Annotated in this window: 114 protein-coding genes, 2 riboswitches and 2 other annotated features (2 of these 118 cut by a window edge); of the genes, 88 read left to right on the forward strand and 26 right to left on the reverse strand. The window is 38.1% G+C overall.

The window, feature by feature from the left end:
* On the reverse strand, nt 1-170 hold the start of the coding sequence (locus tag H9650_RS12415; protein ID WP_191697352.1) for a hypothetical protein. The gene continues 1,030 nt to the left of window position 1, outside the view; 170 of the gene's 1,200 nt are visible here — the first part of the coding sequence; the start codon lies at nt 168-170; its stop codon lies off the left edge, out of view.
* Between the two features lie 185 nt (nt 171-355).
* Here H9650_RS12415 and ahpC point away from each other — a divergent pair, with 185 nt between their 5' ends.
* From ahpC to H9650_RS12430, 3 genes are all read left to right on the forward strand, one after another.
* Entirely contained in the window at nt 356-919 is a 564-nt protein-coding gene (ahpC, locus tag H9650_RS12420; RefSeq protein ID WP_144540167.1) for an alkyl hydroperoxide reductase subunit C, read from the forward strand.
* 263 nt (nt 920-1,182) lie between these two features.
* Nucleotides 1,183-2,745 carry an alkyl hydroperoxide reductase subunit F gene (gene ahpF, locus H9650_RS12425; RefSeq protein WP_191697353.1) on the forward strand — a complete coding sequence of 521 codons (1,563 nt, stop codon included), beginning with the start codon at nt 1,183-1,185 and terminating at the stop codon, nt 2,743-2,745.
* 462 nt (nt 2,746-3,207) lie between these two features.
* Nucleotides 3,208-4,767, forward strand: a complete 1,560-nt coding sequence (locus H9650_RS12430) for a malate:quinone oxidoreductase (RefSeq protein WP_154312021.1) — start codon at nt 3,208-3,210, stop codon at nt 4,765-4,767.
* Between the two features lie 139 nt (nt 4,768-4,906).
* On the opposite strand, the gene H9650_RS12435 is transcribed toward H9650_RS12430, so the two are convergent.
* Nucleotides 4,907-6,322, reverse strand: coding sequence for a LysM peptidoglycan-binding domain-containing protein (locus H9650_RS12435; RefSeq protein ID WP_144540161.1), 1,416 nt, complete (start codon nt 6,320-6,322; stop codon nt 4,907-4,909).
* Between the two features lie 314 nt (nt 6,323-6,636).
* Here H9650_RS12435 and H9650_RS12440 point away from each other — a divergent pair, with 314 nt between their 5' ends.
* The 5 genes from H9650_RS12440 to splB all read left to right on the forward strand — a co-directional run bounded on the left by H9650_RS12440 (nt 6,637) and on the right by splB (nt 9,683).
* Nucleotides 6,637-6,861, forward strand: coding sequence for a DUF2829 domain-containing protein (locus H9650_RS12440; RefSeq protein ID WP_144540159.1), 225 nt, complete (start codon nt 6,637-6,639; stop codon nt 6,859-6,861).
* 51 nt (nt 6,862-6,912) lie between these two features.
* A complete protein-coding gene (locus tag H9650_RS12445) occupies nt 6,913-7,668 on the forward strand; it encodes a 3-oxoacyl-ACP reductase (protein WP_144540157.1) in 756 nt (251 codons plus the stop codon).
* 132 nt (nt 7,669-7,800) lie between these two features.
* On the forward strand, nt 7,801-8,310 hold the full coding sequence (locus H9650_RS12450; protein ID WP_225216060.1) for a QueT transporter family protein: 510 nt from the start codon (nt 7,801-7,803) through the stop codon (nt 8,308-8,310).
* A 108-nt stretch (nt 8,311-8,418) separates the two neighbouring features.
* The gene (locus H9650_RS12455) at nt 8,419-8,640 is read left to right on the forward strand and encodes a transcriptional regulator SplA domain-containing protein (RefSeq protein ID WP_144540155.1); all 222 of its coding nucleotides are present in this window, start codon (nt 8,419-8,421) and stop codon (nt 8,638-8,640) included.
* A gap of 14 nt (nt 8,641-8,654) precedes the next feature.
* Nucleotides 8,655-9,683 (forward strand): spore photoproduct lyase, encoded by a 1,029-nt coding sequence (gene splB, locus H9650_RS12460; protein ID WP_144540153.1) that lies wholly within the window; start codon nt 8,655-8,657, stop codon nt 9,681-9,683.
* Between the two features lie 278 nt (nt 9,684-9,961).
* Here the strand turns inward: splB and pgeF are convergent, their stop codons facing one another.
* Nucleotides 9,962-10,723 carry a peptidoglycan editing factor PgeF gene (pgeF, locus tag H9650_RS12465; protein WP_191697355.1) on the reverse strand — a complete coding sequence of 254 codons (762 nt, stop codon included), beginning with the start codon at nt 10,721-10,723 and terminating at the stop codon, nt 9,962-9,964.
* A 300-nt stretch (nt 10,724-11,023) separates the two neighbouring features.
* On the opposite strand from pgeF, the gene safA reads away from it, so the two are divergent.
* From safA to H9650_RS12500, 7 genes are all read left to right on the forward strand, one after another.
* Entirely contained in the window at nt 11,024-11,632 is a 609-nt protein-coding gene (gene safA / locus H9650_RS12470; RefSeq protein ID WP_191697356.1) for a SafA/ExsA family spore coat assembly protein, read from the forward strand.
* 905 nt (nt 11,633-12,537) lie between these two features.
* A riboswitch (Lysine riboswitch) is annotated at nt 12,538-12,720 on the forward strand.
* Nucleotides 12,721-12,847: 127 nt separating this feature from the next.
* On the forward strand, nt 12,848-13,684 hold the full coding sequence (locus H9650_RS12475; protein ID WP_191697357.1) for a transporter substrate-binding domain-containing protein: 837 nt from the start codon (nt 12,848-12,850) through the stop codon (nt 13,682-13,684).
* 111 nt (nt 13,685-13,795) lie between these two features.
* The gene (locus tag H9650_RS12480) at nt 13,796-14,557 is read left to right on the forward strand and encodes an amino acid ABC transporter permease (RefSeq protein ID WP_144540145.1); all 762 of its coding nucleotides are present in this window, start codon (nt 13,796-13,798) and stop codon (nt 14,555-14,557) included.
* Between the two features lie 17 nt (nt 14,558-14,574).
* Complete coding sequence (locus tag H9650_RS12485; RefSeq protein ID WP_191697358.1) at nt 14,575-15,309, forward strand: amino acid ABC transporter ATP-binding protein; 735 nt, start codon at nt 14,575-14,577, stop codon at nt 15,307-15,309.
* 164 nt (nt 15,310-15,473) lie between these two features.
* Nucleotides 15,474-16,277 (forward strand): alpha/beta fold hydrolase, encoded by an 804-nt coding sequence (locus tag H9650_RS12490; RefSeq protein WP_191697359.1) that lies wholly within the window; start codon nt 15,474-15,476, stop codon nt 16,275-16,277.
* Nucleotides 16,278-16,293: 16 nt separating this feature from the next.
* Nucleotides 16,294-17,268 carry a sensor domain-containing diguanylate cyclase gene (locus H9650_RS12495; protein WP_144540139.1) on the forward strand — a complete coding sequence of 325 codons (975 nt, stop codon included), beginning with the start codon at nt 16,294-16,296 and terminating at the stop codon, nt 17,266-17,268.
* Between the two features lie 11 nt (nt 17,269-17,279).
* Nucleotides 17,280-17,987 carry a GNAT family N-acetyltransferase gene (locus H9650_RS12500; protein WP_191697360.1) on the forward strand — a complete coding sequence of 236 codons (708 nt, stop codon included), beginning with the start codon at nt 17,280-17,282 and terminating at the stop codon, nt 17,985-17,987.
* 59 nt (nt 17,988-18,046) lie between these two features.
* Here H9650_RS12500 and H9650_RS12505 read toward each other — a convergent pair whose 3' ends face one another.
* Nucleotides 18,047-18,385, reverse strand: coding sequence for a heme oxygenase (locus tag H9650_RS12505; RefSeq protein ID WP_144540135.1), 339 nt, complete (start codon nt 18,383-18,385; stop codon nt 18,047-18,049).
* Between the two features lie 328 nt (nt 18,386-18,713).
* On the opposite strand from H9650_RS12505, the gene H9650_RS12510 reads away from it, so the two are divergent.
* The 3 genes from H9650_RS12510 (at nt 18,714) to H9650_RS12515 (ending at nt 21,088) form a co-directional block, all read left to right on the forward strand.
* Nucleotides 18,714-19,880 carry a TraB/GumN family protein gene (locus tag H9650_RS12510; RefSeq protein ID WP_144540133.1) on the forward strand — a complete coding sequence of 389 codons (1,167 nt, stop codon included), beginning with the start codon at nt 18,714-18,716 and terminating at the stop codon, nt 19,878-19,880.
* A 209-nt stretch (nt 19,881-20,089) separates the two neighbouring features.
* Complete coding sequence (locus tag H9650_RS20480) at nt 20,090-20,245, forward strand: hypothetical protein (RefSeq protein WP_225216061.1); 156 nt, start codon at nt 20,090-20,092, stop codon at nt 20,243-20,245.
* A 135-nt stretch (nt 20,246-20,380) separates the two neighbouring features.
* Nucleotides 20,381-21,088 carry an EAL domain-containing protein gene (locus H9650_RS12515; protein ID WP_318245414.1) on the forward strand — a complete coding sequence of 236 codons (708 nt, stop codon included), beginning with the start codon at nt 20,381-20,383 and terminating at the stop codon, nt 21,086-21,088.
* Nucleotides 21,089-21,145: 57 nt separating this feature from the next.
* On the opposite strand, the gene tatA is transcribed toward H9650_RS12515, so the two are convergent.
* Nucleotides 21,146-21,349 carry a twin-arginine translocase TatA/TatE family subunit gene (gene tatA, locus H9650_RS12520; protein ID WP_154312031.1) on the reverse strand — a complete coding sequence of 68 codons (204 nt, stop codon included), beginning with the start codon at nt 21,347-21,349 and terminating at the stop codon, nt 21,146-21,148.
* A gap of 102 nt (nt 21,350-21,451) precedes the next feature.
* On the reverse strand, nt 21,452-22,216 hold the full coding sequence (gene tatC, locus H9650_RS12525; protein WP_144540129.1) for a twin-arginine translocase subunit TatC: 765 nt from the start codon (nt 22,214-22,216) through the stop codon (nt 21,452-21,454).
* Between the two features lie 480 nt (nt 22,217-22,696).
* Here tatC and H9650_RS12530 point away from each other — a divergent pair, with 480 nt between their 5' ends.
* Genes H9650_RS12530 through H9650_RS12540 form a run of 3 tightly spaced genes read left to right on the forward strand, consistent with a single transcriptional unit; the run spans nt 22,697 to nt 25,612 of the window.
* Nucleotides 22,697-23,896: an MFS transporter gene (locus tag H9650_RS12530; protein ID WP_144540127.1), complete on the forward strand. Its 1,200-nt coding sequence runs from the start codon at nt 22,697-22,699 to the stop codon at nt 23,894-23,896.
* A gap of 24 nt (nt 23,897-23,920) precedes the next feature.
* Nucleotides 23,921-24,982, forward strand: coding sequence for a CapA family protein (locus H9650_RS12535; protein ID WP_144540125.1), 1,062 nt, complete (start codon nt 23,921-23,923; stop codon nt 24,980-24,982).
* Between the two features lie 21 nt (nt 24,983-25,003).
* A complete protein-coding gene (locus H9650_RS12540) occupies nt 25,004-25,612 on the forward strand; it encodes a methyltransferase (protein ID WP_144540123.1) in 609 nt (202 codons plus the stop codon).
* Nucleotides 25,613-25,713: 101 nt separating this feature from the next.
* On the opposite strand, the gene H9650_RS12545 is transcribed toward H9650_RS12540, so the two are convergent.
* The 5 genes from H9650_RS12545 to H9650_RS12565 all read right to left on the reverse strand — a co-directional run bounded on the left by H9650_RS12545 (nt 25,714) and on the right by H9650_RS12565 (nt 31,178).
* Entirely contained in the window at nt 25,714-27,639 is a 1,926-nt protein-coding gene (locus H9650_RS12545) for a GTP-binding protein (protein ID WP_191697361.1), read from the reverse strand.
* Nucleotides 27,640-27,710: 71 nt separating this feature from the next.
* A complete protein-coding gene (locus tag H9650_RS12550) occupies nt 27,711-28,598 on the reverse strand; it encodes a metal ABC transporter permease (protein WP_144540119.1) in 888 nt (295 codons plus the stop codon).
* On the reverse strand, nt 28,591-29,484 hold the full coding sequence (locus H9650_RS12555) for a metal ABC transporter permease (RefSeq protein ID WP_191697362.1): 894 nt from the start codon (nt 29,482-29,484) through the stop codon (nt 28,591-28,593). The genes H9650_RS12550 and H9650_RS12555 overlap by 8 nt, the downstream gene beginning before the upstream one ends.
* Nucleotides 29,485-29,499: 15 nt before the next feature.
* A complete protein-coding gene (locus H9650_RS12560) occupies nt 29,500-30,249 on the reverse strand; it encodes a metal ABC transporter ATP-binding protein (protein WP_144540116.1) in 750 nt (249 codons plus the stop codon).
* Nucleotides 30,250-30,260: 11 nt separating this feature from the next.
* Entirely contained in the window at nt 30,261-31,178 is a 918-nt protein-coding gene (locus H9650_RS12565; RefSeq protein ID WP_191697363.1) for a metal ABC transporter solute-binding protein, Zn/Mn family, read from the reverse strand.
* 334 nt (nt 31,179-31,512) lie between these two features.
* On the opposite strand from H9650_RS12565, the gene H9650_RS12570 reads away from it, so the two are divergent.
* The gene (locus tag H9650_RS12570) at nt 31,513-31,689 is read left to right on the forward strand and encodes a hypothetical protein (RefSeq protein WP_169361273.1); all 177 of its coding nucleotides are present in this window, start codon (nt 31,513-31,515) and stop codon (nt 31,687-31,689) included.
* A gap of 347 nt (nt 31,690-32,036) precedes the next feature.
* On the opposite strand, the gene H9650_RS12575 is transcribed toward H9650_RS12570, so the two are convergent.
* On the reverse strand, nt 32,037-32,255 hold the full coding sequence (locus H9650_RS12575) for a hypothetical protein (protein ID WP_191697364.1): 219 nt from the start codon (nt 32,253-32,255) through the stop codon (nt 32,037-32,039).
* A 228-nt stretch (nt 32,256-32,483) separates the two neighbouring features.
* A riboswitch (cobalamin riboswitch) is annotated at nt 32,484-32,672 on the reverse strand.
* A gap of 102 nt (nt 32,673-32,774) precedes the next feature.
* On the opposite strand from H9650_RS12575, the gene H9650_RS12580 reads away from it, so the two are divergent.
* A complete protein-coding gene (locus H9650_RS12580) occupies nt 32,775-34,007 on the forward strand; it encodes an MFS transporter (protein ID WP_186318230.1) in 1,233 nt (410 codons plus the stop codon).
* Between the two features lie 207 nt (nt 34,008-34,214).
* Here H9650_RS12580 and H9650_RS12585 read toward each other — a convergent pair whose 3' ends face one another.
* The gene (locus H9650_RS12585) at nt 34,215-35,117 is read right to left on the reverse strand and encodes an AraC family transcriptional regulator (RefSeq protein ID WP_191697365.1); all 903 of its coding nucleotides are present in this window, start codon (nt 35,115-35,117) and stop codon (nt 34,215-34,217) included.
* Between the two features lie 93 nt (nt 35,118-35,210).
* Between H9650_RS12585 and H9650_RS12590 the strand changes: the two genes are divergently transcribed.
* Nucleotides 35,211-36,020, forward strand: a complete 810-nt coding sequence (locus H9650_RS12590; protein WP_191697366.1) for a serine hydrolase — start codon at nt 35,211-35,213, stop codon at nt 36,018-36,020.
* 104 nt (nt 36,021-36,124) lie between these two features.
* Here H9650_RS12590 and H9650_RS12595 read toward each other — a convergent pair whose 3' ends face one another.
* The gene (locus tag H9650_RS12595; RefSeq protein ID WP_191697367.1) at nt 36,125-37,783 is read right to left on the reverse strand and encodes an FAD-binding dehydrogenase; all 1,659 of its coding nucleotides are present in this window, start codon (nt 37,781-37,783) and stop codon (nt 36,125-36,127) included.
* Between the two features lie 157 nt (nt 37,784-37,940).
* On the opposite strand from H9650_RS12595, the gene H9650_RS12600 reads away from it, so the two are divergent.
* From H9650_RS12600 to H9650_RS12610, 3 genes are all read left to right on the forward strand, one after another.
* Nucleotides 37,941-38,894, forward strand: a complete 954-nt coding sequence (locus H9650_RS12600; RefSeq protein WP_144540102.1) for a TRM11 family SAM-dependent methyltransferase — start codon at nt 37,941-37,943, stop codon at nt 38,892-38,894.
* Nucleotides 38,895-38,919: 25 nt separating this feature from the next.
* A complete protein-coding gene (locus H9650_RS12605; RefSeq protein WP_144540100.1) occupies nt 38,920-39,564 on the forward strand; it encodes a LytTR family DNA-binding domain-containing protein in 645 nt (214 codons plus the stop codon).
* Between the two features lie 225 nt (nt 39,565-39,789).
* Nucleotides 39,790-41,307 (forward strand): acetyl-CoA hydrolase/transferase family protein, encoded by a 1,518-nt coding sequence (locus tag H9650_RS12610; RefSeq protein ID WP_191697368.1) that lies wholly within the window; start codon nt 39,790-39,792, stop codon nt 41,305-41,307.
* Nucleotides 41,308-41,757: 450 nt separating this feature from the next.
* On the opposite strand, the gene H9650_RS12615 is transcribed toward H9650_RS12610, so the two are convergent.
* Complete coding sequence (locus H9650_RS12615) at nt 41,758-42,576, reverse strand: YitT family protein (protein WP_144540312.1); 819 nt, start codon at nt 42,574-42,576, stop codon at nt 41,758-41,760.
* 392 nt (nt 42,577-42,968) lie between these two features.
* Between H9650_RS12615 and adh the strand changes: the two genes are divergently transcribed.
* The 3 genes from adh to nfsA all read left to right on the forward strand — a co-directional run bounded on the left by adh (nt 42,969) and on the right by nfsA (nt 45,816).
* Nucleotides 42,969-44,489, forward strand: coding sequence for an aldehyde dehydrogenase (gene adh, locus H9650_RS12620; RefSeq protein ID WP_144540096.1), 1,521 nt, complete (start codon nt 42,969-42,971; stop codon nt 44,487-44,489).
* Nucleotides 44,490-44,515: 26 nt separating this feature from the next.
* A complete protein-coding gene (locus tag H9650_RS12625) occupies nt 44,516-44,878 on the forward strand; it encodes a DUF779 domain-containing protein (protein WP_144540310.1) in 363 nt (120 codons plus the stop codon).
* Between the two features lie 206 nt (nt 44,879-45,084).
* Complete coding sequence (nfsA, locus tag H9650_RS12630) at nt 45,085-45,816, forward strand: oxygen-insensitive NADPH nitroreductase (RefSeq protein ID WP_154312042.1); 732 nt, start codon at nt 45,085-45,087, stop codon at nt 45,814-45,816.
* Nucleotides 45,817-45,868: 52 nt separating this feature from the next.
* On the opposite strand, the gene H9650_RS12635 is transcribed toward nfsA, so the two are convergent.
* The 6 genes from H9650_RS12635 to H9650_RS12660 all read right to left on the reverse strand — a co-directional run bounded on the left by H9650_RS12635 (nt 45,869) and on the right by H9650_RS12660 (nt 51,110).
* Nucleotides 45,869-46,951 (reverse strand): CAP domain-containing protein, encoded by a 1,083-nt coding sequence (locus H9650_RS12635; RefSeq protein WP_154312043.1) that lies wholly within the window; start codon nt 46,949-46,951, stop codon nt 45,869-45,871.
* 17 nt (nt 46,952-46,968) lie between these two features.
* Nucleotides 46,969-47,505 (reverse strand): superoxide dismutase family protein, encoded by a 537-nt coding sequence (locus tag H9650_RS12640; RefSeq protein ID WP_144540090.1) that lies wholly within the window; start codon nt 47,503-47,505, stop codon nt 46,969-46,971.
* Between the two features lie 194 nt (nt 47,506-47,699).
* Nucleotides 47,700-48,875 (reverse strand): MFS transporter, encoded by a 1,176-nt coding sequence (locus H9650_RS12645; RefSeq protein WP_191697369.1) that lies wholly within the window; start codon nt 48,873-48,875, stop codon nt 47,700-47,702.
* Between the two features lie 6 nt (nt 48,876-48,881).
* Nucleotides 48,882-49,286, reverse strand: coding sequence for a MarR family winged helix-turn-helix transcriptional regulator (locus H9650_RS12650; protein WP_144540086.1), 405 nt, complete (start codon nt 49,284-49,286; stop codon nt 48,882-48,884).
* Nucleotides 49,287-49,439: 153 nt separating this feature from the next.
* Entirely contained in the window at nt 49,440-49,874 is a 435-nt protein-coding gene (locus H9650_RS12655; RefSeq protein WP_191697370.1) for a hypothetical protein, read from the reverse strand.
* A 63-nt stretch (nt 49,875-49,937) separates the two neighbouring features.
* Nucleotides 49,938-51,110 (reverse strand): alanyl-tRNA editing protein, encoded by a 1,173-nt coding sequence (locus H9650_RS12660; protein WP_154312046.1) that lies wholly within the window; start codon nt 51,108-51,110, stop codon nt 49,938-49,940.
* A gap of 202 nt (nt 51,111-51,312) precedes the next feature.
* On the opposite strand from H9650_RS12660, the gene H9650_RS12665 reads away from it, so the two are divergent.
* The 4 genes from H9650_RS12665 to H9650_RS12680 all read left to right on the forward strand — a co-directional run bounded on the left by H9650_RS12665 (nt 51,313) and on the right by H9650_RS12680 (nt 56,356).
* Nucleotides 51,313-51,756 carry an ASCH domain-containing protein gene (locus H9650_RS12665; RefSeq protein ID WP_151111996.1) on the forward strand — a complete coding sequence of 148 codons (444 nt, stop codon included), beginning with the start codon at nt 51,313-51,315 and terminating at the stop codon, nt 51,754-51,756.
* A 13-nt stretch (nt 51,757-51,769) separates the two neighbouring features.
* A complete protein-coding gene (locus H9650_RS12670) occupies nt 51,770-52,423 on the forward strand; it encodes a glyoxalase (RefSeq protein ID WP_151111998.1) in 654 nt (217 codons plus the stop codon).
* Nucleotides 52,424-52,691: 268 nt separating this feature from the next.
* On the forward strand, nt 52,692-55,313 hold the full coding sequence (locus H9650_RS12675; protein ID WP_191697398.1) for a cation-translocating P-type ATPase: 2,622 nt from the start codon (nt 52,692-52,694) through the stop codon (nt 55,311-55,313).
* A 23-nt stretch (nt 55,314-55,336) separates the two neighbouring features.
* Complete coding sequence (locus tag H9650_RS12680) at nt 55,337-56,356, forward strand: serine hydrolase domain-containing protein (protein ID WP_191697371.1); 1,020 nt, start codon at nt 55,337-55,339, stop codon at nt 56,354-56,356.
* 3 nt (nt 56,357-56,359) lie between these two features.
* On the opposite strand, the gene H9650_RS12685 is transcribed toward H9650_RS12680, so the two are convergent.
* The gene (locus H9650_RS12685) at nt 56,360-56,542 is read right to left on the reverse strand and encodes a hypothetical protein (protein WP_144540072.1); all 183 of its coding nucleotides are present in this window, start codon (nt 56,540-56,542) and stop codon (nt 56,360-56,362) included.
* Nucleotides 56,543-56,638: 96 nt separating this feature from the next.
* On the opposite strand from H9650_RS12685, the gene H9650_RS12690 reads away from it, so the two are divergent.
* Together H9650_RS12690 and H9650_RS12695 are read left to right on the forward strand one after the other, a co-directional pair.
* On the forward strand, nt 56,639-56,932 hold the full coding sequence (locus H9650_RS12690) for a DUF6509 family protein (protein WP_154312049.1): 294 nt from the start codon (nt 56,639-56,641) through the stop codon (nt 56,930-56,932).
* Nucleotides 56,933-57,197: 265 nt separating this feature from the next.
* Complete coding sequence (locus H9650_RS12695; RefSeq protein ID WP_225216064.1) at nt 57,198-58,739, forward strand: Mur ligase family protein; 1,542 nt, start codon at nt 57,198-57,200, stop codon at nt 58,737-58,739.
* A 45-nt stretch (nt 58,740-58,784) separates the two neighbouring features.
* Here the strand turns inward: H9650_RS12695 and rluF are convergent, their stop codons facing one another.
* Nucleotides 58,785-59,489, reverse strand: coding sequence for a 23S rRNA pseudouridine(2604) synthase RluF (gene rluF, locus H9650_RS12700; protein WP_191697373.1), 705 nt, complete (start codon nt 59,487-59,489; stop codon nt 58,785-58,787).
* A 93-nt stretch (nt 59,490-59,582) separates the two neighbouring features.
* Between rluF and H9650_RS12705 the strand changes: the two genes are divergently transcribed.
* The 4 genes from H9650_RS12705 (at nt 59,583) to H9650_RS12720 (ending at nt 62,766) form a co-directional block, all read left to right on the forward strand.
* Entirely contained in the window at nt 59,583-60,545 is a 963-nt protein-coding gene (locus H9650_RS12705) for a DUF4003 family protein (RefSeq protein WP_191697374.1), read from the forward strand.
* 52 nt (nt 60,546-60,597) lie between these two features.
* Nucleotides 60,598-61,101: an acyl-CoA thioesterase gene (locus tag H9650_RS12710; protein ID WP_144540869.1), complete on the forward strand. Its 504-nt coding sequence runs from the start codon at nt 60,598-60,600 to the stop codon at nt 61,099-61,101.
* Nucleotides 61,102-61,119: 18 nt separating this feature from the next.
* Entirely contained in the window at nt 61,120-61,494 is a 375-nt protein-coding gene (locus H9650_RS12715; RefSeq protein WP_151112008.1) for a hypothetical protein, read from the forward strand.
* 462 nt (nt 61,495-61,956) lie between these two features.
* Nucleotides 61,957-62,766, forward strand: coding sequence for a hypothetical protein (locus H9650_RS12720; protein ID WP_191697375.1), 810 nt, complete (start codon nt 61,957-61,959; stop codon nt 62,764-62,766).
* Nucleotides 62,767-62,827: 61 nt separating this feature from the next.
* On the opposite strand, the gene H9650_RS12725 is transcribed toward H9650_RS12720, so the two are convergent.
* The 3 genes from H9650_RS12725 to H9650_RS12735 form a co-directional block, all read right to left on the reverse strand.
* Nucleotides 62,828-63,922 (reverse strand): RtcB family protein, encoded by a 1,095-nt coding sequence (locus H9650_RS12725; RefSeq protein ID WP_191697376.1) that lies wholly within the window; start codon nt 63,920-63,922, stop codon nt 62,828-62,830.
* A gap of 20 nt (nt 63,923-63,942) precedes the next feature.
* Nucleotides 63,943-64,905: a magnesium/cobalt transporter CorA gene (gene corA, locus H9650_RS12730; protein ID WP_144540875.1), complete on the reverse strand. Its 963-nt coding sequence runs from the start codon at nt 64,903-64,905 to the stop codon at nt 63,943-63,945.
* 107 nt (nt 64,906-65,012) lie between these two features.
* Nucleotides 65,013-66,503: a glycine betaine uptake BCCT transporter gene (locus tag H9650_RS12735; protein ID WP_151112010.1), complete on the reverse strand. Its 1,491-nt coding sequence runs from the start codon at nt 66,501-66,503 to the stop codon at nt 65,013-65,015.
* 394 nt (nt 66,504-66,897) lie between these two features.
* Between H9650_RS12735 and H9650_RS12740 the strand changes: the two genes are divergently transcribed.
* From H9650_RS12740 to tuf, 48 genes are all read left to right on the forward strand, one after another.
* Nucleotides 66,898-67,635, forward strand: a complete 738-nt coding sequence (locus H9650_RS12740) for a cyclase family protein (protein ID WP_144540879.1) — start codon at nt 66,898-66,900, stop codon at nt 67,633-67,635.
* A gap of 123 nt (nt 67,636-67,758) precedes the next feature.
* On the forward strand, nt 67,759-68,079 hold the full coding sequence (locus H9650_RS12745; protein ID WP_144540881.1) for a hypothetical protein: 321 nt from the start codon (nt 67,759-67,761) through the stop codon (nt 68,077-68,079).
* A gap of 210 nt (nt 68,080-68,289) precedes the next feature.
* Nucleotides 68,290-69,114 carry a M55 family metallopeptidase gene (locus H9650_RS12750; RefSeq protein WP_144540883.1) on the forward strand — a complete coding sequence of 275 codons (825 nt, stop codon included), beginning with the start codon at nt 68,290-68,292 and terminating at the stop codon, nt 69,112-69,114.
* Between the two features lie 13 nt (nt 69,115-69,127).
* Nucleotides 69,128-70,063 carry an ABC transporter permease gene (locus tag H9650_RS12755; RefSeq protein WP_144540885.1) on the forward strand — a complete coding sequence of 312 codons (936 nt, stop codon included), beginning with the start codon at nt 69,128-69,130 and terminating at the stop codon, nt 70,061-70,063.
* Nucleotides 70,063-71,010, forward strand: coding sequence for an ABC transporter permease (locus tag H9650_RS12760; protein WP_154312055.1), 948 nt, complete (start codon nt 70,063-70,065; stop codon nt 71,008-71,010). The genes H9650_RS12755 and H9650_RS12760 overlap by 1 nt, the downstream gene beginning before the upstream one ends.
* Before the next feature lie 6 nt (nt 71,011-71,016).
* Entirely contained in the window at nt 71,017-72,141 is a 1,125-nt protein-coding gene (locus tag H9650_RS12765) for an ABC transporter ATP-binding protein (RefSeq protein ID WP_144540889.1), read from the forward strand.
* A 57-nt stretch (nt 72,142-72,198) separates the two neighbouring features.
* A complete protein-coding gene (locus H9650_RS12770; protein ID WP_144540891.1) occupies nt 72,199-73,857 on the forward strand; it encodes a peptide ABC transporter substrate-binding protein in 1,659 nt (552 codons plus the stop codon).
* Between the two features lie 82 nt (nt 73,858-73,939).
* Nucleotides 73,940-74,863, forward strand: a complete 924-nt coding sequence (locus H9650_RS12775; RefSeq protein WP_144540893.1) for a S66 peptidase family protein — start codon at nt 73,940-73,942, stop codon at nt 74,861-74,863.
* A gap of 13 nt (nt 74,864-74,876) precedes the next feature.
* Complete coding sequence (locus H9650_RS12780) at nt 74,877-75,971, forward strand: mandelate racemase/muconate lactonizing enzyme family protein (RefSeq protein WP_151112018.1); 1,095 nt, start codon at nt 74,877-74,879, stop codon at nt 75,969-75,971.
* The gene (locus tag H9650_RS12785) at nt 75,968-76,891 is read left to right on the forward strand and encodes a C40 family peptidase (RefSeq protein ID WP_144540897.1); all 924 of its coding nucleotides are present in this window, start codon (nt 75,968-75,970) and stop codon (nt 76,889-76,891) included. The genes H9650_RS12780 and H9650_RS12785 overlap by 4 nt, the downstream gene beginning before the upstream one ends.
* 11 nt (nt 76,892-76,902) lie before the next feature.
* On the forward strand, nt 76,903-77,865 hold the full coding sequence (locus tag H9650_RS12790) for an ABC transporter ATP-binding protein (RefSeq protein WP_151112020.1): 963 nt from the start codon (nt 76,903-76,905) through the stop codon (nt 77,863-77,865).
* Between the two features lie 573 nt (nt 77,866-78,438).
* Nucleotides 78,439-79,239, forward strand: coding sequence for a hypothetical protein (locus H9650_RS12795; protein WP_191697377.1), 801 nt, complete (start codon nt 78,439-78,441; stop codon nt 79,237-79,239).
* Entirely contained in the window at nt 79,232-79,600 is a 369-nt protein-coding gene (locus H9650_RS12800) for a GntR family transcriptional regulator (protein WP_191697378.1), read from the forward strand. The genes H9650_RS12795 and H9650_RS12800 overlap by 8 nt, the downstream gene beginning before the upstream one ends.
* Entirely contained in the window at nt 79,597-80,325 is a 729-nt protein-coding gene (locus H9650_RS12805) for an ABC transporter ATP-binding protein (protein ID WP_191697379.1), read from the forward strand. The genes H9650_RS12800 and H9650_RS12805 overlap by 4 nt, the downstream gene beginning before the upstream one ends.
* A 99-nt stretch (nt 80,326-80,424) precedes the next feature.
* A complete protein-coding gene (locus tag H9650_RS12810; protein WP_191697380.1) occupies nt 80,425-81,348 on the forward strand; it encodes an ABC transporter ATP-binding protein in 924 nt (307 codons plus the stop codon).
* A complete protein-coding gene (locus H9650_RS12815; RefSeq protein ID WP_318245415.1) occupies nt 81,317-82,225 on the forward strand; it encodes an ABC transporter permease in 909 nt (302 codons plus the stop codon). Before H9650_RS12810 ends, H9650_RS12815 begins: the two co-directional genes overlap by 32 nt.
* A 381-nt stretch (nt 82,226-82,606) precedes the next feature.
* Entirely contained in the window at nt 82,607-83,614 is a 1,008-nt protein-coding gene (gene rsgA, locus H9650_RS12820) for a ribosome small subunit-dependent GTPase A (RefSeq protein ID WP_318245416.1), read from the forward strand.
* Nucleotides 83,615-83,625: 11 nt separating this feature from the next.
* On the forward strand, nt 83,626-84,084 hold the full coding sequence (locus H9650_RS12825) for a GNAT family N-acetyltransferase (RefSeq protein ID WP_191697383.1): 459 nt from the start codon (nt 83,626-83,628) through the stop codon (nt 84,082-84,084).
* Between the two features lie 166 nt (nt 84,085-84,250).
* Nucleotides 84,251-84,724 (forward strand): CtsR family transcriptional regulator, encoded by a 474-nt coding sequence (locus tag H9650_RS12830; RefSeq protein WP_144540913.1) that lies wholly within the window; start codon nt 84,251-84,253, stop codon nt 84,722-84,724.
* Between the two features lie 15 nt (nt 84,725-84,739).
* Nucleotides 84,740-85,282 (forward strand): UvrB/UvrC motif-containing protein, encoded by a 543-nt coding sequence (locus tag H9650_RS12835; RefSeq protein WP_191697384.1) that lies wholly within the window; start codon nt 84,740-84,742, stop codon nt 85,280-85,282.
* Nucleotides 85,272-86,369 carry a protein arginine kinase gene (locus H9650_RS12840; protein ID WP_191697385.1) on the forward strand — a complete coding sequence of 366 codons (1,098 nt, stop codon included), beginning with the start codon at nt 85,272-85,274 and terminating at the stop codon, nt 86,367-86,369. The genes H9650_RS12835 and H9650_RS12840 overlap by 11 nt, the downstream gene beginning before the upstream one ends.
* The gene (locus tag H9650_RS12845; protein ID WP_191697386.1) at nt 86,366-88,816 is read left to right on the forward strand and encodes an ATP-dependent Clp protease ATP-binding subunit; all 2,451 of its coding nucleotides are present in this window, start codon (nt 86,366-86,368) and stop codon (nt 88,814-88,816) included. The genes H9650_RS12840 and H9650_RS12845 overlap by 4 nt, the downstream gene beginning before the upstream one ends.
* Nucleotides 88,817-89,012: 196 nt before the next feature.
* Complete coding sequence (gene radA, locus H9650_RS12850) at nt 89,013-90,383, forward strand: DNA repair protein RadA (RefSeq protein WP_144540919.1); 1,371 nt, start codon at nt 89,013-89,015, stop codon at nt 90,381-90,383.
* 240 nt (nt 90,384-90,623) lie between these two features.
* Nucleotides 90,624-91,715 carry a PIN/TRAM domain-containing protein gene (locus H9650_RS12855; RefSeq protein ID WP_144540921.1) on the forward strand — a complete coding sequence of 364 codons (1,092 nt, stop codon included), beginning with the start codon at nt 90,624-90,626 and terminating at the stop codon, nt 91,713-91,715.
* A gap of 64 nt (nt 91,716-91,779) precedes the next feature.
* Nucleotides 91,780-92,472, forward strand: coding sequence for a 2-C-methyl-D-erythritol 4-phosphate cytidylyltransferase (gene ispD, locus H9650_RS12860; RefSeq protein WP_151112034.1), 693 nt, complete (start codon nt 91,780-91,782; stop codon nt 92,470-92,472).
* 1 nt (nt 92,473) lies between these two features.
* Nucleotides 92,474-92,953 carry a 2-C-methyl-D-erythritol 2,4-cyclodiphosphate synthase gene (gene ispF / locus H9650_RS12865; RefSeq protein WP_144540925.1) on the forward strand — a complete coding sequence of 160 codons (480 nt, stop codon included), beginning with the start codon at nt 92,474-92,476 and terminating at the stop codon, nt 92,951-92,953.
* A 153-nt stretch (nt 92,954-93,106) separates the two neighbouring features.
* The gene (gene gltX, locus H9650_RS12870) at nt 93,107-94,570 is read left to right on the forward strand and encodes a glutamate--tRNA ligase (protein WP_144540927.1); all 1,464 of its coding nucleotides are present in this window, start codon (nt 93,107-93,109) and stop codon (nt 94,568-94,570) included.
* A gap of 56 nt (nt 94,571-94,626) precedes the next feature.
* Nucleotides 94,627-94,847, forward strand: a binding site (T-box leader).
* A 48-nt stretch (nt 94,848-94,895) separates the two neighbouring features.
* Entirely contained in the window at nt 94,896-95,570 is a 675-nt protein-coding gene (cysE, locus tag H9650_RS12875) for a serine O-acetyltransferase (protein WP_151112038.1), read from the forward strand.
* Nucleotides 95,551-96,951, forward strand: coding sequence for a cysteine--tRNA ligase (cysS, locus tag H9650_RS12880; protein ID WP_191697387.1), 1,401 nt, complete (start codon nt 95,551-95,553; stop codon nt 96,949-96,951). The genes cysE and cysS overlap by 20 nt, the downstream gene beginning before the upstream one ends.
* Before the next feature lie 61 nt (nt 96,952-97,012).
* Entirely contained in the window at nt 97,013-97,375 is a 363-nt protein-coding gene (locus H9650_RS12885; RefSeq protein ID WP_151113819.1) for a Mini-ribonuclease 3, read from the forward strand.
* Nucleotides 97,375-98,136 (forward strand): 23S rRNA (guanosine(2251)-2'-O)-methyltransferase RlmB, encoded by a 762-nt coding sequence (rlmB, locus tag H9650_RS12890; protein WP_191697389.1) that lies wholly within the window; start codon nt 97,375-97,377, stop codon nt 98,134-98,136. The genes H9650_RS12885 and rlmB overlap by 1 nt, the downstream gene beginning before the upstream one ends.
* Before the next feature lie 4 nt (nt 98,137-98,140).
* Nucleotides 98,141-98,650, forward strand: a complete 510-nt coding sequence (locus tag H9650_RS12895) for an NYN domain-containing protein (protein WP_151112044.1) — start codon at nt 98,141-98,143, stop codon at nt 98,648-98,650.
* Nucleotides 98,651-98,694: 44 nt separating this feature from the next.
* Nucleotides 98,695-99,366 carry an RNA polymerase sporulation sigma factor SigH gene (gene sigH / locus H9650_RS12900; protein WP_144541046.1) on the forward strand — a complete coding sequence of 224 codons (672 nt, stop codon included), beginning with the start codon at nt 98,695-98,697 and terminating at the stop codon, nt 99,364-99,366.
* A gap of 74 nt (nt 99,367-99,440) precedes the next feature.
* The gene (gene rpmG / locus H9650_RS12905; protein WP_144540937.1) at nt 99,441-99,590 is read left to right on the forward strand and encodes a 50S ribosomal protein L33; all 150 of its coding nucleotides are present in this window, start codon (nt 99,441-99,443) and stop codon (nt 99,588-99,590) included.
* A 43-nt stretch (nt 99,591-99,633) separates the two neighbouring features.
* Nucleotides 99,634-99,819, forward strand: a complete 186-nt coding sequence (gene secE, locus H9650_RS12910; protein ID WP_144540939.1) for a preprotein translocase subunit SecE — start codon at nt 99,634-99,636, stop codon at nt 99,817-99,819.
* Nucleotides 99,820-99,921: 102 nt separating this feature from the next.
* Nucleotides 99,922-100,455, forward strand: a complete 534-nt coding sequence (nusG, locus tag H9650_RS12915; RefSeq protein ID WP_144540941.1) for a transcription termination/antitermination protein NusG — start codon at nt 99,922-99,924, stop codon at nt 100,453-100,455.
* A gap of 166 nt (nt 100,456-100,621) precedes the next feature.
* Nucleotides 100,622-101,047: a 50S ribosomal protein L11 gene (gene rplK / locus H9650_RS12920; protein ID WP_144541048.1), complete on the forward strand. Its 426-nt coding sequence runs from the start codon at nt 100,622-100,624 to the stop codon at nt 101,045-101,047.
* Between the two features lie 128 nt (nt 101,048-101,175).
* Nucleotides 101,176-101,868: a 50S ribosomal protein L1 gene (rplA, locus tag H9650_RS12925; protein ID WP_144540943.1), complete on the forward strand. Its 693-nt coding sequence runs from the start codon at nt 101,176-101,178 to the stop codon at nt 101,866-101,868.
* 43 nt (nt 101,869-101,911) lie between these two features.
* Nucleotides 101,912-102,055: a sequence feature (ribosomal protein L10 leader region), on the forward strand.
* Between the two features lie 33 nt (nt 102,056-102,088).
* A complete protein-coding gene (gene rplJ / locus H9650_RS12930) occupies nt 102,089-102,589 on the forward strand; it encodes a 50S ribosomal protein L10 (protein WP_144540945.1) in 501 nt (166 codons plus the stop codon).
* A 70-nt stretch (nt 102,590-102,659) separates the two neighbouring features.
* Nucleotides 102,660-103,022 carry a 50S ribosomal protein L7/L12 gene (gene rplL, locus H9650_RS12935; RefSeq protein WP_144540947.1) on the forward strand — a complete coding sequence of 121 codons (363 nt, stop codon included), beginning with the start codon at nt 102,660-102,662 and terminating at the stop codon, nt 103,020-103,022.
* A 77-nt stretch (nt 103,023-103,099) separates the two neighbouring features.
* Nucleotides 103,100-103,702 (forward strand): class I SAM-dependent methyltransferase, encoded by a 603-nt coding sequence (locus H9650_RS12940; protein ID WP_144540949.1) that lies wholly within the window; start codon nt 103,100-103,102, stop codon nt 103,700-103,702.
* Between the two features lie 228 nt (nt 103,703-103,930).
* A complete protein-coding gene (gene rpoB / locus H9650_RS12945) occupies nt 103,931-107,485 on the forward strand; it encodes a DNA-directed RNA polymerase subunit beta (protein ID WP_191697390.1) in 3,555 nt (1,184 codons plus the stop codon).
* A gap of 134 nt (nt 107,486-107,619) precedes the next feature.
* Complete coding sequence (rpoC, locus tag H9650_RS12950) at nt 107,620-111,222, forward strand: DNA-directed RNA polymerase subunit beta' (RefSeq protein WP_154312066.1); 3,603 nt, start codon at nt 107,620-107,622, stop codon at nt 111,220-111,222.
* 129 nt (nt 111,223-111,351) lie between these two features.
* On the forward strand, nt 111,352-111,600 hold the full coding sequence (locus H9650_RS12955; RefSeq protein WP_151112048.1) for a ribosomal L7Ae/L30e/S12e/Gadd45 family protein: 249 nt from the start codon (nt 111,352-111,354) through the stop codon (nt 111,598-111,600).
* Between the two features lie 97 nt (nt 111,601-111,697).
* On the forward strand, nt 111,698-112,117 hold the full coding sequence (gene rpsL / locus H9650_RS12960; RefSeq protein ID WP_144540957.1) for a 30S ribosomal protein S12: 420 nt from the start codon (nt 111,698-111,700) through the stop codon (nt 112,115-112,117).
* A 41-nt stretch (nt 112,118-112,158) separates the two neighbouring features.
* Complete coding sequence (gene rpsG / locus H9650_RS12965) at nt 112,159-112,629, forward strand: 30S ribosomal protein S7 (protein WP_144540960.1); 471 nt, start codon at nt 112,159-112,161, stop codon at nt 112,627-112,629.
* 50 nt (nt 112,630-112,679) lie between these two features.
* Nucleotides 112,680-114,758 carry an elongation factor G gene (gene fusA / locus H9650_RS12970; protein ID WP_154312067.1) on the forward strand — a complete coding sequence of 693 codons (2,079 nt, stop codon included), beginning with the start codon at nt 112,680-112,682 and terminating at the stop codon, nt 114,756-114,758.
* Nucleotides 114,759-114,874: 116 nt separating this feature from the next.
* Nucleotides 114,875-115,343, forward strand: the 5' end (the start) of a protein-coding gene (tuf, locus tag H9650_RS12975; protein ID WP_144540964.1) for an elongation factor Tu. 719 nt of this gene lie beyond the right edge of the window; the window shows 469 of its 1,188 coding nt (coding positions 1-469); the start codon lies at nt 114,875-114,877; its stop codon lies beyond the right edge, outside the window.

Raw genomic sequence — 115,343 nt, forward strand, 5'->3', positions numbered from 1 at the left:
TCAGAGGTTGAAAAAGGATGAGACTTCGGATCAAAAAATGTAACATTGGAGATAAATCCATCCAATAAAATAGTTTCTGCTAAAGGCTCCTCTTTCTGTGTATAATAATAAATTATGTCGTCTTCTTGTACTTCTTTAACAATCGTTTTATTTATAAAATCTTGTATCATTATTTGACCTACTTTCACGTGTATTCCTTACATTTCAGCTTTTTAAAAACATTTTAAATTCATTAGTTACCCTTACAGGTTGACTGAAGCACAAATGTATATGATAATTCTACATATTGAATTGTAATTATTCTAAAATAATTATGATGCTAAAGCACCAATAAGAGACAACAGGAGGAATTATTATGGCATTAATAGGTAAAGAAATTCAAGAATTCTCTGCAAAAGCATTTCAAAAGGGAGAATTCATCGACGTAACTTCAGAAAACTTCAAAGGACAATGGAGTGTAGTATGCTTCTATCCAGCAGACTTTACATTTGTTTGCCCAACTGAATTAGAGGACTTACAAAATGAATATGCTACATTAAAACAATTAGGGGTAGAAGTTTACTCAGTATCAACTGATACTCATTTTACACATAAAGCATGGCATGATTCTTCTGCAGCAATCGGTAAAATTGAATATATCATGATTGGTGATCCAACACATAAAATCTCTAGAGCATTCGACGTATTAAACGAAGAAGATGGTTTAGCAGAACGTGGTACGTTCATTATTGATCCAGATGGTATTGTACAAGCTTACGAAGTAAATGCTGGTGGTATCGGTCGTGACGCTTCGACATTAGTAAACAAAATTAAAGCAGCTCAATATGTTCGCAATAATCCAGGAGAAGTTTGCCCAGCTAAATGGCAAGAAGGCTCTGAAACTCTAACTCCAAGCTTAGACTTAGTAGGTAAAATCTAAGATTTAGTAATTTATAAGATAATCATATAGGCGACAAAAACAATCTTATCTTTATGGTTGATTTTTGTCGCTCTATTTTTAGTAAGAAGGAAATAGACAAATGCTCTCTGTCTAAAATATGAGATGAAAAGAGAGGTGGCAGGTCTGCTATGCCTGGAGAGTAAGTGATTTAGATATGTTTTGAGTTAGATGCACTGCTAAGTACTGATAGAACGCAGTTACCCTTAACCTATCAAAATCACTCGTATAGCAGCAAAGAATAGATGGTATTAGACAATCAAATTAAAGCACAACTACAACAATATTTAGCGTTGCTTGAAGGCGATCTTGTATTAAAGGTTAGTGTAGGTGATGATAAAGTATCTCAAGATACATTAGAGCTAGTAACAGAATTAGAAAAGATGTCATCACGCATTTCAGTCGAGCATGTGCAATTAGAGCGCACGCCAAGTTTTAGTATAAACAAAGCTGGTGAGGAGTCAGGTGTTGTTTTTGCTGGCTTACCTTTAGGACATGAATTTACTTCATTAGTTTTGGCTTTACTTCAAGTAAGTGGCCGTGCTCCGAAAGTTGATGATGCAGTTATCAAGCGTATTCAAGCAATTAAAGATCCAATGCACTTTGAAACTTTCGTGAGCTTAACTTGCCATAATTGTCCGGATGTAGTTCAAGCTTTTAATATTATGGCTGTGATAAACCCGAATATCTCCCATGTAATGGTTGAAGGGGGCGCATTTCAAGACGAAGTAAAAGCTAAAGATATTATGGCTGTTCCATCAGTTTTCTTAAATGGTGAAAATTTTGCAAACGGTCGTATGGAAATTGAAGACATATTAAATAAATTAGGAAATAGATCAGATGGATCTGAATTTAATGATGTAGAACCATTTGATGTTCTTGTTGTTGGTGGTGGTCCTGCGGGTGCAAGCGCAGCTATTTATGCAGCACGTAAAGGAATTCGAACGGGAATTGTGGCAGAGCGCTTTGGTGGCCAAGTAAATGACACATTATCAATTGAAAATATCATTGGTACAAAAGCAACAGAAGGTCCTCAATTCGTTTCAAGCTTAGAAGGGCATGTAGCAGATTATCCAATTGAAGTGATGAAATCTCAACGCGTATCCAGCATAGTACGTAAAGAGCAGGTGGAAGTAGTGCTTGAAAATGGTGCAGTGTTAAAAGGAAAAACTGTTATCCTTTCAACAGGAGCCAGATACCGCCAATTAAATGTACCAGGGGAAGAAGCGTTCAAAAATAAAGGGGTAGCATACTGCCCACACTGTGATGGTCCAATCTTCAAAGGAAAAAATGTTGCCGTTGTAGGTGGCGGTAATTCGGGTGTTGAAGCAGCTATAGACTTAGCAGGAATAGTTAATCATGTAACAGTGCTTCAGCATAATGATGAGCTTAAAGCGGATCAAGTCCTACAGGAGCGTTTACATAGCTTATCTAATGTAACTGTACTAACAAATGCTTCCACACAGAAAATTACAGGTACGGATAAAGTAAACGGTCTTACGTACTTAGATCGTGTAACAGGAGAAGTACATCACATTGAATTAGAAGGCGTATTTGTTCAAATCGGTCTATTACCAAATACCGAGTTTTTACAAGGTACAATTGATTTAAACGCACATGGAGAAATAATTATAGACAAGCATGGAGCAACAAGCATGCCAGGAGTATTTGCTGCTGGTGACTGTACAGACACAGCGTACAAACAAATCATCATCTCAATGGGAACTGGTGCAACAGCAGCGCTAGGAGCATTTGATTATATGATTCGTAACATAGCTCCCTCAAATTCTGAACTTGTTAAAGTTTAATACAATTATTTATGAATAAAATATATGTCAGGAAGTAATATGAATTACTTTTTAAAATACCCTTTCCAATTCGAGAGGGTATTTTAATGCATATCAAGCAACCTCCTCAACCACGTGTAAGCAAAGGTGATGGCTTATCGCTTACCTGGAAGAAAGTTTTCGCCTAGAGCGGAAATCAAGTACATTATACTCTAAGAAAAGCATGTATATATCATTGTTTCTTTCTTTATTGTTCGTTTTCTTTTCGTAAAAACAGGAATGATGAAATTGATTCAATCAGAATTAATTCACAATTTCTACATACTTTAAAAAAAGGGACAATTATATTATAATAGAATAGATATTCTGAACTTATAAACAAATTTCAAGCAAAGTCATGGTTATATAGAGTCAGAAACGTTGTTAACTTAACCATTTGTTTTGGTAGCGTTAACATTGTTTCTGCAAATATAAAGTATAGGGATGGTAAAAGTGAGCAACACAGAAACTAAAACAGATGTTATCTTAATTGGTGCCGGTATTATGAGTGCGACCTTAGGGACACTTTTAAAAGAATTAGTACCGGAGTGGGATATAAAAGTATTTGAGAAGCTCGATAGTGCAGGAGAAGAAAGCTCAAATGAATGGAATAACGCTGGTACAGGACATGCAGCTCTATGTGAGCTTAACTACACTTCTGTAAAGCCAGACGGTTCTATCGATATCACAAAAGCAATCAATGTAAACGAACAGTTCCAAGTTTCTATGCAATTTTGGTCACATCTTGTAAAAAGTAAGTTAATCCAGAACCCACAGGATTTTATAATGCCTTTACCTCATATGAGTATGGTTCAGGGGAAAGAAAACGTTGAATTTTTAAAGAAACGTTTTGAAGCGATGACACAGAACCCATTGTTTGAGGGAATGGAATTCTCTGACGACTCGGAACAATTGAAAGAATGGATTCCACTAATCATGGAAAACCGTGCGGCCAATGAAGCAATTGCTGCAACTAAAATTGACTCTGGGACAGATGTAAACTTTGGCGCTTTAACACGTATGCTATTTGAACACTTAAAGAGCAAAAATGTAAAAGTGAATTACCAGCATAGTGTAGAAAATTTGAATCGTACGCCAGACGGTAAGTGGGAAGTGAAAGTGAAGAACAACGCAGAGGGGAAAATCGAGTCTCATACTGCAAAATTCGTTTTTGTCGGCGGTGGCGGAGGAAGTCTGCATCTTCTACAAAAATCAGGTATTCCAGAAGGGAAACATATTGGCGGTTTCCCAGTTAGCGGGATCTTCATGGTATGTAACAATCCAGACGTAGTAGCGAAGCATCATGCAAAGGTATACGGTAAGGCTGCAGTTGGAGCTCCACCAATGTCTGTGCCGCATTTAGATACTCGCTTTATTGACAATAAAAAATCACTACTATTTGGACCGTTCGCTGGTTTCTCACCAAAGTTCCTAAAAACAGGATCTATGCTGGATTTAGTTACTTCTGTTAAACCACATAACCTATTTACAATGCTAGCTGCGGGTGCAAAAGAAATGTCTTTAACAAAATATTTAGTCCAACAAGTAATGTTATCAAAAGAACAACGTTTGGAAGAGCTACGTATATTTATCCCAGATGCTAAAGCAGAGGATTGGGATTTAGTTGTAGCAGGTCAACGTGTACAAGTTATCAAGGATACGGAAGCAGGCGGAAAAGGAACTCTTCAATTTGGTACAGAGGTTATCACAGCTGAGGATGGTTCTATTGCCGCATTATTAGGAGCTTCTCCAGGAGCTTCTACCGCTGTTCCAGTTATGTTGGATGTCCTTAAACGTTGCTTCCCAGAGCATATAAATGATTGGGAACCAAAGATTAAAGAAATGATTCCTTCTTATGGTCTGTCCTTAATGAATAATCCAGAACTACTTAAGGAAGTACATGCGGAAACAGCCGAAACGCTTAAACTTAAAGGTGAAGGAAAAACGATAGAGAACATCGAACCTTTGGAAGATGTAAAAGAAGCAATCGATGATATCATCTAAGCTTTTATCCATATAAATGTGCAAAAAACCTACCATTTATTTAAAGATGGTAGGTTTTTTGTATTAGAATAAGGAAGTAAGTGTACTTCAAATGTTCGTCCAGTAAAAGCGACTTACCTCTTAGTCCAAGGTCCAGCGCTTATTCTTTTAATTTCTTTACTTCAAAGTTATCATCTAACAATACCCAATTTTGAGGGAAGGGATAGCCAAGCACCCAATAGCTAATACCTCTTAAACGGTATTGTTTGACCAAGTTAAATTTAGCTTGAGCGCTACGGGCATCCTCAAACCAAACCTCGTGCTTTTGACCTTGCTCATCGGTATAGGTAAAAAAAGGAGATTGAGCGATTGAATCAAACTGAATTCTTACTTTATGCTCAGTAGCTATTCTAACAGCTTCCTGAGGGCTAAATGTCTCCGCAATTTGTCCTTGCGCGTGAGGTATTCGCCAATCTCGTGCATAAATTTGAAAGCCTAAAAATATTTTATCGGCTGGCATAACAGTCAAAGCGTACTCTACTACTTTCTTCATTTGATTGATAGGAGAAATTGCTTGAGGAGGTCCGCCGCGCCAACCCCATTCATACGTCATCAATATAACAAAGTCTGCAATTCTCCCATGTGCTTCATAATCATGTGCTTCATAAAGTAAACCTGACTGAGTGTCGCTAAATTTAGGAGCAACAGCTGTTGAAACAAAGTAACCTTTAGGATGTAGTGTGTCTACTGCTAGCTGGAGAAAGGCAGTATAAGCATCTCTATCCTCCGGTAACACATTTTCCAAGTCAATATTCAAACCTCGATAGCCTTTGTCCTCCATGATCTGAAGTATATTTGCCATTAATTTTGTTAATATGTCTGGGCTAGAGAAAATGACATGCATTAGATTAGTGCCAGCTTCTGTGGAAGAAAAATTGGTGATGACCATCATCGGTACAATATCATTGGAAACAGCTGCTTCTAATACAAGTTCATCCTTTAAGGGTTCTAAATCCCCATTCTCTGTTAACTTGTATGCAAAGGGACTAATATAGGTCAGGAGAGATTGAAGACTGTTGACCGTCTGAACGGCATCTTCCTCTTTCTGATAGGTGTAGGCATTCACTTCAGTTATAGGCTTTGGTCTAGGAATAATCAATTGTGTTCCTGGGTAGAGGAGACCGGGAGTTTGGAGAGAGTTTTGACTGATTAGAGCTTGGATAGTAGTTCCGTAAAGGCTAGCAATCTGCCGTAGCGTTTCTCCGGGCTGTACCACATGAATAATAGGAGGAATAAAAATTCGCTCACCAGGATATAAGAGATTTGGGTTAGGCAGTCTGTTAGAAGAAAGAATAGATTGTTCAGAAACACCGTATTGTTGTGCAATCGACCATAAAGTTTCTCCATTTTGAACCGTATGGTAAATCCCATAGATAGGGATGACAAGAGATTGGCCAACTAGAAGATTATTTGGATCAGGCAATTGGTTAGCTTGTTGAATGGCATTTACATCTATTTGATAACGATTAGCAATTCCCCAAAGCGTATCACCATTATTGACGACATATATGATCAATGGGCAGCTCCTTTTTTCTTAGGTTTAATAAAGTATATGTTTTGTTAAACGAATATAAATGTGAAACTTATTATTTTTATCAAATCAATAGATTTCCAAAATCAAAAACGACCGGACCAATCGACTAATATACAAAATTCTGTGTTTTAGGTGCTTAAAGAATATTGACTAAAATAATCACATCTTCTACATACAAGATCTGTATAAAATTAAAGGAGATGAAAAGAGCAGCTATTCCTTTAGTTGTTTGCCATTTTACAATCTAGTATAATTTTGGTTAGAAAATATATAGGGAAGATAAAGGGTGAATAACAATGATGTTTGAAGAGATATTACCACGTTTAAAATCTGGGGAAAAAGTAATTAGACAAGGCTGGGGTGGTGCGGAATTGTACGTAATGCTAGTTGGACAAAGCAAGCATGATGGAGAAAATCTAAATCCTTACTTTTTGATTAATGTAGAAGGAGAAGGATATACAATGTTTACCCCAACCGTTTGTGACTTATTGGCTGAGGATTGGGTTATTGTAAGCAAATAAACTAAAAGTCCACGAGATATCGTGGACTTTTCATATTTAGGAGGAATCATATTGAAATTTGAGGAGTACATAGGGAAGACGGTTCTTATTACTGGAGCTGCTTCTGGTATAGGGAGAGCTCAAGCTATAGCATTTATCGAGTGTGGGGCCAACGTATTTGGTTTAGATGTTGATGGAGCCGGACTTAAATCATTAAAAGACCAGTATAAGTCTTGTTTTTCGTACTACATTGGAAATGTAAGCGATAAAAAGAGCGTAGAGGAAGCATTTGAGATAGCCCTCAAGACATTTAAGCAAATAGATATTTTACTCAATACAGCTGGGGTTTTAGACAATTATTCAAAGACTCTAGAAACAGATGAAACACTTTGGGATAAAATCATGGACACCAATGTGAAAGGAACCTATTTGGTAACAAACACAGTTCTCCCTCAAATGATTGAAAGAAAATCAGGAGTCATTATCAATATGGCTTCTATTGCCGGATTAGTAGCAGGAGGTGGAGGAGCAGCTTATACAGCCTCTAAGCACGCCATTATAGGATACACAAAGCAATTGGATATAGATTACTGCCGTGAGGGCATAAGAGCAAATGCTATTGCTCCAGGGGCGATTCAGACCCCAATGAATAATGCTGATTTTGCAGGAGAAGGAGAAATAGCAAAATGGGTAGCCAATGAAACACCTGCAGGAAGGTGGGCACAGCCAAAAGAAGTGGCAAACCTAACTCTTTACCTTGCTAGTCATGCAGCAGATTATATTCATGGAGCAGTCGTACCCATTGATGGAGGATGGATTGCCAAATAATTATATTAAATGGCAATAATTCCTGATATACTATCCGAGTAAGCAATTTTGCTTGCACTACGGCACTTGGAATCCTTTGGTCGTAGTTATTACTAAAATAGCAGTTTGCTATTTTATAAAGGAGAATGTAAATTGAATACTACCTTTTTGAAGGACTCAAGTCGTTCCTCGGTAAATGAGTTAACGAAGACAGCTATGGTTGCAGCTTTATATGTTGCTGTAACAGTACTTTTAGCTGTTTTTAGCTTTGGAAACATCCAACTACGTTTAGCCGAGATGTTTAACTATTTGGCGTTATACAATAAGCGCTATGTTGTGGCAATTACATTAGGTGTAGTCCTTGCTAATTTTATGTCCCCAACCTGGATGCTCGATGTGCCTATTGGTGGAATTGCAACTTTCCTTGTATTGATACTTTGTCGGAAGGTCACTAAGAGATTGACCAGTGAAATATGGAAAATAGCGATTACAGCTATTATCTTTGCGCTTTCCATGTTTACAGTTGCAGGGCAGTTAGCTATTATGCTGGAATTTCCTTTTTGGTATACCTATTTAACAGTCGGGCTAAGTGAATTGTTCTCGATGACTGTTGGTGGAATTGCTATATATTTATTAAATAAGAGAATAGACTTGTCTAAATAACTAAACCATATTCGCTTTAAGCGAATGTGGTTTTTTCACTTTTATTTATTACATAAATTCTCTCAGGAAAACCAAGCTAGGTGGAAAAGCTAGGAGTGAGAGAAGCAGATGGAAGATTATACAGCAGGTGATATTGTTTATATTTTTTACCGTAACCCACATATTCAAAGCGTAGCTAACATTCAATCGGCGGCAGTAGTAAATAACCCAGAAAACCCTGACGAATTGGCTGTTTTTGTTTATGAAACGTATTACCCTTTAACGACTGACATGGCTATTTATGCAAGCGCCTATGAAGCGGAACAAGCATATCGTCATTATTTTCAATAAGACGGAGGTTGGACATGAGAAAACCATTTACACCCCAGCTTGTATATTTTGAGCCAAAGGCGCTTGAATATCCTCTAGGTAGAGAGCTGAAAGAGAAATTTGAAAAGCTGGGAAAAGAAATTCACTATACGACTTCCCACAACCAAATACGAAACCTTCCAGGCGATAATGATTTTCAAAAATATCGTATTGCTAAGTCTACGCTAGTAGTTGGTATACGTAAGACATTGAAATTTGATTCCTCTAAGCCTTCAGCTGAATATGCAATTCCCTTCGCCACGGGATGTATGGGGCATTGTCATTATTGCTATTTACAGACGACGATGGGAAGCAAGCCGTATATTCGAACGTATGTAAATGTGGAGGAAATTCTCGGAGCAGCTGACAAGTATATTGAGGAACGTGCACCAGAAATCACAAGATTTGAAGCATCCTGTACTTCTGATATAGTGGGAATCGACCATCTTACACATACATTAAAAAGGGCAATTGAACATTTTGGTCAATCAGAATTTGGCAGGCTTAGATTTGTGACAAAGTTTCACTTTGTAGATCACTTATTGGACGCAAAGCATAATGGGAACACGAGATTTCGCTTTAGTGTGAATGCTGATTATGTGATTAAAAATTTCGAACCAGGTACTTCTCCACTGGATAAGCGTATTGAGGCAGCTGGGAAGGTTGCTAGAGCAGGCTACCCCTTGGGATTTATCGTAGCTCCAATTTACCTTCATGAAGGTTGGAAAGAAGGATATTATCATATGTTTGAAAGATTAGATGCTGAACTTCCAAAGGACGCCCGCGATAATATAACCTTTGAATTCATACAGCATCGCTTTACTAAACCAGCTAAAAAAGTAATCGAAAAAAACTATCCTATGACCAAGCTTGAGCTAGATGAAGAATCCAGAAGAATAAAGTGGGGAAAATATGGGATAGGGAAATATATTTATCAAAAAGAAGAAGAGGAAGATATTAAAGAACATCTCTACAGTTATATGGAAAAGTTTTTTCCTAATGCTAAATTTGAATATTTTACTTAAAAAGCAGATAGCCCGATTCCTCAAAAGGGGAATCAGGCTATTTTATAATTTATATGAAAAAATCTTTTTTTATTAACCATTTTTCAACAAAAAGTAAAGCATTCTCTATACTATCGTTCTCAAATGGTGAAGTAATGTTAGTGTTCTCTAGTAGCTCCAAAAAAGATAGACTTCCCCCAGCCAAAAAGAAATTTAAATTAATATATAAAGAAATTTAATTCAAATGGATGTCTTCAATAAAAAAACACATCAGCTCAATTAGTGATGTGTTTGAAAGGTTATTTCTTCCGCATGATAAAACTTAAATGTCTACCTGTATTTCTGTCTTCTCGATGAGAGAAACCATCAGGGTTTAAAAATGTGCATGTTCGATCGATTGAAATACGTTCAAGTGGAATACCAGCAAGCTCACATTGCTTTTGGACGGTGAGCTGGTTATCGATATGAAATTTACCAGTTTCATTTTTATAGTACATAAAGTCGTTCGCATAGCCTAAATCTTTAAACTTTTTATAGACATCTTCATCTACCTCAAATTTTTCTTGGCTGAGTGCAGAGCCAATTTGTACATGAAAGTCATTTGGGTTACAGTGTTCGTGTTGTTTTAAATACTCAAACAGTTTCCTTGTAATTTCTTTGACCGTTCCTTGCCAGCCAGAGTGTACTACTCCCACCAGATTATTTTTTTCATTGTAGAAAATGACAGGGACGCAATCTGCTGTAAAACTACATAACAAAAGATCTGGTTCAAATGTATAAAGAGCATCTGTATCCTTAATGGCAGTATCTAACAGCCTTGCTCCACGCCCCTTATCAGCTGCAGTTACCTTATGGAAATTGGCGCTATGTGTCTGATTGGCGCAAACAAAATCATCCAAATTACATTGGAGTTGCTCCGCCAGTCTCTTGCGATTTTCCAATATATTCTTTGGATTTTCACAAACGTGTAAAGCCATGTTGTTCTCTTCTAAAGCAGTAACGTCTTTCATTGTCGTTCCTAAGATAAAACGCTCGTTATTTAAATATTTCCTAATATTCATATAATCACCCACTTTTAATATAGTATAATCCTTGGAAGTTGTATAGGAGAGCAGAATGGTCAGTTCGAGTAAGGAAGGGATAATCGGAAAAGATTTTGTCTATAGAGGAATTTTCCTCCTTGAATATTTCAAAAATATTACCTTCGAATAAGCATGAATTCGTTTAATACCGAGCTTTGTCTCTCTGTTGAGTTCCTTTGTAATATACCTGTAAAATTGCATCCAATTATTAAGGGATGATTTCCATTCTTTTTTTAATTTACTATATTAGTAGAGTTAAAGAAGGAAAGGAAGATTACAATGTTTAAGAAAAAAATTAAAGTAGCTATTGTAGGACTACTATTACTAACGTTATTAATGCCTATCACTGCATTTGCAGCTAATTCCTATACAGTAGTATCAGGAGACTCTTTATGGAAAATTGCTGTGAAGACACAAACAGGTGTTTCAGAATTAATCAAGGAAAATCCTCAATTAGAAAATGCGGACCTTATTTATCCAGGTCAAAAAATCAATGTCCCTTCAAACGATTCTTATAGTATAGAACAAGAAGTAATTAAACTTGTAAATGTGGAAAGAGCAAACGCGGGTCTTTCAGCATTAAAATATGATTGGGAGCTTGGAAGAGTAGCGCAATATAAATCACAGGATATGCACGAGAAAAACTATTTTAGTCACACTAGTCCTGTCTACGGAACTCCATTTACAATGATGAAGAATTTTGGAATAAGCTATAAATCTGCAGGAGAAAATATTGCTATGGGTCAAAAAACAGCCGCAGCAGTAGTAGATGCTTGGATGAACAGTGAAGGTCATAGAGCGAATATCTTAAACAAAAACTATACTCATATTGGTGTAGGTTATGTAAAAGACGGTAACTACTGGACACAAATGTTTATACAAAAATAAGTGAAAAGGGTGCAAATGAAGGCAGTAGCCAAGTCATTTGCGCTCTTTTTTGCAGTTTTCCGATAAGATGAGAAAAATGAAAAGCATAAATTATAAATAGCTAAAGTTGCGCTTTAAACGAATTCTTTCTGTGGAGTATAGCGATAAGCCATACTGTCGCATGTAATGTCAAACCAGCTTATCTCATGTTTTTTTTATAATATAAAGTTTCATGTGAAACATTTTTCTTCCCGTTCAAAATGGAAATTCATCTAGAAAGGGGCTTCAACCAATCAACGAATGGTCTAAGAGATCCTAGAATGTATATGGAGGCTTTTAAAGCGAGCTTTATTTGATTGGAGCGGCAGGCGGCGACTCCGGTGGGATGAGTGAGACAGATAAGACATCACAAACGAGGCGCAAGCGACAGTGATGGCTTATCCTCACCCCACGGAAAGCGTCCGCTGAGAGCGGAAATCAACCATCACTTGTTAATCAAATAGTCAAAGTGAAAAGTATTTTATTAATAGCTTTAAATAAATGAGTTAGTTTTATCTATATTCCTTTCTCTTTACTATAAAACTTATGATTGGAGCGGCAGGCGGCGCCTCTTGTGGGACGACTGAGACAGATAAGACCTCATAAAAGATGCGCAAGCGACGGTGATGGCTTATCGCTCCCCCTCGGAACCTATGCCCAAAGGGAAAAAGAAAAGTCTGATAAAGTTGAAAATGCGTTTACTTTAGCAGACTTTTCTTAGCAATTCCTCGGATTATTAGCTTTTTTTAAATGGGTAATGAAATAATTCTAAAGAGATTACAATCTAATAATAGTAATATTTGGTTTAATCAATAGAACAGATGTTGACAGATGAAAATCTCTGATGTAGACTATGAACAATAATTGAATATAACCTCGCTTTATAGAAGTGAGGTAGAGGCGCGATATTTAACAGTCCTTAGTGGAGCTTGAGTAGCTGTGATGCTAGGGAGAAGGAAATGTCGCCGAAGTTTGTAATAAACTCATTATTACATGCTGGGTCTGCAGTGAATAATTGCAGGACTGTCCGTTATAAACGTCCCGGTTTATAATGGTGTGCTATCTCATGGGGAAAAGTAGAGGATTTAGGGCAACCATACATATATGACCTGAGTCTATCTCAGGTCTTTTTTTGTACGGTTGTCCTTTTTGTATGCATGCATACATATACTAATTTAAAAAAGGAGATTAATAGAGATGAAAAAAAGTCTATTCACTTTAACATTATTATTATCAACCATTTTACTGCTTGCAGCTTGTGGAACAAAAGAGGAAGAAAGCGTTGGATCAGCTTCTGATCAAGATACTTTTACAGTAGGTTTAGAGGCAGGATATGCACCATTTAACTGGACTCAAATGGATGACAAAAATGGTGGCGTAAAAATTGACGGTAATGCAGAATATGCTGGTGGTTACGATGTAGAAATTGCTAAAAAAATAGCTGAGGGCTTAGGTAAAGAGCTCGTTGTTGTTAAAACGGAATGGGACGGTTTAGTTCCAGCCCTAACATCCGGCAAAATTGATGCAATTATTGCAGGGATGTCACCAACTGCAGAGCGTAAAAAAACAATTGATTTCTCCGAAAACTATTATACTTCCAACTTTGTTATGGTGGTAAAAAAGGGTGGGACATTTGAAAATGCTACCTCCATTCAAGACTTTAAGGGGGCGAAAATTACTGGCCAATTAAATACTTCTCACTACGGGGTTATTGACCAAATTGAAGGAGTAAAAAAACAACCGGCATCAGATAATTTCCCTGCAATGCGTGTGGCACTAGAATCTGGAATGATTGACGGCTATGTATCTGAACGTCCAGAAGGGATTAGTGCTTCATCAGCAAATGATAAATTTGTAATGATCGAATTTACAGAAGGATTCGTGGCAGATGAAGAGGAAACAGCCGTTGCAGTAGGATTGAAAAAGGAAAGTGACTTAACAGACAAAATCAATAAAGTTTTAGCAGGAATCTCAGAAGAAGAGCGACAAGAAATTATGGACAATGCTATTTTAAATCAACCAGCTGCAGAATAAGCATATAACAACGGCTGCTACTATTTTGCAGCCGTTTCATTATTTACAGCATTTACTGACTTTCCTTGGAAAGTGTGTTTATGGGTCAGCTAGTATGTAAGGAGGAAGACTATGAGTTTAGAATGGATTATATCCATCATTACAAATAATTGGCCAATGTTTTTACGAGGAGCCGGAGTAACCCTCTTAATATCCATTATTGGAACTATCTTCGGAGCTATCATCGGTTTGCTGGCAGGAGTTATAAGAACTGTTCCTATGCCGGAAAAGGGGATTAAAAGATACTTTCTTAAGCTGGTTAACTTAATGCTCTCTATTTATATAGAGTTTTTCCGTGGCACACCAATGATAGTACAAGCAATGGTTATTTTTTACGGCTCCTCATTGGCCTTTGGCTTAGACATGGATCGTCTACTCGCTGCTATTTTCATTGTTTCTATAAACACGGGTGCTTATATGGCGGAGATTGTTCGAGGCGGAGTTATTTCCATAGACAAGGGTCAATTTGAAGCCTCTCAAGCAATAGGGATGACGCATATTCAAACGATGCTTCATATTGTGTTACCTCAAGTTATCCGCAATATACTTCCTGCAACAGGTAACCAATTTATCATTAATATTAAGGATACCTCTGTGTTGAATGTAATCGGAGTCACTGAGCTGTATTTCCAAACAAAATCAGTTGCAGGAAATAACTTTAGATATTTTGAGTCATTTTTTGTAGCTTGTATCTTGTATTTCATCATGACATTTGCTGTTACCTTGATATTACGTCATTTTGAGAAGAAATTGGATGGACCTGAAAACTATACAGTCATTGGTCAACCGATGCAAATGGCAGTCCTACCAAAAGGTCCACATGAAAATCAGTAAGCAAAGGAGGAGCAACTATGGAAAAAGTAATTGAAATTCAACATTTAAGCAAATCCTTTGGAGCACATGAAGTATTAAAAGATATCGATTTCTCTGTTAAAAAAGGCGAGGTTGTATGCATCATTGGCTCTTCTGGATCGGGAAAATCGACTCTTCTCCGCTGCATTAATTTGTTGGAAAAGCCAAGTGGTGGGCAAATCATTTATCAAGGGGAGAATATTCTCGATAATAAGCACGATATCCATTCCTACCGAACGAAGCTTGGAATGGTCTTTCAACAGTTTAATCTGTTTAATAATCACAATGTGTTAGGTAACTGTTCAGTTGGACAGGTAAAGGTATTAAAGCGTTCTAAGGAAGAAGCCGAGAAAATTGCACTGAAATACTTAAACGTTGTAGGCATGGATGGCTACGTTAATGCTAAACCAAAGCAATTGTCCGGAGGTCAAAAGCAGAGAGTTGCTATTGCACGAGCCTTGTCTATGGAGCCTGATGTAATGCTTTTTGATGAGCCTACATCAGCACTTGACCCAGAAATGGTGGGGGAAGTGTTAAAAGTAATGAAAGAGCTTGCGAACACTGGTTTGACAATGTTAATTGTTACTCATGAAATGGAATTTGCCAAGGAGGTTTCCGATCGAGTAGTCTTTATGGATAAGGGAGTTATTGCGGAGGAAGGCCCTCCAAAGCAAATTTTTAACAATCCTCTACAAGATCGAACGAGAGAATTCTTAAAAAGAACATTGAAATAAACTCTAGGTTGTTAGTATCAATTCACCTTTTTGTGTAGAAAAAAAATAGATAAAATAGTATATTGGTAATATATGCAATGGATAAATTATCAAATCTATGTAAGGCTTCCCTTTTAAAAGAAGAGGAAGCCTTTTATATAAGGAAAAAAACTAGAGGTGTTTTCATGAATGAAGTACTAAAACGAAATAATGTAAAAGTAATAGGGAACAAGGAAAAAGTAATAATGTTTGCCCATGGTTTCGGTTGTGATCAAACCATGTGGAGAAATATTGTCCCTTCATTTGAAGAAGAATATCAAATTGTTTTGTTTGATTATGTTGGGTCAGGAGATTCAAATTTAAAGGTTTATAATTCTGAGAAATATGGTTCACTTAAAGGCTATGTTCAAGATGTGCTAGATATAATAGAGGCATTGAAGCTTCACGAAGTAATCTTTGTTGGACATTCCGTTAGCTCCATGATCGGTATGCTAGCAGCCATTCAAAAACCTGAGGCATTTAAAAGTTTGGTTATGATTGGTCCATCCCCAAGGTATCTTAATGATAGAGAGTATTTTGGAGGATTCGAAGAAAGAGATATTCATGAAATGTTAGATATGATGGAGATGAATTTTATAGGATGGGCAAGCTATATGGCTCCAATAGTAGCCGCTAATGACGTGCACCCTGCGGTGGCAAAAGAAGTAGAAAAAAGTTTTAGCTCAACCGACCCGAAGATTACAAAGCAATTTGCGGAGGTGACATTCTTTTCCGACCATCGTAAGGATTTAGAGAAATCATCTATTCCAACATTAATCATCCAATGCTCAGAAGATAGTATTGTTCCTATTCAGGTAGGTGAATACTTACATCGCCATATTGAGAAAAGTGATTTTAAAATAATGGATGTGAAGGGACATTATCCTCATCTAAGTCACCCACATGAAACAATACAGCTGATTAAAGAGTATCTTTACCAAATGCAGTGAAGGGAATGGTATATGTATGGATGAGCGTTTAAATCTTGCGCCTTGTGGTTACGTTACTATCAGCCAAGAAGGTATGCTAATCGATATGAATAAAACCTTCCTTCAAATGACAGGGTTTATGTATGAAGAGATTGCTCAAAAGCATATAGAAACAATTATGTCTAAGACTAATAAGTTTATATTTCATACTTATTTTTATCCCTATATTCGATTATACGGACACGTCGAAGAGTTATTTCTAAGTCTACTGCATAAGGATGGTCAAAGCGTTCCAGTATTGTTAAATGGAAAAAAAGCAAATCGAGAAGGTATAGAGGTAATTGATTGTGTAATGGTTTCTATGGGGAAGAGAATAGGCTATGAACAAGAAATTAGACTAGCAAAAAAACAGTTGGAGGAAGCGTTCCGAGAAAAGGAACTGGCGCTTTCTAAATTAGAGGAATTGCATGAGGAAATAGAGGAAAAGCAAGAAAGACTTATTGAACTAAATGGTAAGCTAGAGAAATTAGCCATAACGGATAAATTGACTGGTTTAAAAAATCGTCGTTATTTTCATATCAAGCTAGAAGAGATGATTATGCAATTTGAGCAGAACAAACAGTCCTTTTCCTTATGCTTAATAGATATTGACCATTTTAAGCAGGTCAACGATACTTGGGGTCATGCGATGGGAGACCAGGTGCTAGAAAGGTTGGCCAAGATAGCAGAAGAAACTGTACGTCCGAAAGATACGGTGCTTAGATACGGCGGAGAGGAATTTATTGTTCTTCTCCCACTAACAAATGCACAAGAGGCTAACCATCAGGCGGAACGTTTAAGGTTGGAAATTGAAAAGACTACTTGGCCCATTGACGAAATTACGATAAGTGTAGGAGTTGCAACTTACACGTCAGAGGATACTCGTACAACAGTGGTGGAGAAGGCTGATCATGCGTTGTATTATTCTAAGAGGAATGGTCGAAATAGAGTTACCCATATAAACGACTTATAGGGGGAATATAAATGGTTGCTTTTAGTGTTATTAAAAAAGACCAGGAATATTGGTTAGCTGACCAAATAAAGATGGATATGTCTAAAGATGAATACTGGTCAAAATTGAAAAGTCTTTTAAAAGATTGGAAGGACGAACAGGTGAATTACCTTTCCCTTCTAATGGTTGAAGAATACGAACAACAGCTAATGAATGAAGGCTTTCATAAGGTTTCCTCTATTGTGGAATATACACGTCTACTAGATGAAAATTTTACTCTAGATGATGCTTTTCATGTGGTAACTCTTTCAGGAAGTTCGCTCGCAGACGAGGAATTTGCTCTATTATACGATAAATGCAGAAGTGGCTCTGCAAACAAAAATAATTTATTTTCCATTGAACAGATAATGGAAGCCTTTGTGAATGAGCTAGGATCTAATTGGCGTCATTATTGTCATATTTTCTTTAAAGGTGAAGAACCCATGGGTATTAGTATTCCGCATATAGAAGACGGAACGGTCGAAGAAGGCAGGCTATTTTACTTTGGAGTAGTACCAGAACAGAGAGGCAAAGGTTTCGGAAAAGTATTTCATCTGTATTCTCTAGAATTATTAAAAAAAATGAACGCCACTTATTATGTAGGAAGTACAGACGAAAACAATGAATATATGATAAGAATTTTCCAAGCAAATGGCTGCATATTAAGAGATAAAAAAGGAATTTATCGGATAGATAAATAAAACTAGGTTAAGCAAAAAGGAGCATGTGATGTTAAATCACTCGCTCCTTTTAATATTACTTATTTAGTGGAAATAGCTTCTACAGTAGAAGCCACTTTAGAAATTATTAATTCACTTCCTAATAGCGGAGATTCTTTAGAAGCTTCAGCAGAACCAGGTTCTGGACGTTTATGGGCTTCCTTGAAGATATCACTATTTCTCCAAGCTTGGAAACCTTCTTCGTTTTCCCAATACATATTTACATTCATTTCATCATATTCAGTTGTACCTTGTGTAATAGTAACCTCTACTTTGATGAAGCCTTCCATTTCTTGAAGTGGGCTTGGCTTTGTAAAATTTGGAGCCATTCTTTCAGCAAATCCTGGTTTTGTTTTAATACGATTTGTTACGATAATCATTAGACATTCTCCTTTTTTACTTATTTGTCAGTGTAATTATAACATTTCCTATACGATATATCTTTTCATAGTATCTAAACAGACATTCATCGGGAGATCTTTTAATGGGGAAGCTTAAGGGGTAAAGCAGACGAGCTAGCATGAATTCTACTAAAAGGAGGAGAGCTAGATACGTCCTAGTAAGAATATGATTAGATCTTCTAGCTTTTTCACATAAACAAATTGAATTTTATGCTCAAGTGCTTCATTATTATAGATACAAGACTTTTCATAATCAATAAACAGACGATTATGTAAAAGAAATACATTTACACGAAGGAAGTAGTTTATGTCGGAAGCAAATATAACTCGTTTAGAGGTTGATGGCAAGGAAATTATTTTAATTGGTACTGCTCATGTCTCTAGGTTGAGCGCTGAGCAGGTTAAAGAAGTGATTGAAAAAGAAAATCCTGATTCCGTGTGTATAGAGTTAGATGAACAAAGATATCAATCTATTACTGATAATAACAAATGGAAAGAAACAGATATTTTTAAAATCATAAAAGAGAAGAAAGCGACTTTATTATTGATGAACTTAGCTATTTCTTCCTTCCAAAATCGTATGGCCAAGCAGTTCGACATTAAACCAGGCCAAGAAATGATTCAAGGAATTGAAAGTGCAAAAGAAACCGGAGCAGAACTTGTACTAGCTGACCGTAATATCCAAATAACATTCTCTCGTATCTGGCATAATCTTGGTTGGTTAGGTAAGTCTCAGCTTCTTACATCGGTTTTCTATAGCATCTTTAGTAAAGACACCATTTCCGAAGAAGAGCTAGAGAAGATGAAATCGCAGGACACTTTAAATGCAGTACTTGCAGAATTTACAGAGTCATTTCCAAGGCTGAAAACACCTTTAATTGATGAACGAGACCAGTTCTTAGCTCAAAAAATTAAGGAAGCCCCGGGTAAAAAAATTGTAGCAGTATTAGGAGCGGCACATGTTCCTGGTATTACAAAAGAAATTTACAAACATCAGGATTTAGAAAGACTTTCTACAGTCCCACCCAAATCAATTTTACCTAAAATAATTGGGTGGTCGCTTCCTATCCTTATCATTGCATTGATCGCGTATACATTTATAGCAAACCCAACAGCAGGATGGGATCAGGCATGGAGCTGGATTATTTGGACGGGAACGATGGCAGCAATTGGGGCAATTGTAGCTTTAGGACATCCTTTAGCAATTGTTACAGCGTTCATAGTGGCACCAATAACAGCGTTGCATCCTATATTAGCCTCCGGTTGGTTTTCTGGGTTGGTCCAAGCTTATATGAAACGCCCTACAATTGGCGACTTTGAGAGACTGTCCGAGGACGTGTTTACGATAAAAGGGTTCTGGAAGAATAAAGTTACACGTGTATTACTCGTTTTAGTTCTAACTAACTTATTTGGTTCTCTTGGTACAATAATCGGTGGTGCCGATGTCATCAGAGTGTTCTTTAAAAACTTATAATTATCACTAAAGGAGTAGCGGTCACTTCGCTCCTCCTTTTTCTATTTTTAAGCAATAGATTTCTCTTTTGGTTATGATGTATCAACATCATGTATCTTTAAAAGTATGGAAGACTTCTGATTATGATTGGCAGATAAGTTCTACTATAATATTATTTAACAGGAAAAAATGCTTAATTTTTGGGGATAAACGATAGGTCGGAGGGATTAATGGTGGAATGTAGTGGCTGTATGGTAAGAGACTTAGTATTAGAGTTTAAAATCGAAGGTGAAACTAATTTTCAAGTGTTGCCAGATGTAATGGATTTTATCCAAAATAGGGCATTAAGATTAGAAGAGAACGGCCGTTATTTTACTCTTAAATAAGATGATGCGCAGGATTTTATAGACTTTAGTAAAGACCATATGGATATCTCTCATATTTCCTTTCGAGTTCCTAATCAAGACTGGAAACCTCTCCATAAAATAGAGGAAATATTAGAGGTTAAGTGGATTGACAAGGTGATTAAGAATGAACAAGTAATTTGCTACTATCAGCCAATTGTAGATGCAGAGAAAAATATTTATGCCTATGAGATGCTTTCTCGATTTTTAGATGAGGAAGGGGATATCCTATATCCTGGAGAAGTTTTTGGCGCTGCTAAAGAGAGAGGACGTTTATATGCTTTAGATCGGATATGTAGAATGACAGCAGTAAAGTACGCAGCAAAACTAGATAATACAAAAGCATTTATAAATTTTATACCTACTTCTATATACTCTCCCGAGCATTGTCTAAGATCCACCACTGCGGTAGCAAATAGCCTCGGTGTTAATCCTGGAAACTTAGTTTTTGAAGTTGTTGAAACAGAAAAAGTAGAGGATATCAATCATTTAAAAAAGATTATGGCCTTTTATAAAGCTAGAGGGTTTCAATATGCATTAGATGATGTAGGAGAAGGGCATAGTACGCTACAAATGTTAGAAGAGATTAAGCCTCACTATATGAAGCTAGATATGAAATATGTTCAAGGAGTAGCTACCAATATAGAGAAACAAAAAGTTGCTTTACAATTTCTACAAAAAGCTAAAGAAATCTATTCCATCCCATTGGCAGAGGGGATAGAAGAAAAAGAAGATTGGGAATGGTTAAAAAAGAAAGGATATCAATTATTTCAAGGATACTATTTTGGGAAACCTCTCCCACATCCTCTGGAAGATTCTAAATAGTTTAAGTAACCAAAGCTATAAAAAAAAAACCGAGCAATAATATGCTCGGTTTTTTTTTTATGCTTTCTTTTTAGCACTTGTATCTTTGTCTTCTAATTTAAATTCTTCTGCTACATCGTCCACAATGTCCTTTGTAGAGTTTTTGAATTCTTTAAGTGTTTGTCCTACTGCTCTACCTAATTGAGGTAATTTAGATGGACCGAATACGATTAATGCAATGATTAGAATGATTATTAAACCTGGTACGCCGATATTTGGCATGTTATTTCCTCCTAATGGATATAATTGTCTATCTATTCAAGTGACATGAGTGTTAGTTATGTGTGCAATGCTATTGTAGCATGCTAGTAAAGCTTATTCACATTAGTTTTCCTCAAGTTCTTTTTCTAAAAGAGCTTCTTTGGCTAACCGACGCTTGTAAGACCAAGCTGATACAAGAATACTAATTTCAAACAATAACAATAAAGGTATGATAATGATGAAATCAGAAATGAAGTCAGGAGGCGTAATAGATACCCCTACAACAACTAATACAAAGTACGAAACTTTTCGCATCTTTCGTAGTCGATCTGGAGTAATAATCCCTAGCTTCGTAAGGAATAAAATAATTACTGGTAACTCAAAAACTATTCCAACTGGAATAATTAAATTGAACATAAATGTAAAATATTGCTGCATTCCATAGGTTTCTGTGGCACCTATAGACTCATTAATATTAGACATGAAGTCTAACATTAAAGGAAATAAAATAAAGTAGCTAAAGCTAATACCGGCCAGAAATAGGAAAAAAGAGACTGGTATAAAGTAAATCGTACCTCTTGCTTCTTTATCCAACAAACCTGGCTTAACAAATAGCCATATTTGGTGCATAGCTATGGGCAAAGTTACTAAAATGGCTAAAACTAATGCACATTTAACGTAAATTAGCAGTCCATCGGTATAGCCAAAAATGTTCCATTCTACGTGTGCAGCTGTAGGCTGTTGTTTTAGGAAATTTAATGTTTTAGGAGCCATCCAAAATCCTAAGGCAAGAGATAGGACAAAGGTTACCGCAATTACAATTAACCTTTTTCTTAACTCAGCCAAATGTTCTACAAGCGTTAGCTCTGGCTCTTGCGGAATTGCCATTATGTTTATCACCCCATCTTATTTAAACAAAGGGAAGCTGTGTTTATATTTAGTACTTAAAAAGCAATTTGTTACATGTTTGTCCTGTACCAACTACCCATTATACTCTTTCCCATGAATTTGTAAACTAGATAACTTTATATTTGTTATATAAGGGAAAAACTGATAACTCCTTATATTCTAAGGGTTTAATAAAAAAAATGAAATATTCAAAGTTGCATTTTTGTGTACTTTTTATGAAGAAATATACTAAAATAATTCTCCAATCATGATGTTGAAATTATTCTCATGACTTTTACGCACTTAAATTACTCTGACTTAAGTATTCTCGAGAAACAATTTATATAGTCGGTTAGTCTCTATCTTTTATTCATTTATATTTTATTATCGCCAGGTAAATATTTGTATAAACACTCTTGTTTTCCTGAAAAGGAAGTATATAATTCTATCTATCTCACATGAAATGGACGGAATGAAAGCATGAGAACGTATAACGAGAAGGTCAGTATTTACCATGGTATGGCTTCTACTATTGCTTTAAACTTTTCTAATAATTTTTTCCCGATTTTTGCTATTACTATTTTAGGGGCAACTAATTATCAGGTTGGCTTAATCAGTTCCCTTCCTCCGTTAATCGCTTTGCTAATGACAGTGCCAGCAGCTATTCTTTTAAACAAAGCTTACACACAAAAAAAGATTGTCGCTGGTTCCATTTTGCTTGCACGATTATGTTTCGTATTTATTGTATTAGTCAGTTATTTACCGTCCCATTCTATGCAGGCGTGGTCCTTTCTAATTATTATCGCCTTAATCAGCGTGCCCAATACGGTTGCCAATATCGGCTGGCAGACGTTCATCAGTGGGATGATTGAAGAGGAGCGAAGAGGACAATTTTTTAGTGATCGTAATAGATTACTGACATTAGTAGGACTTATAGCTACTTTATTTATCGGTATCGTAATGAGGGAGGCTTCTGCTAGTACAGGGGCATATCAAATTTTGTTTTTAGTAGCCTTATTATTTGGAATTTTAGAAGTGTATTTTATCATGAAACATAAGGAAGAACCTGTTCGGGTAGAAGAGAGTCTTCTAAAGAAGAAATCGATGGATTGGTCTATTTTTCGAGACTCCAATTACGTATCTTTTTTAGGAGCGGCACTGTTTTTTAACTTTGCCTGGCAGATGGCTTGGGGCTTGTTTAATATATATAACGTGCGAATAGCGGGGGCTACTATTTTCTGGGTTAGTATGTTTTCGGTAGGTAGTATGCTAATGCAGTTTTTTACATTTCCTTTATGGAAACGCTGGGCAGATAAATACAGCAATTTGCGGATGTTTATATGGGCAGCAATAGGTATGGCTACTACTCCTTTTCTCGTCGTGCTGTCTACCAATCTATATTACTTAACTATGATTCAAACAACGTCAGGCTTTTTTCTTTCAGGAACTGTGCTCATTTTATTTAATTTACTTTTAGAAAAGTCACCGGAACAGTCTAGAACGTATTGTATTACAACATATAATGTTTTATTGGCGTTAGTTGCGTTTGTTGCTCCTCAAGTGGGTATTATTTTATTAGAGATGGTTGGAATGGAGTCGGCAATGACAATTAATTCGTGTTTACGATTGTTAGGTGCTGGGGGATTTTTCTATGTGTATATTCGACAACGAAATAGATAAAGATGATAGAAGGAGGTCTACTTCATGAAAATTTTACTCCCTTTTCTATTAGTATTTATCATTGTTTTGTCTTTTTTCAATGCGCAAATAACTAATCCCTTTAAAGAAGACTTTCAAGGTAAACACGTAACCAATTTTCAGCAAGAGTATAAAGAGAGTCAGATAGAGATTGGTATGGTAGGAGATGTTTTATTGCACAGTCCCCTCTATGAATATTCTAGCTTCTTACCTTCCTTTCAGGAGGTAGAAAAAGAGATGCAAGGAGTAGACTTCTTGCTAGCAAATCAGGAGTCTATACCAGCAGGTACGTCATTCGGTTTGTCTGGATTCCCTAATTTCTCTAGTCCTGCTCATATCGTTAGGGATCTCAAAGCCGCTGGAGTCGATTTATTATCCTGCGCAAATAACCATACGCTAGATCAAAAGGAAGCTGGTTTATTAGCTGCTATTGAGTCAATGAAAGCAAACGAGATGCCTTATATGGGAGCCTATAAATCATTAGAAGACCAACAAACCGATAGAATATTTGAGGTAAAGGATGTAAGATTAGGTTTTTTAAATTATACTTATGGATTAAATGGCCATCGAATCCCTGAGGGTAAAGAATACTTAGTAAATATAATAGATCGTGAACAAATGAAACAAGACATTCAAGCTTTAGAGGAAAAGGTGGATGTTGTAGTAATGAGCATTCATTGGGGAGAAGAGTATGCCCTAAGGAACAATGAAACTCAAAAAGAGCTGGCGCAATGGTTGGCTGATGCGGGGGTAGACATTATTTTTGGTCACCATCCTCATGTTGTTCAGCCCTATGAAAAAATATCCACTAGCAAAGGAGATACCCATGTATTCTACTCACTAGGTAATTTTTTTAGTGCTCAACAATTTGACAGTACCAATATCGGTGGAATTGCTAGGCTACAAATCACGAAAAGAGTGGTTCAGGATAAAGTGATGATCCGTATTGAAAATCCTTCATTTATAGGGACGATTGTCTCAAAGGGAGAACCTTTTAAGGTGTCTTTGCTTGAAGAGGCTAACAGTCAAAAAAACGATTGGGTTCAGCAACATGTTTTTGGTGAATAAAAAAGAATCAAGGAGGTTGGGATGAACGAGTCAGACTATGAGCGATTATTAAGAATACAGACAGCTGGAATGAGAGAATGGCAATATCAGTCCTCCCATTATAATCGTTATGAGGCAACCCCATATAGCGCATTACAAACATTGTTTGAATTGTATGATTGGAAGGCTACTAATAGAATGGTAGATTTCGGCTGTGGAAAAGGTAGATTTCCTTTTTATGTCCATTATTTTTATAACATTTCTGTAACTGGAATAGAGATGAATGGACAGCTTTATCAGGAGTCAATGGAAAACCTCATGAAGTATATGGAAAAAGCTAAGCCAACTCGAGCTTCCATTAGATTTGAATGCTGCTTGGCCGAGGAATACAAAATAGACTCACAGGAAGACTGCTTCTATTTTTTTAATCCCTTCTCTACTCCTATATTTCAAAAGGTTGTTCATAATATTTTAGTGTCATTAGAGGAAGTGGAGCGAACAGTTGATATTATTCTCTACTACCCAACCCCGGAATATCTTCAGTTTTTGGAGGAGGCAACTGCTTTCACTCTTTGGAGAGAAATACGAATACCAGAGCTTTACGAACAAAATCACAATGAACGTTTTATGATTTATCGCTATGAAATATAAAGAAGAGGAAGAATCTGTTTTTAAGATTCTTCCTCTTTTGTGTATTAAATCTGTGGGTAGCTTCTTCAAAGATGTCTGGTAGTTTTAGATGTATCGAATTCTTAGAGACAATGCATCGCTTTTTCTGCCTCCTGCCAAGGAACCTTATATCCGGTGCCCTTTGCACAAAAGATAGAGGTGGAGGTGTATTCCGGATCTGCCTCTTTGTTATACCCAATTCTTTCTATTACTGCCTCTTGGTTATGGCATCGGTCATAGCCACCAAATAAAAGGCTAAGCGTTCCTTTTCCGTGAGTAAAGGAGGCGAAGGTAGTGCTGTAGTTCATAAAAGTAGCTACAGGAACCCTTCCCTTTATAATAACCTTATCACCAGTATTTTCTGGAGACTCAAATGTCCCGTGAGCTTGCTGAACATCCGACAAAACTCTTCCGATTAAATTCATATCCACTTTGATTTTGTAGTCATAAAAAGGTTCCAGAAGGATATTTTGAGCCTTTTCTAATCCTTGTCGTAAGGCTCGGTAGGTTGCTTCTCTAAAATCGCCACCAGAGGTATGTTCATTATGACCTCTTCCGGTCAGTAAAGTGATTTTAACATCGGTCAGTGCAGAGCCCGTAAGTATTCCATGATGATCCTTCTCTAAAAGGTGGTGCTTCACAAGATTCTGGTTACCTATAGACAAATCATTGGCGTGACAAATATTATCGAAAGTCAGCCCAGATCCTCTCCCTATAGGTTCGATCAGAAGGTGAACCTCGGCGTAATGTTTTAAGGGTTCAAAGTGCCCATAGCCTCTCACGGGTGCTTCGATTGTTTCCTTATAAAGAATTTTAGGCTCTCCAAACGTTACATTATAGTGGAAGCGCTCCTTCACTATTTGTACTAGTACCTCGAGCTGGATAACACCCATAACGTGCACATGAATCTCTTGAAAATACTCATCCCAATAAACCCGTAAGGAGGGGTCTTCAGCATCTAGTAGCCTAAAGGATCTTAGTACCTCTTTTACATGGATGGAATCGTCAAAGATTACCTTTGACTTTAAAGTGGGTATCAAATCGAAATGGGTCTTACTTTGATTAGCACCAATTGTATCTCCAATAGAAGCAGCAGTTAATCCTGTTACAGCAACTAGTTCACCGGCATTAGCTTCATCAATTGTTTTAAACTTGCTGCCGTTATATTGACGCAGCTGTGTTATTTTCTCATGCTCACTTCCAATTTTCACTTCATCCCTTACTCTCATCTTTCCACTTAAGACCTTTAGAAAGGTTACACGATTCCCGCTCTCGTCATGCCGTATCTTATATACTTGGGCTGTAAAAGCTCGGTCGATGTTGTAGTGTGTGTCTGTAAGCTTGTCGAGAGATTCTAAAAAATCCAACACCCCAATATCTTTTAAGGCTGAGCCATACGCACAAGGGAATACGATACATTCCTCAATCATTTGCTTGAACTTCTTTGTCCAAAGTAGTTCATCAAATCCATTTTCCATGTAAGCTTCCAAAAGAACTTCATCTCGCTCAGCGATAAATTCAATTAATTCTTCCGTATAGCTATTAGTTATGTGACAAGCATCCTCCGATAAGTTAGCAAAAATCTCCTGTAAAACAGCATCAGGATTAGTATCATCGTAATCAATTTTGTTGATAAAGAAGAAGGTAGGTATTTTATGTTTTCGAAGCAGCTGCCAAACTGTTTCTGTATGCCCTTCAATTCCATCAACGGCACTTATTATGATGATTGCGTAGTCCATGACTTGGATAGCTCGCTCCATTTCAGGAGAAAAATCTACATGACCCGGTGTATCGATAATATAATAAGTAGAATTATTATAGGAAAAAACCCCTTGGTCAGCAAAAATGGTAATACCTCTGTTTTTTTCTATGGAGTGACTATCAAGAAAGGAATCCTTATGGTCGACCCTACCTCGTTGTCTAATTGTTTTCGTATGAAAGAGTAGCTGTTCTGAAAAAGTGGTCTTTCCCGCATCGACGTGTGCTAGAATTCCTATAGTTTTATGCATAATATCACCTTTTGTTTACGTCCTTCCTTGTATTATAGCAAAAGGGAGGATAAACAAAAGGTGAGAGTGTGCTATCTAGAAAGAACCTTGGAGCCATTTGCCCTCATTCGATTAACAGCTTTCCAAACCCAACCGTCATGAGGCTTAAACAGAAAGACGAACATAAATAGAACGCCAATCATAGCGGCCATCATACCTGCAATAGAGGTGTTCCAAAGCTTTGCCAAATAGTATCCAGATATAGCTGCTGTAATACCAAAAGTCATACTCCATATAATCATCCCGCGAACGCTCTTGCTCATTAGATAAGCAGTAGCAGCAGGTCCGATGAGCATAGCAACAACCAATACTGCCCCCACGCTATCAAACGCAGCGACAGTCGTAAGGGAGACAAGTGTCATGTAAGAGTAATGCATCCCCATTATAGGTAACCCAATGGATAAAGCGAACACAGGATCAAAGGTAGAGAGTTTAATTTCTTTATAAAATAAAACTAGAAAAGCAATATTAAGGAATAGTACAAATAATAGCATCCAAACCGCTTTTGGCATTTCAAACCCTAAAATACTCCAAGTATCCCAAGGAACAAATGCTATTTCACCCATTAGTACATGCTCCACATCCAAATGAACGTTTCCTGCAAACAAGGTAATTAATAATACCCCTAAGGCAAAAAGTGAAGTAAATACTACCCCTATAGCCGCGTCTTCCTGCAATCCTCCTGATTGAAGCACCTGTACTAGAAAAGTGGTCAGTAGCCCTGCGAGAGCCGCACCTATTAGCATCCAAACGCCATTTAAAGATTGTGTAACCATGAAGGCAACTACAATTCCAAACAGCACTGTATGACTAATGGCATCCGCTATCATGGCAGTTTTTCTGAGGATTAGAAAGACCCCCGTTAGGCCACAAGTAATTCCGACAAGGGAGCCAGTTAAAAGAACCCAAAATTCATTCATTGCTTGTCACCTCTTGGGCTATGCGCTGCCGCTTAAATGAACGCTTTTTACGTATTTTAGAAAGTAACCCTCTTGTTGGAGCGAGAAAGTAAGATATTAAAAACAAAGCTGCGGCTACTAAAACGATTATTGGCCCAGTGGACAAGCCAGTACGTAGAGAGCTAATCATAGTGCCGAGAGCTCCCGATAAAGCCCCAAAAAAGGCACTCGTGACCAAAATTATAGCAAGGTGACTGGACCAAAATCTTGCAGCGGCTGCAGGTATTATAAGCATGGCTGCCATTAAAATAACCCCTACTGCCTGAATACCGGTAACAATTGTCAAAACAGTCAATGCGGTCAACAACGTACGTAAACGCTCCACAGGTAATCCAATCCCCTTTGCAAAGATGGGATCAAAAATCATAAGCTTCCATTCCTTGAAGAACAACAAGCACATAAGGATTATTAATACGGCGCTGCCAGATAGCCAAATAAGATCACTTTTTGCCATCGTTGCTGCCTTACCAAAGATAAAGTCATTTAAACCACTTTGATTACCAGTGCCACTTTGGTTAACAATTGTTATTAATACAATGCCTATTCCAAAAAAGACGGATAATATTAATCCAATAGCGGCATCAGCCTTCAGCTTAGAATGATTCACAATCCATTGAATCATATATACAGAAAGTGCAGCAGTGATAGCAGCGCCTATCATGAGGATAGGCAAATCCTTTTTCTCAAAAATTAAATAAGCAAGGGCAATACCAGGAAGTGCAGCATGAGCGGCTGCATCTCCTACTAAGCTTTGCTTTTGAAGAAAAGCAAATGTACCGTTTAAACCGGCTGCTACCCCTAAAAGAATAGCTCCAGTGAGAACCCAAAGAAGATTACCGGATAACATTAATAGTCACCTCTTTCATAAGTCATTTTTTCCTGACTTAGCTTGATCCATAAAAAATAGCTTACCACCGTATGCTTCTTGTAGGTTATCTGGTGTAAAGGTAACCTCGGTAGGACCAGAAGCTATAGTTGTTTTATTTAATAACACAATCCAATCAAAATAATCAGCTGCTGTCTGTAAGTCATGATGAACGACGAACACTGATTTTCCTTGTGATTTTAACTCCTTCAAGATGGAAATGATTGTTCTTTCAGTTGCAGCGTCTACTCCAACAAATGGTTCATCCATGAAGTAAACCTCCGCTTCCTGTGCCAGAGCTCTAGCCAAAAACACACGCTGTTGTTGCCCTCCGGAAAGCTGCCCTATTGATTGTTCTGCAAATGCTTCCATTCCTACGTTTCTTAAGCAATTCAGCGCTATTTGTTTGTCTCTTAAAGAAGGTCTTCTCATCACGCCGATATGTCCATATCGGCCCATTAATACTACGTCTAATGCATTTGTTGGAAAGTCCCAATCTACGGCATTACGCTGAGGAACATATCCAACAATATGATCCTTTGGATTCAGCGGACGCTCTAATATTGCAACAGAGCCGGTTTTATTTGGAAGCTGATTTAGCACGGCTTTAATCAATGTAGATTTCCCTGCTCCGTTTGGTCCAATAATCCCTGTGATTAGTCCCTTCGGAATGGTTAGACTGATGTTGCTCAACACAACTTTTTCCTCGTAAGCAACAGATAAGCTCTTTACCTGTAATGCATTCATTTTGCTACCTCCTATTTTAGTGAATCAACAATCGTATTGACATTATGCTTATACATTCCGATATAAGTTCCTTCTTCTGTACCTTCAGCTCCCATTGCATCCGAGTACAGTTCTCCTCCAATTTGTATGGTGTGTCCCTTTTCCTTCGCACCTTCAATTACAGCATTCATGGCTTTGTCTGACACACTGGATTCGATAAAGACCGCTTTAATATTTTGTTCTACTAAGAAATTAACGATATTCTGTATATCCTTTAGACCGTATTCAGCATCTGTACTAAGACCTTGTAATCCTCGAACTTCCATCCCATTGCTTTCACCAAAGTAATTAAAGGCGTCATGAGCGGTAACAAGAACCCGTTGCTCTTCGGGGATTTCGCTAATGCGTTCCTTCGTCCAACCATTTAGCTCATCTAGTTCCTCAAAGAACTTTCTTTCGTTTTCTGCAAACTGATCTCCATCAGTGGAAAATTCCTCCGTAAGTGATTTTGTGATTTCGTGGGTAGCCAATTTCCAAACCTCAATGTCGAACCAAATATGTGGATCAAATAATTCTGGATGAGCCTCGTCATTTAAGATTCTATCTTTCGGAACGACTTCTCCAATAGCCACTACAGATTTGGCCTTCTGCATTTTTTCAAAAATATCACTCATTTTCCCCTCAAGAGCTAGACCATTATAAAAAATAATATCTGCATCCTCTAATACTTGTAAATCGCCTTGAGTAGCCTTATAAAGATGTGGATCTACACCAGGGCCCATTAAGGATTTTACCTCCACAGAATCTCCAGCAATTATCCTTACGGCATCTGCAATTTGCCCTGTAGTTGTAACGACAAGTGGTTTTTCTTCCCCAGAACCCCCTGCGTTATTGTTACCACACCCAACCAATAAAACAGCCACAATAAATAAAAATAAGATCTTTTTCACTTAGCACACTCCTTTTCCTTTATTATAAAGTATTTCCTTCAGGAAACTTTTAGACTAAAAAAATATTATTTTCTTTTATGATAATAAATTTCCTTAAGGAAAGATTTGTTCAATAGGTTAACACTTCTTTTTTGAATTGTCAAAGTACTTTATGTAAAAATGAAAAAAAGGTGACTATATGTTGTTAAGAAAATCTGGGGCAGAATACGCAAGTGAGGGGCATTTTGTTTAGAAAGAATTCAAAAAAGGAGATACTCGAAAAACCTTTATTTTTTCGTATGTATTTTATACAAGTGCTATACTGTATGAACAATGATAGTAGGGAGGTAACGATATGCAATATTCAAAATCTAAAATGGAAGAGCTAGTAAAATTTAGTCCTGACTTAGCAAAAAGATTGAAGGAAGTAATGAAGGAGCATGACCTAGAAAAAAGCTTTGCTCTTAAAGCTTTGTACCATTCAGAAGTTAAAGACGGCGGGAAATATCAAAGGGATTACCAAGACCTTTAAATCAAAAAAACGAACCACATGATTAATCTCATTTGGTTCGTTTTTTATATCCTTAATTTAGATCCTACTTGTATTGAAATGACTCGGGACATGCTTGATTTAGCTTTAGGCGGATGCGTTCGGCGCGGCGAGCGGTACCCGTGGCTTGCGATCCTCCACTGGAGTCTCCGCCTGCCACTCCAATAGAAGAGAGCCTTTTGGTTTGATAAATAGATACAATGACTGATGATTGTTGGACGAACCAAATAAATTGAACACTGGGTTCATGGAGCTAGAATTTAGATATATTCTTTTTTTCAAAGTTAATATTGGCAAAACCATTTTGGAAGCGTGCGAATGCGCTTTACTTATTCCTCCAATTTCCCTGAAATTTCATTTTTAATCTGATGATGGGCATCAATGAGATTTTGAAGAAAAATATTTTTTTCGTTCATACTCCAGGTTGAACTAAGTTCAATTTCTTTTTTCATTTCTTCATAGATAGACTGCAGAGATATTGATGTACTTGCAACATAATTTGTCATTAATACTTGTTTATATTGTTCAATAAAATTCTCTTTTCTCATTTTCAAAATCCTTTCGCCTTTAACATAAAAAAGCATCCTCTTTTATAAAAAAGAAGATGCTAGTTAGTATGATTTAATGGTCAGTACGCTTGGAAACTCAATAAAATCCACGCTGAAAACAGGAGCCCAATAGCTCCAGTGATTTTATTATGTTTTTCGTACGACAGTATTTTCAAGCTATTGCTTGTACATAGCTGCACTTAACACCCCCTATCCGCGTAGGCTTGTGGTGTGTACTTGAAATAGGCAGGTCTCCTGGCTCATGTTCATCGCTCTTCTTTCCTTCCCGTAGTAACCTTACAGTGGTTTATAAAGAATCGCTCCCATTTACAGTTGCGGGACAGCGTCGGTCTTTCACCGAACTTCCCTTTTAAGTTCTCTTGCTAACAAAAGAACACCTAAATCTACACATTATTTAATTGTTCTTTCACTATAACATAAAGAAAGGTATTCATTATAGCAAATTTGGATAAGCGGCCGATGGTTTCCCTTTTTATAATCAATAGAGAGGTGAGGGAAATGATTAGAATGAAAGATTCGTATCGGCTGTATATTCATATTTGCTTTCTATCGCAATTATTTTTTACTTATATATTTACAGTCAATCTGTTGTATCAAGTAAGCGTTGTTAAGCTGGATCCGTTGCAGCTTGTTTTAGTGGGAACTGTGTTAGAGCTAACCGTATTTCTTTTTGAAATTCCAACAGGCGTCATATCTGACTTAAAAAGTCGGAAGCTGTCCATTATTATTGGTTATTTTTTGATAGGGACGGGTTTTTTATTGGAGGGTTTGTTTCCTTATTTTATAACGGTTTTATTGGCCCAGGTGGCATGGGGGATAGGCTATACCTTTACAAGCGGATCACAGCAAGCTTGGATTGCAGATGAAATAGGAGAAGAGAAGGCCTCTTTAGCATATATGAGGGGAGCTAAGGCTGGAAATTTGGGTCAATTAATTGCTATTCCGTTAAGTATTTTAACCGGTTACTACATGATTAATCTTCCTATTATTATGGGAGGCGTATGTATGATAGGCTTGGCTATTTTTCTTATAATTTTTATGAAAGAGAATCATTTTAAACCAATAAAAATAACTGAAAGAATTAATACATTGGAGACAATGAAAGAGAGTTTAGGGAAAATCATTCATTATTCAAAAGCAAGCTTTATCCTGCGAATGCTATTTCTAATTGCTCTGTTTATAGGTTTTTATAGCGAGGGCTTTGATCGTTTGTGGCTTACCCATCTACTGGAGATGGCTAGAATAACCAGTTTGCCAAATGAACAGCTAGTGTTATTGACTGGTGGTATTCAGCTGGTGATAGTACTCGTGTCATTTGCAATACTTCACTTTCTAAATAAAAGTACAATTTATCAGGATCTGCGAACGATATATATCGGTCTTTTTATTGGTAGCTTCAGTATAGTGGTAGCATTAATCGGCTTTGCAGTTTCGAAGTATTTCATTGGCTTGTTTATTTGCTATGTCTTAATTCAAGTGAGTCGAAAAGTAATGTACCCATTGGAGGATATTTGGTTAAATAAAATCATTCCAGATTCCTCGACTCGAGCAACGTTTTTCTCAGTCAAAGGTCAAGTGGATGCCATTGGACAAATAAGTGGTGGGCCTGTTATTGGATATATTGCCACAACCTTTGCCATTAGGACTGCCATCATTGTAAGTGCCGTAATTTTAAGTCCAGTCCTGTTTTTATATCACATACTTTTAAAGAAAGCTAAGGGTCGGGAATAACAATATAAAGACCAGCAGGTATATAAATTTTAGCTACCATGAACACAAAACTATGTTCATGGTCTTTTTGTATGGAGGAAGCCTGATGGAGTATTGATAACCAGTTCTATTTAGCAAATAGAAAGGAATTCTACATATGCTTGTTTGAGCTGGATCTTCCCCGGCTAAAAGCAACCGCCTAAATCGGAAAATAAACTTGTTCTATATTTATTGTTTCTCCTTAACCGGAAGGTATATCTCCATGTAGATTTTGTCGTACTCCCAATCATGGCAGTGTTCATCATAGTATTCAAAATCATAGCTATCTTCATCTACTTCATAATGAGAGTCTGGTAGCCAGTCCTCTAAAATATATTGCCAAGTTCCCTTGATAGAGGAAACAAATTGCTCTTTTGGAACCATGGGTGTTTTAAATACCGCATATGTAGAAGCTTTGACATGAAACTTAAGAATTCCCTCTGGTATCGTTGTTCCCTCGTCAAAATTTACCGCAAATAAATACGTGAAATGATCTTCTAGCTCAGGTCCACTTAGATTAAAGCAGTACTCACCATGCTTTTTAGGGGACAGGAGATGATATAGAGTGGTCTCAATAGATTCTTCGGAAGATATTCTTTGATCCCAAAAGGCAGGAGCATCTCTTGTATAGGCTATATTCTGTAAGCGTGTTTCAAACGTTTTTCCTGCGACTGTAAAAGAAGGCATAGAAAGAATCTTAGGCTGAAGAACTATTCCTCCTGTTTTCTTTTGTAGAAGACTTTCCAAACATAGCCTTTGTGGTAATGAAATGGGACAGTGCATCTTATATAGGCTTGGGGGACTCCCGAAGCAGCGCTTAAATGATTTAGTAAAGCCGGCATGTGTTTCAAATCCATACTCATATGCTATATCAATAATCCTTTTTCCCTTTACCAAATCTACCAAAGCATATTGTAGCTTCCTTTTTTGTACATAATCCATCGGTGTATAACCAATAGTTTGATGAAAAATACGAGAAAAATGAAAGGGAGAATAACCGATAAGCTTTGATAGGGTATCAGTACTTATATCTTCCTTAATATGATCATCTATATAGTCAATTACCTTTTGTAATAGTAATAGTTGCGTCATGTAAAATACTCTCCATAAAATTTAAATTTTCAAAAAATATAATATATAATAGTCTATAATAAAAGATAGAGATTGACTAGAGGGGGATGGATAGTGGAGGAGCTTATTAGTAAGGTTCAAAAGTTGATTAAACCTTCCAAGGGAACTTGGGGAATTGTATTAGAGGATTTAAATTCAGGAGATAAGTGGGAATACAATGAACAAGAGCTGTTTTACGCAGCGAGTGTGATTAAGGTACCAATAATGGTTGCAGTTTTTCGAGCGGTGGAACGTCTTGAACTATCATTATCTGATTGGATAATACTGGATAAGGATGAGTGTGTGGGGGGCTCTGGAGTTCTTCAGCATTTAACTCCAGGTACTTCACTATCACTATCAGATATCATGCTTCTGATGATTATTCAAAGCGACAATACAGCAACGAATCTTTTAATAGATTTAGTTGGAGTAGAAAATATTCAACAGACGATGAAAGAAGCTGGTATGGAACATAGTACATTTTATAACAAGCTTATGTTGAGTAAGCCAAATCCACATGGCACAAATCGTATTGCTGCAAAAGATGTTGGTATCTTGCTGACTAAAATGGCTCAAGGAGAGATTGTTAGTGAACAAGCAAGCAAGCAGATGATAGAAATCATGAAAAAACAACAGATGAGAGATTGTTTACCAGAGAAGCTTCCTTCTCCATACTCTAACTTTGATAATGGGATGCCTGCTTGGGAATTGGCAAATAAAGGAGGTTGGATACCGGGTACTCGACATGATGTGGGAATATTTTTTGTAGGAGATAGAAAATTAGTTGCAACCGTGCTTTCGGAGAAGGAGGATGACGTTCTCGCCAAAAGGATTCTTTCTCAAATAGGCTATGAAATATATCAGTACTTGTGTAAAGAAGAATAGAGAATAACTATTCCTTCGTGTGTATATTAATATTCTTAAAAGAAAAAGAAACTGTATAAAAGGAAAAAACTTTGACTGATTGATGGTCAAAGTTTTTTATATGTTCATTCGGATAGTTCTTTGGCTAAAGCTCTCCCTGTTTCTCTTCCTGTGAAAAGACAGCCTCCTAAAAAGGTTCCCTCCAAAGAACGATATCCATGCATTCCTCCGCCACCAAAGCCTGTGACCTCACCAGCGGCATAGAGGCCAGGAACAGGGTATCCTTCTGAATTTAGGACACGACCGCTTAAATCTGTTTGGAGACCACCTAATGTTTTTCGGGTTAGAATATTCAAACGAACAGCAATCAAGGGACCATTTTTACTGTCCAATATTTTATGAGGAGCTGCTACACGAATAAGCCTGTCTCCAATGTAATGACGAGATCCTCTTAAGGCAGTGATTTGAAGATCCTTTGTAAACTTATTATCCATCTCCTGGTCACGAGCTATAATCTGCTTTTCTATATTTTCGTAATTTAACAAGCTATTGCCGGTAATTTTATTCATTCCTTCGACGAGTTCTTTTAAATTTGAAGCGACGACAAAGTCTTCTCCCTTATCCATGAAAGCTTTAACTGGAGCAGTCGGGCCAGGTAAAATACGTTTTAGCACTTGTGTGATGCTTTTTTTAGTAAGGTCAGGATTTTGCTCTGAGCCAGATAATGCAAATTCTTTTTCAATTATTTTTTCTGTGAGGATAAACCAAGAGTAATCATATCCAGTATCTTGAATGGCCTTTAATGTACCTAATGTATCGAAGCCAGGGAAGTTTGGCGCGGGAAAGCGATTGCCCTCTGCATCCAACCAAATGGATGAGGGACCAGGCAGGATACGGATTCCGTGTTCCTTCCATATTGGATTCCAATTCTTAATACCTTCAGTGTAGTGCCACATTCGATCCTTATTGACCAAACGACCACCGGCTTTTTCTGCAATTTCCATCATTCGGCCGTCTACATACTCTGGAACACCTGAAATCATGTTAAGAGGAGGGGGTCCAAGGCGTTTCGGCCAATTTTGACGAACTAGGTCATGGTTAGCTCCAATACCTCCACTTGTAACTACCACGGCTTTAGAAAAGAACTCAAACTGATCAATCACTTCTCTTGAACTGGCTTGTCCTCTTTCTACGTTACTTGCCACTAAAATAGATCCGCCTACACCAGTCACTCCATTATTATTAGTAAGTAGACTATCTACTCGATGACGTGGCTTATAAGTAACTAACCCCTCTGACATTGCTTCTCGCACACGTTTTTCAAAAGGAGAGACGATGCCGGGACCAGTGCCCCAAACAATATGGAACCGAGGAACTGAATTGCCATGCCCATCTGCTAAATATCCTCCTCGCTCTGCCCATCCGACTACCGGAAAGAATCGAACCCCTTTTTCATGCAACCAGGCCCTTTTTTCTTCATGGGCAAAACGTACATAAGCCTCTGCCCATTTTTTTGCCCAGTATTCTTCCTCATTATCGCCATCAAACCCTGCCGTTCCTAACCAGTCCTGCCAAGCAAGCTCATAGGAATCCTTAATGCCCATTCTTCTTTGCTCAGGTGAGTCTACAAGAAAGAGCCCTCCAAATGACCACCAGGCTTGTCCGCCTAGAGAGCTTTCTGGTTCTTGGTCTAATAGCAAAACCCGCTTCCCAGCATCGGTTAGTTCGGTCGTGGCAACTAGCCCAGCTAATCCTGCTCCAACCACAATTACATCAAAATTCATTCTCCTATCCCCTTTTTTATAAGTATACAAATAGTTCTGAAAATAATTAACCTAATACTAGTATACTTCCTTATTATGCTAATTAACTATCGGGTTATGATAACAGACTTTGAAAAGTGACCCATGTTATAATGGAAATATTATTGGAGGTAATACGTTGAAAAATTCAAACGAGTATCCGTCATTTATTTATACATTTGCATACAACGATGCAGAACGCTCTCTTTGTCATCTAGAGATGCGCTCTTTTTTTGGATATGATACAGAAAAGAAAATACTGAGAAGTGATATAAGGATAGATCCTAGTCGAAGCCCTTTTATGAAGGGAAGAATCGACATATTAGCAGAGGGAGATACTATAGAAGAAATTATTACTACTGCCCATCTATTTGGTAAAGAGGGGGAGACAAACAAGGTGGTCTTTCTCAAGATAAATGATAGGCAAGGAGACGATAAGATTCAAAACAATGAGCGTCTTCAAATTGAACGAGCTATTGGCTCTGAAATGATGGGGGATTTTGATCTTCATAATCCAGATCAACTGTTTGCTGTTGTTCCCTATGAAAAGCGCTGGTATTTTGGGACATATAAAAAAAGTGAGCCCATCTGGTTTAATCATATAAAAAAACCGAGAGAATATTCTACTGCACTTAGTACGAGAGTAGCGAGAGCTGTAGCTAATATTGCTGTTCCTCATCCAGCTAGTATTCGAGCAATCGATCCTTGCTGTGGTATTGGAACGGTGCTGGTAGAGGCTCGGTCTATGGGAATTGATATTGTAGGAAGAGATATTAACCCGCTAGTTTGTATAGGCTCAAGAGAAAATCTAGAATACTTTGGATTAACAGGCGATGTGAAAAAGAGTGCGATTCAAGATATTGAGGAAACCTATGACGTTGCAATCATCGATTTACCATATAATCTATATACTCATGCTTCATGGGAAGAACAATTGACCATATTAACGCACGCGAAAAGAATTGCTAAGCGGGTAGTGATTGTGACGATTGAATCTATGGACGATCGATTAAAATCAATTGGACTTCATATAAAGGATCGTTGTACTACAACAAAACAACAGTTTGAGCGAGAAATTTTAGTTTGTGAGTGAAAAGTATTAGAAAGGGGAGGAAAGGATGCAAGAGCTCTCTTTAGGTGGACTTTTAGATGTAGTTGGTCAATTATTTTCTGATGAGATATCGATAGCTGTCTCGGATAAAGAAAAGTACATATACTATAGACCAAGCACACGCATAGACTTAAAGATAAAACCAGGTGACCCTATAAAAGAAGGAACCCTCGCATATAAAGCGTTGCATAGTAACCAAAAGGTCTCTGAGTTTATCAATCGAGAAATGTTTGGCGTTCCTTATCATGGAATGGCTGTACCCTTGCAGCATAATGGTGAGGTGGAGGGAACTGTATTAGCCATCTATCCTGCTTTAACTGATGGGAAATCCGTTATCACCATCAAAACGCTAGATGGTTGGATGCCTGTCCCTTTTTCAGATGTTATCTATTTGGAAGCAAGAGATCGAAAGACACATATCGTGACGAAAGATTTTACTGGCACCCATGCAGGTTCTTTACAGGACTTTGAATACAGACTGCCAAGAGAGTCCTTTATTCGCTGCCACCGCTCTTTTATCGTCAATGTTCATCAGATTAAAGAAATATACCCAGATACTCATTCAACCTTTGTATTAGCTATGCATACGGGAGAAAAGGTATCTGTCAGTCAATCATACTCTAGCTATTTTAGGAAATTATTAGGTTTTTAAATTACAAAGCTTGGATAAGGGGATAATCTCTTTTTATTCAAGCTTTTTTTATTTGTTCCTTTTTCTGAGACGGTCAAATATGAATTTTTTAAAATTTTTTCTGTTTTAGTCATTGTTTTTTCTGTTTTATCCGCTTTAAAAGTGTCTTCGACTGTTTTTATCAAATTTGTGACGATACACGATAAAATAATTAGACAAGGCAACGAACGAGGGGGATGTGTCTGTATGTTAAAAAATCTTAATCGTGTAAAAAATTCAAAATTACACGACTTAATAGTAAGCGCAGAAGAAGCTGCTTCCTGGATCCAAGATGGAATGACGTTGGGTTTAAGTGGATTTACACGTGCGGGTGATGCGAAGGCAGTTCCATTAGCATTAGTAGAGAGAGCGAAAAAAGAAACATTTAAAGTGAACATTTTTACGGGGGCCTCTGTAGGTTCTGATATAGATAAGCTTCTATCAGAAGCAGGAATCATCAATAAACGTTTACCATTCCAGGCGGATGCAACTATGAGAAAGCACATTAATGCAGGTGATCATCTATTTGTTGATCAGCACTTGTCTCATACATCCGAATTAATTCGTAATGGAGTTTTACCTACAGTCGACTTCGCTATTGTGGAAGCGGTTTCAATTACTGAGGATGGGATGATTATACCAACTACTTCAGTAGGTAATTCTGCGACCTTCGTTACCCATGCAAATAATATTGTTATTGAAATAAACGTAGCACAACTAGAAGAATTTGAAGGCTTACATGATGTTTACGAACCGGCACCACAAGGAGAGAATAGAAAGCCAATTCCTGTAAGCTCTGTAGGTGAGCGTATTGGAACGATCGGTATTCCTTTTGATGCTTCTAAGGTTAAGGGGATAGTTTTTACTAAGTATACGGACTCTCCGTCTACAATTGTTCCTCCTGATGAGGAAACAAAGGAAATGGCAGACCATCTACTAGCTTTCCTTCGTGAGGAAGTAAAAGCTGGAAGATTAACAGAAAAGCTAGCGCCTATTCAAGCAGGTATAGGCTCAGTAGCAAATGCGGTGTTACATGGAATGATTGATTCGGAGTTTAAGAACCTTGAAGTATACTCAGAAGTATTACAAGACTCTGTTTTTGATTTGATAGATGCGGGTAAGGTAGATTTTGCTTCTGGGTGCTCGATTACTCTATCAGATGAAAAGATGAAACAGGTATTTGACAACTTCGATCAGTATCGTGACAAGCTAGTACTAAGACCACAGGAGATCACGAATCATCCTGAAGTAATTCGTCGTCTTGGTCTAATCTCGATTAATACAGCATTAGAGTTTGATATATATGGAAATGTTAACTCCACTCACGTTTGCGGAACAAAAATGATGAATGGTATTGGTGGTTCTGGAGATTTTGCACGAAACGCCAAGGTAGCTATTTTTGTAACAAAGTCTATTGCTAAAGGCGGTAATGTCTCTAGTATCGTTCCATTTGTTTCACATGTGGATCACACGGAGCATGATGTAGATGTAGTAGTGACAGAACAAGGCTATGCAGACCTACGTGGTTTAGCACCTCGTGAGCGAGCGTCATTAATCATTAATAATTGTGTGCACCCGATGTACAGAGATCAGCTAAGTAGTTATTTTGTGGAGGCGCTTTCTAGAGGCGGACAAACTCCACATATATTGGAGAAGGCATTCTCTTTCCATACAAAGTTTGCAGAAACAGGAACTATGTTAGACAAAGAAGAATCATTAGCATAAGAGAGAACCCGTATCTATTGTTGGATACGGGTTTTAAATTTAAAGACAATGAGTGGTTATTTGTATCCATCCCATAAACATACATGAAAAGCATGAATGATAGATTGCTGATTTCCGCTTTCGCCGAACGCGTTCCGCGGGGTGATCGATAAGCCGGGGTGAGCGATAAGCCATCACCGTCGCTTGTGGGCCGTATGTGGTGTATTATTTGTCTCACTGATCGCGTGCTGGAGTCGCCGCCTGTCGCTCCAATCACGCATATGTAGCACTGGTTAAGGAGTCTGGACATAGAAGAAGGGCAATGGACAGACAAACGTCCTTAGATTATTGAAAAAGAGGGTATTCGTGACTCAAGTCACGGATATCCTCTCAAGATTTCCTTAGTATTGATATTGATAAGTCTTTACTCAAGCATACCGAAACAATAAGAAATGGCTCTTTAGCTTTTCATTAATGAATGTCTTTTTTCTTAAATCTACCGCCTTGAACCTCGGCGATGTTACCTACTGCTAAAAAGGCATGGGAATCTATCTCTTCCACAATAGATTTTAGCTTGGCCTCCTCTAATCGAGTGACAACGGTAAAGATTACCTTCTTACTGTCTCCTGTATAAGCGCCTTCTCCATGTAGATAGGTTACTCCACGGCCGAGACGGTCCATTACAGTGTCTCCAATATCCTCTACCTTTTCACTAATGATGAAGACGGACTTAGATTCATCCAAACCTTGTATAACTATATCAATCGTTTTAAATGCTACAAAGTAGGCTAAAAAAGAATACATAGCTTGCTCCCAATTGAAGACAAATCCTGCTATGGAGAATATCACTAGATTGATAATCATAATAATTTCCCCAACGGAAAAGGGTAGGGACTTATTAAATAAAATAGCTAGTATTTCGGAACCATCCAATGATCCTCCGTTACGTATAACTAATCCTACACCAACACCAAGAACGATGCCTCCAAATACTGTAGATAACAGTAAATCCTTTGTAAAGGGATCGATATGATGCAAATAAGAGGTGCAGAGAGACAGTATAGTAATACCGAAAAGGGTAGAAAGGGCAAAGGTTTTCCCGATTTGTTTGTAGCCTAGGAAAAAGAATGGGATGTTTAATATGAAGATAAAAATTCCTAATCTAACTCCTGTTAAGTGTGAAATGATGATAGAAACTCCTACAACTCCACCATCGAGAATTTGATTGGGGACTAAGAAAAGTTCTAGGCCGACCGCCATCAAGATAGCTCCAATAGCTATCATAATCATTCGTCCAGCAACAACTTTTTTGGGGGTTCTTCTGTGGGGTACTTTTAATTTTGCTAGCTCAATCGCTACTTCACTCAATTTAATCTCCTCTTTTCTAAAAAAATAGCCATTCTTCTATTTTATAAAAAAATTCAAACAATTAAAAGAGTAATGCAATATATTAATAAAATAATCTAAAAAATACTATATAACACTATCGTTATCTAAATAGTTTAAAAATTTATTAAAATCTGTTAATATAACTTTAGGTTAGTTTTAATAGAAGGAAGGGAGTTCAATAAACCTATCTTTTCAGAAAGCTCGTGTGATAAAAAACATATTTTGTAAGCGCATACATAATTATTTTTTTGCATACTATTTAAATGCGCTAATAAAAAAGGGAGGAATATAAGTTGGTTTATGCATTTCCAAATACAGATGGGGCAAAGGTTTCCTTTAAGGACAAGTATGAAAATTATATTAACGGAGAGTGGACGCCACCAGTAAACGGACAGTACTTTGAGAATGTTACCCCGGTGACAGGGAAAGTGTTTACCCAAGTTGCGCGCTCCACTGCGGAAGATATTGAATTGGCATTAGATGCTGCTCATGCTGCTAAGGATGCATGGGGTATGACCTCAGTCACAGAACGCTCGAACATTTTAAACAAAATTGCGAACCGTTTAGAAGAGAACTTAGAGATGCTGGCTGTTGCAGAAACATGGGACAATGGTAAAGCTGTAAGAGAAACGTTAAATGCAGATTTACCCTTAGCTATTGACCATTTCCGATACTTCGCAGGTGTAATAAGAGCACAAGAAGGCAAATTGAGTCAAATTGACAACGATACGGTTGCTTATCATTTCCATGAGCCACTTGGTGTAGTTGGACAAATTATCCCTTGGAACTTTCCAATTCTAATGGCGGTATGGAAGCTTGCTCCTGCATTAGCGGCAGGTAACTGCGTGGTGCTAAAACCAGCAGAGCAAACGCCAGTATCTATAATGGTGCTAATGGAGTTAATTGAGGACTTAATTCCTCCGGGAGTAGTAAATATCGTAAATGGATTTGGCTTGGAGGCAGGTAAACCTTTAGCGTCTAGTCCTAGAATTAGTAAGATTGCTTTTACTGGTGAAACTACTACTGGTCGTTTAATCATGCAGTATGCTTCTCAAAATCTTATTCCAGTAACTTTAGAGCTTGGAGGTAAATCACCAAATATCTTCTTTGAGGACATAATGGATGAAGATGATGCATTTTTAGATAAAGCGATAGAAGGCTTTGTATTGTTTGCCCTTAACCAAGGCGAGGTATGTACATGTCCTTCTAGGGTGCTTATTCAAGAGTCTATTTACGATAAATTTATGGAGAGGGTACTAGCCCGAGTGGAATCTATTAATATAGGGAATCCTCTTGATCCGAATGTAATGATGGGAGCCCAGGCTTCTACTGAACAAATGGAAAAAATCCTTTCCTATTTAGATATTGGAAAACAAGAGGGTGCAGAATGCTTAATCGGTGGAGAACGTAATACATTAGAGGGTGATTTGGCAGAAGGGTATTACATCAAGCCAACTGTCTTCAAAGGTCATAACAAAATGCGTATATTCCAGGAAGAGATTTTTGGACCAGTGGTATCCGTTACCACTTTTAAAACGAAAGAAGAGGCATTGGAAATAGCAAATGACACCTTATATGGCTTAGGTTCTGGAATATGGACACGCAATATGAATATTGCGTATCGCTTTGGACGTGCCATTCAAGCAGGGCGCGTATGGACAAATTGCTATCATCAGTATCCTGCCCATGCGGCTTTCGGTGGCTATAAAATGTCTGGAATAGGACGAGAAAACCACTTGATGATGCTCAGTCATTATCAACAAACAAAAAATCTATTAGTGAGCTATAGTGAAAACAAATTAGGGTTCTTTTAAGCAAAAATAAGAGAGGGTGCGTGTATATCGTTGAACGAGTTATCGCAACAGCTACTGCACTAGAGCTAATTGAATTATTGAAAAGTAAGCACGGTCCATTGATGTTTCATCAATCAGGAGGATGTTGTGATGGTTCCTCTCCTATGTGTTATCCAAATGGAGAGCTAATTGTAGGAGATCAGGACACACTCCTTGGATATATCGGCGATGTGCCGTTTTATATGCATAAAAATCAGTTTGACTACTGGCAGCACACACAACTCATCATAGATGTGGTAGAAGGAAGAGGAGGAATGTTTTCACTCGAAGGGGTGGAGGGCAAACGTTTCTTAACAAGGTCTAGGGCATTTACCTCTGAAGAAAACAGCCAGCTTAGTAGTAGAAAATAATAATAGTAAGCACAGAAATGGATATCCCTCTTTCTGTGCTTATTTTATTTGATTTACTAAATAGGAGAGCTCGATCTTACTCTCTCCATTTTATTTGTGTTAAGACGCTTAAGCTATCTTTTCAATGCTATAGTTTGCTTTGTTTCATTCCTAAAATAAATTAAGCTATACTAAAATTACAACACACAAAGAAAGAAGGAAATCAGATGGTGAAAGAACTGTTACGAGCACATGCTTCCGTAAGAAAATATAAGGACTACCAGCTATCAAGAGAAGAAGTTGCAGAGCTTATAGAAACAGCACAGCATGCAGCAAGCTCTCACTTTGTGCAAGCCTATAGTGTTATATGGGTCTCGGATGAGGGGAAAAGAGAAGAGCTAGGTAGACTATCCAAAAATCCTACACAATTTAGCACTGCGGGAGCAGCTCTATTAATGTGTGCAGACTTTAATCGATTGCAAGCAGCAGGGGAAATACAAGAGAAGAAAATAACAATCGATACTACTGAAAACGTGTTAGTAGGAGCGGTAGACGTTGCATTGTTCGCTCAAAATCTTGTTATTGCAGCTGAAGACAAGGGCTATGGGATTTGTTATATTGGTGGGGTTAGAAATGCCCCTGATGAAATAAGCACTATGTTTAATCTGCCAGAGGGAGTATTCCCACTTTTTGCAATCACCTTAGGGGTACCAGATCAACATAACGAGGTAAAGCCAAGATTACCAGTAGAGGCTATTTTACATGAAAATGATTATGATTCTGATAAGTACGCTGAACTTTTAAAAGTATACGATGAAACGATGAAGGAATATTACTTGAGCCGTGGGTCAAATCAAAAAGTATCTACTTGGACAAGTCAAATGGCAGATTTCTTAGAAAGCCCTCGGAGACCTCATATGAAGAAATTTTTAGCGAGCAAAGGATTTAACTTAAAATGAGTATTAAAAGAAGAGGATCTCGAAATTAGTCGAGATCCTCTTTCATTGCTTTTTATTTTGTAAAAAAGTTTTCCGTGTAGTAGGGAGTAGCTGTATCATTAAATGCAGTACCTACTCCTAGGTTCCTATAGTTCGGGCTTAAAATATTTTTGCGATGACCAAGTGAGTTCATTAGTCCCTCATGTGCAAAGATGCTGCTGCTTTGTCCATATGCTAAATTCTCACCAGCATAGGTAAAGCTAAGACCATCCTGCTCCATTCGTTCAAAGGGGGTCAGACCCTGTAAGTTATCATGACTAAAATAATTATGAATAGCCATATCTTCACTATGCTTTCGTGCCGTATCACTTACTGGTTCATCGTATGTAAGGATAGGTAAACCTCGAATGGCACGTGCTGCATTTGTTAAATCGAAAAGCTGATATTCAAATCCTTTTTTGAGTTCCTCAGAAGGTTCGCCAAAGGTTGCTTTATGGTTTTTTTCTACAGATTCTTCTACAATTTGAATCGCTGTAATCGTACTGCTCTCATGTATATCATAAAAAAATGTAATATAGCTGTTATTTATCAAAAACAAATCATACTCACCAGAGTCTGGCAGGAGGTAGACAATGTTACCTTTTTTCAAACGTTTAATAGGCTCACCTAAAGCTGCAACAACTTGATCTCTGTTGCTATCCATAGTCAATCCTAAAAACATAGAGTTAGAAGGTTGATTGGTGAACATGGCATTTACTTTATTTTGTGAGTCATAAGAGATCATCATAAAGTTTTGGTAGTTTTCATGATGAGTATGCCAAACTAAGCCATATTCGTTTAAGCTAACTCTTTGAGCCTTACCGTATATCGTTTCAATCTCACTTTTTTTCATACCCATCTTAATCTTATCTAGCTCAATGCCTGTATCAGAAAGAGGGATGTTTGTTTCAGTTGGTGATGATGTAGGATTAGATTTCATCTCTTGCCAGTATGCCTTTGCCTCATTAAGATACTGACCAACCTCCATAGAATCTATCCATTCATCTACAGGCTGAAGAAAAGAGAGATCAACATATTCAGTTGTATATTCTTCCCACAACGGTCTTGAGAAGAAAATGGCTACTAACAAAAGAAGAAACCAGCCTACTTTTCTCACGCGTTTCACACTCCAACTTATTTCTTAATTTCTCCACATACGATTCTTTTGCCAGAATTCCCTGCAGGGTCGGTTTTATAATCATCAGCACTTTCATGAATAACAATAGCACTACCATCAGCGTCTAACAAAGAATTACTTTTCCCTTGCGTTAATACTACTGCAGGTGAGATTGTTTCTAATTCTATAGTTCCATCCTTATCTACCTCAATATTTGGTAAATCCCCTGCATGGTATCCTTTTGGATTTTGAAAACCATGTTCTTTTTCAGTGGGGTTAAAATGGCTTCCCGCTGATTCAAATGTTGGTTTCTCACAACTGGCTGTCTCATGAAAATGGATGGCCTTTACTCCAGGAGTAAGCCCCTCTGCTTTTAACAAGATATGGGTACCCTTGGAGGTTTCTGAAAGGGTGGCAGTTCCTACTTGTTTACCTTCTGTATTAATCAATGAAACATCAACCTTTTCACTTAAGTTGGCATCAACTGAAGAAAAGCTACATCCAGCTAATAAAACACTAGTTAGTACTATAGTGCCTACAATATGTTTATACACTTATGCCCCTCCTAATTTTATAATTATAATTCCACATAAGTCTTACCAAATATAGGGTTTATATACATCTATTTAAATTAAAAGCACAATGCAGTTGTTTATTCTGCATTGTGCTTTGTATTTAGAATATTAGATTCGATTATTAGTATAGTTATATAGTAAAGGAATGCATGTCCAAATGAAGTAAAACAATTTTATTTATAAAGGTTAGCTCTCAATTGTTTCATTCGCATTAAGAATACAATCAATGTCAAAATAACAATACCGCTAGATAATAGATAGAGACCTTGGTAACCCAGCTTAGATGCGACAATGCCGAGAACAAAAGACCCTATAGCGATGCCTGTATCAAACAATGTAAAGAAGGTAGCAGTTGCATATCCGCTCCGTTCATGAGTAGTAGATTGAATAGCTAGCGTTTGGAAGCTAGGCACAACTGCTCCGTATCCTAGACCAATAAAAGCACCAGATAATAAAAATGTAAAAGGGCTATCCATATATGCCAATAAAATTAGTCCAAACATAAAGGATATTAATCCAGGTATTATTATGTATCTAGGCCCTTTTTCGTCAAAAATTCTTCCGGTGAACGGTCGAGTAACAAGCATCACGATAGCAAATACGGCAAAGAAGCTACTTGTTAGATGCAGTACACCTTTTTGCTGTGAGTAAATAGATAAATAAGAAAGAATACTTGCATATGAAAAAGCAATCAAGCTACCGATTAATGCTATTGGTAAAGATCTTTTCTCAAATAAATCATTTAGTGTCATTCTTGTTTTTACAGGTGGTACTGCTGGCTGTTTTTCTGCTGGAATAGATAATGCTGATAAAGCACCAATCAGTAGAAGTACACTCATAGCAATAAAGAATATATCATAGGAGAAATATTGTACAATCGTTAGTGCTATGAAAGGGCCAACTACTACCGCTAAGTTAGTAGACATAGTAAAGTACCCTAAACCTGCACCGCGTCTAGATGGTGGAATATTATCTGCTGCCAGAGAGCCACTTGCAGTTGTGGCGATACTAAACCAGATACCTTGTACAAATCGTAAAGCAAGTAAGATAGTAAAGGGCTCTATGAAGTAATACAACACTGTACATATCAAGTATAAAATTAAGCTAATCCAGAGCATTTTTCTCTTGCCAGCTATATCTAAAAGCTTACCGGTAAATGGACGCATAATGATTGCAGATAATAAAAAGATGGTCATTAGTAAGCCAGCCTCTTCATCCGAACGCTCTAATACATCTGTAGCGTAAAGAGGAAGGACGGTTACTAAGCCATAGAAAATGATAAATATGGAGAGGTTTGTACTGAACAAACTGATAAAAGGTTTGGTCCATATTGGTTCCTTGTTACTCAAAAAACATTACTCCTTGTTAATTTTTTTTAGCAATCCCATAAAAAGCTCTTGCTCTTCTTTAGAAAGGGCAGAAAGCATTTCGTTTTCAAAAGCATTCATGGAGCTTTCGATATTAGGGAATTCCTGTAGAGCTTTAGTTGAGAGCCTAACTATTTTTTCGCGACGATCTTTTCCAGTCTTTATGTCTAACCAGCCTAAAGTGGCTAATCGATTGACTGTGCGGGTAATAGTAGGTGCTTCTACATTTAAATACTTCCAAATTTGAGTCAATGTCATCTCAGTATGTTTATAAACACAGTTTAAGACCGACCATTGGGAGGAATAAAGACTATAATCCTTTAGCGTTTTGTTACTTTCATAGGATAAAAAACGAGTCTTTTGAAAAAGCTCATGAATAAGTGGATTTGTCATCTTAATGACTCCTTATCTGGAAATATATTTAACTAGCTAAGTTTCTATTTTAATTCGTAGGACAAAATTTGTAAAGTGAATTAGAAGAAAATGACATTATTTTAACCTATACACTTAATAGCATTAGAAAAAGCCGAGAAAACTCGGCTTCTTTTAAAAACATTGAAAGGATGTAATTCTTCCAAGATCAGTTCCGTAGAAGGTCCAGCGAAAACCGTTCCAGCGGAAACCAGATACAGAGTTTCTTCCCACATACGTTGGGAAAATCCAAAAGCTTCTACCGTTGTTCAACCAAATATACGTGTTGCGAAATAGGCAGCTTCTTATAGCACCAGGGTCAACTGCAAAAACGCCTACATCCTGTCTTTGTTGGGGAACAAACGAGGGAGGAGGGCTAGTTGGAGCACCTCCTTGAGTATTTTGCCCAGGAGGTCTACCGGGGCTCCCTTGACCGCCAGGAGGTCTATTAGGGAAACCTGGCATCCCAGGCATCCCAGGTATCCCAGGGAAGCCTGGAATGCCCTGCCCGCCAGGTGGTCCTCCGGGTCCTCCCGGAAATCCACCTGGAAAATTAAATTGATTTGTCAAATTAAAGCCCTCCTTCTACTTAGTCAAATTAGTATATGTAGGAAGGAGTTAATTGGCACGGTATTACCTAACATGGGTTAAAGCGTTGTTTAAAAGGTCGGCACTAGAAAGTAATGCCTCTCCACCTCCCTGAGCAATCATTTCGTTGCCACCACCTTTGCCGTTTATAGGAAGTATTATTTGCTGAATCCATAATTTCATATTTTCTTCTCTGTTTTTCCCCTTGGCCACCACAACTTGAAGCTTTTCATCATTATGTGATACAAAAATACACAATGTGTTAGGTGACTCCTCCACGAGGAAGCGAGCTAGCTTTTGAAGATCCTGGATAGTTCTATTTTCAAAGGTGACACCTATAACTTCATTATTAGACTCATTTAATAAATCTTTCGCTTCATATTGAAGGATTTTGTTGTTTAATTCAGTTATTTGTTTTTCTAGTGATTTATTTGTGAATAGGATGCTATTTGCTGCGTCCTCCAGTTTTTCCTCAGGTGTGCTAAGAGTGCTAATCAGATTGAGCAGGATGGAATGCTTACGATGAAACTGAGTTATAACCCTTTGTCCACAAACAAATTCTACACGAACTTGGCGCTTTTGTTTCTCAGTTTGTAGAATTTTGATCGAGCTCACTTGTCCGGTAGTAGAGGGATGGATCCCCCCGCAAGCATTGTAATCATAATCAGGGATAATGACTAATCGAATATCTTCCTTTACACTTGTCGCCTTACGTAAATTATATTGAGCTAGCTCCTCCTCCGTAACCCACTTTGTCTCAATAGGACGGTTTTCTAGGATAATTTGATTGGCTAAATCCTCTACTTCTTGTAATTGCTCAGCAGAAATCTCGGGTACATCTAAATCTATAGTGACACTTTCTTTGCCTAGGTGGAAGCTTACTGTTTGCAGCTGGAAAAGCTCGGCGAACGCTGCAGATAATATGTGTTGACCAGCATGCTGCTGCATATGGTCGAAACGTCTTGACCATTCAATCTTTCCTTCAATTTTTGTAATATCCGGATCTAGCGGTTCGGCAAGAAAATGTCTGATTTCATCATTTACCACTTCTACATTGATCACTGAAATACCGTTTAATCTACCTAAATCACATGGCTGCCCACCACCTGTAGGATAGAAAGCTGTTTCTGAAATAACCACATATTCCGGTTCTTGTTTTACGATATTGGCAGTAAAGGTAGTTAGATAAGGATCTTCGTAATATAATTTTTTAGTCATTTCATTAGCTCCCTTGTTTTATGAGGATAGTTCTTCCTCTAATACTGTATATATCCCGCTTCTTTTAAAATCCTTCATTTTTCATATTCAAATGGTTAATTTATGTATTTTAAAGAGAACGGGCAAAAATATCAATAGTAATTTTAAAAATCCTTCCCTATACTAAAATTAACGAAATATTAAATAAAAGAGGTATGCAAAAATGAATATAGCATCAAGAGAATATTGGAACTTTTTTTGGAAAGACAATGAGGAAGAGCCAGAAGTATCTGCTTGGCAATTTGGAGATGATGCTGATACATTAGCAAGACTTGTAGTAGACAAAGTGAAATCTGCTACCTGTTCGGCACATATACTATATGAGATTGAAAAGGAGCCACTTCCAAAGGTCGGTGATTATAGTATTATCTTAAATGCAAGGGATGAACCGGTGTGTATTATAAGAACTTCTGATGTCAGTATTGAACCGATGAATAAGGTTTCAAAGGAGTTTGCCTACGCAGAGGGTGAAGGTGACAGAAGTTATGATTATTGGAAAAAAACGCACATAAATTTTTTTACTGATGAATTAAACAAAATAGGCTTAAAGTTTGAAGAAGATCTATTGTTAGTTTGTGAGCGCTTTGAATTAGTAGACGTTAAATAAGAGGGGTGCGAGGATGTTTAAAATAGTAACAATGTATACAAACAGGTTACAGGAACTGCGCGGCTTTTACGAAAATGTATTAGAGTTCCAAATTACCGAAGCAGGAGACCATTATTTTCAAATGGATATTGGTGAGTCTAAGCTTGTTTTTAAAGAATCAGAACACGCTTCGCTATATCATTTTGCCATTAACATTCCAGGCAACCAATACACACTTGCTAAGCTATGGGCAAAAGAAAGAGTATTGCTAAATAGAGAGGATGGGTTGGAAGACATTTATTATGCTCGGTTTGATGCAGACGCATTTTACTTTGAGGACCCGGCAGGGAATGTGATTGAGTTTATAGCTAGAAGACATGTGGATAAATGGAGTGATTTCACCATTGAATCTTTACTAAATGTAAGTGAAGTAAGTATAACGACACCTTTTGTAAAAGAGGTCGGCGAACAGCTTCAAGCGTTAGGTATTTCTGTATCCGGCCATGTCAGCATTGAGCCGGAGGAACTGAATTTCTTAGGCAGAAAGGATACATTTATATTATTAGTTCCCCCAAAGCGCAGATGGTATTTCTCTAAAAGAATGAGCGTTACATCCCCAATAAGCATCCAGCTAACTAATGGCAAAAGCATTACTGTCCTAGAAACTGGAGAATTATCGGAGGAATAATATAAGCGACTGATAACACTTCTGTGTGTTACAGTCGCTTTTTCTTAATATATTCAAGGGTCGTTTTAGAGGAAAATAGATTTAATATTTCTTCATCAAAAGATCTATGAGTTCTTTATTTAGACCCTGCAATTACTCCTCTTTATATTCTATTGTCACAAATAAAACATTTAAAATTCTAAAGCATTCTAAAAATTCTGCTATAACTATTATTTTTTACATTATAATGTATTTATTAAGGTAAGATATCCTTAAAGAGGAGGAGAGAATATCCATGTGGTATAAAAAATCTTCTGAAGAGATAGCAAAAGAGTTGCAAGTGAATGTACAAGGTGGACTAACAACCGAGGAAGCCAGGCAAAGGTTAGAAAAAAATGGTCCAAATCGATTGGCAACTGTTAAAAGGAAGTCATGGCCAGAAAGAATTTTTGCCCAAATTAATAATGTGCTTATTTATGTTCTTATTATTGCTGCATTTGTATCTGCTTTTGTAGGAGAAATAACTGACGCCATTATTATTGGGATAGTAGTTATTATCAATGCCATTGTTGGAGTCATACAAGAGTCAAAAGCAGAGGAAGCATTGGAAGCGCTAAAAAATATGTCCACTCCGAGAGCGGTAGTGAAAAGAGATGGTCAAACTAAAGAGATTGACTCCATTGAAGTAGTCTCTGGGGATATAGTGGTGGTAGGAGCAGGATCGTATATACCGTGTGATATCCGATTAATTGAATCCGCTAATCTTAAGGTAGAGGAAGCGGCATTAACTGGAGAATCTGTTCCAGTGGAAAAAGATGCATATACAACACTTAATGTGGAGGAAAAGACTATTCCGCTGGGAGACCAAAAAAATATGTTATTCATGTCTACACTTGTCACTGCAGGTAGGGGAACAGGTGTGGTAGTAGGAACAGGTATGAATACACAAATTGGTAAAATAGCAGGGATGTTACATACAGTCGATGAACAGACTCCATTACAAAAAAGCTTAGCACAGGTAGGTAAGTATCTAGGTTTTGCTGCAATAGGTATTTCCTTACTTATCTTTTTAATCGGCATGATTCAAGGAAGAGATTTACTAGAAATGTTCATGATCGCAATCAGTCTTGCAGTTGCAGCAATTCCAGAGGGGATGCCTGCAATTGTTTCAATTGTGTTGGCAATTGGCGTGCAAAGAATGATTAAACAAAATGTAATCATTCGTAAACTCCCAGCCGTTGAGGCCTTGGGGTCTGTTAACGTTATTTGTTCTGACAAAACAGGTACGCTTACACAAAACAAAATGACTGTAACTAAATTTTTCTTGAATGGAGAGATTCAAGAGATAGCAGATTTAGGGCGAGCTGGTGCTGGACATGAGCATTTAATGAAAATTTTTGTTTTATGTAATGATGCTACTTATACAAAGGATGCAGAAACAGGAGATCCAACAGAAATTGCGTTAATTGTAGCAGGAGTAAATCATGGATTAGAAAAAACACTGTTAGAGGCTGAGCTTCAAAGAGTTGCGGAAATTCCATTTGATTCTGAACGCAAGCTAATGACAACGATCCATAAATCTGAAGATGGCTACTATTATATGACAAAAGGGGCAATTGATCGCTTACTTGGTCGTTGTAATAGAATCTGGATGAATGGAGAAGTTAAAACATTAACAGAGGCGGATAAAGAATGTATTTTAAATGCCTCCCATTCTATGTCTAGCTCAGCACTTCGAGTGCTGGCAGCAGCATACAAGTTGGAAAATGATGTAGCTGTTGAACAGGCAGAAAAGGACCTGATTTTCGTAGGGTTCGTAGGTATGATTGATCCTCCAAGGTTAGAGGTAAAGGACTCAATTGCTCTTTGTAAAAGTGCAGGTATTCGCACAGTAATGATTACGGGAGATCATAAAGACACAGCATTTGCTATTGCAAAGGATCTTGGAATAGCTTCATCAGATTCTGAGGTCATGGAAGGAATAGAGTTAGACTCCTTAGAGCAAGAAAAACTAATAGAGACATGTAAGAAGATTAATGTATTTGCACGAGTTTCTCCAGAACATAAGGTTAAAATTGTGCAAGGGATGAAGGCAGCAGGTAACACTGTTTCGATGACGGGTGATGGAGTGAATGATGCACCATCCTTAAAAGAGGCCGATATAGGAGTGGCTATGGGGATTACTGGAACGGATGTTGCAAAAGGTGCCTCAGACATGGTACTAACGGACGACAATTTTGCCTCCATTGTTAAGGCAGTTGAAGAAGGACGAAATATTTATAAAAATATTAAAAAGTCCATTATTTTCTTATTGTCCTGTAATTTAGGGGAAATTATTGCATTGTTTTTTGCAATTATTGCCGGCTGGCCGACACCACTACGTTCTATCCATATTTTATGGGTAAACTTAGTAACGGATACTTTCCCAGCTCTAGCTCTTGGTATGGATCCTGAGGAACCAGGAGTGATGAAGGAAAAGCCAAGACCTAAAAAGGAACAATTATTTCACGGGATGCTTCCGTTCTTATTATTGAACGGACTTTTAATAGGTATTATTACTTTAGCAGCCTTCTTAATTGGTCTAAAAGGAGTCACAAGTAATGTCTCGGAGGAATTGCTTACACATGCTCAAACCATGGCATTTATCACTTTAAGCTTTTCTCAGCTTATTCATTCTTTTAACTTTCGTTCTATGAACCAATCAGTTTTTAAAGCAGGATTATTTAAAAACAAACTGTTAGTCTATTCCACACTGTTAGGTGTGGCACTGCAGGTGGTCATTGTTTCTGTTGGGCCTATCTCTGAATTATTTAGTGTACAGTCGTTACAAGCTAGAGATTGGTTAATTGTTATTGGACTAAGCCTACTTCCTTTAGTCTTAAATGAAGTAGTGAAGATTGTTAAAAAATAGAAGATTCATATGGGGGAAATAAAATGAAGAACTCAATAGATCAACAAATTATCTTAGCTCAAAGAGAGTCTCAGTTTTCAGGGAGTATTTTCGTAAAACAAGGGAAGTCTACACTAGCAGAATGTAGTTTTGGTTATGCCAATCGTTCGGAGGAATTGTCTAACATAGCAGACACTAGATATGGTATTGCTTCAGGCTGTAAGATTTTTACTGCAGTAGCTGTTAGTCAGTTAGTAGAGGCAGGGAAATTGTATTTTGACCAAAAGTTAAAGGATTGCTTGTCTTATAATTTCCCTTATTTTGATGAATCAATAACTATTCATCATCTGCTAACACATACTTCTGGAATACCAGACTATTTTGATGAAGAAATTATGGAAGACTTTGAGGAACTATGGATAGATAAGCCGATGTATCATATGCGTAAGCTGGAGGATTTCTTACCATTTTTTCAGGAAGGGAAGATGAAATTCAACCCAGGAGAAAGATTTCATTACAATAACGCAGGATATATTTTACTTGGATTAATAATAGAACAGGCTTCAGGATTGTCCTTTCAACAATATATAGAAAAAAATATATTTGAAAAAGCAGGAATGAAAAGCTCAGGTTATTTTGCAATGGATGCACTACCTAAAAATACAGCCTTAGGCTATATAGACAAAGCAGATGGGACATGGAAAACGAATATATATTCTATACCTGTCCAAGGGGGCGCAGATGGCGGAGCATTTATCACAGCAGCGGATATGGTTCTTTTCTGGGAGGCCCTTTTAGATAATACATTTTTAAGTGAGAAAACCACATCTGCCTTGCTTTATCCACATGTACAGGAACAAGATGATGATTACTACGGATACGGAGTATGTATAAAGAAAAGTGGGAACAATATTAAAAAGTATCATGTGATGGGATATGACCCTGGTGTTAGCTTTCATTCAGCCTACTATCCAGCTCAACAAATTAAACTTGCAGTCTGCTCCAATAAGTCTAAGGGTGCTTTTGCTATGCTGAAAGTGATTGAGCAAACACAAGAGCTTTAATCCTTATTTACGATTCTTTCGCTCCTCACGTTGTTTACGTAACAGCGTAAATGCTAGATAGAGCATCGATATTCCTAAAAGAAAAGATAAGATAGAATAGACGATATTATTAAGTCCATCCCCAAACACCAATAGGAGAAGAAAGACGGGAACAAGAATATAAATTATTTTTTCTGGATTAAGCATGGTGATTCTCCTTCTCTATTTTAATCTCTCTATTATAGCTAACTAAATAAGAAAATGCTCTGTAAAAATGATAAACTATAGACGGAGGTGGACTTTTTGAATATAACATCTTATGAGGTTGAAAAGATAAAGGATCCAACAGGAATTATTGCAGGTGACCGATATGAATTTTTACTAGGCTTTGAGGTTCCGGAGGACGACGAATTATTTGAAGAGGCAAGCTCATTAGACTTACGAGTTATTTTAGCTGTTTTAGATACGGAGTCAAAGATTGTACAATATCATTTCCTTGATCGTAAAGATGGAAAAGTATTAGATTACGGTTTAGAGGAAAGTGAAGAGTCAGTTGTGCTTGCTTTTTGTGTAGAACATTATAGCGAAGTAGAATAAAAAGTGAGGTCGTAAGAAGAAAATCTTACGACCTTTTTATTTTTATAGTTGAAGTAATTTCGTAAATGGCACTTTCCCAATTGTAATAGCATGCGGGTGACAGTTTTATTTGTCCGTATAAACACCAATTATGAAATTGATTCAATTGAAGGACTATTTTGGTAACGCCTTTTCCGGAATCTTGGTTTCCCTTTTAGTTTCCTTCTTATTTGAATTGATGTAAAATTGACAGAGAAGATTTTACAAATAAAAGGTGGCTATTTTGATGGAACTAACAAATTTGATGAATCAACTATCTATAATTGACGTCAAAAATGCTAAAAATATTAATATTACAGGACTTGCTTATAATTCACGTAAGGTGGAGGAAGGACAAGTATTCGTTTGTATAAAAGGCTTTAAGGCGGACGGCCATAAATTTGCTGGACAAGCTGTAGAAAATGGTGCGGTGGCACTCGTAGTAGAGGATTTTATAGACGCTTTAGAAGTACCACAATACAAAGTGGAGGATGCACGTAAAGCTTTAGCTGCACTTGCATCTGCTTACTACGGTCATCCAACACGTAAGCTTAAAACAATAGGTATTACCGCTACTAATGGAAAGACATCTACTTCCTTTATGACTAATGCTATTTTAGAGAATCATGGTCTTAAAACAGGTTTAATGGGAACTGTAGTAGTTAAAATTGGTGATTATGCAGAGCCTTCAGAACTAACCACACCAGAATCTCTCGATTTACAGAGATTTTACGCTAAGATGGTAGACGAAGGTGTAACTCACGCTACAATGGAGGTTTCGTCCTCTGCATTGGAGTTAAATCGTGTAGGCTGTGTCGATTTTGACATAGTGACGTTAAATAATATAAGTAGAGAGCATATTGATTTACATTCATCCTTTGAAAAGTATTTTGAGCACAAATCAAGTTTAATACGTAACGCTGGTGCAGACAAAATAGCAATTTTAAATTTAGATGATGCGTATTCAGCCTCACTAGTAAATAAAACGAAAGCTTCAGTTATTACAATTGGAATAGAAGAACAGTCAGCAGATGTAATATGTAAGGATTTAGACTTATCAACTGGACGAGCGAAATTTACGGTAGAGATTCAAAGAGATTTAGTGGCAGAAGATGTTGTAATTCCTCGTCAACAATTCTCTATTGAACTTTCTACACCTGGATATCATTCTGTTTATAACTCAATGGTAAGTATTGTTGCAGGATTGTTATGTGGAGTTCCTGTTAAGACGATTCAAAAGAGCTTATTTGAGTTTGTAGGGGTGGAGAGACGTTTTGAAATCATTTTTGAAGACGATTTTAAAATAATCGATGATCACTTTGCAAACAGCGGAAATATAGATATAACACTTGGCACGTTAGAAAAAATGGATTTTAATCGTATTTCCCTCGTCTATGCTATTCGTGGGGACAGAGGAGTAATTGTTAATAGAGAAAATGCGGAGGCAATTGCCAAGTGGGCACCAAGATTAGGTATTGATGAGGTAATTGCTACTTTAAGTCGTTCCCATGTTACTCAAAAGGATGTTGTTTCCGACCAAGAGCTTGCCGTATTCAAAGAAGTAATGGATGAAGCAGGTATTACTGTTCGTCTATATGAGGAACTTCCAGAAGCCATCAGTTCTAGTCTAAGAGAAGTTTCCGAAGGAGATTTAGTACTTTTAGGTGGCTGTCAGGGAATGGACTACGGTGCAAAAATTGCACTGGAACAGTTAGAAACCATCCTACCAGATGTAGATAAAAAGAAATTATATCAGCCATTAGAAAAACGTGTAGCTGGTAATTCCTAATTTAAAAGCAGTCCATACATTAAATGTAGGACTGCTTTTCTAATACTATCGTTTTGGGGCGTAATTTAATTGGGCAAATAATTTTTTTCGTTCCTGCTCTGTCAGTTCACGCCATTCTCCAATAGTAAGTCCTTCAATCGAGATATTCATTATACGCACACGTTGAAGTCTCTTTACGGTAAATCCTAGTGCAGAGCACATTCTTCTAATCTGCCGATTCAAACCTTGAGTCAATATAATATTAAATGTGTTAGGACCCATCTTTCTAACTTTACACGGCAATGTTTTAGTCCCAAGAATATTTACTCCTGAAGCCATTTTTTCAATGAATGTATCAGTAATTTTTTCGTTAACTGTAACGATATACTCTTTTTCATGTTTGTTTTCTGAACGTAATATTTCATTTACTATATCTCCATCGTTTGTTAACAAAATCAGACCATCTGAATCCTTATCTAAACGTCCAATATGAAAGATGCGAAGAGGGTGGTTAACAAAGTCTACAATATTTCCTTTTATGTGGCGTTCCGTTGTACTTGTGATTCCAACGGGTTTATTTAAAACGAGATATACTAGAGGCTGTTCGACAACCACCGGCTTACCGTCGACTCGGACATCATCACCGTCCTCCACTTGGCTACCGAGTTCGGCCAATTTCCCGTTAATAGTTACTTTGCCATCTGCAATCCACTTATCCGCTCCACGTCTTGATACTATCCCAGACTCACTTAAGTATTTATTAATACGCATATTCAACACCTACTTTTCTTAGTGGTAATAGTATAACAAATTAGTGAAACCTTTATGGATATTAAACAGTAAAAAAGTAAAGGAGTGAGGAAATTGTTAGATGTACAAAAAATAGAGGCAACTTATAATGAACTGAAAGAGCTTTTGGGGTGGAGTATAGACAAAAGAATAATATTGTCCCTTGCAGGATATTACGCGGCATTGGATAAGGAAATCGATAAGAAAAGGTTCAAGGAAATATCCGAAATTATTAAGAAACGAGTGAGTATGTTCTCTCCTTTACGTTCGCAGCTTCAGCCACTATTTACTGCAACACTGGATGTTAGTGGATTAGAGCCGGAGGAAGCGGTAGATCTGTTGCTAGTAAAAGTCGAGGAACTAAAGAAAAATTCGTTTAAGATGAACAATTACTCATATCTCGCTGCCTTAATGATGTCGGATGAAAAAGAACAATGGGATTATGAGATTAGTCGAGCAAAAGATCTGATGGCAGCTATGAAAGTCCATCATCGCTTTTTGACAGCTAGTGATGATTACCCGTACGCTATGTTCCTAGGTAAGCTGGAAGGGGATACTGCTGTACGCGCAGAAACGATGAATAGATACTATGAGGAGTTAAAAAATCATAAATTCTACCCTGGAAATGAGTTGCAGTGGATGTCCCAGGTTCTAACATATACGAATTTACATTTCGATCCAGAAGCGGTGTCAAGGGTCGTAGTTATTAGAGATGGAATGAAAAGTGTAAAGATTAAAGTCTCTACTCCACAGTATCCAATAATCGGTTTTATGGCTGCATTAAAATTGAACGAAAGTGAGCTCATGGACATTGTAGAATCTTATAGAGCATTGACTAGTATGAAGCTATTCTCTTGGTATAAGGAATCCGCACTCCCTATTGCATTTGGTTTGTCCTTGAAATCTTCGAAGAATGTGTATGAAACAGCCGCTATATCGATGGCTACTTCTCTTGAAATGCTTATTCAAGCGCAACAGGCAATGATGATTTCTTCCATTGCAGCTACCAGTATCGCGTCTTCATCCAACTCAAATTAAAGAAGAAATGTTATACTAAGTTAATAAGATTTTAAGTAATACTTAAGATCTTATGGAAGTTAATCATCAAGGAGAGATTATTGTGAATACAAATCCAATGAGTCAATCAAGAACCATTCAAACCCATTTAATCTTACCTCCAGACACTAACCACCATGAAACAATATTTGGTGGAAAAGTTTTGGCGTTTATAGACGAAATAGCAGCAATCACCGCTATGAAGCATGCAAAAGGTGCTGTAGTTACTGCTTCTATTGACTCAGTAGACTTTTTATCTTCAGCGAAAGTTGGAGATGTAATTGAACTAGATGCAATTGTATCTTCGACAGGACGCACTTCCATGGAGGTGTATGTACGAGTGACTTCCATGAACCTCCTGACAGGTGCAGAGAAGCTGACAACGGAGTCATTTGTAACAATGGTAGCTGTAGATGAAGAAGGTAAACCAGTTCCGGTGCCGGGCATACATCCTGAAACGGAAGATGAAAAACGTTTATACGAAACGGGTCCAGCAAGACGTGAGCATCGAAGACAACGGTTAAATATGAAATACTAAGAGCAGGTGGGTGGCTGTATGCTAAAGCTAGTCGATGAAAATTATAAGTACCTAATGATTTTATTTCTTGCTATCTATTTAATAAATTCCATTTACTTACATGAGGTAACTATTACATTTACCGTCATTCTACTGGTAATCGTATTAGAATTATTCATACATCGTCACCAGATAAAACAGCTCTCCTACTCACAGCTTGCGATAATGGGAGTTGTTATTATTGCAGGAATTGCAGGTATTGTATATTTGTTGGTGTTGCTTCAAATTTTTATAGAGCCATTTAGTCTACCTTCAGCAGTAGAAACAATACTACTCGTATTGTTTTTAGCGATCGGTCTTTATGTCCTCTGGCAATTCCTAAAAAAATTGTTTAAACGTGCTCTAGAGCATTAGTAAAACCCCTCCAGGATATAATTTTTCTGGAGGGATTTTTGAATGGAAAAATATAAAATTCATTTTGAATAATAAATGGTTGATCTCCACTTTAGGCGGACGCGTTCCGCGGGGTGAGCGATAAGCCATCACCGTCGCTTGCGCGTCGTTGTGATGTCTTATTTGTCTCACTCATCCCGCTGGAGTCGCCGCCTGCCGCTACAATCAACAAAGTGATTCATGTGTATAAAATGGATAAAGTAGAAAAGCTTTTTAAGAGAACGGTTTTTTATAATAGACAATAGTTAGATACACCAGAAGCTACTAAATGCGGTGGTAGGAGGGTAAAAGACCATCATCTCCAAAATTTTTACGATAATGATAGAGAATAAGTCTGTCCTCACTGTTTTGAACTTAAAGGACGCTTGCGGTTTTCTTGAAACTATTTCTAGAGATTATCGTAAAATAGTAGAGGTGATTAAGATGAAGCACATATATGAACGTACCGCCCAATATGCCAAAATGGGATGCCTAATTGGTTTAGTCATGTACATATCGTTAGTTATAATCTTTAGAGACTCCCTATTAAAGGATTTTGAACTACATATAACGATGGGGTGGACACTAGTTATATTATTTAGCGTAGCCTTCATGTTTCAGCAAGCAGCCAACAAATTACCAATAGAGCAAAAGACAGATACACAACAATTTTCTTCCGAATTTCCATTAAAGGAATTAAACTACCAAAGTGATGTCTCCATTATTCCGAGGAGCTATTTAGTGTCTCATACTGGTGAGAGACTTTATAGCATCAGTCCTACGGAGGAGCAGCCAGTTGTAAGAAGGCTTAATGCATTTCCATTTATCCGAAAGGGAATGTTATTACCGGTTACTTATGATGTTGTAACGATGGACGGTCAATTGGTTAGCAAGTTTACTATTGCGAACAAACTCAAATTTATGCAAATAGAAGTATATGATCATAACCAAGTACATCTTTCAACGGCAGTACTTCCAATTTTTTCAGTAAAAAACAGAGCAATTGTGTTTGATTCAAATCGTGAAAAAACACATCAAATGGAAGCAAAAAGTATGTATGGAGATATAGATATAAACGACTTTAATGGCAAAAAATTAGCATCCTATCGTTTTGGTATGTTTCCTTATGCTACCCACCCGGCTTTTGAGCTACAAGGGATGAATGTTCATGTTTCACTTGCAGAAGGACTTTCAAATATAGAAAAGCTAACCTTTACTGCTTTGTTCTATTATTGGACAGCAAACCAGTCTTGATGGCCATAAGTAAAAAGAGAGGTTGAACATGAAATTATCATGATCAACCTCTCTGGCGTTCTTAGTGCGCCTTATAGTTATAAATCGGTTTAATAACTTCCAATACATCTACGGTTTCATCAATATGCGCAAGGATATCCTTCATAGCCTTATATGCAAAAGGAGACTCGTCTACAGTGCTTGAAACGACAGAGGTGCTCCAAATTCCTTCCATAGAAGCTTGGAAGTCCTCCAAAGCTACTTGTTTTCTTGCTTGAGACCTACTCATGAGGCGACCTGCTCCATGGGGGCCAGAATAATTCCATTCGGGATTTCCCTTTCCACGACAGATAAGTGAACCATCGCGCATATTCATTGGAATAATAACTATTTCACCATTCTGTGCAGATATTGCTCCCTTTCGCAAAATCATGTTGTCTAAATCAATATAGTTATGAATGGTGTCAAACTCGGATTGGACACTCCAATTCATCCCTCTACAAATAACGTCAACCATTGTTTTGCGGTTAAAAGCCGCGTACTTCTGGGCAATAGAAAGATCGTATAAATAATCCTTCATATTGTCTCCCTCTACATAAGCAAGGTCCCTTGATACGCTATTACCTAATGCATCAGATGCTACTTGTTGATAATGCTCAGCAATCTGTTTTCCTAAGTTTCTGCTTCCAGAGTGAATCACTAGATAGATACTACCGTCTTCGCCTTCATTGAGTTCTATAAAGTGGTTGCCTCCTCCAAGTGTACCAAGACTCAGCCGTGCGCGTTGCTCATTGATAGGAGCAGATACCTCTTCAAAAGGAATTTCTATAGTATTTCGATGCTCTTTTTGTCGAATGCGAGTTCCGCTCGGTACATTTTTTTTAATAGTCTTATCGAGCTTTGCAAAATCCACTTTTTCTTTCGTTGTATCAAGCTTTGCACATATCATTCCACAGCCTAAATCGACGCCTACAAAATTTGGAACCACTTTATCGGTAATAGTCATAGTAGTGCCCACTGTGCAACCTTTTCCGGCATGTAAATCGGGCATCATTCTAATCTTAGTATCTTGGAGAAAGGGTAGACTACAAAGCTGCTCTACCTGAGATTTGGCTGTGTCTTCTATTGTATCCGTATAAACCACCGCATTATTATGTGTACCTTTAATTTCAATCACGCAATCACCTCAAATAATTTTTAATTTCTAAACAGATTAAACCAGCCCTTGTATTTGAACCAAGCAATCATTCCAGTCGCAATAACTATCATTAAAGCAACCACGGTAAAGTAACCATATTTCCACTCCAATTCAGGCATATTGGAAAAGTTCATGCCATACACTCCGACGATAAACGTTAAAGGGATGAATACAGTAGATACAATGGTTAGTATCATCATAATTCGATTCATCCGACTAGCATTGATCGAATCATAGCTATCCCTTATATCTGCGGTTAGCTCTCGATTTGCTTCTACCATCTCTGTTAGTTTTAGAAGATGATCATAAATGTCATCGAAATATGCCCGTTCCATCTGATTTAAATTAATGCGTTCTGAATACATCACCCGGTATAGCAGATCTCGCATAGGAATGATGGTTCTTCGTAAACGCAATAAGTCACTACGTAGGTCAAATACCTGATCCATAGACAAGTGATTCATATCCATTGATAACTTATCATCTACTTCATTCAAATAATCTTCGATATGGTAAACAATTGGAAAGTAAGTGTCTACCACTTTATCCACAATATTATAAGTGACGAGCATGGTTCCTCTATCCCAACCATTAGAATATAGCTTAATACGCTCTCTCGCATCATTTAACTCTCTCATCGGTGGGAAATGAAAAGTAACTACAAAGTCCTTACCAACGAATAAATTTAACTCCTCTGCCTCCATCAGTTTCTCATTAAAGGTATGAAGGACAAAAAATTCGTGTTGCTCATAGTGATCCATTTTTGGACGTTGAAGCATTAATAAACAGTCTTCAATAGCGAGAGGGTGAAAGTGGAAGAAAGTACTTAAGAGCTTCTCTTCTTCCTTGGTAGGCTCGCCAATATCGACCCAATACCATTCTAGTTGATTCGTTTGTATGTATTCTAATGGAAAATCCATAATTATTTCTTGGCTAGTTGTTCTACCTATCGTCTTTATCATGAGTAAACCACACTTTCAACCAGTTCTTTGTATATTATCTCATAATATCCCTTAAAAAATAAATTAAAACAAAAAATGCCAAGGAATAATCCTGGCATTTTTTTTGTTTATTTTTTCTTTATTAACTTAGCTTCATCATTTAGTGATTTAAATAGTGATATGATCATAAGTATCATTATGAAAGAAAATGGCAGAGCCGCTATAATGATAGTGTTTTGTAAGGCGGTGAGTCCATTAACCGACAATAAAATAAGTGCAACGGTCGATTGAATAACGCCCCATGTAAGTTTAACGCTATTAGGTGGCGTTAGTGAACCATTGGTCGACTGCATACCGAGAACAAATGTTGCAGAGTCTGCAGATGTGATAAAGAAAGATGCGATTAAAAGAATTGCAAATAGAGAAATGATTAAAGAGAATGGCATTGTATTAAACATTTCAAAAATAGTCAATTCTGTCGGAAGACTTGCTAAATCTGCAAGGCCTTTCTTTTGTAAATCAATCGCTGTTGTACCAAAAGATGAGAACCAAATGGCGCTCAAAAGAGTGGGTACGACTAGTACTCCGAGCATAAATTCACGAATGGTTCTTCCTTTAGAAACGCGGGCAATGAACATACTAACAAATGGTGCCCACGAAATCCACCAAGCCCAGTAGAATATTGTCCACATATCTAACCATTCTCGGTTGGAAGAATCTAGTGGAGCAGTACTGAAGCTCATTTGGACGATATTTGATAAGTAACCACCAAATGAATCCGTGAACATGTTCAAGATTAGTAAGGTTGGTCCTAAAACAATTACAAAAACTAAAAGAGCAATAGCTAGGACTAAGTTAAGATTGGAAAGATATTTAATGCCCTTACTTAGGCCAGACCATGCAGATCCTATGAATAAGACAGTAACAACCGCAATAATGACAAATTGTGAGAAGATGCCCATTTCAACACCAAATAAATAGTTAAGACCTCCGTTAATTTGAACAGCGCCGAAGCCAAGGGAAGTTGCTACTCCAAATGCTGTAGCAAAAACAGCTAGCACATCGACAAGGACGCCCCAAGGACCTTCCATTTTTTTGCCGAAGATTGGCTTCAGCGTTGATGAAATTAATCCCGGTTCCCCTTTGCGGAACTGGAAGTAAGCAAGAGATAAGGCAACTACTCCATACATAGCCCATACATGGAATCCCCAATGGAAAAAGGATTGTCGTAAGGCTTCTTTAAATGCAGCATTCGTATTAGGGTCTTCAGTGGCAGGACTAGTTGCGAAGTGAGATAGAGGTTCAGCGGCTCCGTAGAAGACAAGTCCGATTCCCATACCTGCTGAAAATAGCATGGCAAGCCAAGATATTAAACTGAAATCTGGTCGATCGGTATCCTTCCCTAATCGTATTTTCCCGTAGGGACTGAAGATAAAAAAGATGCTAATTAATACCATAACGGACATGAGTAGCATGTAATACCAACCAAATGTTGTGGAAACAAATGTTTTAGCACGAGTAGTAATAGCCTCAAAACTCTCGGGAGCTAGGGCTCCATACCCGACGGCCAAAATGATAAGGCCTATTGTAATATAAAATACTTTTGAAATATTCTTCATGTTTCCTCCTTTTAAAATCAACTAAGTTAAGTGTAATACTATACTAAGATAAAGTTGTTTAATCAACCCATATACCCAAAATCATCGTATTGTTTATATTTATAGCCATTTTTTAATATAATTAAACATTTAAACTAGTTATTTTGTATGAAATATAAAAAGTTTAAATTATTTGAATAAAATAACTATTTTATTGACAGCTTAACTGATTAAATTTAATCTAATTTTAACCAATATATATTAATAGTTATAAAAAGCCTACATATTGCTAAATTCTAGGGGTCATAGGTCTTAAAGAAGAAGCGAGATTATAACATGGATGTGTAAACCTCTTCTTATTTAAATAGGGGTGTAGTTTTGTTTCAACAATCTTACATAAAGGAGAAATGAACAAATGTCATTAGAACTGCTGCAGGCTTTAAAAGTATTAAAAGAAAAACAATGGGTAGATCTTACACATACTTTCGGTCCCAACTCCCCACATTTTTCAGCATTTGATGCTGCAGAAATAAAAACATTGTTTAACCATGATGACGGTTTTTTTGCCCAAGCTTTTACATTTGCAGGTCAGTATGGAACACATATTGATGCTCCAATTCATTTTGTAAGAGACACTCGTTATTTAGAGGAACTAGATTTAAAAGAACTGGTCCTTCCTTTAGTGGTAATTGATAAGTCTAAGGAAGCGACGGAGGACAATAATTATACTTTAACAAAAGAAGATATTATATCGTTTGAAGAAGAGCATGGGGAAATTGAAGAGGGTGCGTTTGTAGCGCTTAGAACAGATTGGAGCAAGCGCTGGCCAGATGTAGAAGCGTTTAATAATAAGGATAAGGAAGGGAATAATCGAGCTCCAGGATGGGGAATAGAAGCATTAAAATTTTTGTTTGAGCAAAGAAAGATTAAAGCTATTGGTCATGAAACATTTGATACTGACTCGGCAATTGATTATCAAAGAAACGGAACATTACTAGGAGAATACTACGTGCTAGAACAGGATACATATCAAATCGAACTGTTAACGAACTTGGATAAGATCCCTGCCAAAGGTTCAGTGATTTTTAATATAGTACCAAAACCTGAAAAAGCATCTGGATTTCCCGTAAGGTCCTTTGCCATATTACCTTAAGCATAGTAAAAAAAGAATGTCTTAAAAAAAGGCATTCTTTTTTATTGGGCATTGAGGTGTTTGTCTAGGTTGTCTGCCACTTTCTTGCATCTATTAGTATAAGTGCAAGAGGAGGTGAAAATAATGAATAATCACCATATGTGTCATTCGTGCGGCCAAACAAAAGGTTGGGGTCAATCATGTGGTTGCCGAAGACAATTACCAGCAGCGGAACCGATTGTTTGTCCACCACAATATCGTGTTAGTGACTCTTTCGTACCAAGAATGCAGCCAGTCATTCAACCAATTGTAAATGTCAATAGAGAGCACATCGTAAATGTTCCTCAATATTTCGTTACAGAGTCAAATGAAACCGTAGTAGTACCAGGAGTTCAACAAGCATACCCTGTTAACAACCCATCCCAAGGGGGAGCCCATCGAGGTTTTTTCTCTAGATTCCGTTAAAAGCTATAGAAGTGTAGCGTCGACTTAACCAGCTTAGTGTCTATATTTATCGAATATTGCAAATGCCCTTAATATGAGGTGCATTTGCTTTTTTATTTTATATAATTCCGCCAATAGATAGCAAAAACGAGATGTTGTAATTTTCCGTATATTTTGATAAAGTGATGTTTACCAATAGAAAAATAGAGTTGAAGGTTGGGGGAAGAAGAGATGAAGTTATTTGTTTCAGTTGATATGGAGGGCATAACAGGCCTGCCGGATTACACATTTGTGGAGTCGAACAAGCATAATTACGAAAGAGCAAGACGAATAATGACACAGGAAGCCAATGCTATTGTAGAGGGTGCTCTTTCTACAGGTGTTAAAGAGGTACTGGTTAATGATAGTCATTCCAAAATGAATAATCTTTTAGTGGAGGAGTTACATCCAGAGGCATCTTTGATAACCGGAGATTTAAAGCCATATTCTATGGTTCAATCTTTAGATGCAAGCTACATAGGAGCAGTTTTTGCTGGATACCATTCTAGAGCTGGACAACCAGGAGTCATGAGTCATTCTATGATTTTTGGAGTTCGAAATATGTATATCAATGATGTAGTAATAGGAGAGCTTGGTCTTAATGCATACGTGGCTGGTTATTATGGAGTTCCTGTCATTATGGTTGCTGGAGATGACGGAGCTTGTAGAGAGGCGGAGGCTCTCATTCCAGGTATTATAACAGCTGCGGTAAAACAATCTATATCCAGGTCTGCTGTTAAAACCCTACACCCTCAAAAGTCACAAGCTCTTCTTAAAGAAAAAATGGCAGAGGCTATTAAGAAAAGAGATGAAATACTACCACTTATACCACCAGAACAACCTGTTTTAAAAATTGAATTTACTAATTATGGACAAGCGGAGTGGGCAGCACTAATGCCAGGATGTGAAATCATAGAAGGAACAACAATTGTTAAATTTGAAGCAAAAGACATTCTAGAAGCATATCGTGCAATGCTTGTCATGGTAGAGCTAGCAATGCAAACCAAATTCTGTTAGGAGGAAGCCTTCCGTGACAAAGTATATTATTAAGCGTTTTTTAATGATGATTGCAACAATCCTCATCATTGCAACTCTAACATTTGCATTAATGCACACGATACCGGGCTCTCCATTTGATGGAGAAAGAACTTCTAATCCTACTATTCAAGCAAACTTAGAAAAGTTTTATAAGCTAGATCAACCGATGTATGTGCAGTATTTAAATTATTTAAAATCGATTGTAACGTTTGATTTTGGACCATCCATTAAGAAGCCAAATGAATCGGTAAACGAACTGTTGGCAAGGGGATTTCCAATTTCCTTTGAACTGGGTATGTCGACTATTTTAGTTGCATTATTGTCAGGTGTTCTTTTAGGTACATTGGCAGCCCTCCGGCATAACGGTATTATTGATTATTTAGCAATGACCTTTGCTGTTATTGGTATATCAGTTCCTAACTTTGTTTTGGCCACTTTGTTGATTCAACAGGTGGCGGTAAATTGGGAACTGTTGCCTCCAGCTACTTGGAGTAGTCCGTTGCATATGATTCTTCCAACTCTAGCCTTAGCCACAGGTCCTACAGCAATTATTGCTCGTTTAACGCGTTCCAGCATGCTAGAAGTGTTAACACAGGATTATATCAAAATGGCTAGAGCTAAAGGACTTTCACCAGCTAGAATTGTTTTTCGACATTCCTTAAGGAACGCCTTAATGCCTGTTGTAACAATTATGGGTACAATGCTGGCAGGTATTTTGACAGGTACCTTTGTAATCGAACGCATTTTTGCTATTCCGGGAATGGGAAAATATTTTGTGGAAAGCATTAACAATCGAGACTATCCCGTAATTATGGGAACTACAGTATTTTATAGCGCATTCTTAGTATTTATGCTCTTTTTAGTAGATATTGTTTACGGAGTACTAGATCCACGTATTAAATTACATCGTAAAGAGGGGGATGCATAATGACTAAAACGCAAGAGATAGTATCCCCGGTGGAAATAAAGGATGAATGGTTCCGTCCTAAAGAAAAGTCAGACGGAGAGGCGGAATCCGTTGTAAGACCTTCCTTATCCTATTGGAAGGATGCTTGGAGAAGGTTAAAGAAAAATAAGCTGGCAATGGGTGGTCTTTTCTTTTTAATCCTTTTAACTCTGTTTGCTATTTTTGGACCAATTTTTTCCCCATATTCTATGGATGAGATGAATTATCCAATGCAAAATCAAGGACCATCGGCAGAGCACTGGTTTGGAACAGATGAAGCAGGACGAGATGTTTTTACAAGGACATGGTATGGTGCACGAGTTTCCTTATTTGTAGGGGTAATGGCTGCATTGATCGACTTCTTTATAGGTGTAATTTATGGTGGTTTTAGTGGTTATAAGGGTGGAAGAGCCGATGCGATAATGATGCGCATCATTGAAGTACTTTATGGTCTACCGCATTTATTGGTAGTTATTTTATTGATGGTAGTTATGGGGCCAAGCCTTACGACTATTATCGTTGCGTTAACTGTAACCGGCTGGGTAGGTATGGCCAGGATCGTACGGGGCCAAGTTTTACAGATTAAAAACTACGAATTTGTAACTGCATCCAAATCCTTTGGTGCAAAAAGCTCTAGAATCATTCGTAAAAATTTGTTACCAAACACAATGGGGCCGATTATAGTACAAATGACTCTTACGGTTCCGAGTGCTATATTCGCCGAAGCATTTCTTAGCTTTTTAGGGTTAGGCGTATCTGCACCAGCTGCCAGTTGGGGGGTAATGGCAAACGATGCACTACCTGTAATTTTATCTGGTCATTGGTGGAGACTGTTTTTCCCTGCATTCTTTATCTCTGTGACGATGTTTGCATTTAACGTATTAGGGGACGGCTTACAAGATGCCCTTGATCCAAAGCTTAGGAGGTAAGAATGGATGAATGAACATCAATTAGATCATGCAAAGGAACTTGCTCGAGGGAAAGTGGATGAGGTAGCAGTATCTTTACAATCTGATGACTCACTAGTGAGTCGGAATGGTAAAAAAGAAAGAAAAAAAATTACAGACGAGAAAATTTTACAGGTTAATAACCTACAAGTTTCCTTTAAAACATATGGTGGAGAAGTAGAAGCAGTAAGAGGGGTCAATTTTGATCTTTACAAGGGTGAGACGTTGGCAATCGTAGGCGAATCTGGCTGTGGGAAAAGTGTCACCTCTAATGCAATTATGGGATTGATACCTGAACCAGCCGGCAGGATTAAGAATGGTAGTATTTTGTTTAAAGGGAAGGCGTTAACAAAGCTCAGCAAATCTGAACTAAGAAAAATCCAAGGTATTGACATATCTATGATTTTTCAAGACCCTATGACTGCGTTAAACCCAACGCTCACTATTGGTGAGCAGTTAACGGAAGGTTTGCGCACCCATAAAAAAATTGGGAAGCATGAAGCAAAATTAAAGGCAATTGAAATGCTTAACCTAGTAGGCATACCAAATCCAATAGAACGGTTAAAGCAATATCCTCATCAATTTTCAGGAGGGATGAGGCAGCGTATTGTTATTGCAATTGCTTTGATTTGTGATCCAGAACTCCTTATAGCAGATGAGCCAACGACCGCTTTAGACGTAACTATACAAGCACAAATATTGGAACTTTTTGAGGAAATTCAAAGGAAAACGGATATTTCCATTATTTTAATCACACATGATTTAGGTGTTGTGGCTAAAATTGCAGACCGCATTGCGGTAATGTACGCTGGTAAAATTGTGGAGATAGGTGATAAAAGAGAAATTTTTTACACTCCACAGCACCCCTATACACAAGGGCTTCTCAATTCTGTTCCACGGTTAGATTTAATGGAGGAGGAGCTACAACCAATAGATGGAACACCACCGGATCTTTTCGCTCCACCGACTGGCTGTCCGTTTACTGCTCGTTGCAAATTTGCAATGGAAGTGTGTGATCATGTTTATCCATACACTAGTAAGCTATCAGATGCTCATGCAGTAGATTGTTGGCTTCAGGATGAGAGAGCAAAAGTATTACAAGTACAAAAGTAAAACAGGATGAGGGCGCGCAAGTGCATTCACATATAGAAAACAAAGGGGGAAAATAGGATGAAGAAATGGCTTTCATTATTAATTATGGCTTTGTTTGTTCTTGTGTTAAGCGCGTGTACAGCCAATGAAGAGGCTGGGAAAACACCGACTGAGACAGAGCCGACTACAAAGACAGAAGGTGAAGGAAAAGAAGAACCTGTTGTGGAAACGGAAAAAGTGCTTAAGCTAAACAACGGAAACGAACCTACGTCATTTGATCCATCAGTAGGGTTTGATGCGGTATCTTGGAGCGCATTAAACAATTTGATGGAAGGCCTTGTAAGACTAAATAAGGACCATCAAGCAGAAGAAGCTACAGCTGAAAAGATTGACGTATCAGAGGATGGTTTAACATATACATTTACAATTCGTGAGAATGCAAAATGGTCAAATGGAGATCCTGTCGTAGCAGGTGATTTTGTTTATGGCTGGTTGCATATGTTAAATCCAGAAACTGCTTCTCCAGCAGCATTCTTAGCTTACTTCATTGAAGGGGCAGAAGCTTACAATAATGGAGAAGGAGCAGCTGACGCGGTTGCTATTAAAGCAGTTAGTGAGAAAGTATTTGAAGTTAAACTTGCTGCGCCAACAGAGGCATTCTTAAATATTATTACAAATCCAAGCTTCTTCCCTGTAAATGAGAAGGCAGCTACAGAAAACCCTGAATGGTTTACAGAAGCAGAATCATTTGTAGGAAATGGTCCATTTAAATTAGCTAGCTGGGATCACGATGTAAGCTTTACTTTTGAGAAAAACGAGAACTATTGGGATGCAGATACTGTTAAGCTAGACAAGGTTGAGTGGGCAATGATTGATGATTCTAATACGGAGTATCAAATGTATAAAACTGGTGATTTAGACGTTTCAGGTGTACCATCTGAACTTGCAGATCAATTGTTGAACGATCCGGAGTTAAAAAATGAAGACCAAGCAGGTCTGTATTTCTATCGTTTCAACGTTTCTATGGAGCCTTTTACAAACAAAAAAATTCGCCAGGCGTTCGGTATGGCTGTTGACCAACAAGAAATAGTAGAATTCGTAACAAAAAATGGTGAAAAAGCAGCAGAAGGATTTGTTCCTTACGGATTTATTGGTCCAGATGGCAAGGAATTTAGAGAGACTGCTGGAAAGCTCATTCAACATGATGCTGAAAAAGCAAAAGCACTTTTAGAAGAAGGTATGAAAGAGGAAGGATACAATGAACTTCCAACAGTAACCTTAACTTATTCAACTAGTGATACTCATAAGAAAATTGCAGAAGCACTTCAAAGTAAGTTCAAAGAAGTTCTTGGAGTTGAAATAGCCCTACAAAATGTAGAGGCAAGCGTGTTTGCTTCAGAACAAAAAGAGTTTAAATATATGTTATCACGCTCTTCGTTCTTATTTGACTATGCAGACCCTGTTAATGCATTAGAAAGCTTTATTACTGGTTCTTCTATGAACCGTACTACTTGGTCTAACCCAGAATTTGATAAATTAATAGCAGATATCAAAAATGAAACAGACCCGCAAAAACGTTGGGATATGCTGATTCAAGCTGATAAATTCCTTATAGAAGAAATGCCGGTTGTACCTATTCACTATTACAACCAAGTTACGCTTGAGAAGTCCAATGTCAAAGGAATTGTTAGACATCCAGTTGGATACATGGATTTAAAATGGGCAGATAAAGAATAAATAAAGATTTATTCCCTAAAAAAAGATGCGGCACTTTTACGAGTGCCGCCCCTTTTCTTTAAAAACAAAGGAGATTATACATATGAAAATAAGACCAAAACGATTAAAAAAAGGGGACACAATTGGGATTATTGCTCCAGCTAGTCCACCTAATATAGATCAACTGAACCGCTCCCTATCGTTTTTAGAGGAATTAGGATTATCTTATAGGATGGGAAAAAGTGTACAACAAGTTAATGGGTATCTAGCGGGCACAGACGAAGAGCGACTAGAAGATTTACATGAGATGTTCGCGGACCCAAATATAGACGGTATTATATGTGCTTGTGGAGGCTATGGTACGGCAAGGTATGCTGACCAAATAGATTATCAACTAATGAATGAAAATCCTAAAGTTTTCTGGGGTTACTCAGACATTACATATTTACATACTAGCATGAATTTATACTCTGATATCGTTACATTTCATGGCCCTATGTTAGCGTCAGACGTTGGAAAAAGTACATTTAGTGATTTATCTAAAAAAATGTTTCTTCAATTATTCCAGCCAATGGAGCTACATTATACAGAGGATATATCTCCTCTATCAGTAGTTTCGCCTGGAGTCGCTAGAGGAGAACTTGTAGGCGGTAATTTATCACTTCTTGCAAGTGGGATAGGGACTAAATATGAAGTTGATACTCAAGGGAAGCTGTTATTAATAGAGGATATTGGAGAAGAGCCTTACAAGGTTGACGGTATGCTCAATCAATTAAGGTTAGCGGGTAAGCTAAACGCGGCAGCTGGGTTTGTCATTGGAGATTTCTGTGATGCGGAGCCTAAGAGAGGAAAAAAATCATTAACGATGGATGAAGTTTTTAATCATTATTTAGGGGATTTAGGGAAGCCAGCATTAAAAGGTTTTCTGATTGGTCATTGTCAGCCGCACTTTGCAATTCCTTTAGGAGTGGAAGCGGTACTGAATACGGAGAATTTGACGCTAGCAATATTACCTGGAGTTGAGTAAGGGGGAGTCACGAGTGAAAATACAATCTATTGAGACATTTTATGTGGCAGTGCCACTGACAAAACCTTTTAAAACCGCACTTCGTACGGTCACTACTGCTTATTCCATAGTCGTGAAGGTAACTACCGAGGAAGGAATAGTGGGCTTTGGGGAGGCTCCTCCAACACATGTAATTACTGGTGATTCCTTGGAAAGTATTCGTTACGCTATAAACGAAGTAATATCCCCACAAGTAATTGGGCTTTCTTTATTAGAGAAAGAGTTAATCTTTCAAAGAATTCATAAAGCTATTGTCAGAAATTCGAGTGCTAAAGCTGCTGTTGATATGGCTATCTTTGATCTCTTAGGTCAATATGCGAAACTACCACTATACCAGTACTTAGGAGGATATCGAAACAAGCTGATTACTGATTTTACAGTAAGCGTTAATGATCCTATTGAGATGGCAGAGGATGCCTATCGTTATGTTGGTCAAGGTTTTCAAACGTTAAAGGTGAAAGTTGGAATAGGTACAATTCAAGAAGACATTAATCGTATTCAGGCTATTAGGAAGCGGGTAGGGAAAGAAATTAAAATTAGATTAGATGCCAATCAGGGCTGGAATGCAAAAGAAGCAGTCCGTGCTATCGGAACAATGGAAGACGCAGGGCTAAATATTGAATTTGTTGAGCAACCAGTATCTTCAGATGATATAGAGGGCTTAAAATACGTAACTGAAAGAACAATCACTCCTATTATGGCGGATGAAAGTGTTTTCTCTGTATATGATGCCAAACGTGTGTTAGACATGCGTGCTGCTGACATGATTAATATTAAATTAATGAAATCTGGCGGTATTCATCAAGCTATAAAGATTAACGCATTAGCAGAGGCAAGTGGAGTTATATGTATGGTGGGCAGCATGATCGAAACTAAATTAGGCATAACAGCAGCTGCTCATTTCGCAGCAAGCCAACCAAATGTTCAATTCTATGATTTCGATGCTCCTTTAATGCTTGCAGAGGACATAGTCACTGGTGGTGTAATCTATGAAGCTAGCAGCATGACATTTTCAGAAGGCTATGGGTTAGGGATTGAGAGCATAAAAACGGAGGGGGAGAAGCAATGACGTTAGTGAGTAATCATTGGATTTGTGCAGTAAAGGTCGCAACTGTTTGGACAGAGCCTGCTTCTGCTAGAGAAGTAGACAGTCCAGGAATTTCAAATCCTGTTCAGTTAGGAGAGTGGCTAGAAGCTCTTCCATACAAGGAACGTCTTGCTTTATGTGATGAAAATCGTGTTCAAACCCAACTCCTCTATGGTGAGCCGGTTATGGTGGATGAGATAAGTGATGGTTGGGCTAAAATTATCGCAGTGTGGCAACCATCTAAAAAAGATGTAAGAGGATATCCTGGTTGGGTGCCGTTAGTCCAATTAAAAGAAGTGACTGAGGTCGAAAATAAAGGCATTGTCCGAGTGAAGGATAGTAAAACTCAGCTATGGGATATGGAAGAGAAACCCCTACTTGTTCTACCATTTAATGCAATCCTTCCTGTTATATCGGAAACAAGTAGCTATTATAAGGTTCAAGCTCCAAATGGAGAGACATTGATCCGAAAAGAAAATGTACAATTTGCAGAGTCTATTGAGCAACTACCAAAACTTCCACCAGAGGAAGCGGTGAAGCTGGGAGAATTATATTTAGATTTACCTTATTTATGGGGAGGAATGTCCCCATACGGCTATGATTGCTCTGGTTTTTCATACAATATGTTAAAGGCGTGTGGCTATTTGATCCCTCGTGACGCAAGTGATCAGGCCATAAAAGGAAAAGAAGTGTCGAAGGATGACCCCTCTTTATGGAAAAGAGGAGATTTGTTGTTTTTTGCAAATGATGAAGGAACTGGACCCGTGCGACATGTTGGGTTTTACTATGGGAACGGCCAATTATTACATTCGCCTTCGACAGGTAAGTCGGTGGAGATTTTAGTGTTAGAAGGCTCAAAATTAGAAAAAGAGATATGTGCAGTAAGAAGATATGACGGTTAGGGGGGAAACATATGACGGAGAATGTTCTATTATCTGTAAAGGATTTAAAACGTCATTTTGAGGTAGGTCAGGGCAGTACATTAAGAGCAGTTGACGGTATTAGCTTTGAAATTTTCAAGGGAGAAACATTTGGTCTAGTTGGGGAATCAGGCTGTGGAAAATCTACTGCTGGTCGCACTATTTTAGGTTTGTATAACCGAACAGAGGGAGATGTGCTGTTCGAAGAGAAAAATGTTCATGAAATGAACGATAAAGAACGCAAAAATTATTTAAAGAAAATGCAAATGATATTCCAAGATCCCTATGCATCCTTAAATCCAAGATCTACTGTTTTAGAAATTATCGCTGAGCCTATGGAAATTCATAAACTATATAATTCTAAAAAAGAGGTAAAAGAAAGGGTTTATGAATTGTTAGAGGATGTTGGTCTTAATCGTGATCATGCCAATCGATATCCCCATGAATTCTCTGGAGGGCAGAGACAACGTATTGGAATTGCTCGAGCCCTTGCTCTAGATCCGGAATTTATCATAGCAGATGAACCAATATCAGCATTGGATGTTTCGGTACAAGCCCAGGTAGTAAAATTATTACAGCGCCTTCAAAAAGAAAAAGGCTTGACCTACTTATTTATAGCGCATGACTTGTCTATGGTTAAATATATTTCTGATCGTATCGGTGTAATGTATTTAGGGCATATGGTTGAGCTGACAACAAGTAGCCAATTATACGATAGCCCATTACATCCTTACACTCAGGCATTGTTGTCCGCTATCCCAATTCCAGATCCGGATATCGAAGAATCTCGTCAACGAATTATCCTTCAAGGTGAGTTGCCAAGTCCGATCAATCCACCGTCAGGCTGTGTATTCCGCACTCGCTGCCCGCATGCTATGGCAATATGTTCAGAGAAAAAGCCGATTTGGCAAGAGCAAGAGCCGGGTCACTTTGTAGCATGTCATCTTTATAATTGATATTTTAAAAACCACCAGTCTAATTAACATTGGATTGGTGTTTTTTTATTTACAGAGAAGTATATAAATTATGTCCCAAAAGCTAAAGACCTTTAAATTTAGCGAAGTTGAGCAGATCAAATAGATCTTTTAAAGAAAAATTTAATTTTATATATAGGAGTTTGTTCTTCCTCCAACATTTATTATGTTGTGGATTGAAGCGACAGGCGGCGACTCCAGCGGGGTAAGGGAGACAGATAAGACATCACAAACGACGCGCTAGCGACGGTGATGGCTTATCGCTTCCGCCGTATAAAGCGGAAATCCACCATACTTGTTCCAAGTTTTACTTTTTTAGAAGTATAAAAAGGTGCTGGAGCTTTTCTGTTTTTTTCAAAGTGGTGATCTAGCTTTACAAACATTATCCCTTGATATCAAATAGAAAGGGTTATGGTGGACGGAATCTGCCTTTCTCATTTTTTCAACCTTTCATCCGTTATTCCCATGAAAGGAATTAAATTGAAAATTTGTTTGACTCTATGTTAAATCCTAGTGTATTATGTAACTAATACACTAGGATGGTGAGGATGAAATATGAGTCAATGGAAAGGCTTGATTTGGAAAGAATGGATGGCGTATAAATCCTTACTTTTAATTGGATTACTTATTAACGTACTGGTAGTACTAATGGGCCCATATTTGTTAAAGGTAATCTTCGGAATAGATTTTAGTTTAGGGAATGTACTGCTTGTTTTATCATCGATTTGGGTTTTGGGGCACATTATAGGAATGCCTATTTTGTTCTTTGCAAGCTTAGAAAAGGATATGAAACGTTCGGACATGTGGTTTCATACAAATGCATCTATGTATAAGCTGCTTGGGGCAAAGCTATTTGCATTTTTTGTATTCACCTTTATATCACTTTTAGTTGTCATAATAACTACAATGATTGGTTATTGGCTTTTCCAACCCTTAGAGGATACTAGTATGCTTTGGATTATGAAATTAGAGGTATATTTTTTATTTACTTCAGCTTTTGCAGCACTTACTTTTACTATCGGAATCTTGGTTACTTGGGTGCTTGGCCGACTTTTAAGACCAATCAATAAAGCGTTATCTAATATAGTATCTATCGTCTTCTTTTTCTTTGCATTCCATAACTACGCAAAATTTACAGAAAGTAAGCTATATGAAACACTAACTAGCTACTGGAAAATAAACCTGCCTGAGATGAATGTAGGAGAAATTAGCTCCAAAGATTTTTATATGTTTTTAGAGGTTACGGATCACTTTTACGTAGGACAAATTATATTGGAATTTGTTGTTTTTACATGCTTATTTATAATCTCAACATTTGTTTTACAAAGGAAAGTGAGAGGATACACCTATGATTGATTTTCTTCCGGATAAGCCCATCTATCAACAAATCATGGAGAAAATTTTTGGGGATTTATTAAAGGGAAACGTGAAGCCTGGGGATCGTTTACCTTCGGTAAGAGAATATGCACTAGAATTCGGTGTTAATGCCAATACAATGCAACGTGTCTATAAAGAGTTGGAGTTGTTGCACCTAACAGAGACCAAACGAGGGCAGGGGACGTTCGTGACTGAGGATATGCAAAGATTAGAAGAGCTAAGAGAAGAGATGAAGCAGACGCTAGTGACTACATTTCTTAATCAAATGGAGTCATTTGGATTTACAGAAGAGGAGATTATTGTCCAGTTATCCTCCCGTAAAAGAGGTGAGTTGAATTGATTGATATAAATGGGTTAACTAAGAGGTATGGAGGCAAGATAGCGGTAAATGATGTAACAATTACTTTTGCTAAGGGTAAAATAATTGGTTTAGTCGGTGAAAATGGAAGTGGAAAGTCTACACTTTTAAAGCTGATGGCAGGCGTATTACTTACTAAAAAAGGGTCCATTCAAATTGATGGAGAGCCTGTGTCATATCTCGTAGCTAAAAAAGTAGCATATTTACCAGACGCGGATGACGTTTTTCCATATTTCACAGTGAAACAGCTATTTCGATTCTATGATTCTCAGTTCGATGATTTTAGTTATGATAAGGCTTGTATCGTAGCTGATTTTTTACAGCTAGATATACATGCCCCTTTAAAAAAATTATCAAAGGGAAATCGAGGGCGAGCAAAAATTGCCGCTACACTAGGTAGAGAGGTAGATTATTATTTGCTAGATGAGCCTCTTTCTGGCTTAGACCCAATGGTAAGACAGTCTATTATAAGAGGATTTATACAGTTTATAGATATAGAGACACAGTCTATAATTTTATCTACTCACGAGCTGAAGGATATGGAACCAATTTTAGATGAAATTGTCGTGATGCGTGAGGGCTCGGTTATTGCTCATGAGTTGGTCGAAGATATAAGAGAATCACAAAGAAAAGATATTACGACTTGGATGACTAACTTATTCCAAGAACAAAGAGAGAACGAGTTAGAAGCAGCAAAGTCATATTAAATTTCCAAGAAAAATATAAATGGAATTTTATAGAACTTATTTAGTTTATAGACGTATACCTTAATAAGAACAAAATTATTGATAAGGAAGGTGAATTAAATGGAGAGAAAACCAATAGTAAGACTACAAAATCTTACTAAAGTAATCGGGAAAAAGAAAATTATTGATGATCTTACATTAGATTTATATCCTGGGCAAATAACAGGATTTTTAGGGCCGAATGGAGCTGGGAAAACAACCACTATTCGAATGATGACAGGTCTTATGGAGCCGACATCAGGAGAGGTATTTATAGAGGGGAAGCCTATTTCAGAGAATTTTGAGGAGTCCATGAGCAAGGTCGGGGTGATTGTAGAAAACCCTGAAATGTATAAATATATGAGTGGGTATAAGAATTTAGTTCATTTTGCACGAATGAATAAGAATATAACCAAGGAACGCATTGACGAAGTGATTGCTCAGGTAGGACTTCAAAAGCGTATTAACGAAAAGGTATCTACTTATTCTCTAGGAATGAGACAGCGTCTAGGTTTAGCACAGGCTATCTTACATAAGCCTAAATTTCTCATTTTAGATGAGCCTACCAATGGACTAGATCCTGCAGGTATTCGTGAATTCCGTATGTATTTAAGAAAAATAGCAGTAGAGCAAGGTGTGTCTATCTTTGTTTCAAGTCATCTGCTCGCTGAGATAGAGTTAATGTGCGATAGAATTGCAGTTATTCAAAATGGGAAGCTCTTATCTATTAAAGAGGTAAATGAACAGCAAAAATCTCATTATTACATTGAAGCATCAAATCAAGAAAAGGTAGTAGATTTCTTTAATTATAAGGAAATCACCTTTGAGTCTTTAGGAACTGGCTATGTAATCCCTCTAAACAAAGAAGAAGTTCCTGCTTTTGTTGTAGAAATGATTACAAATGATTTACAAATCTATTCCGTAACACCACATAGAAAAACATTAGAAGATCAATTCTTAGAAATTACAGGAGGTGGGCAAATTGCTGAATCTCGTACGAAATGAGTGGTTAAAGCTTTGGACTAAAAAATCAACATGGGTAATGACTATATTGCTCGTGTTGTTAATGCTTGCTTCGGCTGGTCTTGTAAAATGGGTATATTCAATAGATATTTCACAGAGTAGTGAAGGAGAAACTATTACTGTAGAAGAGATGACTGCCATTTCTGAGGGTCCTGAACTAACTAAATATAGAACTGATAATAATTTGTCTCCTATCGTTGACGATAGTGCACAAGGGTTTATCAGCGGTCTTCCAAATATGATGTCCGTTGTCACATTATTTACGGTAGTAGTGGCTGGTGGAATAGTAGCTTCTGAATTTTCCCAAGGAACAATTAAAATGTTACTAACGAGACCAATGAAGCGATGGAAAATTCTAACGTCTAAACTAATCACAGTTGGTCTGTTTGCAATTATGATGTCAATAGTTCTTCTTGTTTCGGGGATAATCTTTGGATACATTTTCTTTGATAATGTTCCAGGTACGCAGTTAGAGCTAGTCGATGGCAAGGTAGTGGAGGTTTCATACTGGGGCAGATTATTGCTTTTAACTGCTCTGTCTTTAGTAAATGTATTTGTAATTGGATCCTTAGCTTTTATGATTGGCTCAGTGTTCCGCTCTAGCTCATTAGCAATTGGAATATCTATTTTCCTAATGTTTGCAGGAGTACAAGTAACTCAAATTCTTGCAATGCTGGACTTTGAATTTCCGAAATACATTATATTTGCCAATACAAATTTAAGTCAATTTATCGGAACAAATACACCGCTAATAGAAAGCATGACCTTAAGTTTTTCTATTATAATAATTGTCGTGTATCTGTTAATATTCCTAGTAACAAGCTACTGGTCATTTACAAAACGTGATGTAACGGCGTAATTGCCTATTGCATATTTCAAAAACTTGTAGTATTCTGAATTTAACTTAAGGAAAGGAGTGAGGCATTATGGCTATTGTATATAACACAAAACGAATCAGTAAGTTCATGATGTCCCACTCTGTAATTTTCTAAATGTAGGCTGAATAGGTATTGGTTTGATTGTAAACAGACAATCGAGCTTATTTCTCCATACTTTTTGAAATTTCTTTACTAATGATCGGGAAACCATGATTGCTGATTCGTGCAATCATGGTTTTTTTGTTGCCCAGTATTTCGCCGAATAAAAAATGGCGATTAAAATATCTTTAGGGAAAATTAGGAGGAAATTTAAATTGAATTTAATCGAAAAGTATGGATGGAATAGTAAGTGGGAAGAAAAGATGGCGAGCAAAGGATTAGTAGGCCGAGTTTTACTCGAGCATAAACATTTATATCGAGTAGTCACAAATGATGGCGAGTGGCTATGCTCCCTTTCAGGTAAGTTTAAATTTGACAACAATCGAGAAGCCTTTCCGGCAGTAGGAGATTGGGTTATTTTAGAGCAGATGCCAGGAGAAGAGAAAGGGATTATTCAACAGGTTTTACCGAGACAATCCCAATTCTCAAGAAAAGTGGCTGGTACAACTATGGAAATCCAATTGGTTGCAGTGAATGTAGATTATGTGTTTTTAGTGATGTCACTCAACCAAGACTTCAATGTTAGAAGGTTAGAGCGTTACTTACTCGCAGCTTGGGATTCGGGGGCGACACCAGTAGTTGTTCTAACGAAAAAAGATGCTTGTGAGCAATTGGATTATTATATCAATGAAGTCGAATCTATTGCATTTGGCGTCGAAATCTTTGCTGTTTCTAGTGTTACAGGAGAAGGAATAGAAGACTTGGCCGCTCTTCTTGGCGAAGGGAAGACAGGTGCATTACTTGGCTCTTCAGGTGTAGGTAAATCCTCCTTGATAAATGCTCTATCAGGAGAAGAAGTGATGGCGGTTAGTGACATTCGAGAGGATGACAGTAAGGGGCGTCACACAACAACTCATAGAGAGCTTTCTTTGTTACCTGGAGGAGGGCTATTGATAGATACACCAGGGATGAGAGAATTTCAGCTATGGGATTCAAGCGAGGGGATTAGCAACAGCTTCCAAGATATAGAAGAGCTTGCAATGCAGTGTCGATTTAGAGACTGTCAGCATAAAAAAGAGCCTGGCTGTACGATTCAGGAGGCTATTCGTTCTGGTGTGCTAAAAGAGGACCGTTATAGGAGCTATGTAAAATTATTACGTGAACTTGCCCATATGGAACGTAAAAACGACTTGGCTGCACAAAAAACAGAGCGAGATAAATGGAAGCAATTATCTAAAGCCCAAAAAAACAATAAAAAAAGAAAAGTTTAAAGAGGTACGCAATGATTTTATTACTTGATCATCACAATCAATCTGTAGCAGAAGAAATGCTTGAAGTACAGCTTCCGGCTTATCGAAAGGAAGTGGAGATTATCGGTTTTGATGGCATTCCGCAGCTTAAGGAAACTACAGAGGATATTAAAGCTTCTAAAGAAATTTATATAGGAAAGTATGAAAAGGAACAACTGCTTGGTTTTATTTCATATGAAATTAATGGAGATGAAATGGATATCTGTAGGTTAGTTGTCCACCCTAATCATTTCAGGAAGGGAATAGCTTCTGAGCTGTTAAAATACGTATTGGACCTCGCTCCTAATAGTGTAAGTGTTATAGTATCTACTGGTGCAAAAAATAAACCGGCGCTTACTTTGTACGAAAGACACAACTTTTCCAAAATAAAGGACATTGAAGTAGAGCCTAATTTTTTTATTACACAACTCAAATACAATTCACAAATATAAGAATATAAGTTTCCATTTTGATACAACCTAAAACTACTGACAATAAATGTTGGTAGTTTTTTTGTTGTTTTTATGTTAGGCATATCAATTGCACATACAAAAATTTCGCTATATAATATAGTCAAATATAGTCAAAGTCAGTTTTAATGAGAAGAGGTGAGAGAAGATGAGAAATATATCTGACATTATTGAAGGTTATTTGAAGTCAATTATCGAAGAAGAAAGTAGAGGGCAGATTGAAATAAAGAGAAGTGAAATCGCTGAAAAATTTCACTGTGTCCCCTCGCAAATAAATTATGTTATAAACACTCGATTTACACAGGACCGTGGTTATTTGGTGGAAAGTAAGCGAGGTGGTGGTGGGTATATTCGAATCCTCCGCGTTCGGGCCCATACAAAAGCTGAATTGATTGAGCATATAATACAAAGTCTGGAAGCCGGGGCGTCTGAGTCCGCGACAGAAGATATTGTATTTAGATTATTGGATGAAGAAGTGATAACTAAGCGAGAAGCGAAAATTATTTTAGCAGCCCTAGCCAGAACGACTTTAGCCATCCCACTGCCTGCAAGAGACGATCTAAGAGCACGAATACTTTGTGCGATGCTATTAACGTTAAAATATGAAAAAAGTGAAAAATGAACGGGGTGTTGAAAAGTGATTTGTGAAAATTGTAAGCAAAGACCGGCCAAAGTGACGGTTACACAGGTGCATAACGGAGAACACTTTGAACGACATTATTGTGAGGTTTGTGCAAATAGCCTACACCCGTTTTATGTTGAATATAAACAAGACCCATTATCTCTCCATCAGCTTCTATCTAATTGGTTTAACCACGCGGATCAGCAGATGGTTCAACAAAAACAACAGAAAACACTTGAATGTAATGAATGTGGCTGGTCTATTGAGAGATTCTTAGAGGAAGGTAAGTTTGGATGCGCTTCTTGTTATGAAAGCTTTCGTCCTCATTTACCCCAAGTTTTAAAACGTCTGCATAATGGTAATACGACACATATCGGAAAAGCACCAGGGGTACTTGGTGAAAAAATAGCTTTAAAGAAAAGAATTGAAGCAATACGTACACAAATGAAGGATGCTATCGAGCATGAACAATTTGAGGATGCCGCTAAGCTGAGAGATGAAGTAAAAGAACTAGAAAAACAGCTTGCTGAAGGAGGTGGCGACCACTATGTCGGTTGATAACTTTTTAGATAATTCCAGATCTAGTTGGATGGAAGGGGAAGGAGAGCATTCTGACATTGTGATGAGTACAAGGATCCGATTGGCTAGAAATCTGAATGGATTTCGCTTCCCTCTTGCATTTACAGAGGACGAAGCGCATAAAATTGACCAATCTGTTTCAGCCACTTTGTTGGATGCTGCTGATGAAGCATTGCAAATGAAATTTTCCTCCATTCAGATAAAGGATGTATCTGAACTTGGACGCCAAGTGTTAGTGGAAAAGCATTTGATCAGTCCCAAATTAGCAAATTCTCCGAATACAGGCTCCGTCCTTTTATCGGAGGATGAATCTGTTAGTCTCATGGTAAATGAAGAGGACCATATTAGGATTCAGTGCCTTTTTCCGGGCCTCCAAATTGAAGAGGCTTATAAACGGGCAGATAATATAGATAGGTTATTGGAGAAAGAATTACCTTACGCATTCGATGAACAGTTTGGATATTTAACAAGTTGCCCTACTAATACGGGCACTGGACTTAGGGCATCAGTTATGATGCATTTACCTGCATTAACGAAAACAAAACAAATGAATCGAATAGTAACCATTATTTCTCGACTTGGAATGGTAGTAAGAGGGATATATGGAGAGGGTAGTGAAGCGCTCGGCAATGTTTATCAGGTATCAAATCAAACGACACTTGGTAAGACTGAGGAGGATATACTTGCTGATCTTCAAAGCATTACGGAACAAATTATTCAAAAAGAAAGAGAAGCACGAGATGCACTATTAAAGCATTCTCCCAATACACTAGAGGATCGTCTTTATCGTTCGCTAGGAACCTTATCCTATGCTCGTCTTATGACAACGGAGGAGGCAGCGAGATGCCTATCCGATGTACGCTTAGGGATAGATATTGGACTTATTCAAGATGTGGATATGTCTATCTTAAATGAATGTATGGTTTTTATGCAGCCAGGATTTTTACAAAAGTATGCTGGTACAACTTTAAATGCTTCGGAGCGTGATATGTTTCGAGCTAAGCTGTTAAGGGAACGTTTGCAAAAAGGAGAAAAAGAGAAAACAAAAGGAGAGGAACCTGCATGATGTTTAATCGATTTACGCAAAGATCGCAAAAAGTTTTACAATTAGCTCAAGAAGAGGCTATTCGCTTAAAGCATGAATCTATAGGAACAGAACATATATTACTTGGACTTATTCGTGAGGGAAGTGGTATTGCGGCAAAAGCTTTAGAAGCAATTGAAGTAGATCCAAAAGTAATAGAAGCAGGTATTGAGGAGCTAGTTGGAACTGGGGCAGAGGAAGTCGGCCCTATTGTTCACTATACGCCTCGCGCTAAGAAAGTGATTGAACTTTCAGTGGATGAGTCTAGAAAGCTTGGTCATTCTTATATTGGAACAGAGCATCTACTTCTCGCGTTAATCCGTGAAGGAGAAGGTGTAGCTGCAAGAGTGTTAAACAATGCAGGTGTAAGCTTAAACAAAGCGCGCCAGCAGGTGCTTCAATTATTGGGAAGCTCCGATCAATCCCATAGTAACAGCAATTCCAATGGGGTCGCTCCAGCTAGCACTCCAACGTTAGACGGATTAGCAAGGGATTTAACTCAAATTGCAAGAGAAGGTACGCTAGATCCAGTCATCGGCCGTAGCAAGGAAATTACACGCGTTATAGAAATTTTGGCTCGTCGTACGAAAAACAATCCAGTTCTTATAGGAGAACCAGGTGTTGGTAAAACTGCAATTGCAGAAGGTCTTGCTCAACAAATTGTTCAAAATGAGGTACCGGAAATATTAAGAGATAAACGTGTTATGACTTTAGACATGGGTACGGTTGTTGCTGGTACTAAATATCGTGGAGAATTCGAAGACCGCTTGAAAAAAGTAATGGATGAAATTCGCCAAGCGGGGAATGTCATTCTATTCATCGACGAACTTCATACATTAATCGGTGCTGGTGGAGCAGAAGGTGCAATCGATGCCTCTAATATTTTGAAGCCTGCTCTGGCTCGTGGAGAAATACAATGTATCGGTGCCACTACGTTAGATGAGTATCGCAAATATATTGAAAAAGATGCTGCACTGGAACGTCGCTTCCAGCCGATTCAAGTTGACGAGCCTTCTGCTGAAGAAGCGGTACAAATTATCTATGGATTACGTGACCGCTATGAAGCACATCACCGAGTGAAAATTACAGATGAGGCAGTAGAAGCAGCCGTTAAAATGTCAGACCGTTACATTTCAGACCGTTTCTTGCCTGATAAAGCGATAGACTTAATAGATGAGGCTGGTTCTAAGGTACGACTTCGTTCCTATACAACTCCTCCTAATTTAAAAGAATTAGAAGCTAAATTAGAAGCTGTTCGTTCTGAGAAAAATGCAGCTGTTCAAAGCCAGGAATTTGAAAAAGCAGCATCTTTCCGTGATAAAGAACAGAAGATAAAAGATAAATTAGAAACAATGAAAAACACTTGGAAAGAAAAACAAGGCAAAGAAGAATCAGAAGTTACTGTAGAGGATATTGCCTCTGTTGTCTCTATGTGGACGGGAATCCCTGTTTCCAAGCTTGCTCAAACAGAATCTGAGAAATTATTAAAACTAGAAGACAAATTACATGAACGAGTTATAGGTCAAAAAGAAGCTGTAGATGCTATTTCTCGTGCTATCCGTCGTGCTCGCGCAGGGCTAAAAGATCCTAAGCGTCCAATCGGTTCGTTTATCTTCTTAGGTCCTACAGGAGTAGGTAAAACAGAACTAGCTCGCGCATTGGCAGAGGTAATGTTCGGGGACGAGGATGCAATGATTCGAGTAGACATGTCTGAGTACATGGAAAAACACTCTACTTCTCGTTTAGTAGGTTCACCTCCTGGATATGTAGGTTTCGATGATGGTGGTCAATTAACTGAAAAAGTTCGTCGCAAGCCGTATTCGGTTATTCTTTTAGATGAAATCGAAAAAGCACATCCAGATGTCTTCAACATCCTTCTACAAGTATTAGAAGATGGTCGTTTAACAGATTCTAAAGGACGTACGGTGGACTTCCGTAATACAGTAGTAATTATGACGTCAAATGTTGGAGCTGACGCACTTAAATACAATAAGCATGTAGGATTTAATCTACAAGAGGCTGGGAAAACGGATTACAAAGATATGAAAGGTAAAATGCTTGAAGAATTGAAAAAAGCATTCCGCCCAGAATTCTTAAACCGTTTGGATGAAATGATTGTGTTCCACTCATTAGAAAAAGAACACTTAAAACAAATAGTGACATTAATGACTGAACAGCTAGCGAAGCGTCTAAAAGAACAAGGAATAGAGCTAGTGCTTACGGAAGCTGCCCAAGACAAAATTACTACCGAAGGTTACGATCCAACATACGGAGCACGTCCGTTGCGCCGTGCATTACAAAAACATGTGGAGGATCGCCTTTCAGAGGAATTGTTGAAAGGGGAAGTTTTAACGGGTCAGCGTGTAGTATTTGATGTAGAAAATGACGAATTTGTTGTTCGTACAACAGAACCTGTCACAGAAAGTTAATAATATAGGCATTCCGAGATTACCGGAATGCCTTTTTTACAGGTTAAGAAAGTTTATGATTTTTGTGTAAAGTATTTGTCTAGCTCCAGCACCTAGCCACTCGAGGTCAAATGGAAAAAAGCTGCTCATCCGCTTTTCTCCATTTTGTTGTCGTGGCAGACATAGGCGCTTGTGCTTTTCTTAATAGGAGGTTCATATGGCTAAAAAGAAAACAAAATTTATGTGTAACTCTTGCGGCTACGAGGCTGCCAAATGGATGGGTAGATGTCCGGGGTGTGGAGAATGGAACACTATGGTGGAAGAGGTAGAGGTAGTCTCTAAGGGACCTAGACATTCTTTTCAGCATTCGTCTGGAGTCACTCAAAAAGCAACCCCAATCATATCCATTGAAACAGTCGAGGAACCACGTGTACAAACTGATTTAGTAGAATTGAATCGTGTATTAGGCGGAGGAATTGTGCCAGGCTCCCTAGTTTTAATTGGGGGAGATCCAGGTATAGGTAAATCAACGCTTCTTTTACAAGTTTCTGCGCTTCTTGCGAATAAAGGGGAAAGAGTACTATATATATCAGGAGAAGAATCAATCCGCCAGACAAAACTCCGAGCGGAACGTTTAGGAGTCACTTCAAATGAACTTTATATTTATTCGGAAACCAATTTAGAGCTGATCAATGAAACGATTGAACAAGTAAGCCCACGGTTTGTAATAGTGGATTCTATCCAAACGGTTCATCATCCAGAGGTAACAAGTGCCCCAGGAAGTGTATCCCAAGTGCGTGAAAGTACAGCTGAGCTAATGCGGATTGCGAAAACTAAAAATATTGCCATTTTCTTGGTGGGACATGTAACTAAGGAAGGCCAAATTGCTGGTCCAAGAATACTCGAGCATATGGTAGATACTGTTTTATACTTTGAGGGAGAACGTCATCATAATCATCGCATATTGCGATCACAAAAAAATAGATTTGGTTCTACCAATGAGATTGCTATTTTTGAGATGGTGCAACAGGGTTTAAGGGAAGTACTTAACCCATCTGAATTATTTTTACAGGAGCGTTCCCAGGGAGCGGCTGGATCTGCCATTGTTGCCTCAATGGAAGGGACAAGACCGATTTTAGTAGAGATTCAAGCGCTTGTGACCCAATCGAGCTTTAATTATCCAAAAAGGATGGCCACAGGGATTGATCAAAATCGAATTTCTTTATTAATGGCCGTGCTAGAAAAACGCATGGGACTGCTACTTCAAACGCAGGATGCCTACATAAAAGTTGCCGGTGGAGTAAAATTAGACGAACCTGCCATCGATTTAGCCGTCCTAGTAAGTATCGTATCTAGTTTTAGAGATACGGGTGCTGCTCCAACCGACTGTTTTATAGGTGAGGTAGGATTAACAGGAGAAGTAAGAAGAGTATCTAGGATTGAACAAAGAGTGCAAGAGGCAGCTAAGCTAGGCTTTAAACGAGCAATTATCCCTGCATCTAATATGGGGGGCTGGGATTATCCGAAGGGTCTGCAGGTTATTGGAGTAGAGTCTGTAAACCAGGTGATGAAAGAAGCCTTTTCATAAAAAGAAATAAGATGTTGCGGGGGAATAAAGTATTCAAGTTTAACTCTTGTTTTAACTGGGTGTACTCATAGATTTAAAAGTAACAGATAGGTAATCCTTTGCTTTGGTTGTACACGTTAGAGTGTCAATCTGACATTTTCATGTTAGTTTAGCGGGCAAGGGATAACCTTCTTCCTTGCGACTTATTAGACGTATAGGGAAAACAGGAAGTATAATAAAATTTAAATGGAGGTGGAAAATTTGTTAAAGTGGATTATCCAAATTGCTTTTGTATTGATAGGTGGAACATTAGGGTTGCTATTCTTACCGCACTTATATGAACTAATCAATTTATCTGACAACCCTTTGATTAATAATTTATATGTTTCCGTAATAATCGGAGCAATCATGCTGTATGTGGCTGCCCTATTTTTAACAGATTACTTAATACATTTTATCAAATGGATGGAAGAAAGGCTTTTAAAGGCCCCAATCGGAGATTTGTTATTTGGGACACTAGGGATGGTAATCGGGTTAGTGGTAGCTTTCTTCCTTGGCTCGGCTGTATCAACTATTGAGCTACCAGTCATTCGTTCGGTTGCCCCTGTTCTCTTAACCATTATTTTAGGATATCTAGGTTTCCAGGTAGGATACAAAAAGAGAGACGAATTGCTACATGTGTTCACCCCGTCCTCTAAACTACCTTCTTTGAAGAAAAAAACAGCTGAGGAGGAAGCCAAGGAACTTCCGTTGGGTACCTATAAGCTGCTAGACACGAGTGTCATTATTGATGGAAGAATAGCAGATATATCGGAAACGGGCTTTATGGAAGGTGTGCTAGTAGTTCCTCAATTTGTTTTAACGGAGCTTCAGCATATCGCAGATTCTTCTGATACGTTAAAAAGAACAAGAGGACGAAGAGGTCTAGATGTTTTAAACAAATTGAAGGATGAAAGAAGCACTGCGGTTTTAATAGTGGAGGAAGACTTTGATGATGTTCAAGAGGTCGACTTAAAGCTAATGCGTCTAGCCAAAAAAATGGGTGGCGTAGTAGTAACCAATGATTTTAATCTAAACAAAGTATGTGAATTGCATCAAGTGCGGGTATTGAATATTAATGACTTAGCTAATGCTGTCAAACCCGTAGTTATTCCCGGGGAAATAATGCATGTTGTTGTGATTAAAGATGGAAAAGAGCATAATCAAGGTGTAGCTTATTTAGATGATGGCACGATGATTGTAGTTGAAGGTGGTAAAGCGTTCATCGGACAAGCGATTAATGTGGAAGTGACAAGTGTCCTTCAAACATCGGCAGGACGAATGATCTTTGCGAAACCACAGGAAACGAAATAAGTAGTAAGGGGTGTTTCCTTTTAGGAGCATACCCTTTTTCTTTGTAACGGAGGAGGAAAACGAAATGGCTTACACAGTAATCTTACCAGCTGCGGGAAGTGGCAAAAGAATGGGAGCAGAGCATAACAAGCTTTTTATAGAATTAAAAAATATACCTGTACTAATACATACCCTCCGCGTATTTGAACGAGATCCCCAATGTGCTCATATTGTTTTAGCGGTAAAAAAAGATGAACAATCATATATAGAGCAGCTTCTTCTGCAATATTCTATTCAAAAGGTTGCGGCAATAACTGAAGGAGGAGCAGAAAGGCAGCACAGTGTGTATGCAGGCTTGAAGGCAAGTCCCTCTAAAGAAGTTGTGTTAGTACATGACGCTGCTAGACCTTTCATCCATCAAGACGTTATCCATCGTCTAGTACAGGCCGCAGAAAAATTTGGAGCCGCTGTAGCAGCAGTTCGTGCCAAAGATACGATGAAAAAAGTTCAAAATGGTATAATACAGGAAACGGTTGAACGAGAGAGCCTATGGATCATCCAGACTCCACAGGCTTTTCAATATAACATATTGGAAAAAGCCGAAAGAATGGCAGAGCTAGAGTCCTTTTTAGGAACAGACGAGGCCATGTTGGTAGAAAGACAAGGTGAAAAGGTTCACATCGTGGAGAGCACCTATGATAACGTAAAGGTTACCACTCAAGAGGATCTACTTTTTGGAGAAGTAATTTTAAATAAACGAAAGCAGGAGGAACAATAAATTGTTAAGAATTGGACAAGGCTTTGACGTACATGAATTTGCAGACAATCGCCCATTAATAATAGGAGGAATCACGATACCCTATGAAAGAGGGCTAATTGGTCACTCGGATGCGGATGTATTGCTTCATACAATTACAGATGCAGCGCTAGGAGCTATTGGAGAGGGAGATATTGGCAGACATTTCCCTGACACCGATCCCGATTTTAAAGATGCAGATTCCGCTAAATTACTCGAGCATATATGGAAGCTAGTAGATGCGCGAGGCTACAAGCTTGGAAATGTAGATTGCACTATTATTGCTCAGAAGCCTAAAATGGCTCCTTACATTGAGGAAATCCGCGCCAAAGTTGCAGAGCTTTTGCAAGCTGATGTGTCACAAGTCAACGTGAAGGCGACGACTACTGAAAAGTTAGGATTTACTGGACGAGAGGAAGGAATTGCATCTTTAGCTACCATCCTTTTATTGAAAAAAGACTAACTTTAAAAAAACTACTGGCAGTGGTAGAATAGATAAAGTTTACTACTTTAGCAGACAGGCAAAAGTAAAGATATGCCTTGCCTTAAAAACTGATTGATTCCACTTTCCAGACGAAGGTTTAATTTAAACGCAAGATAACTAGGAGGATTTATAATGACACAAGAAGTTCGCGTACGCTATGCACCAAGTCCTACAGGAAATCTCCATATTGGAGGGGCACGTACAGCATTATTCAATTATTTATTTGCTCGCCACCATAACGGGAAATTTATTGTCCGTATAGAAGACACAGATATTGAGCGTAATATTGAAGGCGGAGAATTATCGCAGCTGGATAACTTAAAGTGGTTAGGAATGGAATACGACGAATCTGTAGATATCGGTGGACCTTATGCGCCTTATCGACAAATGGAGCGTTTAGATATTTACACAAAATATGCGGAAGAAATGCTAGAAAAAGGACATGCTTATAAATGCTTCTGTACTTCAGAGGAATTAGAAGCTGACCGTGAGCAACAAAAAGAAAATGGCGTGGCTGCACCGATGTATAACGGAAAATGCAGACATTTATCTAAAGAAGAAGTGCAAGAGAAGGAAGCGGCTGGAATGCCTTATACTATCCGTATGCGTGTGCCTGAAAATGTAACGTATACGTTTGAAGATTTAGTTCGTGGATCTGTTTCCTTTGAATCGAAAGACGTTGGAGACTGGGTACTTGTAAAAGCTAATGGCATCCCAACGTATAACTACGCAGTAGTATTAGATGATCACTTAATGGAAATTTCACATGTATTCCGAGGAGAAGAGCATTTATCAAATACTCCAAAACAATTAATGGTGTTTGATGTATTTGGCTGGGAGTATCCACAATATGGTCATATGACTTTAATCATTAATGAGAGTCGTAAAAAATTATCAAAACGTGATGAATCAATTATTCAATTTGTTGCACAATATAAAGACCTGGGTTATCTTCCAGAAGCTATGTTTAACTTCTTTGCTCTATTAGGATGGTCTCCTGAAGGAGAGGAAGAGATTTTCTCTAAGGAAGAATTCATCAAGCTATTTGACGTTACTCGTCTTTCAAAATCACCATCTATGTTTGATAAGCAAAAATTAACATGGATGAATAATCAATATATTAAACAGCTACCACTTGAAAAAGTAGTAGAGCTTGCCTTGCCACATCTGCAAAAAGAGGGTCTTCTTCCTGCAGAATTGTCAGAGGAGCAACAACTATGGGCAACTAATTTAATAGCCCTCTATCACGATCAAATGAGTTTTGGAGCAGAAATTATTGAATTGTCATCATTGTTCTTCAACGACGACGTTGCATATAATGAAGAAGCTCTAGAAGTTTTGACTGGCGAACAAGTTCCGGAAGTCATGACGGCATTTAAAGCACAATTAGAGAGCTTAGATACATTTGAGGCAGCTGAGATTAAAGCGTCTATTAAAGCGGTCCAAAAAGAAACTGGACATAAAGGGAAAAACCTATTTATGCCTATCCGTGTAGTAACAACTGGTCAGACGCATGGTCCAGAATTAGCAGATGCGATCAGCTTAATAGGGAAAGAAAAAGTAATCGCTAGAGTTTCTAAATACGCAAAACAATAAAATTGACTTTTCCACTGCAAGGTGTGAAAATGAGTGTACAATTCATGAACGAAAAAAAGAAAGCTAAGAAGAGGAGAAGTACGTAACGCAAGTTCTTTAGAGAGGACCATCACCGGCTGAAAGTGGTCTGAACCAATGAGTTATGGAAATGCACCTCAGAGCGCCATGCCGAACTATGAGTAGGCTGGACGTATCATCTGCGTTAAAGATGTGAAGCGGGAAAGAGTATGTTTATCTTTCCAATCAGAGTGGAACCGCGCGAATGAGCGTCTCTGTCTATATTTATAGACAGAGACTTTTTTTGTGGAAAAAAGGAGTGATTTTAATGTTTGAGCGTATGAAAGAAGATATAGAAGTGGTATTTGAGCAGGACCCAGCCGCAACCAGCAAGCTAGAGGTTGTTTTAACATATGCCGGTTTACATGCAATCTGGAGTCATCGGATAGCCCATGCCTTTTATAAAAAGAAATGGTACTTTCTTGCAAGGCTAATATCCCAAATAAGCAGATTCTTTACAGGTGTAGAAATCCATCCTGGAGCAGTAATTGGCAGACGTTTCTTTATTGATCATGGTTCAGGTGTTGTTATTGGAGAAACATGTGAAATAGGTGACGATTGTACCATATATCAAGGAGTAACTTTAGGTGGGACGGGAAAAGAAAAAGGAAAAAGACACCCTACACTTAAAAATAATGTCTTAGTAGCTACTGGAGCTAAAGTATTGGGTTCCATTACAATTGGCAACAACAGTAAGGTTGGAGCAGGCTCTGTAGTCTTAAAGGATGTTCCAGAGAACTCGACGGTAGTTGGAATACCAGGGGTAGTCGTTATTCAGGATGGCAAAAAGGTAAAGAGAAACTTAGACCATCAAGATTTACCGGATCCGTTCGCTGATCGCTGTAAGGAGATGGAAGGTAAGATTGTGTTGCTGCAGCAAGAAATTGATCGACTGACAGAGGAAAAGGAGAGAGCTAATCGTCATGACAATTCAAATATTTAATTCATTAAAACGTGAAAAAGAGCCTTTTGTGCCAATAGAAGAAGGAAAGGTAAAAATGTATGTATGTGGTCCAACGGTATATAACTATATTCACATTGGAAATGCTCGACCAGTTATTGTATATGATACTGTACGCAAATATTTACAGTATCGTGGATATGACGTAACATTCGTATCAAACTTTACAGATGTAGATGACAAAATTATTAAAGCTGCAAATGAACTTGGAGAAGATGTATCCGAATTGACAAGTCGCTTTATCGATGCTTATTTTGCAGATGTAGAAGCTTTAGGATGCTCAAAAGCAGATTCCCATCCTCGTGTAACGGATCACATGGTGGAAATCATTGATTTTATAAAGGTATTAGTAGAAAAAGGCTATGCTTATGAATCACAAGGTGATGTCTATTATCGTACAAGAAAGTTCGAGGGCTACGGAAAGCTCTCCCATCAATCGGTGGATGACTTAAAAGTAGGGGCTCGTATTCAGAGAGGTGAAAAGAAAGAGGATGCATTAGATTTTGCCCTTTGGAAAGCTGCAAAGCCGTGTGAGATATTCTGGGAAAGCCCATGGGGTCAAGGTCGTCCGGGATGGCATATCGAATGTTCTGTTATGGCTCGTGAAATTTTAGGAGACACGATTGATATTCACGCAGGAGGCCAGGATCTAACTTTCCCTCACCATGAAAATGAGATTGCTCAATCAGAGGCAAGGACCGGTAAGACATTTGCAAGATATTGGATGCATAACGGTTATATCAATATAGACAACGAAAAAATGTCTAAATCGCTCGGCAACTTCGTATTGGTGAATGATATCCGCAAGCAAATTGACCCACAAATATTGCGTTTCTTTATGCTTAGTGTTCATTATCGTAATCCTATTAATTACTCACAGGAACTTGTGGAGCAAGCGGAGGCAGGTTTGGAACGTATCCGTACCTCGTATGAAAATGTTCTTCATCGCTTAAAAACAACAGCGGATTTAGGTGATCAGCATGACATGTGGATGCACAAAATAGAGGAAGTAAAACAGCAATTTGAAATAGCGATGGATGACGATTTTAATACGGCAAATGGAATAGCTGCATTATTTGAGCTATCTAAATTAGCGAACACATATTTGTTAGAGAAGCAAACATCTGAAGCAGTGCTAAAGCAATTTATTTCGATTTTAGATTCCTTAACAGCAGTTCTTGGAATTACCCTTTCTAAGGAGACAGAGGTCCTGGATGAGGAAATCGATGCTCTTATCGAAGAACGAAATCAAGCGAGAAAAGATCGCAATTTTGTTCGTGCAGATGAAATTAGAGATCAACTAAAAGAAATGAATATTATTTTGGAAGATACTGCCCAAGGTATCCGATGGAAGAGAGGGTGACCTTTTGTTAAACTTTAAAGTATCTGACGTAAAGCAACTTAATTCCTTGGCCTTAGCTTATATGGGAGATGCGGTGTTCGAGCAAGTTGTGCGCGAACACCTCATCCGCTCGGGGCGTGTAAGACCGAATATCCTGCATAAGGAAGGAACAAAGTATGTATCTGCCAAGGCGCAAGCGATGATAGTGAAAGAAATGTTAAACACTAAATTTTTGACAGAGGAAGAGGAGGCTGTTTTAAGAAGAGGCAGAAATGCCAAATCTGGAACTGTCCCTAAAAATACAGACGTTTTAACGTATCATTATAGTACCGCGTTTGAAGCAGTTATTGGAAGCTTATACTTAAGTGAGCAAGCAGAACGCCTGCAAGAGGTCCTGAATTTTTCCATTGACTTCATTGATGGACAGAAAGGAGAGAAAAAATAATGGCTGATCAAACAGAACAAACAGGAGAAATTATTGCTGGTAAAAACCCTGTAGTAGAGGCATTACGTTCAGGAAGAGATATGAACAAAGTGTGGATAGCGGAAGGCATCCAAAAAAGTGGAGTGACGGAAATTATTCAACTGGCAAAGGAGGCTGGCATTATTGTTCAGTTCGTACCAAAGAAAAAACTGGATAATTTAACCGATGCAAATCATCAAGGAATTGTTGCATCTGTTGCTGCCTATAAATATGCGGAATTAGACGATTTGTTTAATCTAGCTGCGAGTAAAAAAGAGGATCCTCTCTTTATTATTTTGGATGAAATTGAAGATCCGCATAACCTAGGGTCCATTATGCGAACTGCAGATGCGGTAGGAGCGCATGGTATTATCATTCCGAAGCGAAGAGCGGTTGGTTTAACTGCAGTCGTAGCAAAAGCATCTACAGGTGCTATTGAGCATATACCGGTTTATCGTGCAGGAAATTTGGCGCAAACAGTGGACGAGCTCAAGGAGCGTGGGGTATGGATTGCAGGTACGGATGCTGCCAAATCTACAGACTATAGAAATATGGATGCCACACTTCCACTAGCTCTAATAATCGGCAGTGAAGGAAAAGGGATGAGCCGATTGTTAAAAGATAAATGCGACTTTCTTTACCATTTGCCGATGGTTGGTCATGTAACTAGCTTGAATGCGTCAGTTGCTGCGTCGATACTTCTTTATGAAATATTGCGCGTAAGAAACCCGCTCAAAGGATAGGATTATGCAAATTCTACTTGTCGATGGTTATAACATCATCGGCGCATGGAGCGAGTTAAGAAAACTAAAAAAAGATAAATTACTAGATGCTAGAGATAGACTAATCGAGCAAATGGCGGAGTATAAAGCATTTACCGGTATTCGAGTAATAGTTGTGTTTGATGCTCACTTAGTACCGGGTATAGAAAACAAAAAGAAGCAGTATGATGTTGAAATTATCTATACGAGAGAAAATGAAACAGCAGACGAACGGATTGAAAAGCTAACCCGAGAGCTAAGTGGAAGGCGAGTGCAAATCTATGTAGCCACCTCTGATATGACAGAACAAAGGGTCATATTTGGACAAGGTGCGCTAAGAAAATCTGCTAGAGAACTAGAAATTGAAATGCTTTCTATTTCCTCGAATATTACGAAAAAAGTGAAGAATATCCAAGAGAATAAGCCAACTTCGACAATTATTTTATCGGAGGAAGTAGCGGAAATTTTCGAAAAATGGCGAAGAGGAATGAAATGACTCATTGACGCTATAAATTTGCTTCCTGTATACTGATGGTAAATATGTCTAATTTAGCTGAGGTGACTTCATTGGAAAAAACAGAGCTGGATCTACAACAATTGGATAGTTTACTAGATGAAGAGCTTGTAGAGATGGTTCATCAAGGAAACACTGAAGCGCTAGATTATTTGATAACGAAATACCGATCATTTGTAAGAATGAAAGGTAGATCCTATTTTTTAATAGGTGCTGATAGAGAAGATATTCTGCAAGAAGGAATGATTGGTTTATATAAGGCGATTCGAGATTTTAGAGAAGAGAAACTTTCATCTTTTAGAGCTTTTGCTGAACTCTGTATAACTAGACAGATTATTACTGCTATTAAAACAGCTACTAGGCAAAAACATATCCCGCTTAATTCTTATATTTCCTTGGACAAGCCTATCTATGATGAAGAATCAGATCGAACTCTAATGGATATGATTGCTGGCTCAGTTGTAGACGATCCTGAAGAATTAATCATAAATAGAGAGAATTATGATTACATTGAAGGTAAAATGGGAGAGATATTAAGTGAACTAGAGCAGCAAGTGCTCGCCTTGTATTTAGATGGACAGTCCTACCAAGAAATTTCTGAAGAATTGAATCGTCATGTTAAATCTATAGACAACGCGTTACAGCGAGTAAAACGTAAACTGGAGCGTTATATGGAAATTGGAAGTAATTATGCATAATTTGGGATTTTGTTGACATGGTATGGCGAAGGTGATAATCTTGAAAAAGACTTATACGCCGAAAAGGTGAGAAAATGACTAAGAAAATTGTCTTGAGTTGCGTAGAATGTGGTAACCGCAATTATACAGTCCCTGCATCTAAAGATACCGGTTCTGTTCGCATAGAAAGAAAAAAGTATTGCACGCATTGTAATGCTCATACAGTACACAAACAAACGATATGAGTATAGAAGTAAGATAGATTTTCCATGTGGAGGTTTAGCTAAAATGGCTAATATTGGTGGTTTTTTTAAAAACGTAGTATCAGAAATGAGAAAAGTAAGCTGGCCAAAACGTAAAGAGTTAACACGCTATACAATCATTGTGCTTGCAACAGTAGTGGTTATGGCTGTATTCTTTGCAGTAGTAGACTTAGGAATTTCTGAATTGTTCCGTTGGTACTTGGAGTTATAGGTTTGTAGCATGTAAATATTTGAAAATAGCCCGTCTTAGTCAACGAACGGGTTTTTTCATTTGTCTTAGAAAAGGAGGGAAGGACGCTTAAGTCCCGACACTATGGAAAAAAATTGGTATGTTGTTCATACGTACTCTGGGTATGAAAATAAAGTAAAAGCAAATTTAGAAAAACGCGTAGAAACAATGGGGATGTCTGATAAGATATTCCGAGTGTTCATCCCTGAACAAGAAGAAACAGATTTCAAAGATGGGAAAAAACGTGTAGTAACTAGAAAAACATTTCCAGGATATGTTTTTGTTGAGTTAATCATGACAGACGATGCTTGGTATGTAGTGAGAAACACACCTGGTGTTACTGGCTTCCTTGGTTCATCAGGCGGCGGTACAAAACCAACTCCTCTTGCTCCAGAAGAAGTTCAATCCATGTTAAAACAAATGGGTATGAATGATCGCAAAGTTGAAGTAGACTTCTCCATCGGAGAATTGGTAGAAGTATTAGAAGGACCATTTGCGCATTTCCAAGGTAAAGTAGAAGCTATTGAAGCCGAAAAAGGCAAAGTGACTGTTTCTATCGATATGTTTGGTCGCGAAACAAATATGGAACTAGATTTCGAACAAGTAATCAAAGTATAATTTATTACTTGCTAAAAAAATGGATAAGTGGTATCATTTCAAAGGTCAGACTGAAAAAAAGTCTGCATGAATTTTCTAAATGTTATCAGCGCAGAGCTGAGAGACAGATATTTGAGTGGGAGGGGCAACCCAATTACCACATCACGGACTTAAGGAGGTGTGTCTCGTGGCTAAAAAAGTGATTAAAGTTGTAAAATTACAAATTCCTGCTGGTAAAGCAAATCCAGCGCCACCGGTTGGTCCTGCATTAGGACAAGCGGGTGTTAACATCATGGGATTCTGTAAGGAGTTCAACGCACGTACTGCTGATCAAGCAGGTCTAATCATTCCGGTTGAAATTTCTGTATTTGAAGACCGTTCATTTACTTTCATTACAAAAACTCCGCCGGCAGCAGTGTTACTTAAAGTAGCAGCAGGAATTCAATCTGGATCAGGTGAACCAAACCGCGTTAAAGTGGCGACAGTTAAACGTGATAAAGTTCGCGAAATCGCTGAACAAAAAATGCCAGATCTAAACGCTGCATCTGTTGAAACAGCTATGTTGATGGTTGAAGGTACAGCACGTAGCATGGGTATTACGATCGAAGACTAATACTTAATGTGATTTTGATATGACGCAATTGTTTTTTTGGAAGGTTGTAGTTGTTCCTAAGAATAACTGCAACCTTTACACGTGGGAGGTTTATTCCGCTAAAACCACTATCAAGGAGGACATTTTAAATGGCTAACAAAGGTAAAAAGTTACAAGAAGCTGCTAAATTAGTTGATAAAAATACATTGTATTCAGCTAAAGAAGCAATCGAGCTTGCTAAAAAAACTAGCACAGTTAATTTCGACGCAACAGTTGAAGTTGCTTTCCGTCTAGGAATCGATACTCGTAAAAACGACCAACAAATCCGTGGGGCAGTAGTTCTTCCAAACGGAACTGGTAAAACTCAACGCGTATTAGTTTTCGCTAAAGGTGAAAAACTTAAAGAAGCTGAAGCTGCTGGTGCAGACTATGCAGGTGATGTGGAATACATCAACAAAATCCAACAAGGATGGTTTGACTTCGATGTAATCGTAGCTACTCCTGACATGATGGGTGAAGTTGGTAAAATCGGTCGCGTACTTGGACCAAAAGGTTTAATGCCAAACCCTAAAACTGGTACTGTTACATTTGATGTAACTAAAGCTATCGAAGAAATCAAAGCTGGTAAAGTAGAATACCGTGCTGACAAAGCAGGGATCATTCACGCTCCAATCGGAAAAGTTTCTTTCGAAGACGACAAATTAGTAGAAAACTTTATGTCTGTATTTGAAGTAGTTCAAAAAGCTAAGCCTGCTGCTTCAAAAGGTATTTACATGAAGTCTGTAAATGTTACAACTACTATGGGTCCAGCTATTAAAGTTGATGCTTCATCAGTAAAATAATAATTGACAACCTAATAGTCTATCTGTTAAGATGACTTTTGTTGTGAAATATACATTTGTACCGAAGACAGTAGGAGCGACTTGTCGCTTAATATCCTACCGAGGACACGTAAATTCAGATTCTAATTAGATGATGACTTTCTGCCTCTGTGTCTATCCGTAGATCAGAGGCTTTTCTTTTGTCGGTATAAATGGCCCAATTCTTATAGGAGGTGCCAAGATGAGCAAAGCAATTGAAACGAAAAAAGTGATTGTAGACGACATTGCAGAGAAATTTAAAGCTGCTGCTTCAGTAGTTGTAGTAGACTACCGTGGTTTAAATGTTGCTCAAGTTACAGAATTACGTAAACAACTTCGTGAAGCTGGCGTTGAGTTCAAAGTTTATAAAAACTCACTTACACGTCGTGCGACTGAAATCGCTGGAGTTGATGCAATTAACGAATTCTTAGTTGGACCAAATGCTGTTGCATTCTCTAACGAAGACGTAGTTGCTCCTGCAAAAATCATTAATGATTTTGCTAAAAAGAACGAACAATTAGAAATTAAAGCAGGGATCATCGAAGGAAACGTATCTTCAGCAGAAGATGTAAAAGCTTTAGCAGAACTTCCATCACGCGAAGGACTACTATCTATGCTTTTATCTGTACTTCAAGCTCCAGTGCGCAATTTCGCACTTGCAACAAAAGCTGTTGCAGAACAAAAAGAAGAGCAAGGCGCATAATTCCTTATGGAACTTTGCACAAAAATCGGCTAATAGCCTAAAACATATCCAATAATAGGAGGAAAATAAAATGAACAACGAGCAAATCTTAGAAGCTATCAAATCAATGACAGTTCTTGAATTAAACGACTTAGTAAAAGCAATTGAAGAAGAATTTGGTGTTACTGCTGCTGCACCTGTAGCTGTAGCTGCTGGTGGCGGTGCTGCTGCTGCTGAAGAAAAAACTGAATTTGACGTTATCCTTGCATCTGCAGGAGACCAAAAAATTAAAGTAATCAAAGTAGTTCGCGAAATCACTGGTCTTGGCTTGAAAGAAGCTAAAGAAGTAGTTGACAACGCTCCAAAAGCACTTAAAGAAGGCGTATCTAAAGAAGATGCAGAAGCTATGAAAGCACAACTTGAAGAAGTTGGAGCAAACGTAGAAGTTAAGTAATTTTTGGTACAACTCGGGGAAAAAGCTCGTCTTTAAACGACGAGCTTTTCTTCGTATGTATGATGGAGGGTTAAACGGTGTCTGAACATTATTATTCTAGAAAACCTCAAACGGAAAGTAAGCCACAACATTGGAACTTTAAATTGCTAGGCCGTAATTTTCGATTTGAAACAGATGCTGGTGTTTTTAGTAAGAGCGAAGTAGATTTTGGCTCCCGTGTATTAATCGATGCTTTCAAAGCGCCAGATCAAGAGGGAGACTTCTTGGATGTTGGTTGTGGCTATGGTCCGATTGGGCTTGCCATTGCAAAAGCAAATGAAGAAAGAACAGTTCATTTAGTAGATGTTAACACGCGTGCAATCCAACTTGCAGTAAAAAATGCGGCTGCTAACGGGGTACAAAATGTGCGAATCTATGAAAGTGATGGGTTGTCAGCAGTGGAAACTGCAAACTTTGCGGCTATTATAACTAATCCACCCATTCGCGCTGGAAAAGAGACTATATTTCGTTTCTATAAAGATTCCTTTGAAAAATTAGTTTCAGGGGGAGAATTGTGGGTTGTCATTCAAAAGAAACAAGGGGCACCATCTACTTTTAGTTTTTTAGAAGAGATTTTTGGTCAAGTGGAAGTTGTGAACAAAGAAAAAGGTTATTGGATTATAAAGGGTACAAAAGATTGACTTGACAAAATCGCTATGATATTATAATAAAATGCAAAAATATTATTTTGAGGACTTATGCCCTTTTGTATAAAGGCTATACTTTATGGGTATACTGGCCGAGAAAAAGTTTGGTGAATCAAAAATGAGCTCTTATTAAGAACTCGTTTTCTTTTTGTCTTTCGATATCATACACCAAAATGTCTATATCGAAAAGACCTATTATCGCTTTATTGAGGGGTGAATGAGTTGACAGGTCAACTAGTTCAGTACGGACAACACCGCCAGCGTAGAAGTTTTGCGCGTATTAGTGAGGTGCTAGAATTACCGAATCTTATTGAGATTCAAACAGCATCTTATGAATGGTTCCTTGAAGAAGGTTTGCGTGAAATGTTTAAGGATATTTCACCTATCGAGGATTTTACAGGCAATCTATCATTGGAGTTTGTCGACTATAGTTTGAATGATCCAAAATATTCAGTCGATGAATCTAAAGAACGTGACGCAACATACGCAGCACCACTTCGCGTAAAAGTACGTCTCCACAACAAAGAAACGGATGAAGTGAAAGAACAAGATGTCTTTATGGGTGATTTCCCACTCATGACAGAAACTGGTACTTTCGTTATTAATGGTGCTGAGCGAGTAATCGTATCTCAGTTAGTCCGTTCACCAAGTGTTTACTTCCATGACAAAACAGACAAAAATGGTAAAAAAGGTTTTGGTGCTACTGTTATTCCAAACCGTGGTGCATGGCTTGAATACGAGATTGATGCAAAGGACGTAGTGTACGTTCGAATTGACAGAACTCGTAAATTACCAGTAACTGTTTTACTTCGCGCTTTAGGATTCGGTTCAGATCAAGAAATCATTGATTTACTCGGTGACAATGAGTATTTACGTAACACGCTAGAAAAGGACAACACAGAAACTACTGAAAAAGCGTTATTAGAAATCTATGAACGCTTACGTCCAGGCGAGCCACCAACTGTGGAAAGTGCAAAGAGCCTGCTATACTCTCGCTTCTTTGACCCAAAACGCTATGATTTAGCAAATGTTGGTCGTTACAAAATGAACAAAAAATTACACATAAAAAATCGTTTGTTTAACCAAACAGTAGCGGAAACGTTAGTGGATCCAGAAACAGGTGAAATTTTAGTTGAAGCTGGTACACTGATCGATCGTCGTGTATTAGACAGACTGATCCCTCATTTGGAAAATGGAATTGGATTTAAAACATTCTCTCAAGTTGGAGGAGTTTTAGAAGACGATATTACGGTTCAATCGATTAAAATTTATGCACCAAATGATGAAGAGCAAAAAGAGATAAATGTAATTAGTAATGCGTATGTGGAAACCGAAGTTAAAAACATTACGCCTGCAGATATCGTGTCATCTATTGGTTATTTCTTTAACCTATTATTCAACGTTGGAAACACGGATGATATTGACCATCTAGGTAACCGTCGTTTACGTTCAGTTGGAGAGTTATTACAAAACCAATTCCGTATTGGTCTTTCTCGTATGGAGCGTGTAGTTCGTGAGCGTATGTCAATAAACGATACACAAGCAATTGTTCCACAACAGCTGATAAATATTCGTCCAGTAATTGCATCTATCAAGGAATTCTTTGGTAGTTCTCAATTATCTCAGTTCATGGACCAAACAAATCCACTTGCAGAGTTAACTCATAAACGTCGTCTTTCTGCTTTAGGACCCGGTGGTTTAACGCGTGAGCGTGCAGGCTTCGAGGTTCGTGACGTTCACTACTCTCACTATGGTCGTATGTGTCCAATTGAAACTCCTGAGGGACCTAACATTGGTTTAATTAACTCACTTTCCAGTTTTGCGAAAGTAAATAAATTTGGATTTATCGAAACTCCTTACCGTCGAGTTGACCCTGAAACTGGTCTTGTAACTTCACGTATCGATTATCTAACAGCAGATGAAGAGGACAACTATGTTGTTGCGCAAGCTAACTCTCCACTTTCTGACGACGGTGCATTCGTAAACGAAGAAGTAGTTGGCCGTTTCCGTGGTGACAACACGGTATTTAGAAGAGATCAAATTGACTACATGGACGTATCACCGAAACAAGTAGTTTCTGCTGCTACAGCATGTATTCCATTCTTAGAAAACGATGACTCTAACCGTGCCCTAATGGGAGCGAACATGCAACGTCAAGCTGTTCCTCTTTTAAACCCAGAAGCTCCGTTTGTCGGAACTGGTATGGAGCATGTCAATGCACGTGATTCAGGTGCCGCTGTTATTGCTAAGTATCACGGGATCGTAGAACATGTAGAAGCGAAAGAGATTCGCGTTCGTCGCATTGAAGAAGTGGATGGAAAAGAAGTTAAAGGTGATTTAACAACTTATAAAGTTCACAAATTCGAACGTTCTAACCATGGTACATCTATTAACCAACGTCCAATCGTTAAGGTTGGAGACCGTGTTAAACCTTTAGATATCCTTGCAGACGGTCCATCTATGGAACAAGGAGAGCTTGCGCTAGGACGTAACGTACTAGTTGCCTTCATGACATGGGATGGATATAACTACGAGGATGCTGTAATCATGAGTGAGCGTCTTGTGAAAGATGATGTCTATACTTCTGTGCATATTGAAGAATACGAATCAGAATCACGTGATACGAAACTTGGGCCAGAGGAAATTACGAGAGACATTCCTAACGTCGGAGAAGATGCTTTACGTAACTTAGATGACCGTGGAATTATCCGTGTCGGTGCTGAAGTTAGAGACGGAGATATTTTAGTAGGTAAAGTAACGCCTAAAGGAGTTACAGAACTTACTGCTGAAGAACGTCTACTTCACGCTATTTTCGGAGAAAAAGCTCGTGAAGTTCGCGATACATCTCTACGTGTACCTCATGGTGCAGGCGGAATTGTATTAGATGTAAAAGTCTTCAATCGTGAAGATGGGGATGAACTATCACCTGGTGTTAACCAACTAGTACGTGCTTATATCGTTCAAAAACGTAAAATCTCTGTAGGGGATAAAATGGCCGGACGACATGGTAACAAAGGGGTAATCTCTCGTATTCTTCCGGAAGAAGATATGCCTTTCCTTCCAGACGGAACACCAGTGGACATTATGTTAAATCCACTAGGGGTACCTTCTCGTATGAATATTGGGCAAGTACTAGAGCTTCACTTAGGTATGGCTTCTAGACTTCTTGGTGTTCACATGGCTTCACCTGTATTTGATGGTGCCAACGAGGAAGATGTATGGAACACGATGGAAGAAGCAGGCTTGAACCGTGATGGTAAAACGACACTTTATGATGGTCGTTCAGGTGAACCATTTGATAACCGCGTTTCAGTAGGGGTTATGTATATGATCAAACTTGCCCACATGGTTGATGACAAGCTTCATGCTCGTTCAACAGGACCTTATTCTCTTGTTACGCAACAGCCTCTTGGTGGTAAAGCGCAATTCGGTGGACAACGTTTTGGTGAGATGGAAGTATGGGCACTAGAAGCATATGGTGCTGCTTATACATTACAAGAAATCTTAACGGTTAAATCCGATGACGTGGTTGGACGTGTGAAAACATATGAAGCCATCGTAAAAGGTGAAAGTGTTCCTGAGCCAGGCGTTCCTGAATCATTCAAAGTATTGATTAAAGAACTACAAAGTTTAGGTATGGACGTTAAGATGTTAACAATTGACGAAGAAGAAATTGAACTTCGTGATTTAGATGAAGATGACGATATTCCGGCAGCTGATGCACTTGGTTTATTACCACTAGCTAATGAAGAAGAGCCAGTTGGAAACTTAGAGTAAGGTCAAGCAGGAATAATTGATTAGATAAAAAATCGGACAGGTGATGCCTGTCCGTATTTCCGTATTAAATTGCATTATGCAGAGCTACTTGGAAGGTCTTTCTAAAGACTCAAGACTAAAGGGAGGTAGGCTCCTTGATAGACGTTAATAATTTTGAGTATATGAAAATTGGTTTAGCTTCACCAGATAAAATCCGTTCATGGTCTTATGGAGAAGTAAAAAAACCTGAAACAATTAACTATCGTACACTAAAACCTGAAAAAGATGGGTTATTCTGTGAGCGTATTTTCGGTCCTACAAAAGACTGGGAATGTCATTGTGGTAAATACAAACGTGTTCGCTATAAAGGCGTAGTTTGTGATCGATGTGGAGTAGAGGTTACGCGTTCGAAAGTACGTCGTGAGCGTATGGGTCACATTGAATTGGCAGCTCCTGTATCACATATTTGGTATTTCAAAGGTATTCCAAGCCGTATGGGGCTGATTTTGGATATGTCTCCAAGATCACTAGAGGAAGTAATTTATTTTGCTTCTTACGTTGTAATTGAACCAGCGGATACACCTCTTGAAAAGAAACAATTACTTTCTGAAAAAGAATACCGTGCATACCGAGATAAGTTTGGTAGTAAGTTCCAAGCTGCTATGGGTGCAGAGGCTATTAAGCGTCTATTACAAGAGATAGATCTAGAAAGTGAAACTGAGAACTTAAAAGAAGAGTTAAAAACAGCACAAGGTCAACGTCGTACACGCGCGATTAAACGTTTAGAAGTAGTAGAATCTTTCCGTAACTCTGGCAACAAGCCTGATTGGATGATTTTAGATGTACTTCCGGTTATTCCACCAGAATTACGTCCAATGGTTCAATTAGACGGCGGACGCTTTGCTACATCTGATTTAAATGATTTATACCGTCGTGTAATCAACCGTAATAACCGTTTAAAACGTCTATTGGACTTAGGTGCTCCTAGCATCATTGTTCAAAACGAAAAACGTATGCTTCAAGAAGCAGTTGATGCATTGATTGATAATGGTCGTCGTGGCCGTCCAGTAACAGGACCAGGTAACCGTCCATTAAAGTCACTCTCACATATGCTTAAAGGGAAACAAGGTCGTTTCCGTCAAAACTTACTTGGTAAACGTGTAGACTATTCTGGTCGTTCCGTTATCGTAGTAGGACCAAACCTAAAAATGTACCAATGTGGTCTTCCAAAAGAAATGGCAATTGAATTATTCAAACCATTTGTTATGAAAGAACTAGTTGAACGTGGTTTGGCGCATAACATTAAGAGTGCAAAACGCAAAATTGAACGTATGCATCCAGAAGTTTGGGATGTATTAGAAGATGTAATCAAGGAGCATCCCGTTTTACTAAACCGCGCACCTACTCTTCACCGTTTAGGTATCCAAGCGTTTGAACCAACATTAGTAGAAGGTCGTGCAATTCGTCTTCACCCTCTTGTATGTACAGCATATAACGCTGACTTTGATGGTGACCAAATGGCTGTTCACGTACCTTTATCAGCAGAAGCTCAAGCGGAAGCACGTCTACTAATGCTTGCTGCACAAAACATTTTGAACCCGAAAGATGGAAAACCAGTTGTTACGCCATCTCAAGATATGGTACTAGGTAACTATTACTTAACACTTGAGCGTAAAGGCGCAACAGGAGAAGGTTCTACATTCTACGGTCCAGAAGAAGTGCTAATTGCATATAATACAGGTCATGTACATTTGCATACTCGTATTGCCATAGCTGCATCTTCATTGAAAAATCCAACATTTACGGAAGAACAAAACAAGATGTTGTTGTTGACTACTGTAGGTAAAGTAATCTTCAACGAAATACTTCCTGAAACGTTCCCGTATATTAACGAACCAACGGATTACAATTTACAAATAGAAACACCTGAAAAATATTTCATCTCTACTACGACAGACGTGAAAAAACATATTGAATCTACGGATCTTGTTCAACCATTCAAGAAGAAAATCCTTGGAAATATCATCGCAGAAGTATTTAAACGTTTCCATATTACAGAAACATCTAAAATGCTTGACCGTATGAAATCACTTGGATTTAAATATTCAACTAAAGCTGGTATTACAATCGGTATCTCTGATATCGTCGTACTTCCAGATAAAGGTGAAATTCTTGAAGAAGCACAAGGTAAAGTAGATAAAGTAATGAAACAATTCCGTCGCGGTCTAATAACAGAGGAAGAACGTTATGCAAGCGTTATTGGACACTGGAGTAGAGCGAAAGAAGTTATTCAAGAAAAACTGATGAAATCACTTGATAACATGAACCCAATCTTCATGATGAGTGACTCTGGTGCCCGTGGTAACGCGTCCAACTTCACTCAGCTTGCTGGTATGCGTGGGCTGATGGCCAATCCGGCTGGACGAATTATCGAACTTCCGATTAAATCATCGTTCCGTGAAGGGTTAACAGTACTTGAATACTTCATCTCAACACATGGTGCTCGTAAAGGTCTTGCCGATACAGCTCTTAAAACAGCCGATTCAGGTTACCTGACTCGTCGACTTGTTGACGTAGCTCAAGATGTAATCGTACGTGAAGATGACTGTGGAACAGACCGTGGCTTACTAATAGGCTCTCTTATGGAAGGTACGGAAGTAATTGAAGAGTTTGGCGAACGTATTGTTGGACGTCACACGAAGAAAACAATCTTCCATCCGGAAACAGGAAAAGTAATATTAGAAAGAGATGGCTTGATTACTCAAGATATCGCACGTCTTATCGAAGAAGCTGGAATTACTCAATTGACTATCCGCTCAGCATTTACTTGTAATACAAAACATGGTGTATGTAAAAAATGTTACGGCTTGAACTTAGCAACTGGAGATACGGTAGAAGTAGGGGAAGCGGTAGGTATTATCGCAGCTCAGTCTATCGGAGAACCTGGTACACAGTTAACAATGCGTACATTCCATACAGGTGGGGTTGCCGGTGATGATATTACACAAGGTCTTCCACGTATTCAAGAGATTTTTGAAGCTCGTAATCCAAAAGGGCAAGCGGTTATTTCTGAGATTTCTGGTACCGTTACTGAAATCGACGAAATTAGAGAAGGACAAAAAGAAATTACAATTCAAGGTAATGTAGAAACACGTAAATATCTAGCTCCATACAATGCACGTCTAAAAGTAATAGCAAATGACGTTATTCAACGTGGTCAGGTATTAACGGAAGGTTCTGTAGACCCTAAAGAATTGTTAAAAGTAAAAGATGTTTCTACTGTTCAAGAGTACTTATTAAAAGAAGTACAAAAAGTTTATCGTATGCAAGGGGTAGAAATTGGGGATAAACATATCGAAGTAATGGTTCGCCAAATGCTTCGCAAAGTGCGCGTAATTGAAGCAGGAGAAACTGACTTGCTACCTGGTTCACTTTTAGATATCCACCAATTTGCTGAAGCGAATAAAGAAGCAGTTTTACAAGGTAAAATCCCTGCAACTTGTCGCCCAGTTATCCTTGGTATCACAAAAGCTTCTCTTGAAACAGAATCATTCTTATCAGCGGCATCCTTCCAAGAAACGACTCGTGTCTTAACTGATGCAGCGATTAAAGGAAAACGTGATGAGCTACTTGGATTGAAAGAAAACGTAATTATTGGGAAACTAGTTCCTGCTGGTACTGGTATGCAACGTTACCGTCAAATTCAAATAACTACAAACGAAGCCGATGCTGAAAAAGAAACAGTAAACGCAGAATAACTTATATTAGGGAGAACTATTTATATTTCTCCCTAATATTTTATTGTTAAGCCTTGACACCTTTTTCAAGGAATGATAATATATTTAAGGTTGATAGTTATCGGACTTGTAGCTTTGGAGGATATGTAAATGTCTTATGAAAAAGTAAAACAAGCAGACAAAACGATCATTGGTACAAAGCAAGCAGTAAAAGCAATGAAAAAAGGGCTTGTCAAAGAATTATATATTGCACTGGATGTAGAATTGAGAATCATTGAATTAGCACGTCAGATAGCACAAGAAAATGATGTTCCAATAACCTATGTCGAGTCTAAATTAGAGCTTGGTAGAGCCTGTGGTTTGCGTTTAAGCGCTGCCGTTGTGGCGATTACTGTGTAACAGTTTTTGTGTAATACACAAAGACTTTGTTTTTACCCAAAAAATGAACCACCTGGATGTGTGGTATTAAAAGAACAAATGAAGGGAGGAATAATCGATGCCTACAATTAACCAATTGGTCCGTAAGCCTCGTAAATCCAACATCACTAAATCTAAGTCTCCAGCATTAGGAAAAGGCTATAACAGCTTTAAAAAATCAGCTACAAATCTTAACTCGCCTCAAAAGCGTGGGGTTTGTACTCGTGTTGGTACTATGACGCCGAAAAAACCAAACTCAGCACTTCGTAAATATGCGCGTGTACGTTTAACAAATACGTTAGAGGTTACTGCTTATATTCCAGGAGAAGGTCACAACCTACAAGAACATAGTGTTGTACTTATCCGCGGAGGACGTGTAAAAGATTTACCAGGGGTACGTTACCATATCGTACGTGGTGCTCTTGATACAGCTGGAGTTAATGGTCGTATGCAAAGCCGTTCATTATACGGTGCAAAACGCCCTAAAGTTAAAAAATAATTTATTTAATAATTTGACATTCGTCGAAAGGAGGAAAACACATGCCTCGTAAAGGTCCTGTTTCCAAACGTGACGTGTTACCAGATCCAATTTATAATTCGAAACTAGTAACTCGTTTAATCAATAAAATGATGATTGATGGTAAAAGAGGTACTTCTCAAAAAATTCTATACGGAGCGTTTGATCTTGTAAAAGAACGTTCTGGTAAAGATGCATTAGAAGTATTTGAAGCTGCATTAAGCAACATTATGCCAGTTCTTGAAGTTCGTGCTCGTCGTGTTGGTGGTGCTAACTACCAAGTACCGGTTGAAGTACGTCCTGACCGTCGTTATACTTTAGGTCTTCGCTACCTAGTAAACTATTCACGTCTTCGTGGAGAAAAAACTATGGAAGAGCGTTTAGCTAATGAAATTCTTGATGCATCTAACAACACAGGTGCTTCTGTTAAGAAACGTGAAGATATGCATAAAATGGCGGAAGCTAACAAAGCATTTGCTCACTATCGTTGGTAAGATTTTAATACAATCATACTCTAATCCGAAATTGGAAGGAGAAATACAATATGGCTAGAGAGTTCTCCTTAGAAAAAACACGTAATATCGGTATCATGGCTCACATCGATGCTGGTAAAACGACTACTACGGAGCGTATTCTATACTACACTGGTAAAATCCACAAAATTGGGGAAACTCATGAGGGTGCTTCACAAATGGACTGGATGGAGCAAGAGCAAGAACGTGGTATCACTATCACTTCTGCTGCGACAACAGCTGCTTGGGATAATCACCGTGTAAACATTATCGATACACCTGGACACGTAGACTTCACAGTTGAAGTTGAACGTTCACTTCGTGTACTTGATGGTGCGGTTACAGTACTAGATGCTCAATCTGGTGTTGAACCACAAACTGAAACAGTATGGCGTCAAGCTACAACTTATGGCGTACCACGTATTGTTTTTGTAAACAAAATGGATAAAACAGGTGCGGACTTCTTATATTCTGTAGGAACTCTTCGTGACCGTCTACAAGCTAACGCTCATCCAATTCAGTTACCAATTGGTGCTGAAGATGAATTCAGCGGTATCATTGACCTAGTGACAATGAAAGCTACTGTATACGGAAACGACTTAGGTACTGATATCCAAGAAGTTGAAATTCCAGAAGAATATAAAGCACAAGCTGAAGAATACCGTGAAAAATTAGTTGAAGCGGTAGCTGAGCTTGATGAAGATTTAATGGAAAAATATCTTGGTGGAGAAGAAATTACAACTGAAGAATTAGTTGCTGGTATCCGTAAAGGTACCCTTAACGTAGAATTCTATCCAGTAGTATGTGGTACTGCTTTCAAAAACAAAGGTGTTCAAAAAGTTCTTGATGCAGTAGTTGCTTACCTTCCATCACCACTTGATATTCCAGCTATGAAAGGTATCGATCCTGATAGCGAAGAAGAAGTAGAACGTCACTCTGACGATTCTGAACCATTCTCTGCATTAGCGTTTAAAGTTATGACTGACCCTTACGTTGGTAAATTAACTTTCTTCCGCGTGTATTCTGGTACTCTTCAATCTGGTTCATACGTTCAAAACTCTACTAAAGGTAAGCGTGAGCGTGTAGGTCGTATCCTACAAATGCATGCTAACTCTCGTGAAGAGATCTCACAAGTTTACGCTGGAGATATCGCTGCAGCAGTAGGCTTAAAAGATACAACAACTGGTGATACATTATGTGATGAAAAATCTCTAGTAATTCTAGAATCTATGGAATTCCCAGAGCCAGTTATCTCACTATCTGTTGAACCAAAAACTAAAGCTGACCAAGATAAAATGGGTCAAGCCCTACAAAAATTAGCTGAAGAAGATCCAACATTCCGCGTACATACTGACCAAGAAACTGGTCAAGTAATCATCGCTGGTATGGGTGAACTTCACCTTGATATTCTAGTAGACCGTATGCGTCGTGAATTCAAAGTAGAAGCTAACGTAGGTGCTCCCCAAGTATCTTACCGTGAAACTTTCCGTTCATCGGCACAAGTTGAAGGTAAATTCGTTCGCCAATCTGGTGGACGTGGTCAATTCGGACACGTTTGGATCGAGTTCTCTCCAAACGAAGAAGGAAAAGGCTTTGAGTTTGAAAATGCTATCGTTGGTGGGGTTGTACCACGTGAATATATCCCAGCTGTTGAAGCAGGTCTTCGTGACTCACTTGACAACGGTGTAATCGCTGGATTCCCATTAATCGATATTAAAGCTAAATTATTCGACGGATCATATCATGATGTTGACTCGAATGAGATGGCATTTAAAATCGCAGCATCTATGGCATTGAAAAATGCTGTTTCTAAAGTAAACCCAGCACTTCTTGAACCAATCATGAAGGTAGAAGTTGTTATTCCTGAAGAATATTTAGGAGACATCATGGGTGATATCACATCTCGTCGTGGACGCGTTGAAGGTATGGACGCTCGTGGTAACGCACAGGTAGTACGTGCAATGGTTCCACTTGCTGAAATGTTTGGATATGCAACATCATTACGTTCAAATACACAAGGTCGTGGAGTATTCTCGATGGTATTTGATCACTATGAAGATGTTCCAAAATCAATTGCTGAAGAAATTATCAAAAAACACAAAGGTGAATAATTGAATTTTCATCTTGATTCAAGTATAACTTTCTTGTAGTGTATGAAATATAGGGACTACTTGTCCCTATCTTTTATCATAAAAAAAACAAACAATTACTGAGGAGGATTTCTCTAATGGCTAAAGAAAAATTTGACCGTTCCAAAACACATGCTAACGTTGGTACAATCGGACACGTTGACCATGGTAAAACAACTTTAACTGCTGCAATCGCTACAGTTCTTTCTAAAAAAATGGGTGGAGTAGCTAAATCATACGCTGACATCGATAACGCTCCTGAAGAAAAAGAGCGCGGAATCACAATCAACACTTCTCACGTTGAATATGAAACAGAAACTCGTCACTACGCTCACGTAGACTGCCCAGGACATGCTGACTATGTTAAAAACATGATCACAGGTGCAGCTCAAATGGACGGCGGGATCCTAGTAGTATCTGCTGCTGATGGCCCAATGCCACAAACTCGTGAACACATTCTTTTATCTAAACAAGTAGGTGTTCCATACCTAGTTGTATTCATGAACAAATGTGATATGGTAGACGACGAAGAATTACTTGAATTAGTTGAAATGGAAGTTCGTGACC

It is taken from the genome of Psychrobacillus faecigallinarum, assembly GCF_014836595.1.
GTDB lineage: Bacteria > Bacillota > Bacilli > Bacillales_A > Planococcaceae > Psychrobacillus > Psychrobacillus faecigallinarum.

Bases quoted from the DNA above. Each gene is read 5' to 3' on its own strand.
- ahpC (WP_144540167.1), top strand. From the start codon at position 356: ATGGCATTAATAGGTAAAGAAATTCAAGAATTCTCTGCAAAAGCATTT.
- ahpF (WP_191697353.1), top strand. From the start codon at position 1,183: ATGGTATTAGACAATCAAATTAAAGCACAACTACAACAATATTTAGCG.
- H9650_RS12430 (WP_154312021.1), top strand. From the start codon at position 3,208: ATGGTAAAAGTGAGCAACACAGAAACTAAAACAGATGTTATCTTAATT.
- H9650_RS12440 (WP_144540159.1), top strand. From the start codon at position 6,637: ATGATGTTTGAAGAGATATTACCACGTTTAAAATCTGGGGAAAAAGTA.
- H9650_RS12455 (WP_144540155.1), top strand. From the start codon at position 8,419: ATGGAAGATTATACAGCAGGTGATATTGTTTATATTTTTTACCGTAAC.
- splB (WP_144540153.1), top strand. From the start codon at position 8,655: ATGAGAAAACCATTTACACCCCAGCTTGTATATTTTGAGCCAAAGGCG.
- pgeF (WP_191697355.1), bottom strand. From the start codon at position 10,723: ATGAATATTAGGAAATATTTAAATAACGAGCGTTTTATCTTAGGAACG.
- safA (WP_191697356.1), top strand. From the start codon at position 11,024: ATGTTTAAGAAAAAAATTAAAGTAGCTATTGTAGGACTACTATTACTA.
- H9650_RS12475 (WP_191697357.1), top strand. From the start codon at position 12,848: ATGAAAAAAAGTCTATTCACTTTAACATTATTATTATCAACCATTTTA.
- H9650_RS12480 (WP_144540145.1), top strand. From the start codon at position 13,796: ATGAGTTTAGAATGGATTATATCCATCATTACAAATAATTGGCCAATG.
- H9650_RS12485 (WP_191697358.1), top strand. From the start codon at position 14,575: ATGGAAAAAGTAATTGAAATTCAACATTTAAGCAAATCCTTTGGAGCA.
- H9650_RS12490 (WP_191697359.1), top strand. From the start codon at position 15,474: ATGAATGAAGTACTAAAACGAAATAATGTAAAAGTAATAGGGAACAAG.
- H9650_RS12495 (WP_144540139.1), top strand. From the start codon at position 16,294: ATGGATGAGCGTTTAAATCTTGCGCCTTGTGGTTACGTTACTATCAGC.
- H9650_RS12500 (WP_191697360.1), top strand. From the start codon at position 17,280: ATGGTTGCTTTTAGTGTTATTAAAAAAGACCAGGAATATTGGTTAGCT.
- H9650_RS12505 (WP_144540135.1), bottom strand. From the start codon at position 18,385: ATGATTATCGTAACAAATCGTATTAAAACAAAACCAGGATTTGCTGAA.
- H9650_RS12510 (WP_144540133.1), top strand. From the start codon at position 18,714: ATGTCGGAAGCAAATATAACTCGTTTAGAGGTTGATGGCAAGGAAATT.
- H9650_RS20480 (WP_225216061.1), top strand. From the start codon at position 20,090: ATGGTGGAATGTAGTGGCTGTATGGTAAGAGACTTAGTATTAGAGTTT.
- tatA (WP_154312031.1), bottom strand. From the start codon at position 21,349: ATGCCAAATATCGGCGTACCAGGTTTAATAATCATTCTAATCATTGCA.
- tatC (WP_144540129.1), bottom strand. From the start codon at position 22,216: ATGGCAATTCCGCAAGAGCCAGAGCTAACGCTTGTAGAACATTTGGCT.
- H9650_RS12530 (WP_144540127.1), top strand. From the start codon at position 22,697: ATGAGAACGTATAACGAGAAGGTCAGTATTTACCATGGTATGGCTTCT.
- H9650_RS12535 (WP_144540125.1), top strand. From the start codon at position 23,921: ATGAAAATTTTACTCCCTTTTCTATTAGTATTTATCATTGTTTTGTCT.
- H9650_RS12540 (WP_144540123.1), top strand. From the start codon at position 25,004: ATGAACGAGTCAGACTATGAGCGATTATTAAGAATACAGACAGCTGGA.
- H9650_RS12545 (WP_191697361.1), bottom strand. From the start codon at position 27,639: ATGCATAAAACTATAGGAATTCTAGCACACGTCGATGCGGGAAAGACC.
- H9650_RS12550 (WP_144540119.1), bottom strand. From the start codon at position 28,598: ATGAATGAATTTTGGGTTCTTTTAACTGGCTCCCTTGTCGGAATTACT.
- H9650_RS12555 (WP_191697362.1), bottom strand. From the start codon at position 29,484: ATGTTATCCGGTAATCTTCTTTGGGTTCTCACTGGAGCTATTCTTTTA.
- H9650_RS12560 (WP_144540116.1), bottom strand. From the start codon at position 30,249: ATGAATGCATTACAGGTAAAGAGCTTATCTGTTGCTTACGAGGAAAAA.
- H9650_RS12570 (WP_169361273.1), top strand. From the start codon at position 31,513: ATGCAATATTCAAAATCTAAAATGGAAGAGCTAGTAAAATTTAGTCCT.
- H9650_RS12575 (WP_191697364.1), bottom strand. From the start codon at position 32,255: ATGAGAAAAGAGAATTTTATTGAACAATATAAACAAGTATTAATGACA.
- H9650_RS12580 (WP_186318230.1), top strand. From the start codon at position 32,775: ATGATTAGAATGAAAGATTCGTATCGGCTGTATATTCATATTTGCTTT.
- H9650_RS12585 (WP_191697365.1), bottom strand. From the start codon at position 35,117: ATGACGCAACTATTACTATTACAAAAGGTAATTGACTATATAGATGAT.
- H9650_RS12595 (WP_191697367.1), bottom strand. From the start codon at position 37,783: ATGAATTTTGATGTAATTGTGGTTGGAGCAGGATTAGCTGGGCTAGTT.
- H9650_RS12605 (WP_144540100.1), top strand. From the start codon at position 38,920: ATGCAAGAGCTCTCTTTAGGTGGACTTTTAGATGTAGTTGGTCAATTA.
- H9650_RS12610 (WP_191697368.1), top strand. From the start codon at position 39,790: ATGTTAAAAAATCTTAATCGTGTAAAAAATTCAAAATTACACGACTTA.
- H9650_RS12615 (WP_144540312.1), bottom strand. From the start codon at position 42,576: ATGATTATGATAGCTATTGGAGCTATCTTGATGGCGGTCGGCCTAGAA.
- nfsA (WP_154312042.1), top strand. From the start codon at position 45,085: ATGGTGAAAGAACTGTTACGAGCACATGCTTCCGTAAGAAAATATAAG.
- H9650_RS12650 (WP_144540086.1), bottom strand. From the start codon at position 49,286: ATGACAAATCCACTTATTCATGAGCTTTTTCAAAAGACTCGTTTTTTA.
- H9650_RS12660 (WP_154312046.1), bottom strand. From the start codon at position 51,110: ATGACTAAAAAATTATATTACGAAGATCCTTATCTAACTACCTTTACT.
- H9650_RS12665 (WP_151111996.1), top strand. From the start codon at position 51,313: ATGAATATAGCATCAAGAGAATATTGGAACTTTTTTTGGAAAGACAAT.
- H9650_RS12670 (WP_151111998.1), top strand. From the start codon at position 51,770: ATGTTTAAAATAGTAACAATGTATACAAACAGGTTACAGGAACTGCGC.
- H9650_RS12680 (WP_191697371.1), top strand. From the start codon at position 55,337: ATGAAGAACTCAATAGATCAACAAATTATCTTAGCTCAAAGAGAGTCT.
- H9650_RS12685 (WP_144540072.1), bottom strand. From the start codon at position 56,542: ATGCTTAATCCAGAAAAAATAATTTATATTCTTGTTCCCGTCTTTCTT.
- H9650_RS12695 (WP_225216064.1), top strand. From the start codon at position 57,198: ATGGAACTAACAAATTTGATGAATCAACTATCTATAATTGACGTCAAA.
- rluF (WP_191697373.1), bottom strand. From the start codon at position 59,489: ATGCGTATTAATAAATACTTAAGTGAGTCTGGGATAGTATCAAGACGT.
- H9650_RS12710 (WP_144540869.1), top strand. From the start codon at position 60,598: ATGGAAGTTAATCATCAAGGAGAGATTATTGTGAATACAAATCCAATG.
- H9650_RS12715 (WP_151112008.1), top strand. From the start codon at position 61,120: ATGCTAAAGCTAGTCGATGAAAATTATAAGTACCTAATGATTTTATTT.
- H9650_RS12720 (WP_191697375.1), top strand. From the start codon at position 61,957: ATGAAGCACATATATGAACGTACCGCCCAATATGCCAAAATGGGATGC.
- corA (WP_144540875.1), bottom strand. From the start codon at position 64,905: ATGATAAAGACGATAGGTAGAACAACTAGCCAAGAAATAATTATGGAT.
- H9650_RS12735 (WP_151112010.1), bottom strand. From the start codon at position 66,503: ATGAAGAATATTTCAAAAGTATTTTATATTACAATAGGCCTTATCATT.
- H9650_RS12740 (WP_144540879.1), top strand. From the start codon at position 66,898: ATGTCATTAGAACTGCTGCAGGCTTTAAAAGTATTAAAAGAAAAACAA.
- H9650_RS12745 (WP_144540881.1), top strand. From the start codon at position 67,759: ATGAATAATCACCATATGTGTCATTCGTGCGGCCAAACAAAAGGTTGG.
- H9650_RS12750 (WP_144540883.1), top strand. From the start codon at position 68,290: ATGAAGTTATTTGTTTCAGTTGATATGGAGGGCATAACAGGCCTGCCG.
- H9650_RS12760 (WP_154312055.1), top strand. From the start codon at position 70,063: ATGACTAAAACGCAAGAGATAGTATCCCCGGTGGAAATAAAGGATGAA.
- H9650_RS12765 (WP_144540889.1), top strand. From the start codon at position 71,017: ATGAATGAACATCAATTAGATCATGCAAAGGAACTTGCTCGAGGGAAA.
- H9650_RS12770 (WP_144540891.1), top strand. From the start codon at position 72,199: ATGAAGAAATGGCTTTCATTATTAATTATGGCTTTGTTTGTTCTTGTG.
- H9650_RS12775 (WP_144540893.1), top strand. From the start codon at position 73,940: ATGAAAATAAGACCAAAACGATTAAAAAAAGGGGACACAATTGGGATT.
- H9650_RS12785 (WP_144540897.1), top strand. From the start codon at position 75,968: ATGACGTTAGTGAGTAATCATTGGATTTGTGCAGTAAAGGTCGCAACT.
- H9650_RS12790 (WP_151112020.1), top strand. From the start codon at position 76,903: ATGACGGAGAATGTTCTATTATCTGTAAAGGATTTAAAACGTCATTTT.
- H9650_RS12795 (WP_191697377.1), top strand. From the start codon at position 78,439: ATGAGTCAATGGAAAGGCTTGATTTGGAAAGAATGGATGGCGTATAAA.
- H9650_RS12800 (WP_191697378.1), top strand. From the start codon at position 79,232: ATGATTGATTTTCTTCCGGATAAGCCCATCTATCAACAAATCATGGAG.
- H9650_RS12810 (WP_191697380.1), top strand. From the start codon at position 80,425: ATGGAGAGAAAACCAATAGTAAGACTACAAAATCTTACTAAAGTAATC.
- rsgA (WP_318245416.1), top strand. From the start codon at position 82,607: ATGGCGAGCAAAGGATTAGTAGGCCGAGTTTTACTCGAGCATAAACAT.
- H9650_RS12825 (WP_191697383.1), top strand. From the start codon at position 83,626: ATGATTTTATTACTTGATCATCACAATCAATCTGTAGCAGAAGAAATG.
- H9650_RS12830 (WP_144540913.1), top strand. From the start codon at position 84,251: ATGAGAAATATATCTGACATTATTGAAGGTTATTTGAAGTCAATTATC.
- H9650_RS12840 (WP_191697385.1), top strand. From the start codon at position 85,272: ATGTCGGTTGATAACTTTTTAGATAATTCCAGATCTAGTTGGATGGAA.
- H9650_RS12845 (WP_191697386.1), top strand. From the start codon at position 86,366: ATGATGTTTAATCGATTTACGCAAAGATCGCAAAAAGTTTTACAATTA.
- radA (WP_144540919.1), top strand. From the start codon at position 89,013: ATGGCTAAAAAGAAAACAAAATTTATGTGTAACTCTTGCGGCTACGAG.
- ispD (WP_151112034.1), top strand. From the start codon at position 91,780: ATGGCTTACACAGTAATCTTACCAGCTGCGGGAAGTGGCAAAAGAATG.
- gltX (WP_144540927.1), top strand. From the start codon at position 93,107: ATGACACAAGAAGTTCGCGTACGCTATGCACCAAGTCCTACAGGAAAT.
- cysE (WP_151112038.1), top strand. From the start codon at position 94,896: ATGTTTGAGCGTATGAAAGAAGATATAGAAGTGGTATTTGAGCAGGAC.
- cysS (WP_191697387.1), top strand. From the start codon at position 95,551: ATGACAATTCAAATATTTAATTCATTAAAACGTGAAAAAGAGCCTTTT.
- H9650_RS12885 (WP_151113819.1), top strand. From the start codon at position 97,013: ATGGGAGATGCGGTGTTCGAGCAAGTTGTGCGCGAACACCTCATCCGC.
- rlmB (WP_191697389.1), top strand. From the start codon at position 97,375: ATGGCTGATCAAACAGAACAAACAGGAGAAATTATTGCTGGTAAAAAC.
- H9650_RS12895 (WP_151112044.1), top strand. From the start codon at position 98,141: ATGCAAATTCTACTTGTCGATGGTTATAACATCATCGGCGCATGGAGC.
- sigH (WP_144541046.1), top strand. From the start codon at position 98,695: ATGTCTAATTTAGCTGAGGTGACTTCATTGGAAAAAACAGAGCTGGAT.
- rpmG (WP_144540937.1), top strand. From the start codon at position 99,441: ATGACTAAGAAAATTGTCTTGAGTTGCGTAGAATGTGGTAACCGCAAT.
- secE (WP_144540939.1), top strand. From the start codon at position 99,634: ATGGCTAATATTGGTGGTTTTTTTAAAAACGTAGTATCAGAAATGAGA.
- nusG (WP_144540941.1), top strand. From the start codon at position 99,922: ATGGAAAAAAATTGGTATGTTGTTCATACGTACTCTGGGTATGAAAAT.
- rplA (WP_144540943.1), top strand. From the start codon at position 101,176: ATGGCTAACAAAGGTAAAAAGTTACAAGAAGCTGCTAAATTAGTTGAT.
- rplJ (WP_144540945.1), top strand. From the start codon at position 102,089: ATGAGCAAAGCAATTGAAACGAAAAAAGTGATTGTAGACGACATTGCA.
- rplL (WP_144540947.1), top strand. From the start codon at position 102,660: ATGAACAACGAGCAAATCTTAGAAGCTATCAAATCAATGACAGTTCTT.
- H9650_RS12955 (WP_151112048.1), top strand. From the start codon at position 111,352: ATGTCTTATGAAAAAGTAAAACAAGCAGACAAAACGATCATTGGTACA.
- rpsL (WP_144540957.1), top strand. From the start codon at position 111,698: ATGCCTACAATTAACCAATTGGTCCGTAAGCCTCGTAAATCCAACATC.
- rpsG (WP_144540960.1), top strand. From the start codon at position 112,159: ATGCCTCGTAAAGGTCCTGTTTCCAAACGTGACGTGTTACCAGATCCA.
- fusA (WP_154312067.1), top strand. From the start codon at position 112,680: ATGGCTAGAGAGTTCTCCTTAGAAAAAACACGTAATATCGGTATCATG.